91 protein-coding genes, 2 rRNA genes and 7 pseudogenes are annotated in these 94,792 nt (G+C 38.9%); 37 read left to right on the top strand and 63 right to left on the bottom strand.

What is annotated here, in order from left to right; all coding sequences use genetic code 11:
- Positions 1–213: 213 nt before the first annotated feature.
- A pseudogene (locus QL995_RS19490) lies at positions 214–690 on the top strand (IS3 family transposase); the annotation flags it as partial.
- Between the two features lie 16 nt (positions 691–706).
- Here QL995_RS19490 and QL995_RS19485 read toward each other — a convergent pair.
- The 8 genes and pseudogenes from QL995_RS19485 to QL995_RS19450 all read right to left on the bottom strand — a co-directional run.
- A pseudogene (locus QL995_RS19485) lies at positions 707–823 on the bottom strand (glutaredoxin family protein); the annotation flags it as partial.
- Between the two features lie 33 nt (positions 824–856).
- A pseudogene (locus QL995_RS19480) lies at positions 857–1,366 on the bottom strand (DUF305 domain-containing protein).
- A 142-nt stretch (positions 1,367–1,508) separates the two neighbouring features.
- On the bottom strand, positions 1,509–2,033 hold the full coding sequence (locus tag QL995_RS19475) for a DUF411 domain-containing protein (RefSeq protein ID WP_016900197.1): 525 nt from the start codon (positions 2,031–2,033) through the stop codon (positions 1,509–1,511).
- 9 nt (positions 2,034–2,042) lie between these two features.
- A complete protein-coding gene (locus QL995_RS19470; protein ID WP_002963268.1) occupies positions 2,043–2,531 on the bottom strand; it encodes a nuclear transport factor 2 family protein in 489 nt (162 codons plus the stop codon).
- 20 nt (positions 2,532–2,551) lie between these two features.
- On the bottom strand, positions 2,552–3,460 hold the full coding sequence (locus tag QL995_RS19465; protein WP_200219618.1) for a CopD family protein: 909 nt from the start codon (positions 3,458–3,460) through the stop codon (positions 2,552–2,554).
- An 11-nt stretch (positions 3,461–3,471) separates the two neighbouring features.
- On the bottom strand, positions 3,472–3,879 hold the full coding sequence (locus tag QL995_RS19460) for a copper resistance CopC family protein (protein WP_200219619.1): 408 nt from the start codon (positions 3,877–3,879) through the stop codon (positions 3,472–3,474).
- A gap of 22 nt (positions 3,880–3,901) precedes the next feature.
- Positions 3,902–4,765, bottom strand: coding sequence for a copper resistance protein B (locus QL995_RS19455; protein ID WP_010554095.1), 864 nt, complete (start codon positions 4,763–4,765; stop codon positions 3,902–3,904).
- The gene (locus QL995_RS19450; protein ID WP_002963238.1) at positions 4,762–6,585 is read right to left on the bottom strand and encodes a copper resistance system multicopper oxidase; all 1,824 of its coding nucleotides are present in this window, start codon (positions 6,583–6,585) and stop codon (positions 4,762–4,764) included. The genes QL995_RS19455 and QL995_RS19450 overlap by 4 nt, the downstream gene beginning before the upstream one ends.
- Positions 6,586–6,751: 166 nt before the next feature.
- On the opposite strand from QL995_RS19450, the gene QL995_RS19445 reads away from it, so the two are divergent.
- Both QL995_RS19445 and QL995_RS19440 read left to right on the top strand, forming a co-directional pair.
- Positions 6,752–7,438: a heavy metal response regulator transcription factor gene (locus QL995_RS19445; protein WP_002963239.1), complete on the top strand. Its 687-nt coding sequence runs from the start codon at positions 6,752–6,754 to the stop codon at positions 7,436–7,438.
- A complete protein-coding gene (locus QL995_RS19440; protein WP_222714723.1) occupies positions 7,428–8,825 on the top strand; it encodes a heavy metal sensor histidine kinase in 1,398 nt (465 codons plus the stop codon). The genes QL995_RS19445 and QL995_RS19440 overlap by 11 nt, the downstream gene beginning before the upstream one ends.
- Before the next feature lie 199 nt (positions 8,826–9,024).
- Here the strand turns inward: QL995_RS19440 and QL995_RS19435 are convergent.
- From QL995_RS19435 to QL995_RS19410, 6 genes and pseudogenes are all read right to left on the bottom strand, one after another.
- Positions 9,025–10,535 (bottom strand): annotated as a pseudogene (locus tag QL995_RS19435) (IS66 family transposase).
- Positions 10,532–10,966: an IS66 family insertion sequence element accessory protein TnpB gene (gene tnpB / locus QL995_RS19430; RefSeq protein ID WP_024596287.1), complete on the bottom strand. Its 435-nt coding sequence runs from the start codon at positions 10,964–10,966 to the stop codon at positions 10,532–10,534. Before tnpB ends, QL995_RS19435 begins: the two are co-directional and overlap by 4 nt.
- The gene (locus tag QL995_RS19425) at positions 10,963–11,262 is read right to left on the bottom strand and encodes a hypothetical protein (protein ID WP_002963294.1); all 300 of its coding nucleotides are present in this window, start codon (positions 11,260–11,262) and stop codon (positions 10,963–10,965) included. The genes tnpB and QL995_RS19425 overlap by 4 nt, the downstream gene beginning before the upstream one ends.
- A gap of 68 nt (positions 11,263–11,330) precedes the next feature.
- Entirely contained in the window at positions 11,331–11,732 is a 402-nt protein-coding gene (locus tag QL995_RS19420; RefSeq protein WP_200219621.1) for a HipA N-terminal domain-containing protein, read from the bottom strand.
- Positions 11,726–11,992 carry a helix-turn-helix transcriptional regulator gene (locus QL995_RS19415; RefSeq protein ID WP_024596285.1) on the bottom strand — a complete coding sequence of 89 codons (267 nt, stop codon included), beginning with the start codon at positions 11,990–11,992 and terminating at the stop codon, positions 11,726–11,728. Before QL995_RS19415 ends, QL995_RS19420 begins: the two co-directional genes overlap by 7 nt.
- A 720-nt stretch (positions 11,993–12,712) precedes the next feature.
- Positions 12,713–13,855 (bottom strand): annotated as a pseudogene (locus QL995_RS19410) (ISAs1 family transposase).
- 169 nt (positions 13,856–14,024) lie between these two features.
- Between QL995_RS19410 and QL995_RS19405 the strand changes: the two are divergent.
- From QL995_RS19405 to QL995_RS19370, 8 genes are all read left to right on the top strand, one after another.
- Positions 14,025–14,372 (top strand): hypothetical protein, encoded by a 348-nt coding sequence (locus tag QL995_RS19405; protein WP_010554760.1) that lies wholly within the window; start codon positions 14,025–14,027, stop codon positions 14,370–14,372.
- A 104-nt stretch (positions 14,373–14,476) separates the two neighbouring features.
- Positions 14,477–15,715, top strand: a complete 1,239-nt coding sequence (locus tag QL995_RS19400) for a TolC family protein (protein WP_154904222.1) — start codon at positions 14,477–14,479, stop codon at positions 15,713–15,715.
- 62 nt (positions 15,716–15,777) lie between these two features.
- A complete protein-coding gene (locus QL995_RS19395) occupies positions 15,778–17,124 on the top strand; it encodes an efflux RND transporter periplasmic adaptor subunit (protein WP_154904221.1) in 1,347 nt (448 codons plus the stop codon).
- Positions 17,125–17,136: 12 nt separating this feature from the next.
- Positions 17,137–20,337 (top strand): CusA/CzcA family heavy metal efflux RND transporter, encoded by a 3,201-nt coding sequence (locus QL995_RS19390; RefSeq protein WP_200219622.1) that lies wholly within the window; start codon positions 17,137–17,139, stop codon positions 20,335–20,337.
- Positions 20,338–20,536: 199 nt separating this feature from the next.
- Positions 20,537–22,150 (top strand): phosphoethanolamine--lipid A transferase, encoded by a 1,614-nt coding sequence (locus QL995_RS19385; protein WP_154904220.1) that lies wholly within the window; start codon positions 20,537–20,539, stop codon positions 22,148–22,150.
- On the top strand, positions 22,151–23,053 hold the full coding sequence (locus QL995_RS19380) for a cation diffusion facilitator family transporter (protein ID WP_154904219.1): 903 nt from the start codon (positions 22,151–22,153) through the stop codon (positions 23,051–23,053).
- Positions 23,040–23,771 carry a phosphatase PAP2 family protein gene (locus QL995_RS19375; RefSeq protein ID WP_200219623.1) on the top strand — a complete coding sequence of 244 codons (732 nt, stop codon included), beginning with the start codon at positions 23,040–23,042 and terminating at the stop codon, positions 23,769–23,771. The genes QL995_RS19380 and QL995_RS19375 overlap by 14 nt, the downstream gene beginning before the upstream one ends.
- Positions 23,761–24,138, top strand: a complete 378-nt coding sequence (locus tag QL995_RS19370; RefSeq protein WP_154904217.1) for a diacylglycerol kinase — start codon at positions 23,761–23,763, stop codon at positions 24,136–24,138. Before QL995_RS19375 ends, QL995_RS19370 begins: the two co-directional genes overlap by 11 nt.
- Positions 24,139–24,311: 173 nt before the next feature.
- On the opposite strand, the gene QL995_RS19365 is transcribed toward QL995_RS19370, so the two are convergent.
- The 6 genes from QL995_RS19365 to QL995_RS19340 all read right to left on the bottom strand — a co-directional run bounded on the left by QL995_RS19365 (position 24,312) and on the right by QL995_RS19340 (position 31,351).
- Positions 24,312–24,404, bottom strand: coding sequence for a hypothetical protein (locus QL995_RS19365; RefSeq protein WP_021032142.1), 93 nt, complete (start codon positions 24,402–24,404; stop codon positions 24,312–24,314).
- On the bottom strand, positions 24,404–25,333 hold the full coding sequence (locus QL995_RS19360) for an IS66 family transposase (protein WP_234047862.1): 930 nt from the start codon (positions 25,331–25,333) through the stop codon (positions 24,404–24,406). Before QL995_RS19360 ends, QL995_RS19365 begins: the two co-directional genes overlap by 1 nt.
- 410 nt (positions 25,334–25,743) lie before the next feature.
- Complete coding sequence (hsdR, locus tag QL995_RS19355) at positions 25,744–28,254, bottom strand: EcoAI/FtnUII family type I restriction enzme subunit R (protein WP_182755356.1); 2,511 nt, start codon at positions 28,252–28,254, stop codon at positions 25,744–25,746.
- A complete protein-coding gene (locus tag QL995_RS19350) occupies positions 28,254–29,498 on the bottom strand; it encodes a restriction endonuclease subunit S (RefSeq protein WP_259396386.1) in 1,245 nt (414 codons plus the stop codon). Before QL995_RS19350 ends, hsdR begins: the two co-directional genes overlap by 1 nt.
- Entirely contained in the window at positions 29,498–30,964 is a 1,467-nt protein-coding gene (locus QL995_RS19345) for an N-6 DNA methylase (RefSeq protein ID WP_182755360.1), read from the bottom strand. The genes QL995_RS19350 and QL995_RS19345 overlap by 1 nt, the downstream gene beginning before the upstream one ends.
- Before the next feature lie 150 nt (positions 30,965–31,114).
- Entirely contained in the window at positions 31,115–31,351 is a 237-nt protein-coding gene (locus QL995_RS19340) for a helix-turn-helix transcriptional regulator (protein WP_004588153.1), read from the bottom strand.
- 100 nt (positions 31,352–31,451) lie between these two features.
- On the opposite strand from QL995_RS19340, the gene QL995_RS19335 reads away from it, so the two are divergent.
- The 4 genes from QL995_RS19335 to QL995_RS19320 all read left to right on the top strand — a co-directional run bounded on the left by QL995_RS19335 (position 31,452) and on the right by QL995_RS19320 (position 35,590).
- Positions 31,452–31,976, top strand: coding sequence for a hypothetical protein (locus tag QL995_RS19335; RefSeq protein ID WP_039490532.1), 525 nt, complete (start codon positions 31,452–31,454; stop codon positions 31,974–31,976).
- Positions 31,973–33,406: a DEAD/DEAH box helicase family protein gene (locus tag QL995_RS19330; protein WP_182755362.1), complete on the top strand. Its 1,434-nt coding sequence runs from the start codon at positions 31,973–31,975 to the stop codon at positions 33,404–33,406. Before QL995_RS19335 ends, QL995_RS19330 begins: the two co-directional genes overlap by 4 nt.
- Positions 33,407–33,494: 88 nt before the next feature.
- The gene (locus QL995_RS19325) at positions 33,495–33,944 is read left to right on the top strand and encodes an antitoxin Xre/MbcA/ParS toxin-binding domain-containing protein (RefSeq protein ID WP_182196133.1); all 450 of its coding nucleotides are present in this window, start codon (positions 33,495–33,497) and stop codon (positions 33,942–33,944) included.
- 389 nt (positions 33,945–34,333) lie between these two features.
- A complete protein-coding gene (locus tag QL995_RS19320) occupies positions 34,334–35,590 on the top strand; it encodes an IS110 family transposase (protein ID WP_272451242.1) in 1,257 nt (418 codons plus the stop codon).
- A 56-nt stretch (positions 35,591–35,646) separates the two neighbouring features.
- Here the strand turns inward: QL995_RS19320 and QL995_RS19315 are convergent, their stop codons facing one another.
- From QL995_RS19315 to QL995_RS19295, 5 genes are all read right to left on the bottom strand, one after another.
- Positions 35,647–35,994 carry a hypothetical protein gene (locus QL995_RS19315; protein ID WP_206016195.1) on the bottom strand — a complete coding sequence of 116 codons (348 nt, stop codon included), beginning with the start codon at positions 35,992–35,994 and terminating at the stop codon, positions 35,647–35,649.
- A gap of 4 nt (positions 35,995–35,998) precedes the next feature.
- Positions 35,999–36,403 carry a hypothetical protein gene (locus QL995_RS19310; protein ID WP_154904071.1) on the bottom strand — a complete coding sequence of 135 codons (405 nt, stop codon included), beginning with the start codon at positions 36,401–36,403 and terminating at the stop codon, positions 35,999–36,001.
- 10 nt (positions 36,404–36,413) lie between these two features.
- The gene (locus QL995_RS19305; RefSeq protein WP_154904072.1) at positions 36,414–37,790 is read right to left on the bottom strand and encodes a hypothetical protein; all 1,377 of its coding nucleotides are present in this window, start codon (positions 37,788–37,790) and stop codon (positions 36,414–36,416) included.
- A gap of 268 nt (positions 37,791–38,058) precedes the next feature.
- Positions 38,059–38,700, bottom strand: coding sequence for a hypothetical protein (locus QL995_RS19300; protein WP_154904073.1), 642 nt, complete (start codon positions 38,698–38,700; stop codon positions 38,059–38,061).
- Positions 38,701–39,327: 627 nt separating this feature from the next.
- Positions 39,328–40,395 carry a nitronate monooxygenase gene (locus tag QL995_RS19295; protein ID WP_024604645.1) on the bottom strand — a complete coding sequence of 356 codons (1,068 nt, stop codon included), beginning with the start codon at positions 40,393–40,395 and terminating at the stop codon, positions 39,328–39,330.
- An 88-nt stretch (positions 40,396–40,483) separates the two neighbouring features.
- Here QL995_RS19295 and QL995_RS19290 point away from each other — a divergent pair, with 88 nt between their 5' ends.
- The 4 genes from QL995_RS19290 to QL995_RS19275 all read left to right on the top strand — a co-directional run bounded on the left by QL995_RS19290 (position 40,484) and on the right by QL995_RS19275 (position 43,279).
- Positions 40,484–41,353 (top strand): LysR family transcriptional regulator, encoded by an 870-nt coding sequence (locus QL995_RS19290; RefSeq protein ID WP_024604644.1) that lies wholly within the window; start codon positions 40,484–40,486, stop codon positions 41,351–41,353.
- A 1-nt stretch (position 41,354) separates the two neighbouring features.
- Positions 41,355–42,539 (top strand): YbfB/YjiJ family MFS transporter, encoded by a 1,185-nt coding sequence (locus QL995_RS19285; RefSeq protein WP_182755364.1) that lies wholly within the window; start codon positions 41,355–41,357, stop codon positions 42,537–42,539.
- Between the two features lie 8 nt (positions 42,540–42,547).
- Positions 42,548–42,937, top strand: coding sequence for a tautomerase family protein (locus QL995_RS19280; protein WP_182755366.1), 390 nt, complete (start codon positions 42,548–42,550; stop codon positions 42,935–42,937).
- 213 nt (positions 42,938–43,150) lie between these two features.
- The gene (locus QL995_RS19275; protein WP_259396385.1) at positions 43,151–43,279 is read left to right on the top strand and encodes a hypothetical protein; all 129 of its coding nucleotides are present in this window, start codon (positions 43,151–43,153) and stop codon (positions 43,277–43,279) included.
- A gap of 76 nt (positions 43,280–43,355) precedes the next feature.
- Here QL995_RS19275 and greB read toward each other — a convergent pair whose 3' ends face one another.
- From greB to gmtY, 4 genes are all read right to left on the bottom strand, one after another.
- Positions 43,356–43,826 carry a transcription elongation factor GreB gene (gene greB / locus QL995_RS19270; protein ID WP_039489102.1) on the bottom strand — a complete coding sequence of 157 codons (471 nt, stop codon included), beginning with the start codon at positions 43,824–43,826 and terminating at the stop codon, positions 43,356–43,358.
- A 435-nt stretch (positions 43,827–44,261) separates the two neighbouring features.
- Positions 44,262–44,873 (bottom strand): gamma-mobile-trio protein GmtX, encoded by a 612-nt coding sequence (gene gmtX / locus QL995_RS19265; RefSeq protein ID WP_290294884.1) that lies wholly within the window; start codon positions 44,871–44,873, stop codon positions 44,262–44,264.
- Positions 44,870–47,602: a VPA1269 family protein gene (locus QL995_RS19260; protein WP_039489104.1), complete on the bottom strand. Its 2,733-nt coding sequence runs from the start codon at positions 47,600–47,602 to the stop codon at positions 44,870–44,872. The genes gmtX and QL995_RS19260 overlap by 4 nt, the downstream gene beginning before the upstream one ends.
- A complete protein-coding gene (gene gmtY / locus QL995_RS19255) occupies positions 47,599–48,918 on the bottom strand; it encodes a gamma-mobile-trio recombinase GmtY (protein WP_039489106.1) in 1,320 nt (439 codons plus the stop codon). The genes QL995_RS19260 and gmtY overlap by 4 nt, the downstream gene beginning before the upstream one ends.
- A gap of 106 nt (positions 48,919–49,024) precedes the next feature.
- Between gmtY and QL995_RS19250 the strand changes: the two are divergent.
- From QL995_RS19250 to QL995_RS19235, 4 genes and pseudogenes are all read left to right on the top strand, one after another.
- Positions 49,025–49,363, top strand: a pseudogene (locus QL995_RS19250) (GreA/GreB family elongation factor); the annotation flags it as partial.
- Between the two features lie 116 nt (positions 49,364–49,479).
- Positions 49,480–49,791, top strand: a complete 312-nt coding sequence (locus QL995_RS19245) for a hypothetical protein (RefSeq protein WP_007584977.1) — start codon at positions 49,480–49,482, stop codon at positions 49,789–49,791.
- A 50-nt stretch (positions 49,792–49,841) separates the two neighbouring features.
- Positions 49,842–50,423: a CBS domain-containing protein gene (locus tag QL995_RS19240; protein ID WP_010554942.1), complete on the top strand. Its 582-nt coding sequence runs from the start codon at positions 49,842–49,844 to the stop codon at positions 50,421–50,423.
- Between the two features lie 168 nt (positions 50,424–50,591).
- Positions 50,592–52,919 carry a Tex family protein gene (locus QL995_RS19235; protein WP_169061323.1) on the top strand — a complete coding sequence of 776 codons (2,328 nt, stop codon included), beginning with the start codon at positions 50,592–50,594 and terminating at the stop codon, positions 52,917–52,919.
- 72 nt (positions 52,920–52,991) lie between these two features.
- On the opposite strand, the gene QL995_RS19230 is transcribed toward QL995_RS19235, so the two are convergent.
- From QL995_RS19230 to bioH, 3 genes are all read right to left on the bottom strand, one after another.
- Positions 52,992–53,846: a putative metalloprotease CJM1_0395 family protein gene (locus QL995_RS19230; RefSeq protein ID WP_007584974.1), complete on the bottom strand. Its 855-nt coding sequence runs from the start codon at positions 53,844–53,846 to the stop codon at positions 52,992–52,994.
- Positions 53,847–53,850: 4 nt separating this feature from the next.
- Complete coding sequence (locus tag QL995_RS19225) at positions 53,851–54,159, bottom strand: hypothetical protein (RefSeq protein WP_007584971.1); 309 nt, start codon at positions 54,157–54,159, stop codon at positions 53,851–53,853.
- A gap of 90 nt (positions 54,160–54,249) precedes the next feature.
- Positions 54,250–54,987, bottom strand: a complete 738-nt coding sequence (bioH, locus tag QL995_RS19220) for a pimeloyl-ACP methyl ester esterase BioH (protein ID WP_101163194.1) — start codon at positions 54,985–54,987, stop codon at positions 54,250–54,252.
- A gap of 74 nt (positions 54,988–55,061) precedes the next feature.
- Between bioH and QL995_RS19215 the strand changes: the two genes are divergently transcribed.
- The gene (locus QL995_RS19215; protein ID WP_024607440.1) at positions 55,062–55,739 is read left to right on the top strand and encodes a ComF family protein; all 678 of its coding nucleotides are present in this window, start codon (positions 55,062–55,064) and stop codon (positions 55,737–55,739) included.
- 222 nt (positions 55,740–55,961) lie between these two features.
- Here QL995_RS19215 and QL995_RS19210 read toward each other — a convergent pair whose 3' ends face one another.
- Positions 55,962–58,517, bottom strand: coding sequence for a M14 family zinc carboxypeptidase (locus QL995_RS19210; RefSeq protein WP_290294882.1), 2,556 nt, complete (start codon positions 58,515–58,517; stop codon positions 55,962–55,964).
- A 146-nt stretch (positions 58,518–58,663) separates the two neighbouring features.
- Here QL995_RS19210 and nfuA point away from each other — a divergent pair, with 146 nt between their 5' ends.
- A complete protein-coding gene (nfuA, locus tag QL995_RS19205) occupies positions 58,664–59,239 on the top strand; it encodes a Fe-S biogenesis protein NfuA (protein ID WP_002959571.1) in 576 nt (191 codons plus the stop codon).
- Positions 59,240–59,248: 9 nt separating this feature from the next.
- Positions 59,249–59,518: a hypothetical protein gene (locus QL995_RS19200; RefSeq protein ID WP_002959572.1), complete on the top strand. Its 270-nt coding sequence runs from the start codon at positions 59,249–59,251 to the stop codon at positions 59,516–59,518.
- A 14-nt stretch (positions 59,519–59,532) separates the two neighbouring features.
- On the opposite strand, the gene QL995_RS19195 is transcribed toward QL995_RS19200, so the two are convergent.
- Positions 59,533–60,804, bottom strand: a complete 1,272-nt coding sequence (locus QL995_RS19195) for an MATE family efflux transporter (RefSeq protein ID WP_024591683.1) — start codon at positions 60,802–60,804, stop codon at positions 59,533–59,535.
- Between the two features lie 42 nt (positions 60,805–60,846).
- On the opposite strand from QL995_RS19195, the gene QL995_RS19190 reads away from it, so the two are divergent.
- Positions 60,847–61,884 (top strand): polysaccharide deacetylase family protein, encoded by a 1,038-nt coding sequence (locus tag QL995_RS19190; protein WP_121955520.1) that lies wholly within the window; start codon positions 60,847–60,849, stop codon positions 61,882–61,884.
- Here the strand turns inward: QL995_RS19190 and QL995_RS19185 are convergent.
- The 13 genes from QL995_RS19185 to QL995_RS19125 all read right to left on the bottom strand — a co-directional run bounded on the left by QL995_RS19185 (position 61,874) and on the right by QL995_RS19125 (position 73,954).
- Positions 61,874–62,905 carry a chemotaxis response regulator protein-glutamate methylesterase gene (locus QL995_RS19185; RefSeq protein WP_007584963.1) on the bottom strand — a complete coding sequence of 344 codons (1,032 nt, stop codon included), beginning with the start codon at positions 62,903–62,905 and terminating at the stop codon, positions 61,874–61,876. The two genes, QL995_RS19190 and QL995_RS19185, sit on opposite strands and share 11 nt — an antisense overlap.
- 8 nt (positions 62,906–62,913) lie before the next feature.
- On the bottom strand, positions 62,914–63,531 hold the full coding sequence (cheD, locus tag QL995_RS19180; RefSeq protein ID WP_007584962.1) for a chemoreceptor glutamine deamidase CheD: 618 nt from the start codon (positions 63,529–63,531) through the stop codon (positions 62,914–62,916).
- A complete protein-coding gene (locus QL995_RS19175) occupies positions 63,515–64,345 on the bottom strand; it encodes a protein-glutamate O-methyltransferase CheR (protein ID WP_024591684.1) in 831 nt (276 codons plus the stop codon). The genes cheD and QL995_RS19175 overlap by 17 nt, the downstream gene beginning before the upstream one ends.
- Before the next feature lie 79 nt (positions 64,346–64,424).
- Positions 64,425–66,731 carry a methyl-accepting chemotaxis protein gene (locus QL995_RS19170; RefSeq protein ID WP_290294880.1) on the bottom strand — a complete coding sequence of 769 codons (2,307 nt, stop codon included), beginning with the start codon at positions 66,729–66,731 and terminating at the stop codon, positions 64,425–64,427.
- 45 nt (positions 66,732–66,776) lie between these two features.
- A complete protein-coding gene (locus QL995_RS19165; RefSeq protein WP_007584959.1) occupies positions 66,777–67,262 on the bottom strand; it encodes a chemotaxis protein CheW in 486 nt (161 codons plus the stop codon).
- Positions 67,259–69,349: a chemotaxis protein CheA gene (locus QL995_RS19160; protein WP_290294879.1), complete on the bottom strand. Its 2,091-nt coding sequence runs from the start codon at positions 69,347–69,349 to the stop codon at positions 67,259–67,261. The genes QL995_RS19165 and QL995_RS19160 overlap by 4 nt, the downstream gene beginning before the upstream one ends.
- A 10-nt stretch (positions 69,350–69,359) precedes the next feature.
- Positions 69,360–69,722, bottom strand: a complete 363-nt coding sequence (locus QL995_RS19155; RefSeq protein ID WP_007584956.1) for a response regulator — start codon at positions 69,720–69,722, stop codon at positions 69,360–69,362.
- An 8-nt stretch (positions 69,723–69,730) separates the two neighbouring features.
- The gene (locus QL995_RS19150; protein WP_002959595.1) at positions 69,731–70,003 is read right to left on the bottom strand and encodes an STAS domain-containing protein; all 273 of its coding nucleotides are present in this window, start codon (positions 70,001–70,003) and stop codon (positions 69,731–69,733) included.
- Positions 70,004–70,155: 152 nt separating this feature from the next.
- Positions 70,156–70,773 (bottom strand): SCO family protein, encoded by a 618-nt coding sequence (locus QL995_RS19145; RefSeq protein ID WP_290294878.1) that lies wholly within the window; start codon positions 70,771–70,773, stop codon positions 70,156–70,158.
- Entirely contained in the window at positions 70,770–71,699 is a 930-nt protein-coding gene (gene cyoE, locus QL995_RS19140; protein WP_002959598.1) for a heme o synthase, read from the bottom strand. The genes QL995_RS19145 and cyoE overlap by 4 nt, the downstream gene beginning before the upstream one ends.
- A 12-nt stretch (positions 71,700–71,711) precedes the next feature.
- On the bottom strand, positions 71,712–72,701 hold the full coding sequence (locus tag QL995_RS19135; protein ID WP_007584952.1) for a COX15/CtaA family protein: 990 nt from the start codon (positions 72,699–72,701) through the stop codon (positions 71,712–71,714).
- 28 nt (positions 72,702–72,729) lie between these two features.
- On the bottom strand, positions 72,730–73,224 hold the full coding sequence (locus QL995_RS19130; protein ID WP_007584950.1) for a hypothetical protein: 495 nt from the start codon (positions 73,222–73,224) through the stop codon (positions 72,730–72,732).
- The gene (locus QL995_RS19125; protein WP_197113245.1) at positions 73,214–73,954 is read right to left on the bottom strand and encodes an SURF1 family protein; all 741 of its coding nucleotides are present in this window, start codon (positions 73,952–73,954) and stop codon (positions 73,214–73,216) included. The genes QL995_RS19130 and QL995_RS19125 overlap by 11 nt, the downstream gene beginning before the upstream one ends.
- 14 nt (positions 73,955–73,968) lie before the next feature.
- On the opposite strand from QL995_RS19125, the gene QL995_RS21740 reads away from it, so the two are divergent.
- Positions 73,969–74,277 carry a DUF2909 family protein gene (locus QL995_RS21740; RefSeq protein ID WP_076916441.1) on the top strand — a complete coding sequence of 103 codons (309 nt, stop codon included), beginning with the start codon at positions 73,969–73,971 and terminating at the stop codon, positions 74,275–74,277.
- Here the strand turns inward: QL995_RS21740 and QL995_RS19115 are convergent.
- The 5 genes from QL995_RS19115 to lexA all read right to left on the bottom strand — a co-directional run bounded on the left by QL995_RS19115 (position 74,180) and on the right by lexA (position 79,456).
- Positions 74,180–75,055, bottom strand: coding sequence for a cytochrome c oxidase subunit 3 (locus QL995_RS19115; protein WP_002959610.1), 876 nt, complete (start codon positions 75,053–75,055; stop codon positions 74,180–74,182). The two genes, QL995_RS21740 and QL995_RS19115, sit on opposite strands and share 98 nt — an antisense overlap.
- Positions 75,056–75,090: 35 nt before the next feature.
- Positions 75,091–75,621, bottom strand: a complete 531-nt coding sequence (locus tag QL995_RS19110; protein ID WP_121955068.1) for a cytochrome c oxidase assembly protein — start codon at positions 75,619–75,621, stop codon at positions 75,091–75,093.
- A complete protein-coding gene (gene ctaD / locus QL995_RS19105) occupies positions 75,621–77,213 on the bottom strand; it encodes a cytochrome c oxidase subunit I (protein ID WP_007584944.1) in 1,593 nt (530 codons plus the stop codon). Before ctaD ends, QL995_RS19110 begins: the two co-directional genes overlap by 1 nt.
- Positions 77,213–78,355 (bottom strand): cytochrome c oxidase subunit II, encoded by a 1,143-nt coding sequence (gene coxB / locus QL995_RS19100; protein ID WP_024594300.1) that lies wholly within the window; start codon positions 78,353–78,355, stop codon positions 77,213–77,215. The genes ctaD and coxB overlap by 1 nt, the downstream gene beginning before the upstream one ends.
- 483 nt (positions 78,356–78,838) lie before the next feature.
- Entirely contained in the window at positions 78,839–79,456 is a 618-nt protein-coding gene (lexA, locus tag QL995_RS19095) for a transcriptional repressor LexA (protein WP_007584941.1), read from the bottom strand.
- A gap of 167 nt (positions 79,457–79,623) precedes the next feature.
- Between lexA and QL995_RS19090 the strand changes: the two genes are divergently transcribed.
- Positions 79,624–80,064: a PaaI family thioesterase gene (locus QL995_RS19090; RefSeq protein ID WP_007584940.1), complete on the top strand. Its 441-nt coding sequence runs from the start codon at positions 79,624–79,626 to the stop codon at positions 80,062–80,064.
- On the opposite strand, the gene QL995_RS19085 is transcribed toward QL995_RS19090, so the two are convergent.
- A complete protein-coding gene (locus tag QL995_RS19085; protein WP_008138697.1) occupies positions 80,065–80,445 on the bottom strand; it encodes a hypothetical protein in 381 nt (126 codons plus the stop codon).
- Positions 80,446–80,758: 313 nt separating this feature from the next.
- Here QL995_RS19085 and QL995_RS19080 point away from each other — a divergent pair, with 313 nt between their 5' ends.
- On the top strand, positions 80,759–81,484 hold the full coding sequence (locus QL995_RS19080) for a membrane protein (protein WP_024591693.1): 726 nt from the start codon (positions 80,759–80,761) through the stop codon (positions 81,482–81,484).
- Positions 81,485–81,559: 75 nt separating this feature from the next.
- On the opposite strand, the gene QL995_RS19075 is transcribed toward QL995_RS19080, so the two are convergent.
- Positions 81,560–81,880 carry a chaperone modulator CbpM gene (locus QL995_RS19075; RefSeq protein WP_007584937.1) on the bottom strand — a complete coding sequence of 107 codons (321 nt, stop codon included), beginning with the start codon at positions 81,878–81,880 and terminating at the stop codon, positions 81,560–81,562.
- Entirely contained in the window at positions 81,880–82,848 is a 969-nt protein-coding gene (locus tag QL995_RS19070) for a DnaJ C-terminal domain-containing protein (RefSeq protein ID WP_007584935.1), read from the bottom strand. The genes QL995_RS19075 and QL995_RS19070 overlap by 1 nt, the downstream gene beginning before the upstream one ends.
- 231 nt (positions 82,849–83,079) lie before the next feature.
- Between QL995_RS19070 and QL995_RS19065 the strand changes: the two genes are divergently transcribed.
- The 3 genes from QL995_RS19065 (at position 83,080) to QL995_RS19055 (ending at position 85,808) form a co-directional block, all read left to right on the top strand.
- On the top strand, positions 83,080–83,733 hold the full coding sequence (locus QL995_RS19065; RefSeq protein WP_029751433.1) for an endonuclease: 654 nt from the start codon (positions 83,080–83,082) through the stop codon (positions 83,731–83,733).
- Between the two features lie 99 nt (positions 83,734–83,832).
- On the top strand, positions 83,833–85,437 hold the full coding sequence (locus QL995_RS19060) for a S41 family peptidase (protein WP_290294877.1): 1,605 nt from the start codon (positions 83,833–83,835) through the stop codon (positions 85,435–85,437).
- A complete protein-coding gene (locus QL995_RS19055; RefSeq protein ID WP_002959634.1) occupies positions 85,437–85,808 on the top strand; it encodes a hypothetical protein in 372 nt (123 codons plus the stop codon). Before QL995_RS19060 ends, QL995_RS19055 begins: the two co-directional genes overlap by 1 nt.
- A gap of 80 nt (positions 85,809–85,888) precedes the next feature.
- Here the strand turns inward: QL995_RS19055 and hmpA are convergent, their stop codons facing one another.
- Genes hmpA through QL995_RS19040 form a run of 3 tightly spaced genes read right to left on the bottom strand, consistent with a single transcriptional unit; the run spans position 85,889 to position 88,592 of the window.
- Positions 85,889–87,070, bottom strand: coding sequence for an NO-inducible flavohemoprotein (gene hmpA / locus QL995_RS19050; protein ID WP_002959635.1), 1,182 nt, complete (start codon positions 87,068–87,070; stop codon positions 85,889–85,891).
- Between the two features lie 20 nt (positions 87,071–87,090).
- On the bottom strand, positions 87,091–88,323 hold the full coding sequence (locus QL995_RS19045; RefSeq protein ID WP_010555391.1) for an NnrS family protein: 1,233 nt from the start codon (positions 88,321–88,323) through the stop codon (positions 87,091–87,093).
- Positions 88,323–88,592, bottom strand: a complete 270-nt coding sequence (locus tag QL995_RS19040) for a hypothetical protein (RefSeq protein WP_007584928.1) — start codon at positions 88,590–88,592, stop codon at positions 88,323–88,325. The genes QL995_RS19045 and QL995_RS19040 overlap by 1 nt, the downstream gene beginning before the upstream one ends.
- A 160-nt stretch (positions 88,593–88,752) precedes the next feature.
- On the opposite strand from QL995_RS19040, the gene norR reads away from it, so the two are divergent.
- Positions 88,753–90,309 (top strand): nitric oxide reductase transcriptional regulator NorR, encoded by a 1,557-nt coding sequence (gene norR / locus QL995_RS19035; protein ID WP_010555390.1) that lies wholly within the window; start codon positions 88,753–88,755, stop codon positions 90,307–90,309.
- A gap of 32 nt (positions 90,310–90,341) precedes the next feature.
- Here the strand turns inward: norR and QL995_RS19030 are convergent, their stop codons facing one another.
- The gene (locus QL995_RS19030) at positions 90,342–91,241 is read right to left on the bottom strand and encodes a LysR family transcriptional regulator (protein WP_165741125.1); all 900 of its coding nucleotides are present in this window, start codon (positions 91,239–91,241) and stop codon (positions 90,342–90,344) included.
- Between the two features lie 119 nt (positions 91,242–91,360).
- On the opposite strand from QL995_RS19030, the gene QL995_RS19025 reads away from it, so the two are divergent.
- On the top strand, positions 91,361–91,927 hold the full coding sequence (locus tag QL995_RS19025) for an NAD(P)H-dependent oxidoreductase (protein WP_007584922.1): 567 nt from the start codon (positions 91,361–91,363) through the stop codon (positions 91,925–91,927).
- Positions 91,928–91,948: 21 nt separating this feature from the next.
- Here the strand turns inward: QL995_RS19025 and QL995_RS19020 are convergent, their stop codons facing one another.
- Positions 91,949–92,389 (bottom strand): TerB family tellurite resistance protein, encoded by a 441-nt coding sequence (locus tag QL995_RS19020; protein ID WP_169045274.1) that lies wholly within the window; start codon positions 92,387–92,389, stop codon positions 91,949–91,951.
- A 99-nt stretch (positions 92,390–92,488) separates the two neighbouring features.
- Between QL995_RS19020 and QL995_RS19015 the strand changes: the two genes are divergently transcribed.
- Positions 92,489–92,869, top strand: coding sequence for a hypothetical protein (locus QL995_RS19015; protein WP_024591701.1), 381 nt, complete (start codon positions 92,489–92,491; stop codon positions 92,867–92,869).
- Positions 92,870–92,871: 2 nt separating this feature from the next.
- Here the strand turns inward: QL995_RS19015 and QL995_RS19010 are convergent, their stop codons facing one another.
- Positions 92,872–93,465: a hypothetical protein gene (locus QL995_RS19010; protein ID WP_290294876.1), complete on the bottom strand. Its 594-nt coding sequence runs from the start codon at positions 93,463–93,465 to the stop codon at positions 92,872–92,874.
- A 145-nt stretch (positions 93,466–93,610) separates the two neighbouring features.
- On the opposite strand from QL995_RS19010, the pseudogene QL995_RS19005 reads away from it, so the two are divergent.
- A pseudogene (locus QL995_RS19005) lies at positions 93,611–93,947 on the top strand (sugar O-acetyltransferase); the annotation flags it as partial.
- 414 nt (positions 93,948–94,361) lie between these two features.
- Here the strand turns inward: QL995_RS19005 and rrf are convergent.
- Positions 94,362–94,476: ribosomal RNA gene (gene rrf / locus QL995_RS19000) — 5S ribosomal RNA — on the bottom strand.
- A gap of 211 nt (positions 94,477–94,687) precedes the next feature.
- A 23S ribosomal RNA gene (locus QL995_RS18995) occupies positions 94,688–94,792 on the bottom strand; the annotation flags it as partial.

Below are 94,792 nucleotides of genomic sequence, written 5' to 3'. Positions count from 1 at the left end.
ATAAATGGTCTAATCCCATTTAATTACATCTGTGCTTGCCTTGATGAACTGTGCCAGCCTGAGCCCGATATCGACAGCTTGTTACCCTGGAATTTTAAAACATAGGTGTAGTTCGCTAGACGCTCACAATTAAGCGGAGAGCTGTATGCGCTGAAAGGTGCACGTACGGTTCGGAGAGGAGAGGCAGAAAAATAGTTCGACTACGTTCTGCCTCTTACTCTACTAAGAACCTATGAAGGTTTTTTATATGTGGCAACAGTAATGGATTTATTCTCTCGGTGTATTGTGGGTTGGTCGATGGATAAAAATATGGATAAGCACCTTGTTATAAAGGCACTGTTGATGGCTGTATATCAACGTCAACCGAAGGCAGACGTAATGGTGCATAGTGATCAAGGTAGTCAATACGGTAGCGCTGATTATCTCGCATTTATGAAAGAACATAATCTTGTGCCTTCAATGAGCCGCGCTGGGAACTGTCATGATAATGCGGTTGCTGAAAGCTTTTTTGCGACGATTAAAAAGCGAATAGTTAAGCGTAAGATATATTCGACACGGGAAGATGCGAAAGCTGAGATATTCAATTTTATAGAAATGTTTTACAATCCAAGAAAGCGGCATTCACACACAGGCGGTGTTTCACCTGCTAAGTTTGAGGAAGCGTACTATTCTGAGTTAAAAACTGTCTAGTGAAAGCTGGGAAGTCCAATAAGTGATCATTAACATCATAACCCTCGCGTTCTAGAAGGTCTTTTGACTTTAAGCCAAATGGGCAAATATGCTCATCTGTTGCCATTCTATAAAGCTCTGCTGATTTACTCATGTTTAGCTCCCTTTTACGTATTCTTATAAAATTTTACTTAGTATTAAAATCCGGTACAGCTCTAGATTGTGCTTGTTCCTGAGTTTCTGCTAGGCCATTTTTTTCTATATCGTTCAGTAACCACTGCATCTCTTTAATCTCACGACGCTGTGCTTCAATAATATTTGTTGCAAGCTCTTGGACGCGCTTGTCTTTGATATTAGCTCTATCACTAGTCAGTATAGCGATTGAATGATGCGTTATCATGGCTGACATCTAAGACTGATCGTTGACCGTTATTTGCGAACGTACTAAAAATAATGCGCCTACAAAGCTAATAATGCTGATCCCTAAAACTACGCTGTTTTTCTTTTTATCCTTATACATATTTAGCATAAACAACAGCATAACTACCGCCATTGCAGCCCCCATATAAATAGCCATATAGGTACGCGTTTCACTAAAAAACACATGGCTTAGCTGATAACTATTCAAATACATTAGTACAAACATGACTAATGTTGATGTGGCTATCATTAAGAAAAATTTTAAATACTGTGACATTACAATGGCTCCTTTTCAGTTGTTCAACTTGTATTTTATTTATACTAAGGGGTATTACTTACAATTTATAAGGCGTAAGCCCACTATATATTTAATCATCGCATTAATACTTACGGCTAATTCAATAACTATGCCATAAGAGTTAAAACTGCACTGCGTATTTGCTGATATGCTTATAAGTATGTTGCTGTGAATCTTGAGTAAGTACTTCAATATTATATTTATGAAAACGATTGCCCATCTCCATACCTGGCGTGCCAACAGGCATTGCCGGAACTGTCAGCCCGATCGTTTTCTGAGGGTGTTGTTCAGCTAAAAACTGCTTTATATATTTAGCTGGCACGTGCCCTTCAAAAACATACCCATCGGCTGAAACAGCGCTATGGCATGAGCGCATATTTGGCTTTATTTGATATTGAGCTTTAATTAGCCCCATATCAGCAACATCTATTGCTTTTGTTTTAATGCCACTTTCATTAATATGCTCAATCCATTTTTTACAGCACCCACAGTTTTTACTTTTATAAACTGTCAACTCAATCTCTGTTTTATCTTTTTCTATGGCCTCTTGGACTGGCAATACACTGTGTGGGTTTTCCATACTTTTTACTGATATAGACACCGCCAACATCACTGAAAGTGCAGTTGTTATGTACGTTAATCGCATGTTACTTCCTTAATTTGACCAATGAATATGTGTGATTTTCCAGCCATTGCGGGTCTTTTTTAGAGTCATTGACTCCATACCCGTTGTGTTAATGGCTTTACCTTTGTAGCTGCCCATCGTTTCACTTCGCGAAATGGAGTAAGCGATATCACCACTTATATAAACCTGATGTTCTAATAGTTTGCTATTAACCGAACTGAGGTATTTCATATCCGCTAGCATGTGGTGATTTGCATATTCATCGGCAGAACGCTCAACGCCTCCGCCTTCAAAAATAATGACGTTATCAGCTAATAATGAGCGAGCTTTTTTTTGATCACTTTGATTTAATGCTTGGTGAAAGGCACTTACTGCTTGCGCAGCTGGGGTATCGGTACCAACAAATAACACACGCTCATTTGCATGTTCCTCATTCTTGTGTGCGCTTACAGCTAGTGAGTTCAATGCGCCAAAAAGTAATAGCGATGTTATGATTATTTTTGCAGAGTTATTAAACATGTTGCTCTCTTTTTATTAAATTAATTTGGGGGACCAACAAGTGTGGTGAACACGCTTGTTGTAATAAGTACAAAAGCAGCTATCAGCATTTCTACACTGATGGAACGTTTTAGTGTACCTACATGCTGTTTTTGGGTGATTCTCGGAACTAAAATTAGTTTGTGCCAAGCCCCCATCATAAGCATCGCGCTCACTAGTAGCAGTTTTAGCAAAATTAATTGCCCATAACTTGACGTGAACAGCGCTGATAACGAATGCAGGTAATTAAGCAAAAGCGCTAAACCTGAAATAAGCAGCACAAATACAACGATGATGGCTAAGTGCCCAAACAGGTGCATTACCTTCTTAACTTCATGAACAGATAATATGGTACAGCTTTTATATAGTGGCCACAGTGACCCCACCCAACTTGCTATTGCAATAAGGTGAAAGGTTAAAATACTTTTCACTAACCCATTTTCATTTGCACTGTGCCCAGTAAAAGTGAAGCTATAAGCGATAAACCCAAGCATGATTAGTATAACGGCACCGTTTTTATAACCTGCTACGTTATCATCTGATTTCACATTCCACATACATGCGCTAATTAGAGCAATAATAAGCGCTGGTATTCTAAACGTTGCTTGGTCACCTATGACTGATTGCCAAACAATTTCAAGCATAAAGGGGTCAAACATTCCCATAAAGCCTGATTCAGCCATTGCTCCAGCTTCTATTGGTACTTGTAAAAGTGCAGCAATACTACCTGTAACCACACACGTAATTTGCCAACGTTTTAAGAACTGATAAAAACTAATTAAGTGATGCCCTGCAACATTGCTGTTGCCACACATAAAGCGCATTAATAAAGTGCCCGCAAGCCCTGCAATTGCGATATAGCTTGCTAGTTTTAATAAGAGTAAGAGTACTGACCATTCACTTAATTGCATTATGTTGCTACTTAATGATTATGTTTGCTGTGGGTATTAGATTGCTCTTGCATCATCTTATGCGATTCACTTTTGTGTACCATAAATCTAAACGTGTCGGTCATTTTATGTCCATCACCACCCAGTGCTGTCCATTTAACCGTGTAAGTCCCTTGGGCTAAGCTCGGTAATGACCAACTAAAGTCTATGCTTGGGGTGGAGCTTGGTTTGAAATCAAAGTTTATTGAGTTATTTTTTTCATCTTTGATGATGACTTTTGCTAGCCTTACTTCACCACCAAAAGTTAACGAAAGTTGCTCTGGGCTTTTCATTAACATGGCTTCTTGCGCAGGTGTTGATTGCTTGAGTGATATATGCGCTGATGCGGAAAATGTAAGTACTAAACCTAAAATAGCTACTGCAGAATTAAAAAACTTCATAATTACCTCTTATTTAAAATGATTAAAACCAAAATTTAATACCCGCAACAAATGCGGTGTTGTTGCTACTTTGTCCACTTGATGTGGCATAGTCGGCGGTATTGCCAAATTTATTGCTCCATTCAACGCCAATATAGGGCGCAAACTGGCGTGTAAATTCATAACGAACCCTAAAGCCAATCGCGCTGCTTGATAGGCCACTTCCAAGTTCGTTTTGTTTATCGTTTTTGCCATAAAGTGTAATTTCGGCTCGCGGTTGTATAATTAGCTTTTGCGTGAGTAATAGTTCGTACTCTGCCTCTAACGTAAATGCGGTATTGCCTCGCTCACCTACGTATGCTGTCATATCAAGTTCAAACCAATAAGGGGCTAAACCTTGTAAGCCAAAAGCCAACCATTGCCGATTTTCACCTTCTTTATTGTAATCAAGACGAACACCTGCTTGAGTATCCCAATATGCTGATACGGCGTGACCCCATAAAATATCGGTTTGGTTTTCTTCAATACTTCCTTCGCTGAAATCACCCTCGGTTTTAATTACCAATCGATCAAAGGTAGTGCCGTACCATGCTTGTAAGTCAAATACACCTGCGTTTGCTTGCTCGTTATATTCAAGACGATCGCCTAGTAATGCGTAAAATGGATGCTCATCAGCGAGTGTTAATCGCTCATTGCCCTCAAGCGCATATGGGCCTTCTGTTAAAGTTGTTCCCGCAGAGTAAGCATGGGGGTCTCTTGCATCTTTAGGTGCACTTCCTCCTTGTGGTTGCATCTTAGCGCTATTCATTTGTGCCATTTCACTTTGCGCTAATAAAGGGAAACTAATTAATGAAGCCCCTGTTAACATTAATAAACCTAATGATTTAGATAGTTTTAATTGTTTCATGATACGACTACCTCTCTAAACATACCGGCATCCATATGGAATAATAAATGGCAATGCCAAGCCCAGCGACCTACATCGTGAGGGGTGGTTAAAAAGCTGATTCTTTGTGCGGGTTGAACAGGTATCGTATGACGTCGCACTTGCACATCACCTTGCTCGTTTTCTAAATCACTCCACATACCATGCAAATGCATAGGGTGCGTCATCATGGTATCGTTTTGTAAAATAACTCTTAAACGTTGGTTATGCTTCATATGCACTGGCGTGCTTTTACCAAATTCTAAGCCATCAAATGACCAGCTATAACGCTCCATGTTTCCGGTTAAATGCAGCTCAATTTCAGCTTCTGGCTCTTGCTGGTTAGTGATCCCTTCAAGTGAGTGTAAATCTGCAAGTGTTAAAACACGACGACCATTTTTACGTAAACCAATACCAGGATCATCAAGATTTGTTCTCGGCATATCAACGCGCATATCAACTGAAGCTCCATACTCCGTTTTTGCATGACGCACTTTAGAGCTGGCAACCGCTAATGGGTTTTCAGACATACCATGTTTGCTATGATCCATCGCCATTGCACCGTGCCCCATAGCGCTATGATCCATTTCTTTAGAGTTCATATCTGACATGCCTGCCATACCAGCCATTGCAGAATGCTCACCGCCGTGGGTCATATTGCCCATCATATCGGTCATCGTTAACCATTCAACAGGGTCAAGTGCAGGTACTGGCGCATCAATATTAGGCGAGCTTGATAAAGTTCCTTTTGCGTAACCAGAGCGATCCATACTTTGAGCAAAAATCGTATAGGCATCATTTTTAGGCTCAACAATTACGTCGTAGGTTTCACCAGGGCCGAATCTAAATTCATCAACTGTCACTGGTTCAACGTTTTGCCCATCTGCTTGTACAACCGTTAGTTTTAACTCGGGGATACGCACGTCAAAAAAGCTATTACTAGAGCCATTAATAAACCTTAACCTAAGCTTTTCACCGACTTTAAATAATCCACGCCAGTTTGCCATTGGAGTACTACCGTTCATTAAAAAAGTCATTGCTGATGCAGATAAATCAGCTAAATCTGTAGGATTCATTCGCATCTGATTCCACATTTTTCGGCGCTGTAGAGCATTTGAAATACTGCTGCTTGAAACGTCATCGAAAAACTCTGGGACAGTGGGTTGATTGAAGTTAAATACATCACTCTGTACTTTTAATTTACGGAACAGCGCCATTGGGTCATCATCAGTCCAATCAGATAATTGAATAACATGCTCGTTATTTGCACTAATAATATCGTTTTCTCGCGGTTCAATAATTAATGCACCGTACATGCCTGTCATTTCTTGAAAGCCGCTATGTGAGTGATACCAATATGTACCGCTTTGTTGCAGTTTAAATTTATAAACAAAGGTTTCGCCCGGCATAATGCCTTTAAAGCTGATACCTGGTACGCCATCCATTTGATACGGTAAAATAATGCCATGCCAATGAATTGAACTCGGTACTGATAACTTATTTGTTACTCTAATAGTAACGTCATCGCCTTCTTTGAGGCGCAAGGTAGGAGCGGGTATAGATCCATTGATAGTTGTCGCCATACGTACTACGCCAGTAAAGTTAACCGGCGATTCATCTATAACCAGATCAATTACTTCGCCGCTAAGTTCGGGTACAGTGCCTGTTATTGTTCCTGCTACTAAAGATGATGCAGCATGTAATACACTCGGAAAAGCAGCAAGTACACCTCCTGCAATTAAGCCTTGAACAAATCGTCTTCGTGGTGTGCTAACCTGTTGTGATGACTTTTTAAACCCCATTTCCTTACTCCTTCATAGCAGAATATGTATTGAGTATAGAAAATAGACCTGTCTTCAACATGACGCGAACATTACAAAGTTGTAATCTTGGTGTCATGTTGCTGTAGTGACAGATACTGCATAATATTTGCAGAGGTAGTTGTTAGGACTTTAATGAAGGAATTGTATGCGCTTATTAGTTGTTGAAGATGAAGCAAAAACGGGAGATTATTTAAAACAGGGACTAAGTGAAGCTGGTTTTCAGGTTTCTTTGGCGCGCAATGGTCTTGACGGTCATCACCTAGCAATGACCGAATTATTTGATGTAATAATACTTGATGTCATGTTACCTGACGTATCCGGTTGGAAAATTTTACAGTCGCTACGTGAAGCAGATAACAAAACCCCAGTACTATTTTTATCTGCTCGCGATAGCATAGACGATAGAGTAAAGGGGCTCGAACTTGGTGCTGATGACTATTTAATAAAGCCTTTTGCTTTTGCTGAAGTTTTAGCAAGAGTACGCACTCTTATTCGCCGTGGTGCAGTACAAACAGTTGACGATATACTGATAGTTGCTGATTTAGAAATGGATATTCCAAAGCGAAAAATACAACGTGCAGGCAAGCGTATTTTATTGAGTAATAAAGAGTTTAGCTTACTTGAACTATTGTTACGGCGCGAAGGTGAAGTACTGCCACGTTCGTTAATTGCTTCTCAAGTATGGGATATGAATTTTGATAGCGACACCAATGTGATTGATGTTGCCATTCGTAGGCTAAGAGCAAAAGTTGATGATGACTTTACTGTTAAATTAATTCATACAGTTCGTGGTATGGGCTATAAATTAGAGGTTGAAACTGATGGCTATTAAGTCACGGCCTTTATCACTTACGATGCGTGTTGTGTTGTTTGTGGCTGTAACCGTTATTGCGTGCTTAACTTTAGTTGCCACCTTAATAAATAGTTCGATAAAACATCATTTTTTCCAGCAAGATAGTAGTGAACTGCATGTTATTAATCAATCTATTGAATTAGTTTTAACACAACACTATAAATCAAACCTGAAACTTAAAAATGAATTATCTAACGCTGTAGCGGGTCATCACGGTGTTTACTATCAGGTAAATACCGCAAAAGGAGATCTCATTTTTCAAAGCTCTGAACGAGATTTTAGTGATTTTGTAATGAGTGCTAAGGCTTCAACTGGCTTTAACCGTAACAACATTACCTCATGGCAAAATGATACCCACACCTACCGAGCTCTGGTGAGTAATTTAAGTACTGGGCAACAGCAATACAAAATTACTACAGCGATAGACATGAGCTTTCATTTACACTTTCTCAATCAATTTCAGCAAAGCCTTTGGGTTATTATGTTTGGCTCAGCGGTACTCATTTTATTGGTGGCTTGGTTTGCTATACATCAAGGATTAAACCCTTTACGAGGTTTAAGTCAGAAAATACACGATATCCAAACTAATAAAATGGATGTAAGGCTCGATGAAAATAAAGTGCCTATTGAGCTTGTTAATATGGTGCAGTCGTTTAACTCAATGCTCGACAGGCTCCAGGGTGAATTTATTCGCTTATCAAATTTTTCTAGTGATATTGCTCATGAACTACGAACTCCACTCACAAATATAGTTACTCAAACACAGGTTGGATTATCTAAAAAAAGGCAGTTGGAAGAGTATCAAGAATTATTGTTTTCTAACTTAGAAGAACTTGAGCGATTAACTAAAATGGTTAGTGATATGCTTTGGCTCGCAAAAACTCAAAATGGGCTAATTAAACCCGTTCAGAACACTCTAAAAAGCCATGAAGAAATTGAAGCGCTGTTTGAATATTTTGATGCTTTAGCTGAAGAATCATCGCTGATACTTAATAAAGCAGGTGAAAACATCAGTTTTTATTGTGATAAACTACATTTTCGTCAATTGTTATCAAACCTGTTATCGAATGCTATAAGATATGCACCGAAGGGGTCATCAATTACGGTAAGTAGTGAAATAACATCTGTTGAAAAAGTATGTATCTGTGTGAGTAATACCGGCGAGAAAATACCTTCTGCACATTTACCTTATTTATTTGACCGCTTTTATCGACCAGATAAGTCTCGGCAACGCCATAGTGATGGAGCCGGTTTAGGGCTTGCAATAGTTAAAGCTCTAGCGCAAGCAAACAGTGGTGATGTAGAGGTCAGTTCAAATAATCAAACTACCAGCTTTAAAGTTTTTTTTAATTTAGCTAAAAGCTAATTATTAAAATTAATAACTCAATGTTTGCTCTCAGCATTTTGGCGAAGTTTAACTAAGTGTTGTGAGTTAAAGCACTCGATTCAGTACACTGATTAAATCGTTTCACAGGTGTTTCGTAGTCTAAGAAGAGCAATTTAGGTACTTCGCTATTTCTCTGAATGATTTACCTGCTGCTACGTAAGCGTATAGCTAACGACACCTAGCCTTGCTTAATATTCCAAGGTAGCAGTGGCTCAAGGTTACTTGGCTGCTCTGCAATATGTTGCAAGCACATTGAGATGTAGTCATGCACTACAAGATCATTTGCCTTTGCGGTTTCAACAAGACTATAGAGTATGGCGCTGGCATGCGCGCCATTACTGGTATTTGAGAACAGCCATAAAACCGCCCTATTACGAACGGTTTTATGGCTCGCTCTGCTCGGTTATTATCAATACTGAGCCTGCCATCATCGAGGTAACGCCTGAATTTCTCAAACTGGTTTATCGCATAGGTAATTGCTTTCCCTAGCGCCATTTGGGGAGGGATTTTATCTTTGTGTTTGAGTAACCATTGATACAATTCATCAACGATTGGTTTGGCTTTTTGCTGCCTAACGGTGAATTTTTCACTGACCGATTTACCTTTGATGGCTTGCTCAATACCATAGAGTTTGCGAATAAGGTTAAGTGCTACATCCGCTTTAACGGTTTTTTTATTATTGCCTTTGGCCTCGATGAACTTACGGCGTATATGAGCTAAGCACGCAACCAGTGTTGCCTTCGTTTGCTCGTATGCTTTGTAGCCGTCAACGTGCATGTAGCCTTGATAACCGTCAAGAAAACCAACTACACAGTGGGCCGCGCGACTATTATGATAATCAAACAGGACAATATTAGTGTCTTTACCCGGCTTATCATCGCCACAACAGTACAGCCACATATAGCTGGTCGCTTTCTCTGCGTTAATAACGTTTAACGAGGTTTCATCGCCATGAATAACTGCTTGAGATAACAAGATTTCTTTTAAACGCTGATAGAGCGGTGACAACAATTCAGCACAGCGTAACATCCAGCTCGACATGGTTTGCCTGCTCAACTCAATACCGATATCAGAAAATAACGTTTCTTGGCGATAAAGCGGCAAGCCAAACTGGTATTTACACATGATTATTTGGCTCAGTAAACTGGGCGTGGCGATACTTTTTGGAATAGGTGTTGCGGGCATTTTTGCCGTTTTCACTACACTTTCAATCCCTTCACGCTCACAGTGACGGCACGTATATTTAGGGCGAATAGTTTTGACAACCTTGATATGCGCTGGCACAAATTCGAGTGTTTCACTGCTGCTTTCACCCATTTTGTGAAGTGGGCTTTGACAGCAATCACACACTTTTTCATCCTCATCAAGGTCAACAACCACCTCGACTCGTGGTAACTGTGCTGGCAGTGGCCGGCGTTTCGGTTTGGCTTTTTCTTTCTTTACTAAGGGCGATGTGGCCAATAGCGCTTTATCATGTTCATCAAGAATGTTTTCTGCTTCATTGAAGCGCTCTCCAGCACCGGGCATCTTTTCAGATTTCTTCGCATACTCTTTGGCAAGCTTCGCGTTATAAGCTTGCAGTAATTCGTGAATTTGCGCATCTTTTTCAGCAACGACCTAGAACAACTCAAGCACCATGCGCTTGAGTTGTTCTAGGTCGTCAGGAAGTAAGTGTGCATCAATTTTCATGTTCGCAATTTAACAGAATTTGACGTTGTTTTCTTGTTTGACGCAAAGATAAAGCAGGCGGTGTGGCAACGATCATTTACTGTCAATATGATCGATTGATACTGCAATTCTTCATGACCAAGCACATCATATCCCGACAACAACCAATCCAATTGCCCAGGACTGAGTTCAAATTCTTGCAAACTGACTTTACTTGGCCATTTGAACTTTTGTTTTTCTAAACGCTTGTACCACAAAGCAAACCCCGTTTTATCCCAGTAAACCAGCTTGAGTTTATCTTTCGATTTATTGCAGAACAAAAATAATGCGCCAGTGTAAGCGTCACGTTCAAGCTCGCTTTCAACGAGTGCGACCAGACCATCAATGGACTTTCGAAAATCCACGGCGTCACGATGCAAGTAAATACGCGCGGGTTCAACAAACATTTTCATAAGGCAAGCTCACGCAACAATTGACTCAAATAAGCGACAGGCATTGTGGGTGGGAAGCTAATTTTCACGCTGCCGATAGTAAGCATGATCGGCAGTTGCTGTTCAGTGGGGGCGACGTGTTTAGTGACTTTTGCTTGAACAAAACGACTGGATTCAGTATTAAGCTTACTTCGTGCCGCATAAAAGCTTGTTTTAGATAAGGCATGTTGCTGGCAAAACTCAGTAATAGTTAAATCGCTGGCTTGTTGTTCTTCGATAATGTTACGCCACTGCTCAAGGCTACGTGTTTTTCTCATGGCTATCTCCTAATTGAAATTAAGAAATAGCTTAATCGGTTTGACGAATTACTGGCAGGTGCACTTTGCTAGACGCTTACACCTAAACCGAAAGAAATATCCGAACTGTCTTCACTAGAAAAATGAAGCGCACCAACAGTTGAATACTCCATCACCTTGAGTAAATCTGATATGGAAGGATAAGGAATGTTATGTATTCTAGATAATACCTTTTTACCCCATGAGTCCGGTAAAATATCATCAATGAATCCTAGGGCGGATTTATCACAATATAACTTAAAAACATTTGATGTCAGATGTAAGGTAGATGGATCTATAGGGTGTTTAACCTTTGAGAGATAATCCTTGTGGTACGCAAATTCAACACTATCTACTTGCTTTCTAGTGTTCTCTATTACCCCTGCAATACCACAACGGATAATGTCACCGGATGGTAGTTTGAATCGAACTTTGAATATGTTACTTACCACGTTGTAACCTTATCAATAATATTGAGTTCAAGTTCATTGTTGAGAAATAATTCTTCGAGGTATTTCTTACGGCCAAGAATAGTTAGTACCTTGCAGACTGTTCCCCACGCAACCCCTTCTTTTCCAGCTTCAAGGTTTTGAATCGTAGTGAGGCCAACACCTACTCTAGCGGCAAAGGTCTTTTGGGTATCATTGGGGAATTTTCTTTTTCGGAGGGTTTGTATTTCCTTCCCTTTTTTTAAAAACCAATCATTATCCATAAGCCTTACCAATTATAATACCTGTTATAGCAGGTATTATATATCATTAATTCAATTAACACCTGTTATTTCAGGTATTAATTTTTGATTGTAATTAATGTTTTTAATAATTAAAGCTACCAAACATCTTGAATTATAGTGCCTCTCAAAAATTCATGCGCATTAAAATTTATTCCAGTCTGTTAATGATCCTATAGGCAACGGGGGACTTATTACACTTTAAGCCCTATATTCCTGTTAAGGGGTTAATTCATTTTTATTATCATACATCAATAAATTGTATAAAAAACAGGCTTAATAGTAATTTCGAGGGGATGGGCACAAAACCCCATTCAGCTGGAATTAGAAATGCCTTTAGGCAAGGCATTGATTGAAGAGAATGGTTATTCCCTTCTCAAAATCAATAAAGCAACATAAAGCATTTCTAAACCAGCCCTTGTTAACACTGGTCTAATACCGCCACTATTTGCCGAATTTACCAATAAACAGATCTTTCCCTATCAGAAATTAATCCCCTCAAATGATCTTGCTTAGTAGAATTTTTTGGATAAAAGATGTTCGACAAACAGGCAAAATTGCATTTGAAAACCATTAAACAGATAAGTTGAATTTAGTAAATCACAATATATAAGCAAGACAGGAATTTATAAAAATATATTGTGTACGGTCACATTAAATAATCCGTATCATTATTTATAAATACGGCTCCTGGTCATTAGCTCACGGCTGGCGCATTTTAATCCCAGGTTCTAACAGGGTTGAACGATAATCATCGTCTAGCCCTGCCATTTTCTTTTTCCTCGCCATACTTACTGATTTAGTTGTATCTCGCTTAAATAACGCCATGGCTATTTTTCTCATGACGTTAAACACAAGCGGTCCTTGCTTCTTACGTATTCTCGATTCATCTTCCCTAAAATTCATATCCAACATCCAATGCATACTTTCAACCTGCCAGTGGCTACGTACCGCATTGAGCGATTGCTCTGCATCTAGTGCCAACGAACTAATATACCAACGGGTTTCTATAGTGTCTGTACCCGCCGATTTATCGTGAACTTGTGCGGTGACTTGAATAACACTCTTTAAACCATACCATTGGTAAGTTTTGCCTAACCAACTTTTATCAATAAGTAATTGCTGACAAGTTCTTGTTTCAATGCGCCCATGCCCTGAGCTGATTTCGGCATGTTTATCATAGTTACTCTTGGTTAATCCTTCGCGCTCATTCTTATGCCACCAAGCTTATAATTCAATCTGCATACCCGAGTGGTTGCCCTTTAGCGCCAGAATATAATCCGCTTTCTGCTTAATTATTTGTTTAGCAATTTCTTGTTGGCACCCCATTGCATCAAGCGTGATAATACTATTTTCAATATCCAACAGGGTAAGTAATTCAGGAATTGCGGTGATTTCATTTGTTTTGCTATCAACGGCTGTTTGCCCTAACACTAATTGGTGTTGGCAGCTCCATGCGCTGACGGTATGTAAGGCACTTTTTCTATCTTTGGTTGTAAATGAACGACGTGCTGTTTTTCCATCAATGGCAATGATATCAGCACCAGTGGTTTCAATAAGTGATGATATCCAAGATTGAAATGAATGCTCTATTTCATCTGATTTTAACCGACAAATGACACGGGCAATGGTGTCGTGTCTTGGGATACCCTCTTTGAAAGCGCCATATTTTTTTAACCAATCAAGTTTTAGATGCCCAAAATCTTCAATATCCTCCCATCCTTCTGCGCCGGAGAGTACAGCACTAATGGCTAAGAGGAGAATATCGATAAGTTCATGCTTTTTACAGCGTTCAATGCGAGGATCGGTAATTGAATCAAAGTGTTTCAGAAAAGTAGCGCTCATATTAAGTGACCAAGGTGATTATAATGCCTTGATCTGATCGCTACTTGTTCTAGAAGTTCAATTTATAATGATCTTGCCGTGGATTGTCCTGTATAAACTACTTAATTTGATTGACTTGAGTGGGTTTCTTGACTACCATGTTTTTTAAAATTTTGATGTTAGAGTAAAAATGAAAAATACTTGGATTAGTTTGTTAGTAGTACTATCGATTGCATTGCAGTCGTTTGCTTCTGTGGCTAATTCAAATGAAAGTCATCAGATTGACTCTCTACATATTCAAACAGAACATTCCCATGATAGTGATGATATTGAACTTTTCGATGAATCATCTGACACTGAACATAATATTAAAGATTGCCATCATTGTGGTCACTGTCAAGGCACTCACACACAGTGGGTTGCCAGTAATAAATCTACACTACAGACCCCTAAACTTATTATTACAAATCAATATTTTTATGCTGATCATGTAGATAAAATATTCACTGAAGAACCTATACGCCCTCCAATCGTTTAATTTAGTTTTAAAGCTATATTCGTAACAAATTTATTCTTAACTAGCGCTTAATGTAGCCTAGTTGGTTTAGTTGCGGCATTTTATTATTAAATTAAGAGATTATTATGAAATTTTTCTCAGCAAAATCTGCTGGAATCGCATTATTTATCGGCTTTTCAGCAAGTTTATCTGTTAGTAGCTTCGCTTTTGCTAAGCCAACGCTATCGAGTGACTGGCTCGATCGGCAAATCAATAAACACCCTGATATTGTCTCAGCACGTGAACTCATGAATGCTGAATTTTCCAAAGCACAGGGCAGTAAGTTACCACTTTACAACCCAGAACTATCGACAGGTTACGAGCGTGAAGGTGACGGAAATAATTACAATATTGGTATTAGCCAAACGATTGACTTGTGGGATAAGCAGGCTGTTAATGCTGCTATCGGCGATAAAATATTAACGGCGGCCAGTAAACAATTCACTTATGCGATAGAGCAGAAAAAAGCACAAGCCTTAAAAGCACTTATTAATTGGCAACTTGCCATGGATAAGTCGTCACTTGCTTTTGAACAAGAGCAACAGTTAGAAATCTTGCTTAAAATTGTAACTAAAAGGCAGAAAGCTGGCGATCTTGGTCAGGTTGATGCTGAGTTAACTTTCTTGAATTTGTCGCAAATGCTTAATAAAACGGCCCAAATACAAGCACAGTTAACACAAGCTCAAGCCAAAGTTAATGAGTTGTTGCCTGATTGGCGTCCTGATACACAAGCATATCCAGAGAAGGGCTTAGGCGTTACAAACTTTCAAGTAGCTGAGCAGTGGTTAACGCAGCACCCGCAAGTATTAGCCTCTCAAGCACTGTGGCAAATGCAAAAAAGTAAAGCTCAATATGCCATGCTTGAAACCAAAGCCGATCCTACCATTGGAATTAGTGCCGGAAAAAATGATGTCGATAATGTTGTCGGAGTTACTTTTTCTATGCCGTTAAATATTCGTAATGATTACCAAGCTAATGCCAAAGCACAAAACCAACAAGCTATCGCCGCAGAAGCAAATTTTCGTTCAGTAATGCGTAAGCAAAAGTATTTGATACAGGCAAGTACTGCCTCACTAATCTCTAATAAAAAATACCTTGGCCGTTGGCAACAGTTAATGCAAGGGCGCGGCGAACACAGCGCGCAGTTATTGCAAAAACAATGGCAAGTAGGTGATTTAAATACCTCGGATTATTTATTGGCATTACAACAAAGAGCGGAAGGTTTATACGCGGGCATTGAATTACAAGCCCAGTTCAAAATAAGCGAAGTGCAATGGCTACTCGATGTAGGCCAATTAAATGCGGCAACTAAGCTATTAAACTAAACCTATTATATCACTTTACGCGGCTTGATGAGCGTGAATTGTTACAGAATTTGGAATTAAAAATGAAAAATAAAATAACTGATAAAACATCTCATAAAATAGTGAAAAAAATAAAACTCATTACCCTAAGTAGTTTATTTACTGGCTTAGCTGTCGTGTCAACTACGGCATTATCATATAACGATGCCGCTCTAGAAAAAACGCCAGCAGTAGAGCAATCCATCGTATTAAAAACTGACCATGATCATGACTCTGAAAGTGAAGAAGTGCATGACGAAAGTGGTCATGAACATGGTAGTGATGAAAGCAAAGACGACCATGCTGCGGAGGAGAAATCTGATGACGGTCATGACCATGGTAGTGAAACAGCGAGTAAAGAAACAGCTGAAGAAGAACATGAAGAAGGCATAAGTTTTAGTCCAGAAAAAATGGCACTCGCCAATATCAAAGTGACTAACTTAAAGCCGGCAATTTTTGCTAAAAGTATCTATGCACCAGGAGAAATAAAAGCGAACGGTTATACCAGTTACATTGTCTCTTCACGTACTGAATCGGTAGTGATCAGTCGTCATGCTATTTTAGGTGAACATGTGACTAAGGGTCAGTCTTTAGTTACCTTATTTAGTGAATCAATGGCCGAAGCACAAGCACAATATCGTGTTGCTTACAGTGAGTGGCAACGAACTAAAAAATTGGGCCTTGGCACCGTCAGTGAAAGCCGCCTATTAGCCAGTGAAACAGATTACATTTCAGCTTATGGTCGATTAACTGCCTTTGGTTTAACCAAAGCAGCCATTAAAGATATTGTAAAAAACAACTCATCAAATCTTGGTGAATATACCTTAGTCGCTCAGCGCTCTGGTGTGGTTTTAAGTGATGATTTCTCTCAAGGACAACGTGTGCCTGCCGGTGAAAAAATCATGGTATTGGCTGATGAAAAAGACTTATGGGTTGAAGCGCGTGTTTCGCCAAATAAAAAATTAAGTCTTCCTATTGGCACCATTGCAAAAGTTGAGTTTGCCGGGCAAGTGCATGTTGCCAAGGTCATTCAAGAAGCACATACCATTGATCCAAGTACGCGTACCCGAATCGTTAGACTGTCGGTTGAAAATACTGATGACAGTTTGCATTCAGGCATGTTTGTTAATGTAAATTTTCAGTTTGATACGCAAAGCCCTGTAATAGCAGTACCAGAAACAGCATTAATGCGTGGTGCCGATGGTGATTGGACGGTATTTGTTGAAGACCATTCTGGTGAATTTAAAGCCGTTGAAGTTGAATTAGGTCAGCCATTAGGCAATTACCGTCAAATTATCGGTATTGAGCCTAATACCCGTGTGGTAACAAAAGGTGCCTTTTTTGTTGCGTCAGAAATAGCAAAAGGCGGATTTGATCCGCACGGCCACTAGGGGAATAAGATTATGTTTAATAAAATGATTGATTGGTCGATCAATAATCGACTCTTAGTAATTATCGCCCTAATTGCTACTATGGCAGGCTCTGTTATGGTGATCCCAAAACTAAATTTAGATGCTTTTCCTGATGTAACCAATGTTCAGGTAGCGGTTAATACTGAAGCACCGGGCTTAGCCGCTGAAGAAGTAGAGCAGTTAATAACCTATCCCATTGAAGCAGTAATGTATGCGTTGCCTGATGTAGAGCAAGTACGCTCTATTTCAAAAACGGGTTTATCGGGTGTTACTGTTGTCTTTAAAGGAGGCACAGACATCTACTTTGCTCGCCAGTTAGTATTTGAGCGTTTACAAGCGGCAAAAGAGTTAATTCCGCAAGGCGTGGGCACACCAGCAATGGGACCTAACACCTCAGGTTTGGGTCAAGTTTTTCAGTATTTGTTAATTGCAGATAAAGATTCTGGTTATGATTCTATGACCTTAAGGAGCTTGAACGATTGGATAGTAAAGTTATTGGTTATGCCGGTAGATGGTGTTACCGACGTCTTATCTTTTGGCGGCAACGTCAGACAGTATCAAGTCAACATTGAGCCAAGTAAATTATTATCATATGAGTTAACGCAAGACGATATTGTTACTGCACTCGATAACAACAATGCCAATGTTGGCGGTTGGTACATGAACCGTGGACAAGAGCAATTAGTTATTCGTGGCACAGGTTGGTTTAATAGTGGCGAAGCAGGTTTAACTGATATTAGACAAGTACCGGTTAAAACGGTTGATGGTACTGTGGTGACTATCGAAGATGTAGCCAAGGTTTCGCTGGGTAGTGAAATACGCCAAGGCGCAGTTACTATGACGCGCAGAGATGCACAGGGTAACATTGAAAACTTAGGTGAAGTGGTTTCAGGTATCGTATTGAAACGTATGGGCGCAAATACTAAAGCGACAATCGACGGTATAAGTGCACGTATTCCAATGATCAACCAAGCACTACCTGAAGGCGTACGTTTTGAACCTTTCTACGATCAGGCAGATTTAATTACTAAAGCAGTTGATACTGTAGTGCAAGCATTAGCGCTGGCATTTATATTTATCGCTATCGTACTTGCTCTGTTTTTAATGAACTTACGCGCAACCTTTTTAGTGTTAATTTCAATTCCTATTTCAATCGCTATCGCCTTAATGGTGATGTCTTGGATAGGTTTATCGGCAAACTTAATGTCGTTAGGTGGTATCGCTGTTGCTATTGGTATGTTGGTTGATGGCTCTGTTGTGATGGTTGAAAACATGTTCAAACACCTTAATAGACCTGATTCAACACATTACAAAAATGCGCAAGCGAGAACGTTAGGCACAGATGCTGATCCCCACGATGTAGAACATGATAAAGAAGGCATTCCTCTACGATTAAAAGAAGCAGGAAAAGAAGTTGCACGCCCGGTATTTTTTGCTGCCTCTATTATTTTAGTGGTATTTACACCGTTATTTAGCTTTGAAGGAGTGGAAGCTAAATTGTTCCAGCCGATGGCTATCAGTATTATTTTAGCGGTTATTTCGGCTATTTTAGTGGCACTGTTTGTGGTTCCAGCCTTAGCAACCTTTATGTTTAATAAAGGCGTTAAAGAAAGAGAAAGTTTTGTCTTAAAACCATTAGATAAGCTTTATCGAAAAGGCCTCAAAGCCGCGATGAAACACACGAAAGTAGTTATTATTGCTTCATTATTGTTACTTGTGGGTGCAGCATCTTTAATACCTCAAATAGGGACTGAATTTGTACCAGAATTAGAAGAGGGTACCATTAACCTAAGAGCAACATTAGCGCCATCAGCAAGTTTAGAAACAGCCTTGTCGGTTGCTCCAATTCTTGAAGAAAAGTTAATGGAGTTCCCCGAAGTTGAATATACCCTAAGTCGAATTGGACGTGCTGAAATCGGCGGTGATCCTGAACCAGTTAATAACATCGAAATTTACATTGGCTTAAAACCTGTTTCAGAATGGACAAGTGCCAAAAATCGCGTTGAATTACAAGGTTTAATGGAAGAGAAACTTGAGCAATTCCCAGGGTTATTACTTAACTTTTCACAGCCCATAGCGACTCGTGTAGATGAATTACTGTCAGGAGTTAAAGCGCAACTTGCCATTAAATTGTTTGGACCAGAATTAGATATGTTGGCGAGCAAAGGTCAAGAAATTGAAGCGGCAATCAAACAAATTGATGGCGCAAGAGATGTAGCCTTAGAGCAAATCGCTGGTGAAGCACAGTTAGTGATTAAACCGAAAAGACAGCAATTGTCACGTTTTGGTTTGTCAGTTGGCGATGTCATGGAAGTGGTTAAAAACGGTATCGGTGGCGTTAGCGCTGGCCAAATAATCAATGGTAATGAACGTTATGATATTTATGTTCGCATTGAAGAAAAATACCGTGATAACCAAGAAGCTATTGCAGATCTGAGAATACAATCACCTACGGGTGCTTGGGTACGTTTAGGCGATATTGCTACCGTCAGTTTTGAATCTGGCCCACCACAAGTGCGACGTGATGATGTACAGCGACGCGTGGTAATTCAAGCCAATGTTCAAGGTCGAGACATGGGAAGTGTTGTTAGCGACATTCGTGCAGTTATTGATAGCAAAGTAGATTTACCTGCAGGTTATTCTGTAGTGATTGGTGGTCAATTTGAAAACCAACAACGTGCGCAGCAGCGACTATCAGTGGTAGTGCCTCTATCATTGGCACTAATTGCCTTGCTACTTTATTTCGCCTTTGGCTCTGTTGGTCAAGCGATGCTTATTTTAGTGAATGTACCCTTGGCCGTTATAGGTGGTATTTTCTCACTGTATATTTCAGGTCAATACTTGTCAGTGCCAAGTTCAGTCGGCTTTATCACTTTGTTTGGTGTCGCCGTGCTTAATGGTGTAGTCATGGTAGAAAGCATTAACCAGCTGGTAAAAGATGGTATAGACACCTCAAAAGCTGTTTTTGATGGGGCAGTATCTCGTTTACGTCCAGTATTAATGACCGCCATTACTTCTGCGTTAGGTTTAATTCCAATGCTGATGTCCAATGGAGTTGGCGCTGAAATTCAACGACCACTGGCGAGTGTTATTGTTGGCGGTTTGGTTACTGCAACGTTACTCACCTTGTTTGTGTTACCGGTTTTATATGCTTGGTTCTCAAAAGCCAAAATCAAAGATCTTAGAGACTAACGCGCTAGATAACTTAGTGACTTACTCATTAACTTACAAATTAATAAAGTAAGTAACTAATTTGATAGCACTATAAATCGCTACTAGCTAAGCTCTTGTCAAAAGCAGGGCTTAGCCAGTCATTTTCACTCGATGCAGAGATTCAATAGTAGGCTTTTATTAGCTTCGAATTTTTGCATCCTAAATTTAGGGAATAATGATGAAAAAGCTGTCGTTTTTCAATTGTTCGCCAAACCTCCTTATTATCGCCACCGTGCTATTTATTATAGTGACGGGCAATTCTACATTTTTTGAACAAGTTAATTCGGTATACCCGTGGCAAGATAATCAAGGTTTTATTATCGCTCTGACTCTTGTGGTAATGAGTGTATTAACCATTATTGTGTCATTTTTCAGTATTATCATTCCCGTTCGAATAGTACTGAGCAGTCTTTTACTCTTATCTGCCATGGCTGGTTATTATACCGATAGCTTTGGCACCATCATTGATAATGTAATGATTCAAAACATTGCTGAAACGAATATCGATGAAGCAACTGACTTACTGTCATTTGAGTATTTTTTAACTGTTTTGTTGTTAGCCATAGTACCTATAGCTTGCCTTTTTATGGTCAAAATAGATAAATCGTCATGGACAAAAAACTGTTGGCTACAAATAAGTAATACCATCATGGCACTTGGTGTAATTACTGTTTCACTTTATATTTTTAGTGCTCAATTCACTAATTTCTTTAGAGAACACAAGCCATTAAGATTTTACTTAAATCCTATCTATCCCATTTACTCTACGGGATTTTTCCTCAAGGACGTGCTTGAACAGCAAGAAAATAACGAATTTTTAATGGTAGTAAACTCTGCCAATGATATTGATAAAGAGTCGCATAAAAAACTCTACATTGTCATTGTCGGTGAAACTGTCCATGCGGGTAATCTTTCTATAAATGGCTATAAACGAGAAACTACACCATTATTAGCTCAAAGAGATGATTTAATTAGTTTTGATGAATTCTATGCTTGTGGCACATCAACCGCGATTTCGGTCCCTTGTATGTTTTCATTCGATAACCGAGAGTCATTTGATAATAAAAAAGCACGGCGAACACAAAACGTATTAGATGTTATTTCCAAAGCCGGGGTAAGTGTCCTTTGGCGAGACAATAACTCTAGTTCAAAAGGCGTCGCAGATCGTGTCGAATACCAAAATTTCAAATCACCTGAGCTAAATTCAGTGTGCGATATAGAGTGTCGTGACATTGGTATGTTAGACGGTTTACAGGGGTATATTGATGATCAAGAAGGTAGTGTACTCATAGTGCTTCATCAAATGGGCAACCACGGCCCGGCATATTACAAACGATACCCCAAAGACTTTGAGAAGTTCACTCCTGCCTGTCAAACAAGCGAACTCTCCGCCTGTGAAACTAGCGAAATTGTTAATGCGTATGATAATGCCATTCTCTATACCGATTACTTTATCAATGAAACCATTAATTTATTAGAAGAGAACAATACCAACTTTGAAACTGCCATGTTTTATATTGGCGATCATGGTGAATCGTTAGGTAAGAACGGACTCTACTTACATGGTATGCCTTACATGCTGGCGCCTGAAGAACAGACTCATGTACCTTTAATTGCTTGGTTCGGCTCTTCATCACACGTTGATATGGAAAGTACGGTCAAACAAAGTAAAAAAGAAAGTTCTCACGATGTTTTTTCTTTTTCTTTACTACATGCGTTAAATATCAGCACAGATATGTCATTGCCTGAAAAAGCGCCATCACCACTATTTGTTATGCAAGAGGAAGAGTAAATGTCAAATAATAACCATACGCACAGCCATGCACATAACCATGACGGAAAATTAAGCATGGCAGTATTTATCAATATTTTACTTACTGTGGCCCAAATTATCGGCGGGGTTTTATCAGGTAGTTTATCCTTGATTGCTGATGCGCTTCATAACCTCAGTGATGCAGGCGCTATCGTTATTGCGATTGTTGCGAGAAAAATTGCAAGAAAACCCGCTAATAGCCAAATGACTTTTGGTTTTAAACGGGCTGAAATTATCGGGGCATTAATCAACAGTACTACCCTTATTATTCTTGGTATATATCTCATTTATGCCGCAGTTGAGAAGTACTTTAACCCTCAACCTATTGATGGTTGGATTGTTGTTTGGATTGCGACAATAGCCTTAGTGATTGATTCCATAACCGCGTGGTTGACTTATCAAGCAGGCGCGAAGAATAACTTGAATCTCAGAGCGGCATTTATTCATAATTTATCTGATGCCTTTGCTTCTGTCGTTGTCATTGTTGCGGGTAGTTTGATCATTTTATATCAATGGTATGTTGTCGATTTATTGGCAACCATACTTATCTCGGTTTATGTGGTGTACCACGGTATTATTTTAGCTAAGCAAAGTATTCGTATTTTAATGCAAGCGGTCCCCGTTGATATCGATATCGATAAGATTTGTAAGGATATCGAATCAATGGAGAATGTTGAAAAAGTAAGACACATTCATGTGTGGCAATTAGATGATAGCGAAGTGTATTTAGAAACCAGTGTTAACTTAAAAACGATGGAACAATTCCAAGATCTTAAGCCAATTAAAGATTTGCTCGCAGCTCAATACGGTATTCACCACTCGACCATAGAAGTGGTAGTAGGGAACACCTTGCAAATGGAGAATTGTTTTGAACTTGAGTAAACACCTGCTTTATTCAATGTATGCATTAACGCTTATTGCTTTTTTATTTGAAACAACAAATAGCGATATTTGGCTTCAAAATTTGTTATTCAATGCATCCAACCAAACGTGGTTAATTGATAAATATGAAGAGCCTTATCGTTTTATTTTTTACTTGTTGCCTAAATACAGCATTATTTTGTTGGCACTGTCGCTCATTGCTTTTTACGTTATCGCTTGTAGACGCAAGTACTCTAAGCACTTTCAAAAGCGATTATTAGTGGTTATTTTCTCTTTGATGTTAGTGCCGTCAGTCATCGGCGGTTTAAAAGCAACAACCAATGGTGCTTGTCCTGCGCAGCTTGAACTATATGGCGGCGATGTCCCTTATGTTAAGGCGTTTGAATTAATGCCTGAATCGTTTGAGTCAACTAAAAAGTACAAGTGCTTTCCTGCGGGTCATGCCAGCGGTGGTTTTGCCTTAATGTCATTATTCTTTTTGTTTTATCGTCCGAAATACCAATGTATTGCGATAGCGTTTGCTGTTTCTACTGGCTGGATTATGGGGAGTTATAAGATGGCGATAGGTGACCATTTTTTAAGTCACACACTAACAACGATGACGTTGTCATGGTTAATCATTTGTTTGATAGCCGCGGTAGTGTTTCGTACCTTACACTTTCTTAATTCCAAACCTAATGCTAAGAATAGCCAACAGGAGCCAATCAATGGGTGCTAAGCAAAAGCCGACGGGAATAAAACGAATATACCTAGCAGCGGGGCATTCACTCAGAGCGTTTAAATGGCTGATAGCAAATGAAGCAGCGTTTAAACAAGAATTCTGGCTGTCAGTTCTTCTCGTTGTGGGCTGTTTATTCTTTCCATTTTCACTTTTTGAGTACGTGTTTCTTTGGTGCGCTTTATTATTCGTATTGTTGGCAGAAATCTTCAATACCGCTATTGAGGCAGTAGTCGATAGAATTGGCGCGGAAATTCATCCACTGTCAGGTTTAGCGAAAGACTTAGGCTCTTTGGCTGTGATGGTGAGCGTTATCATCGCAACTTTAATATGGGCTGGTGTATTTATTCAGCACTTGAGCTTATGAAGTGTAAATGTTATTAGAATGTATAATAATTCAAAAATATATTTAATCTAATACTCTATGTTAGACAATTAAGAATATTTTCAGCCATGTCCGCTATAGATCAAAAAATACAAACATTTTTAGCCAAAACACTCAAATAGTAACTTCTGCTGTAAGCGTATAGCTAACGACACCTAGCCTTGCTTAATATTCCAAGGTAGCAGTGGCTCAAGGTTACTTGGCTGCTCTGCAATATGTTGCAAGCACATTGAGATGTAGTCATGCACTACAAGATCATTTGCCTTTGCGGTTTCAACAAGACTATAGAGTATGGCGCTGGCATGCGCGCCATTACTGGTATTTGAGAACAGCCATAAAACCGCCCTATTACGAACGGTTTTATGGCTCGCTCTGCTCGGTTATTATCAATACTGAGCCTGCCATCATCGAGGTAACGCCTGAATTTCTCAAACTGGTTTATCGCATAGGTAATTGCTTTCCCTAGCGCCATTTGGGGAGGGATTTTATCTTTGTGTTTGAGTAACCATTGATACAATTCATCAACGATTGGTTTGGCTTTTTGCTGCCTAACGGTGAATTTTTCACTAACCGATTTACCTTTGATGGCTTGCTCAATACCATAGAGTTTGCGAATAAGGTTAAGTGCTACATCCGCTTTAACGGTTTTTTTATTATTGCCTTTGGCCTCGATGAACTTACGGCGTATATGAGCTAAGCACGCAACCAGTGTTGCCTTCGTTTGCTCGTATGCTTTGTAGCCGTCAACGTGCATGTAGCCTTGATAACCGTCAAGAAAACCAACTACACAGTGGGCCGCGCGACTATTATGATAATCAAACAGGACAATATTAGTGTCTTTACCCGGCTTATCATCGCCACAACAGTACAGCCACATATAGCTGGTCGCTTTCTCTGCGTTAATAACGTTTAACGAGGTTTCATCGCCATGAATAACTGCTTGAGATAACAAGATTTCTTTTAAACGCTGATAGAGCGGTGACAACAATTCAGCACAGCGTAACATCCAGCTCGACATGGTTTGCCTGCTCAACTCAATACCGATATCAGAAAATAACGTTTCTTGGCGATAAAGCGGCAAGCCAAACTGGTATTTACACATGATTATTTGGCTCAGTAAACTGGGCGTGGCGATACTTTTTGGAATAGGTGTTGCGGGCATTTTTGCCGTTTTCACTACACTTTCAATCCCTTCACGCTCACCTAAGACTGAACTATTACATCTATAACTTGCTTTTATGCTATGGCTGGGTGCAACAGTATTCCCTATTACAGCAAATTAAGTAGAGAATGATATGGGTATCATGATGTGTCTGGATTTAAACGAAAATGTTTAATTAGTCATTAGAAATTCGATAAACAAAATAACGTAAGTGCATAGCTAAATGAATTTAAAAAATTCCTGAGGAAAATTTGAAACTTATGCTCAAACGCGTTGGCTACAGTATAATATTCTGAGTATCAATGTATGAGTAAACGCTATTAAAGCAGTATTTATTTGAACCTGTTATATGTAGTAGCTCAGAGACATCAACTTGAGAAAGTTAATTCGTTGTTCCTCCGCTTACAGATAGTTATATAATTTAACTACCTTGCATACAAATACTTCTGAAAACCAATAAACGTATCGCGTATCGCTGTCGGTGATCCAAACTCAATGGCGGCGTCGTTAATGGTGTTGTATTTAAGCTCTACTAAACTGCGCATTTTTTTAGGTGCGAGTTCTTGCACGCCATCTTCAATGTATTTACTTAATATAAAGTTTATAAACTCTTGTTGTTTATAATCGCTAAAAGCAGAGTTTATTTTAGGTTTTGCTTGTTGAGCTCGTTCAGTGCGTGTTTGTGCCTCTGAGGCATACGCTACGTAGGATAAAACATCGTATACATCGCTGTCTTGTGCATCAATTACGGCTTTCATACTATCGAGTTTTTCGCTATCGTAGCCCGCTTCGGTTAAATCTTCTAATAGCTTTTCGCGAGTGGTTGGATCACTCCAGATTTCGCGTAGTTGGTCTTCATTTTCAAAAAAGCGTGGTAAGTCGTCAAACATACGTTCAACAAACTCTTTAGCTGTAATGGGCCTCCCTTCAGCGCTCCAGTACATTGCTGAGGAAATATGCTTAATTTGCCGTGTACGGCCGTCTGAGAGCTTTATTTCGAGCTTTTCGCATACACATGGTCTTTCACCGCATTTTTCACAGCCTTCAGGCTCTGGCTTTTCACAAACACATGGCTTTTGTTCACACACTTTACACGGTTTCTTCTCACCGGCTCCATCGCCGCCAGTGTCTTCACATTGGCACGGCGTTGTGCCGCACTCAGGGCATACTTCGCTGGGTATTGGCTCACCATCCCAAGCAGGATCAGCAAAGTTATGGTGCGCTTTTACAAAGTCGTAAATGGTAAAATAGTCTTTGCCATCGTATGTGCGGGTTCCTCGGCCTATAATCTGTTTAAACTCAATCATATTGTTACAAAGGCGCATGAGCACAATGTTACGTACGTTACGCGCATCAACGCCGGTAGAGAGTTTGCGTGATGTGGTTAAAATTGTCGGAATGGTTTTTTCGTTATCACAAAAGGTTTTTAAGTCGTTTTCACCCGCTACGCCATCGTTAGCGGTAACACGAACACAATAGTTAGTGTTGGTAGTCCAGCCCTTTTTAACTGCATACTGATTAATAAAATCGCGCACCATACCGGCATGAACTTGTGTTGCACAAAACACGATGGTTTTTTCTTTAGGATTAAAGCGATCCATCCAATAGTGTACACGGCGCTCTTCGCGCTGAGGTATGGTAATAATGCGGTTAAAGTCACCTTCTTTATACAGTTTACCGGGCTCAGGATCGCCTTTTACAACAACACCATCCCCCTCTATATACTTGTACTCATCCATAGTGCCAACGATTGGTAACACTTTAAATGGCGTTAAAAAGCCATCGTTAATGCCTTCTTTTAGAGTATAGCTGTAAACAGGCTCGCCAAAGTAACCATAGGTGTCGGCATTATCGGTGCGTTTGGGTGTTGCGGTTAAACCCAGTTGCACAGCAGGGGCAAAGTAATTAAGAATATCACGCCAAGCACTTTCATCATTTGCGCCACCACGGTGACATTCATCAATAATAATTAAATCAAAAAAGTCAGCTGGGTATTGCTCGTAATACGGATTTTCTGCCTTTTTTATTGGCGTATTATCATCTTCTTCTGTTGTAGTTTCTTTTAATTCGGTTTTAGGCCCACACATAAGAGTATGAAAAATTGTAAAAAACACACTAGCGTTTTTAGGAACGCCGCCTCTTTTACGAATATCGTCAGGGGTAATGCGCACAATGGCGTCTTCACCAAATGAGCCAAAATCATTAAACGCTTGATTGGCTAAAATATTACGGTCGGCCAAAAATAAAATACGGGGGCGTTTTTTAGCAAGGCTAATATCTTTTTGCGCGGTTAAACTCCAGCGGGTTTGAAATAACTTCCAAGCTGTTTGAAAACCAATACACGTTTTACCTGTACCGGTAGCCAATGTAAGCAGTATGCGATTTTTACCTTGGGCAATGGCTTCAAGAGCATTATGAATGGCATTCTCTTGATAATAACGGGGTGCCCAATCGCCTTTGGCCTCAAAGGGAATAGTAGAGAACGCATCACGCCAAGCTGTCGTATAATCCGCTTCTGGCGTATCGCCTTTTTGCTCAAAGGTTAAATCCCATAGCGCTTGCGGAGACAGGTATTCATCTACCAGCGTCTCAATGCCTGTAAGCATATCAATCTGGTAAATATCATGGCCGTTAGTGGCATAAGCAATACGGCATTGCAGGCGTTGTGCATAGTCTTTCGCTTGGCGCACACCTTCGCTATAAGTAAGGCTTTCTTTTTTTGCTTCTACTGCGGCAAGCTTACGGCCTCTATATACCAACACATAATCGCACGGCACTTTGTTAGCGCGTTTGCCACCCGCCATAATTTGGCCTGGGCAAATAAGCTCGCGGCGAATAAAGCTGTTATCAACCTCACCCCAACCCGCAGCAACTAACTTAGGATCAATTAAATCCGCTCTAGTGTCGGCTTCGTTACGCGTCCTTGCTTGTGACATTAGGCCATTGCTCCTTTGTTTGTATCAACCTCAAGCGTTTTCGTTAACTCACCTGAAAAGGCTTTTTGTAGGATAGATTTTTTGAGTTCGTCTAAATCCAATAGTTTTTTTCTGTATATTCTCTGAATATCATTTGTTTTCTCTTCAAGAGAATAAAGGCTACTCAGCAGATTTTGCTGATCTTCAAGGTTTTCAGGATAACTTACCTCAAATTCTTCTATCTGGGTTTTAGTTATAGCTTGACGAGTTGAGCCTGCTTCACCAATACCTAGAAGTTGGTCTTTATAATATTTTGAAGTTAACACAAAATTTAAAAAAGCCGGGCTAATAACCGTTCTATCGGCACGTATAATAGATACATGCTGATTAACACGCGCAGGCAAATATTCTTCTGGAGCTAAACAACACCTTGCGACGGAAGCTCCAGTAATGTTTAGCAAAACATCATTATTTTCTACAACAACATTACTAAGCTTGTCTGCTTGTTGGTCATCAATAAACGCAAGGTCTTTATTTTTAAAGCGTCGGTCATGGACATTCATACTACGAATCAAAGAAATACCTTCGCTTTTATAAGAAGCCCTCCCTCCGCGTGGTGTAGATCCACTACCTATTTTTGACGTTATCTCTTTTAATTTTGATGCTCTCCACCCTTCACCACGCTCGCTAAATACTTGCTGCAAGTAGCTTTCAAACAGCTCACGGGCATTTTTGAGGTTTTGCTCGGTCTTGGCGCGGGCTTGTTCTATATCGGCAAAGGCTTGCTCGAGAATAGCCACGATGTGTTTTTGTTCGGTAATCTCAGGGTGCGGTATTTCTACTCTCTCTAAAGCAGTTTTAGATAGCTCTTTAAAAGTAGTTCCACTTCCTAAATCATTTAATAATGAGACACTCTTCAATAAAAAATAATACAAAAACTTAGTGTCTAAAGTATTTTTAGGTACCAAACCCCGACAACCTTGGTTCGTTGCCATAGGAACTGTATTAATAGCTAGGTAGCCAATAGGTGCTCGGGTTGAGAGAATTACCGAGTTTTCAGGAATTAGCTTAGCTGAAGATTTATCTAGCCCTAGTTGAGTGATGTTTCTACCTGTTTCAGAGACATAAATACCAGTGATTTTCCCCATATCTTTCGGCGTAATCCACTTAACATCACCAAACCAATAGTCGGAAATACCGCTTTTAGGTGTGCCACCACTTATAATATTAGTGACTTCACTCATTTTAGATATGGACCACCCCATCACAACAACTCCTGAATCTTACCCAGAATCGCTTCACTCTCTTTATCCAGCGCGATGATTTCTTCAATAATGGCTTGCGGCTCACGCAGTGGCACTTCTTCCGCTTGATTCGGGTTTTTAGCCGATAAATCCCATGTTGCATCATCAAGTTCAGTTGTAGCCAATGACCAAGATTTAGCACTGTCTTCAAAGCCTTTTTGTAACTCGATAAACTCTTTTAAGTCGGTGTCGTTTAGCGGATTGGTTTTACCCAAGCTGCGGCCAGGGTCTAGCTGGTAGAACCATGTTTTTTGTGTTGGTTCGCCTTTAGTGAAAAACAACACCACGGTTTTAACCCCAGCGCCTAAGAAGGTTTTTGCTGGGCAATCGAGTACGGTGTGTAAGTTGCAGTTTTCTAATAGCTCTTTACGCAAGGCAATGGCGGCGTTATCGGTATTCGATAAAAAGGTGTTTTTAATCACAATGGCAGCGCGGCCACCAGGCTTGAGCATTTTGATAAAGTGCTGCAAAAACAAGAAGGCGGTTTCACCGGTTTTGATTGGGAAGTTTTGCTGAACTTCTTTGCGCTCTTTACCACCAAACGGCGGGTTAGCTAATACAATATCGTGCTGGTTGCTTGGGGTAATGTCTTGTAGATTTTCGCCTAGGGTATTGGTATGAATAACGTTAGGTGCTTCGATGCCATGTAGAATCATGTTCATAATGGCGATAACGTAAGCCAAAGACTTTTTCTCTTTGGCGTAAAAGGTGCTTTGTTGCAGGGTTTTTAAATCGCTGGTTGAAAGCTGCTTTTTGCTGACACCACCTTGGCGAAGGTAATCGTAGGCTTCACATAAGAAGCCTGCCGAACCTGCTGCACCGTCGTATATGGTTTCGCCAATTTGTGGCTGTAATATATCGATCATCGCACGAATTAATGGGCGTGGTGTGTAGTATTCTCCCCCGTTGCGGCCAGCGTTGCCCATGTTTTTAATTTTTACTTCGTACAGGTGTGAAAGCTCATGCTTTTCTTCTTGTGAGCGAAAGCGTAATTCGTCTACTTTTTCGAGCGCATCACGCAGTGAGTAGCCACTTTGAATTTTATTTTTGATCTCGCTAAAGATTTCACCAATTTTATATTCAATGGTGTCAGGGCCTTTGGCACGTAGTTTAAAGCCTTTAAGATAGGGGAAAAGCTCGCCATCAACAAAATCCATTAAGTCGCTGCCGGTTAAGGCGTTATCGTGATCAAACTCATCATTAGCGGTTTTAGGCGCAGCCCACGAACTCCAGCGGTACTTCTCTTCAATAATGTATTGGTATTCTTCTGCCATCAATTCGGCTTCTTGAGACTTTGTAAACTCTAAGTCATCAAGGTATTTTAAAAATAGCATCCACGACGATTGCTCGGTGTAGTCTAGCTCACTAGAGCAGCCTGCGTCTTTATGGAAAATGTCGTCGATATTTTTAAATGTTTGTTCAAACATGTAAATTAAGTCCTTGTTAGCCAGTGAGTTTGAGATGATTTTTTTGCTTAAAGCAACTCACTCGCTTATTTATATTCCTGAGGTAATAGTGATTAATATACCCTAATTAATTAAAAAATTAATAATATATTAGTACCAAGTAGTTTTTGGTTAATCTAGGTCAATTTTATACTTTTGCCTTGCCGGTAGTATCTCTTCGAACTCGCAATTTAATGCGTTTACTAATTTATATAAGGTTTCGAGTTTAATATTAACATTACCTCTTTCCATTTTTCCGTAATTACCGCGCTCTATACCGACATAGGCGGCAAAACCTTCTTGCGAGTAGCCTGCTTCTTTGCGTTTTTCTCGTAGCTTTTCACCAAAATGTTTAACTAAATCACTCACCTGGTTTTCCTCAAGGCAAAATGATTAGATTTTCATGTTGAGGGCTTAACTACCACGCCCTATAATACCCATTATTATAAGAAGTTTATTAGGATTTACTTTGAAATTTGACCCTCTCGTAGCTCAAATTATTGTTGCACCAAATTTTGATAACTTTACAACAAGCGATGTACGCTCGGCGTACTTAGCATTAAAAAGTGATTCTTCTTTGGTACCTACAGCAGTTAGGCGAAGTATATATGCCGAATTGATCAAGCTTGTTAAAAAAGGCTGGCTGAAAAAAATGGTATCAAATAAAAAAGGATTTACGCGATTCAATAAAACAGAAAGCTTTAACGTTGAGGTAATTACTCAGCTAGCTAGTGCAATACCTATTGGAACTACAGAAAAGGCAGATGATAAGCACGCGCTATTACTTAGTAAGTTAAATCATTATAAAGCCGAGCTATTATTGAATATGGGGGAATCTGAGGCATACAAAGAGCTTTATTTGGAGTCACCCGAATTAGTAGATGAACTTCAGCCACAATACAACAAAGCGAGAGACAACAATACAAGAATACTTGGCAAGATTAGAGCGATTGAAGGCTTAATGAAGCAAAACGAAGCATTAGAGAAAATATGAAACTAAGACTATGGCAAGCCGAGTGTATTAATTTAGCGCTTACACAATACCAGAGCGGCAATAGCCACTTTTTAGCCTTGGCAACTCCTGGGGCGGGTAAAACCTTAATGGCTTCGGAATTAGCTAACCAGTTATTAAAAAATAATATGGTCGATGTGATTATTTGTTTTTCACCGTCGTCTATTGTTTCTCAAGACTTTAAGGAAAGCTTACAGCTAAAAACGAATGAACGATTTGATGGGCTTATTGGCGCTAAAGGTAGAGCTTTAACCTATCAAAGCTTACAGTATTTAGATGTGCACTTTTGGCAGTTATTTGAACGATATCGTGTTTTTGTAATATTTGATGAAATTCATCATTGTGCTGGCTCTAATATTGCCAATGCAAATGCATGGGGTGAGCAGATAATACTTAACATTCAAAATAAAGCACAGTATACATTAGCCTTAACAGGCACCCCTTGGCGTTCTGACGCTGCTCCTATTGTTCTTTCATCGTATCAGCAACCTAACAATAAAATAGCGTGTGACTACGTTTACGGGCTTTCTGAGGCTATTGGAGATAATGTTTGTCGGGTTCCACAAATAGTAGCTGTTGATAATAGCCATATTACAGTTGTAGATGACGTTGAAACCAAAACATTTAACTGCTTTAAAGCGTTATTAAACTACTCTGGCGTTTCTTATCAAGAAATTATTGAAAATGAAGCGGTAATAAAATACATAATTTCTTCCGCTCAAAAAAAGCTTATCTCATTTAGATTGAAAAACCCCGATGCAGCGGGGTTGATTGTTGCATCGTCTGTTGAGCATGCCCATCAAATCTCTATGTTAATGCGAACTCACTTTGACGAGGATAGCACTGTTGTAACCTACCGAGAAAATGAACCTACAAGTATTATTCAGCAGTTTAGGTATGCACAAACTAAGTGGATTATTTCTGTTGGTATGATTAGCGAAGGTACAAATATCCCTCGTTTGCAGGTTTGCTGCCACCTTACAAACATAAAAACAGAAATGCATTATCGCCAAATATTGGGCCGTATACTGAGGGTAACAAACTCTAAAAACCAAGAAGCTATTATGTACATGCCTGCCGAACCTAAGCTTTTAGAGTACGCGTATAGAGTTAATCAAGATGTTCCATTTGAAGCTGATGTAGTTAAGTTTGAAAAGATGAAAGCTACTGCTGAAGAACCTACTGAAGATGAAGGTTTAAGTGAAATGACCTTTAATAAGAAAAATAAAAAAACCTCCAAAGCTCAGTTTGATTTTGATAACTTTGCTGACTTTTTTGATCAGCCAGTTATGAGCAATAGACCTGAAGCGACAGAGGAACATTTTTTAACCGGTGCCTATGAGCGAATTATTAATATATCAGGCCGTTTTCAACAAGAAGCGATCGCTTTAGGGTTAAGTGAATTGCGGTAAATACGCTAGAATTTACCTCAAGTAGACCTCTACAGGTAACATCAATTTCAGTTACACGAGGAAATATAACTTAATTTAAGGTGTTGCTATGTATAGCTTCTCTGAAATTCATAAAAAAATAGACTTTATAGAGATTTTAACCAATAGAAAGATCAGTGAAAGTTCAAGTCACCTAGAGCAAATTAACTTTATACATCAAGGTGTATATATCAAAAATGCTGAGCGTCTAAGGATAGAGTTAGGCTGGGATATACGAGCATTTTCTTCAGCTATTAGAACTAGCAAGAGCTCATATGTACGCTATAAAAAAGAATTAAAGCCCTTAAATACCACTTTAAGTGAAAATGCATTTGAAATTGCAAAAGTCTGCTCTTTTTGTCTTGATTACTTTGAAAATATAGAACGTTTTAATATTTGGTTAAATACCTCGTCACTCCAATTCGACTCTAAAAAACCTTTAACATTTATAGATACAATAGCTGGCCGTGAATTAATTAAAAATACCGTAAACAGGCTCAAATATGGCTATAACGCCTAAGAGTAAAGTGTCTTAGGACGTAAAGCGCACGATCAACAGACTGCCAACATGAAACCAAGTTCTATCCTTTTCTTAACTTAACAAGAAGCTATCACTTTAGAGATTAAAACGTTGATTTGAGCTTATTAATGACTCAATTTTCTCTGATAGTCGCATTTGTGCCAAATATAGTCTTTGAACCTTAATAATCTATACTTTGAATTGTTGAGGTTATGTGCTCTTTACTTACGAATATTGTGCCAGCATCATTTAATGATCACCGCTTTTCTTTCGAAGTATTGAGTTACTTTACTCAAAACGAATACTCAGGGCTTGCCTTAAAAACGCTGTCTATATTTCTTTCGAAGAGTAAAGAATACATAACAAATTTCAATAATCGGAGATTTGGCATGAATACTAAAAATGATAACTTTTCTGCATATGTTGGCCTTGATTGGGCTGATAAAAAACATGATATTTGTGTGCAGGTTAAAGACGAAGAGTCTCGGGCGTTCAGCGTAATTTCTCACTCACCTGAATCAATTAATGATTGGGTTGAGGCATTACATAAAAAAGTAAAAGGCAATATTGCTGTTGCAGTTGAGTTAAATAAAGGACCTATAGTATACGCCTTGCAAAAATATAGCTTTGTTACAGTTTATCCTATTCATGGATTAACCCTCGCTCGATACAGACAAGCTATGTTTCCTAGCGGTTCAAAAGATGATCCTTCAGACGCTGAATTAGCATTAGATATGATGCTCAATTATCCAAAGAAGATTACCCCCCTAAAACCAAGCAGTGAGAAAACGAGAACATTAGCCCTTCTTGTCGAACAACGTCGATTACTTGTAGACGACAAACGTAGGCATGCGAACCGAATCATTAATGCTCTAAAGCAATATTACACACAGCCCTTAGAGTGGTTTTCACATAGAGATACAGAGCTATTTTGTAATTTTCTAATTAAATTCCCAAACTTAAATGAATTGAAACGCGTTAGAACAAATACAGTTGCCAAACTATTAAACTCCAGAGGAGGGCCCACTGTTAAGAAGACCCCAGAACGCATTGCATCTATAAAAGAGGCAATTCCTCTAACTAACGACGAATCTTTAATTATACCTTATCAAACGTTTGTCATCGCATTGGCTAAACAGATGTTGGTATTAATTAACAATATTCGAGAGTATGACTCACAAATAAACTCAATTTTTATCAGTATGGATGACGCCTCAATATTTACTTCACTTCCCGGCACAGGCCCTTGCCTTGCTCCTAGGCTTTTAGCTGCTTTAGGGGAAGATAAATCTCGTTTTAGTAGCGCACAAGAAATACAAAACTATGCAGGCTTATCGCCAGTTACAGAGCGTAGTGGTCAAAAGAGCTGGGTACATTGGCGCTGGCAATGTTCTAAATTTGTCCGTCAGAGCTTTATAGAGTGGGCTTCCAAAAGCGTAGGGCAATCTTATTGGGCGGGCATTTATTACGCACAGCAAAAAGCGAAAGGTAATTCACACCAATCGGCAGTAAGAGCGTTGGCCTATAAATGGGTAAGGATCTTATTTAGGTGCTGGAAAACAGGAAAAGCTTATGATGAATCAAAATATTTAAAAGCACTAAAAGAGAAAGGTTCTCCTCTTTTAGTGCTAGAAAAAGCTTGTTGAATGCCTCAGGGCGTGAAGCGGGCATTCAGCACATAGTCATTTGTTAAGCGATTTTACTACTTTACGTACCAAGTCTGTTTCGAACCATCCCAACCATAATGCTTATTGTGGAAAGCATTCATTGAAGCGACATATTGAGATAGTATCAACGTAACATCACTTACCTGAGGGATGTCGTCTTCCTCAAGAAGGTCTAAAAAGTCGATAGAGTCTTCATCTTTGAGAACTGTTCTAACTTTATCTAATAAACGATTGGCTATTTTAATCTTGCTCTTACTAACCGCAGAGTCAGGTTTTTTCTTAGATAATTCTTTAAACTCTAAATACATAGCATTTAGCAGAGGCATCATATTATCATGGGTTTTTGCCTTGTCATTAGACGTATATAATTTATCTATACTCACTTTTTCAGTCCTTTAATTTCTTAGGTTTAATGGTACGAATTAACACCATACCCTCTTCATCTAGTTTATCTTCATCATTTCCTTGAACGCGCCAGTACCAAGCGCCACGGTTGATTACAACATTGTCTGCTCTTTGCTTTTCAAAACACTGTAAATACTGCGAAAGTATAAATACAACATCACTATTTTGTGGGATATCATCCTCATCGAAGTTGTCGAAGTCATCGAATGGCTTGTATTTTTCCGCCAAATAGTCATTACTTTGTGATATCAGCTTATTAACAAACTTGAGTTTGAACTTGTTAACCGCGTCATTTGGATTTTTCTTAGACAGCAAGGAAATTTCTTCATAGGTACTCGATAATTGCCCTGATAGCTTTTCAAATGTATCCACGTTATTTCTGTTCATTACAGTTCCTTTAAGAGGGACAAGAGCGTCTAAATTCAATGTACTTTTTCTTTAAAACTTCAATTGGCGCACGCTGTTTACTTTCGTAAACATCGACCATTAACTTCAAATCATCATCAGTAATTGCAATTATGCACTTTCTTTGTGAGGCCCATAAATCAATAGTGTTGCTAAACATTGCTTTGGGTAATGGATTTCTTGTAAGAAATATCCCAAACCTACCAATATTTGGTTGAAGATAGCGGTTAAGCTGATTTACGTGGTCCCTTTCAATTTTCTTTACATTTTTCATCTCTATTACAAGTTGACGATTCTCATATTCAGTAAATATTTCATCGAGAAAATCAATATCTCGATTATTGTAAAATATCAAATCACGAATATGACGGCCTGATTCTGTTCGGCTCTGTGTTTGTGCGAAGTCCAAATGCGGATAGAATAGAGTCGCTAATAAGTCCGCTGATAATTCCTCATATTTTATATCTGCACCGTTTTCTTTTCCTGAGTTAAGCTTTAAAAGGTCGCTTAATTTTCTTTTCGCAGATAAGACAGGAATCTGACTAAACAATGGGTCGTTTTGGCAATCTTGAGAAGTTCTTTCCTTGTATCTTATATATTCTTCGATGACACCATAATTATCTCTATTGAAGTTTAATATTTTAACTCGCTCTTCTGGCTCATTAGGGTTAAAAATTTCATCTCTAGGACAATGAGATTTAAAATAGTCCTCGAAATTAATACAGGGATTAAATCTAAGCCAACGCTTTGGTGTAAAAATCAAAGGCTCTTTAGTATTAGGGTTAACTGGAAGATATGCCTTTTGATTTAACTCAAAAGAATTTTTTTGGTAATTATATACAGAATCAAGAATGACACCCTCTGTTGGGATTCCATTAATAGCACATTGTTCAATCGTATAATCAATGAGGAAAGATTTTATATAATTACAAGCAATATCACTAATTCTGTCTTTTGATATACCACCAACATATAGTTGGATTAGCTCAAAATGGGTGAAGCCAAATTGACTATATTCAGGTATATCTTTAAATAAATTAAGAACCTCAATAGCTTGCTTTTTACCTATCCTTTGCCCCCTGCGTTTCTTTGCTACACCCAACCCAACTTCTGGACATTCAGACAAGTTAATAAGAGTTTCTATGGCCTCAGTTTCCCTGCCTTTTTTTATTAGAAAATTTAGGTGGTTAAAAGAGTTTGTTATAGCTGTATGCAAAGACTGATCTTGCATAGATGGAGACTTCCATAAGAGAAATGGGTCCACATATAGGGGAATGTCTTCATCAAATAATTGAATAGCAAAGTCTAAATCATGTTGTGATTTATGTATTCCATGATGATCAGTTATTCTTGGCCTGAATATATCCATATGCACCTTATTTCTTGAATCGTTTAACAGCTTTATCAGAGTACACTCTCCCTATTTTCACGCGAAAACGTCCTTATTTTATGAACTTATACTGATAGCAAATAGTGTAAGTTATTGCCAGCTAAAAATATTATACTTGCCGTAGCTTTTTTAACATATGGAAAAGGTAAATATTTCCTCTTATTATTACTAGGCTAACGGCGACCCTGAATAGTTGAAGTTCGACTAAGTGCCAACGGTGGCGAAGCCGCCCTGCTGCTTTTGCTTGTTATATGCATATACGCACCATTGGTATACTCACACCATGTTCAAGAGCATCTTTTGCAAAATTGTTGTTCTCAATACTAAAACCGTGTGATTTAAAATATTTAATTTGGTGATCTGAGGCGGCCGAAAGCGTAACGTTCGAAATACGATTTTTCTTACCGTAAGCAATAATATTTACTAGTAATTTGGCAAACAGACCAAGGCTACGATATTCATGAAAATGATGCTTTTTCTCATTCTCTGGTACTGGTTCATATGGGTTGCTAAATTCAACATCCGATATATGTAAGTTATTTGGATAAACTCTAGCAAGAAGCAATTGACCACAAATGTTATTTTCTAGTTCAGGATCTTGTACCTTGGCATGCACTAGCATTATGTCTTGAAGAACTTTTCTTTTCATAACCTTCTCAACTTCTTTGAAAAGAAATGGATTCCCGCTATCAAAGTGTTTGCTTAACTTGCGTGGGTTAACTTTAGCCCCTGACTCAATATAATGCATCCAAGAGTTACCACCGATTTCACATAAGCAATTCGGTTCAAGTTTGGCAATAGTGTCTACGTCTTCCATGAAGTAGTATTCGAGGGTGACTTCGGCTTCAAACTTGTCTTGTAACTCTTCGGCTGGATATATCTCTTCCATGCGCACTAAACCTCCTAGCATTTAATAATCTAACTATGCGCGAGCGCGCATATTTCTACCTGTCTCACGCTCACTTATCTACTTTGTACAGTTTTAGCAAATTACCTAAGACATTACTATCACTAAGTTTTCTATCTCCTACAAGAAAAGCTGGGGCGAACAATATGAACACATTGATCATTTAAATGAATATATAAGAAAATAGTTGCTTAAGCGTCTAATTTAGTCATCATATTTTAATCTAAAACAATGACAACAAATCGCTCTTTGACGAAGTTCGGCTCTGTGCCAGCGGACCTTCAATCGTAGCTCGTTTCTGCCCCAAACGAGTTGGAAAAATTACTCTAAAAGCCTACTTTAAGAATGGCGACCGTTCAAACTTTTGATTTTAAAATAATCCTCTATCATTTGTTGGGGTTATAAAGTATTCGCATTAACGGATAATGTGCACGAAACTGTATCTTACTTAAACTCTGAATTACCAAAGTAATTGGACCCAGCCAACTAGCTTAATAGATCTATAAATCCTCGTTTATCGTGGCTTTATAGATTTAGTACGGTTATCAAAAAATTTAGATTATTAAAAATTAAACATTACCAAACGATCTTGCCATAATGAACAGCAATTCACGTTTGCTTAGCCTCATTTATTTCTCTTTCTAGAGTTTTAATTAAGTTTTCCACAGTCATCTCTCTTGCTTTTGTAACTCCGGTGCCAGCCCATAATGCGCTATAATCATTTGAACTAGACTTAACAGCAGCATTGTTGAGTTGTTTTGCTAAGTCATAAGCATATGGATAATCAGGAATAGATGATAGTGGGAATTCATTTCCTGTTTTAATGATCTGGTTAATAATACCACGAGCGGGACGGCCTGAAATACAACTTGTTATCGTCGTCATACCTTTCTCGCACTGTTTGATCTTTGAGTGGTAATATTTTCCTACATTTGCTTCAGGGCATAGTAAAAAAGCAGTGCCCATTTGCACAGCCATCGCACCATTATTTAAAGCATTAAAAATATCATTTCCGTTCATGATGCCGCCAGCAGCAACTACTGGAAGTGAAGTCTGTAAAATAATTTTCTTCAATAAATGTATAGTACTAAGTTTTTCATCTGTCCTCGTGAGCTCAAATACACCTCTATGACCGCCGGCTTCAATTCCTTGCGCTACAACTATATCAATACCTGCTTGTTCAATTAAATGTGCTTCTTCTAGACTAGTTGCAGTCGCTAAGGTTGTAATCCCTAAATTTTTGAGAACTTCTAAGTATTCAGGGCAAGGCAGCCCAAAATGAAAGCTTACAATTTTAGGTTTAAGTTTTATTAATATGTCTATTTGCTTTGAGTCATTAAAAGATTGATAAATCTCCTTTAACTCTTTCGGAGGTAGAGTTTTAAATGAGTTGAAAGTTGGCAAAAATTGATTTATCCACTTTCTTTCTAATTCAATATTTTTTCTGGGGGTTTGATGACAAAACACATTAACATTAAAAGGCTTGTCTGTTAGTTTCATTGTATCAGAAATTGCTTTTTCAGCATCTTCATTAGACATTGCACCAATCCCAATAGAGCCAACTCCTCCAGCGTTAGTGACTTTAGCAGCCAATGATGGTGTTGATACACCAGCCATTGGAGCTTGAATTATAGGTAATTTAACACCTAACAAGGAAAGTAAAGATTTACATGGCATGTTAGAACCTCTATTTACAAAGTGAAGAATATATTATATTCTCATTTCGAGAATGTAATCAACTAAATACTATCAAAATGAGAATTAAATGAATAGTGGATCTCTTCGCATTTTTTGTACCGTAGCCGATTATGAAAGTGTAACCCAAGCTGCAATCCAGTTAAGGAGGGCACCTTCCAATGTAACAACAAAAATAAAGCAGCTTGAATCAGATTTAGGTGTCGAGCTTTTTATAAGGACTGGAAAAAAAATGAAACTTGCGTCATCAGGACGTAAATTTTACGAATATGCCCAGCAACTATTAGCTTTGGAAAATGAGGCAAGGCAAGCCATTATGGGTGAAAGTATAGGAGGGCAATTAATTATAGGGAGCATGGAAAGTACAGCAGCGAGCAGGCTGCCAAGCGTACTCTCTGAATATAATATCGCCTATCCCACCACAAATATTTCTCTAACTACAGGAACATCTATGCAGTTACTTGAGAAAGTCTCGAATGGTGAATTGGATTGTGCATTTTTAGCTTTACCTGATGTATTTGATAATGATAAAGCTTTAGTTGAGCTTGGTATAAATACACAAGAAGTTTGGTCAGAAGAACTATTGCTGTTAGTACCAATTTCCGAGAAGAAAACGAGTAACTTTAAAGATATTAAAGTTAGGAACCTTGTTTCATTCCATAAAGGTTGTACTTATCGTGAAATAGCTGAAAACATTTTAAATGTTAACTCCTCAATTGATTGGAAGATTCACGAAATGTCTTCATATCATGCGATGGCTGCTTACGTTGCTTCCGGAATGTCTGTCACTGTATTACCTAAAAGTGTGCTTGATTTAATGGATTTACCAGCATCAATATCATACTTAAGAATTAAAGAATCTAAAACCTTGATAATTTGGCGGAAAGAATTTGATGTGCCAGCTTTCAAGAACTTTCTTAAATTACTAACCAAACGATAATATGCCATATTTTATCTTTAAAAATAACTCTAGTTATGAAGAGCTATTTTCCGCCATTATCGCTGGAAGTGTGCTTTTTATAGGAATGGGAATCGGAAGATTTGCCTATACAGCAATATACCCCTATATGCTTATTGATGGAATATTAACCGTCAAACAGGGCAGCATAGCAGCTTCAATAAATTACACTGGTTATTTACTCGGAGCTTTGTTGTGTGGTGTTCTAAGCAAAAAAAAATCACAACAAATATGTGTTATTTCCATACTTGGAACGACTGCTTGTTTGTTTTTATTGTCAGCCGTAGAAAATGTTTATCTGATATATAACATTAGGTTTTTTGCTGGGGTATTCAGCGCTCTTTCGATGGTGTACTCTGCATTGTGGTTATTTAGTGTGTTATCTCACTCTAGAAAGGTACCTGTTTTATACTCCGGCGTTGGTATTGGAATTTTTTTCTCATCTGAGATATTAGCTCTAATTATTAACTATGACTTCGATAGCCAAAGCATGTGGTTTTCACTTGGATGTGTCACTTTTCTCATTGGCGCTTTCTGTGTCCTTGGTTTGAAAAGGACTTCAATAAAGTCAAGCTTACCTACAAATATTGATCATACACAGAGCCATAATAATGTTGATGTATTTAAAGTTAACTCATTAATTTTAATTTATGGACTTTCAGGGTTCGGGTACATCATCACAGCAACCTATTTACCAGCTATTTTAAAATTCAACTTTCCTAATTTTAACACTGTTCAGTTATGGGCTGTTTTTGGTTTGGGGGCTGTACCCTCTTGTTATTTTTGGCACCTAATACAAGACCGATTTGGGCATAATTTATCGCTAACATTAAACTTGTTTGTTCAAGCAATAGGCGTACTTCTACCTGTATTCTCTCAAAATATACCTATTTATATTCTTAGTGCTTTTATAGTAGGTGGAAGCTTCATGGGTACTGTAACAATTGCTATGTCAGCAGCTTACCATACAGGGAATCGTATAAAGAAAAATCTGGTTGTACATATGACATTTGCTCATGGTGTTGGCCAAATCATAGGGCCTATTATTGCGAATTACCTCTACAATGTGAATCATAGTTTATCAATATCTCTCTATGTTGCTACATTTTCTCTTTTGTTTGCTGCAATGTTGTGCAAACAAAGTAAAAAACCAACCTCTTATAATTAAGGAAAAAAATGCCATTATTGAAATTTGATTTGATTAAAGGAAGAACAAAAGATGAAGTTAAAACTTTACTTGACTCTGCGCATAGAGCTATGGCTGAAGCTTTTAATGTCCCAACCACTGACAGATATCAAAGCGTTACACAACACTCTGAAGAAGAGCTAATACTTGAAGATACTGGGTTAAATTACAATAGAACTAAAGATGTTGTTTTACTCACTGTGGTATCACGTCAAAGAACACAAATACAGAAAGTGAAATTTTACGAATTATTAGCTAAAAACTTAAAAAATGACTGTAACTTAAACTCGGAAGATCTGATTGTATCAATTATTGAAAATGGAGATAGTGACTGGTCATTTGGTAAAGGCCAAGCTCAGTTCATTACAAAAGAACTTTGAGTTATAAATAAATTCAATCCAACCAGCTATAATAGTCACCCTCATGGGCTAATATCATTTGGCTACTAAGGGGTGACTAAATAAATTCATAATAAAGGGACTTGAAGACACCGAAATCACTTATTTAAAAAGTACCTTAGCTTTATATCAAGTAAATAAATTAGTAAGTGGGTACCAAGTCGCTGTTTGAGGCGTTGATGGTGTATAATTTTTATGCGAAATTCACCTGGTATAGGCGACGACTTAAAAACATTTTTGTCCAAAAATGAGTTTGTTCAACCGTCTGCTTCTCGCTCTAAGCAGACTAACCGTCTTTATACCAAAAGAGATTTTGATGACTAAAGCTCAGAAGGCTGAAATATAAATACTCTCTTTCGGAGTTTTTCAAGTTAGTTGTTGCATAAGCTGTACTAGCTCTTTACTTATACTCAATTTTGTTAATAAACCACTCTTTTATCCCTACTGGCGTTTTAACTTGAAAATCATCATCAACTTCCTTTTTTAGCATCGCTCTGGCCATAGGAGAGTCAATAGAAATGTAATCGTTACGACCATAGATCTCATCAGGGCCAACTATGCGAAAAGCTTTTGTTTCACCATTATCATTTTCAACCTCTACCCATGCCCCAAAGAAAACCTTGCCGACTTGTTGAGGAGAGTAGTCAATAACTTTGACTGCTTCGATGCGCTTTCTAAGGAACCTAATTCGAGAATCTATCTGTCTAAGTAATCTTTTATTTTCTTTATAATCGGCATTATCTGAACGATCGCCAAGGCTAGCAGCCCAAGCTACTTTTTTTGTTATTTCAGGTCTGTAGTCGCGCCAAAGGTAATTAAGCTCTTTATTTAGCTTGTCTAATCCTTCACGCGTTATTAGATTGGTATACAATTAGTTTGCCCCATCCCAATATTACAAATACTGCAATGCTTTTTTAACAGCATCTAAAGTTGCAACCGGGAGAAAGTTATCTTTATCATTACTTGATAATATACTACCGTTTGGCCCCACTTCCAAACCTGCTCGGCGCATAAACTCTTTAGATATGAGGTATTCAAGATCTTCTACTTCTAAGTCAGTCTATTTTGAGTTTGGTGACGAAGACTACCCACCTTCATAAAATTCTATGACTGGACCAATCGGTACTATATCTCCTTTGCTAGTTTTTCAGCTGCTAATGCTTGAGAGTAGAAAATGTTATCTTGAAGCCTAACTATAGGGTCTTTTAATTTTTCTATCCAAATGAAGCTTTCCTTTATTGAAACTACAAAGATTATAATAACCAGACAGCAAATTAAATTTTAGCGTGTGTTATAGATATTACGGCTATAAAAAATCTAAAGCTTTTTTTATAGCGTCAAGGGTAGCCGCTTTAAAAACAGCATGCTTATTTTCATCAATAAGCTCCCCATAATCCGTTGGCGTTAATTTCCATTTGCTTTGAAAGCTATTTGATAATAAATATTCTAATGCTCTGCGCTCTTGATTCGATAGTTTATGCTCAGAACCAAGCCCAGTAGACTTGTAGTCATAAATATCAATTTGAAGGTTTGGTGGAATAATTTCTTGTAGCTTTTTTCGAGTCGCAATTAGCTCGGAAGCTTGAATTTTTGCTAGTAATCGATGCTTTGGATTGTTTATTTCATCTATCCAGTCTAACCCTTGATGCTTTTGCTTACCAAGATCTTTTACTGGGCTGTTCTCTGCAAATGATGCAATAAGTGCTCTATACTTTTCACCCGATTTATTACGAATACTTTGTGCTTTTGGAACCCCTCGTTGAGTGCCTAACTTTGATATTGTAGAAATAGAATAGTCATCAACACCTCTTTTTCTTTGCTCCATACAAACCCTATAGATTGCTTCGAGGGTTTCACTAATCTTAGTAGAGCAACCTTTTTGTAATTCAGTTAGTAGATCTTCAGGTGACATACTCATAACTCACTATTAATTAACGTATTATTTTTATTAATAAATTCGATTTCAGACTTTGAAATCTGTTCATCACCAAGAAGGTCGGAGAGCTTAATATCACAATTAATTACACGACTAACTTTTGACCATGTTTTTAAACGAGACTTTAAAAGGCGCGCTAATTGATTTCCAGCGTGCAATTGTTGCTCTTCTGTGAGTAAGAATAAGCCGGGAGATATTTCATTGAATACAGCCATTTTATCCAACTGTTGAGATCTTGGAATTATGGCATGCGATGCATTGGCCGACTCATAAATCGTTGCATTCTCACAAACCTCTTGAAGTTGCTCAAATGAAGATGTCTCTTCTAAAGATATTTCTATTTCTGAATCACTCATTTTAACGAGGGACAAGCTGTCTTTTTGATTAGCTATTGATTGTGTCATTTTAATTAGCTTGTAGGACGACTGTAAGTCACATAAGAGCATATCCATTTTTTTTGCTGCACTTTCATATTCTGACTCAGTTTTTCTTATTTTTAACTCAAGAATTTTACGCTCTGATAAGTCAATTTTTTCATTTTTTAAATTAGCTACGTATTCTCGGCGATCTAATTCGTCTAAACTTTTCTCAAGCATAGTAATTTTACTTTGTAACTTTGTGCATTGAGATGACTGGGTGTTAGAGTGAAATAATATTTCGTTAGTGATGGATAGCAACCCACCAATAAATGCGGGGCCTGTAATAAAATGACGACAGCGAAGACAATTTTGCGTCCCTAGATAACCAGATGGAGCCGGTACACGTAATGATGTACCACTACCATTAAGTTCTCCGCCATCTTCACAGCGAGTTGCGGCATATGGGCAGATACCATAATCCCTGAAAATGAAGTTCCCTGCTGGAATAGAGTTTGTTAATGAATTTAGTAACTCTTCATTATTTGATACCAATTCATTTTTTACTTTCTCTATTTTATTTTGTTCAATTAAACTCTGAGTAGCGTCAACCCTCGTTTTTAATGCTTCTTTCTCGCCCTGCTCTAATCGCTTTCTAATATCGCCTTGCGTAATTTTGCAGTAATAAATAGACATTACAATTGATGAGTGCCCCACAACTTTCATAACTATTTCAATAGGCATCCCCATTTCCATTATATAAGCCGTTATAAGGCTCACACGCATTGAGTGAGGGGTATACTTAGACTTATACTGATTTAACGTTGCTTCCTTCCCTGATAGCGTTGCAAGCTCTAAATTTGATGGTTGAACATTATAAAGTGCGGCAGCTAACCTTGGTGTTAGGGAATTACCAACACTTTGTGGCTCAATATCCTGATACGCCCTAAATAAAAAACAATTTATTCCTTTAGCCTTAAGTTGCAACTCATTTAAATTTGTTCTTTTACAACTAGACCAGTTCGTAGGGTTATCTATAGGATTATATTTTTGCTGCCACTTACGAAGTTTTACTAACCAATAAATAAGGTCTTCAGGTATCCAAGGTATTGAATAACCTTGACCATTATTACTTGTTTTGTTTGTAGTGATAAACATCCCTGCGTTTTCGTCAGGCATTCTTTTAATAAACGCTTGGTTTTTTGTTAACCCCGAAAAAATAGATTTATTTTTTTCCCAAATTATTTTTCCATTTTGATCAACATTAGCTATTACATCATCTGCTTCACCTGAATCATTATATGCAATCTGACGACCCCGTAATGGAACTTTTGTTAAAGTGAACGTATGCAACCAATTTATTGGAGACCACATATAAAGCTGATCTCCAATCTTTTTTATCACGCAATCAGGGTCACTTCGATCTACTTCCTTCGATGATACTTTCAGCCAATCAGCATCAAATTTTTGCAAATGCTTTAGGTCTTTAAAAGTTTTTGCATTAGCTGGAATTATCCACTCTTGGGCCTTTTTAACAAAGTAATACTGCAAGCAAGGTTTAGTTGACTCAGCGCGTTGCGGAGACATCACACTTGCTGAATTTGATAGCAGCGATAAAGGATTTCTAGCATCCATTACACGAATGATCTCTCCAGTCTCCTCATCTTCACTAGTTAGATCGTTGGTAATTACAAAGTCTAAAAATTCATTCACTGCAATTATCAAGTTACGCCGCATATTATCGGTATTCAACTTTTCTAATTCTTGCTTTAAGGGTCTAATATTAACCTTTTGCTTTGTAAGAAATGCTTCTGGAGTTAAGCTTTTATCGTGTTTTTCTATATAAATTCGAACGAATCGACAAAGCAAAGAGTTTTTAGAACCTCCGCCTAATGCTTGGGTCATAAATTCTTCTATTTTTACAGCCCAAGCTATATATGGTTTTGCAATAAATTTTAAATTGTAAGGCTCTTTTTTACCTAAAAATTTAAACCAATTTTCCCATTCACTTTCCCATACCCCCTGTGGGTCATTTGGTATTTGAGGGTCATCTTGCTTTTTAACAAATGCCCTGTATTCCTTTTGTGATTTGAGAGCTAATGGCTTAATAATACTCTTTAACTTTTTATAGGAATAAAAATCAGGGACATCAAATGTATCTTTATAGCTCACCCACTCATCCTTAAAAACCCTCTCTGGATGTGCAATTAGGCCTGGTATGCTTTTGTAATTTTCTAAATGTAATCTTGAGTTAGTAATACCGTTTTTTTTGCATATTGCTTTGTATTCACCCAATGTTTTTATTGATACAGGTATATTTAATGGAAGGCTCGAGTCACCTTTAAGTTTGCTCATTTAATCTCTCTCATCTTACTACGAATATCTTCTGAGGTTGGTTGTATATATACCAAGCAGGATAGAGAGCTCTTATGATGCATTGCTTTTTGAATTTCAACTTGGCTTAAACCAAGTTGTCGTGCGCGATAACCATATGCATGCCTGTGTCCATGCTCTGTAGTTCCAAGCTCTTTTTGAACTTCCAACCCAATTTTTTTTACTGCTCTTTTATGAATTCGCTGAAAGTTTTTTATCGTTTCAGGCGCTCCTGTGGAGTTGGTAAATGCAAATGGGTGAGTGTCTGTTTTTGCCGGCTCTACCCGTTGATATTTAAGATAGTTAACCCAAGATATTAAAAATTCTTTTGCTTTTTCAGGCGGGTTAAATATCACTTCAAAATAGCCGTCTTTATTTGTGAGTAAAGGTGACTTCCAACCCGCATATAGTCTTTCTGATAATCGGTATGTATTTCTTGGTTTATAGAAAGTGCTTTCGAGTAAGTATTCTCGCCTATTTGCAAAACTACTGTCAGGTGAGCGGCCTATTTCTGGATGATAGACCCTAACTAATGCTTCATCTCGATATATTGGGTGTAAAGTTATATCTGAAACATAAAGGTGAAATAGCTCACTTTTACGTAATCCACCATAATTTAATAACATGGTCATAGCTTGAGATTTATAGTCTGGTGTTGAGCCTTTTACCATTCCAATATAAAGAAGCTTTTCAAAGTGCTCATCGGGGAATTTCATCGCTTTTTCATTATTTATTTTAGGCTCTAATAACCGATCAATGAATCTTACTCTCTTCGCATTAAAGGCAGCGTCATTTTGATTAGATAAATGATTTAGGAACACATTTGCGTGCTTATGATAATATGCACACCAATTTAATCTCTCTTCATAACTGGTTGCTTTTCTGAAGGGGTTTATCCTTGATGAGTCAAACCCTTCCTGTAAAGCTAAAAAATCAGAGTAATGCGTTATATGAAATAATATATTATTTGCATCTCTAGGCTTTCTTGCCTTCCAATACAATCCAAGTTCGTCATCCATTTTATCGTAATCGATTGTTCCTACTAATAGTGCTTTAGTAAAACCTTTTAATAATAAAGTTGAGTTTTCAAAGTTTGGTACGACATCAATATATGTGAGTAGGAGCTTTAAAGAAAATATAGAGCGCTCTTTCCATGACTCACTTTTAGAGCTGTACCAAGCAAGATATCTTATATGTGATATCACGACACCTTTCTCTGTATAAAGAGCTGGTAACTCACAAATACTACCAGCCTCTTTATCATGATACTTTACGTTTATTTTTTGGATGTATGCCATACTTTTTATTATATAGTATATTTACTTTTCCTTAATACTAACTCTTTTCTATCATCTAACAAGTATTAAAGTAGTGATTTTAGTATATATTTGGGTGGGGTTATAATATCAGTACAACAAGCGTTTGCTACGCCAAATTGACCGTCGTGTACGCTATTTACGCAAACGCATACCTGATTTAAAAATCATCGACTACTCTCCCGTTCAAGATGGAAAAGTGTTTTTTGGTGCATGGGTCGAAATTGAAAACGAAGAAGGTGAAACTAAAAAATTCAGAATTGTCGGACCTGATGAAATTTACGACCGAAAAGATTACATATCGATAGACTCACCTATGGCGCGGGCGCTGATTAAAAAACAAGTAGATGACGATTTTGAGGTACCTACTCCTCAGGGTAAAAAACAGTGGTATGTAAACAGTATCGATTACCAAAAAAAGAAATAAAAAGTTTTGATTCAGATCATGTTAACTTTTGATTGTGTAAATTAAACCAATAAGCTATAACTGAATTATTCAAGTTGATTTGTTTAATTTGAAAGCAGTTAATTAAGGTCGTGGTTATGTCAAACATAGTACAGCGCATATTAAATAATGCCGTATTGTTTGCACTTTTAATGAGTGTAAGTTTGACGCTGCATGCCAGTAACACTGAAGTAAACCTTGATAACGCTAAACTATCTAATCACTTTATTGCTTGTGACATTCCTGACCAAGCAAACCTCGATTTTGACGTAGACTCTCACGTTAATACTATTACCTTTAGGTCGCCTCAACCACTTCCTAATGTCGTAGATTCTTTTTATAAGAGCACCAACCTAAACAGACCTTTTAGCACTGCGTACCAACGCGGACCACCTAGCTATTTAATTTAATTCATTATTTTACAACTTAATTAAATTTTATAACTACTAAGGTGACTACTATGTCTAACTTTAAAGAATTACGTACTCAAAATGTTTCTCACGGCGTTATTGCAAGCACATTTGCAGATGACCAACCATTGATTGATTTATCATCTCCAGCGCTAAAAATGGTAAATAACTTTACTCAAAAAACGCCTATTCGTGCAGAGCATACAACAACGATTACAGATGCACTTAAACAAGTTAGCTCGCAACAATCTGATTTTGTTTTAGTAACCGACGAGAACCAAAAATTGATTGGTCTTGTTTCTAGCGCCGATTTACAAAGCTCTAAAATTACTATTATTGCAGAGCGTTTAAATACCCCACGAAGTGAAGTAAGCTTGCGCGATATTATGACGCCAATTAGCCGACTTACAGGTGTAAGCATGCAAAGTTTAAGCTATGCATGTATTGGTGATGCGCTGCAAACAATGGAGCATCAAGGTGTAATGTTTTTATTAGTAACAACAGCAAGTAGCGAAATTTGTGGTTTAATTTCAGCTCGCCAAATAGCTAAAACATTACATATTCCACTGCATATTAGCCCTATTGCTCACTCTTTCAGTGAAGTATTAGAAAACATTGAGCACCCTCACTAGGGCGCTCTTTTAGTTGAATTGATTTACTCCCCTCCCAACCATCTTAAAGCAAGTGAAATAGCTTGCTTTAAGAGCTTTTTATTACTACCTCCTGTGATATTATTCAAGCAATTAACGGCGCCAGTAACACGCTTCTGGTCTTATTTTATTGTATAAAAAGGTTTTTGCATGAGCGATATCTCTGCACGTTTAGCCGATGAGTTAAACGCACAGCAGCAACAGGTTGTTGCAGCTACAAAATTACTTGATGAAGGCGCAACTGTTCCTTTTATTGCCCGCTACAGAAAAGAAGTTACCGGCGGCCTAGACGACACCCAATTACGCCTTTTAGAGCAGCGTTTATCGTATTTACGTGAACTAGAAGAGCGCCGTAGTTTTATTTTATCGACCATCGAATCGCAAAATAAATTAACGCCAGAGCTAAGTGCCGATATAACTAATGCACAAAGTAAAACTGAACTTGAAGATTTATACCTACCTTATAAAGCTAAGCGCCGTACTAAAGGCCAAATAGCAATTGAAGCTGGTTTAGAGCCTCTTGCAGATGCACTATTTAAAGATGCTAACCTTGACCCAGAGCAACAAGCAGATCAATTTGTAAGTGCTGAAAAAGGCTTTGCAGATACAAAAGCTGTACTCGAAGGCGCTAAATTTATCTTGATGGAGCGCTTTGCTGAAGACGCAAAATTACTTGCTAAATTTAGAAGTCACATAAGCCAAAACGGCGCAATTGAAAGCACTGTAATTAAAGGCCAAGAGCAAGCTGGTGCAAAATACCGTGACTACTTCGAGCATCAAGAACTTCTCAAAAAAGTACCTTCTCACCGTGCGCTTGCTATGCTTAGAGCCCGAAATGAAGGTGTACTTCAGTTAAATGTTAATCCAGAGCCTAGCGCTGAAAATTCAGCGCAACTATGTGCCAACATGATTGCTGACCATTACCGTTTAGATATTAAATATAAAGCGGCAAGTCCTTGGTTATTAAACGTTGTGCAATGGGCGTGGAAAATTAAGTTAGGATTACACCTAGAGAATGAATTTTTTGCAGCAATGCGCGAAAAAGCAGAAGCTGGTGCAATCGACGTATTTGCTAAAAACTTAAAAGATTTATTAATGGCAGCACCTGCAGGCCCCCGTACTACTTTAGGTCTTGATCCAGGCCTTCGTACTGGCTGTAAGATTGCCGTTGTTGATAGCACAGGTAAATTACTAGCTACACAAACTATTTTCCCTCATGCACCACAAAATCATTGGGATAAATCAGTGCGTACGTTAGAGCAACTTTGTCGTCAGCATAAAGTTGAGCTAATTGCGATTGGTAACGGTACTGCATCACGCGAATCAGATAAGTTGGTTGCTGAGCTTATGAAAGCAAACAGCGAACTTAAGCTTAGTAAAATTATGGTTAGCGAAGCGGGTGCATCGGTTTACTCAGCTTCTGAATTTGCAGCTAATGAATTCCCAGATTTAGATGTTTCTATACGAGGGGCTGTCTCTATTGCGCGCCGCCTTCAAGATCCTCTTGCTGAACTTGTTAAAATTGAGCCAAAATCAATTGGTGTTGGCCAATACCAACACGATGTATCGCAAAGCCAATTAGGCCAAAGCCTTATTTCAGTAGTTGAAGACTGTGTAAACTCAGTAGGCGTAGATTTAAACATGGCATCGGTACCGCTACTTACACGCGTATCTGGTTTGAACAAAACATTAGCGCAAAATATCGTTAATTATCGCGATGCTAACGGCACATTTACTAAACGTAGTGAGCTTAAAAAGGTTGAGCGTTTAGGGCCAAAAGCATTTGAACAAGCGGCTGGTTTTTTACGTATTAACAATGGTAGCGATCCTCTAGATAACTCATCAGTTCACCCTGAAGCTTATCCTGTTGTTAAACGTATTTGTGAACGCAATAGCGTCGATGTCAGTAACCTAATTGGTAACAGCGACTTTTTAACTAAACTTGCTGCTAACGATTACACTGACGAAAAATTTGGCTTACCGACCGTTACCGACATTATTACTGAGCTTGATAAACCAGGTCGAGATCCTCGCCCTGAATTTAAAACAGCTGAGTTTAAAGCCGGTGTTGAAAAAATTAGTGACCTAAAACCAGGTATGATTTTAGAAGGCGTGGTTTCAAACGTTGCTAATTTTGGTGCGTTTGTTGATGTAGGTGTTCACCAAGATGGTTTAGTGCATATTTCAGCAATCACGAATAAATTTATATCAGATCCGCGTGAAGTTGTTAAAGCTGGTGATATTGTAAAGGTTAAAGTTGTTGAAGTAGACGCTGCACGTAAACGTATAAGCTTTACTATGCGCTTAGATGACGACATTGACACAAGTAATAAGTCAGCAGCGCCAGCTACGCAAAAGCCACAAGCACGTGCTAATAATTCGCAACCTCGCGCTGCAAAGCCTAAACGTGACAACGGTAATGCGTTAATGGGTAATGCATTTGCCGATGCGTTCGCTAATGCTAAAGTGAAAAAATAATAGTTGTACAGCTAAGCTAAAACGAAAAAAACCGCGTAAGCGGTTTTTTTGTGGTTACGTTTTACTAAATTATTAACTTAACGCTGAAAAACTACTTTGGCTCGCTGGCGATGTAGCCATTTGATAAAAGTTAGCAATACGCCCCGCCCGTGCCTCAACATCGGCATCACGTGTTTGCTCATCACTTTTAGCTGTTTTTGTATCGTTGCTTTCATCGCTAGAGAATGACGCTTCAAGTTTACTTTTTGCGTCTTCGTCGTCTTCTTTTTCAGGTTGTGCAAGCTCAGCTTGAGCCGCTGCTAGCTTTTGCGTAGCATCTGCGGCAATAGAGCGATCAGCTCCCGAAGGCTCTGCAGGCGCTAATGCGGCAGCTCGTACCGTTTGCATTTTGTCTATAGTCGCTTGCGGGTCACCCGGAATTTCTGACACATCTATTTGTACTTCTCCGCCAACTGCGTAGTTAGTACCATCTGGGCCACGTTGATACTCATAGCTTGGCGAGCCAGCATGTTGCCCACCTACAGAAGCGTGCGCTTGCTCGTGTATTCGTACTTCAGTATCTCGTGCTTTTAGCTCTGTAATTTGTTGTTGTTCTTGTTCTAATTGCAGCTCTTCTTGCTCAGATTCTTTTTTCTCAATTGCTTCACTTTCTTCCTCAGAGCCCTCAGGGTTTTCTGAGTTTCCATCGCGCTGCTGAACTGACTTTTCGTCTGCTATTTTTCCCGTTGCGTTATACGTCGCACCATCGCTACTGCCTGGTAATTTTGCTTTTTCAGAATCACTTTGCGCTTTGGTTTCTGTATTGCTTGCGCTACTAGATGCGGGAGCAGGAATAACTTCGCGTAGTTGGTTGTCACGCCGTGCAGTTTCCGTATAAACATTTGCAGTGTTTATATTGATAGACGGAAATGGCGTGACAATATTCATAATACTAAACTTTAATATCGATTAACGTGCCAAGTACATCATCGGCCGTTTGAATTGATTGCGTATTTGCCTTGGCATTAAACTCTTCAACTTTTAAGTTAACAAGCGCTTCATCAACACGAGCTGGCTGTGCTACAGGTGCAGTAATAGCTTCTTCAGGGCGTGCTGCTGTAAGCTGACGTTGCTGCGCTAATTGTGCGTCATCTTGCTGTTCTATACTGGCACGGTTAATCTCAGCACTGGCTTTTTCAATACCTTGGCTAGCTCGATTAAACCCTTCTACACCACTATTAAATACAGATCCGATTGGCATATTAAAACCTCCACCAAATAAACATTGTTTAATTATCGCTCAGGTTCTGCTCAAAATAAAGCTTTAAACAGCGCTATTCTTAGCTCTATTTTAAAGCATTGATTTAACGACAGATAAAAACTCACTTTTATGAGAAATAAATGGCGCGTGCGACGCTTTATCTAGCACCTCGTATTCAAACTCAGTATTTAGTACTGACATTTCACTAATTGCTTTATAAGGCACTAAGGCATCAAGTCGGCCAAATACTCCTTTGATAGGTACTGGGCAATGAGCAAATAAATCACGTAAATCGTCGTTTTGTAAAATATCTAAACCAGCACTCAGGGCGTCGCTTTGTGGTGCGCTGTACTGGTTTAGTAATTGTTTAAGCAGCTTTATATCATCACGCGCCGACTCGCTACCCATCGCTTGAATAGCTAAGAAGCGCTCTATTGTTTTTTCTCGATGATTAACTAACTGCTCTTTAAACTGCGCCAATACATTCGCTTTTATTCCGGGCCAATTATCTGCCTCCGCAAAAAAAGGAGTCGATGCAATTAAAATAACTTTTGATACTTTTTCAGGCCAATGCTTAGCAATATAAAGTGCAAATAATCCACCTAACGACCACCCCATTAAAATGGTCTTCGGCTTTAACTGCTTACTTAAAGTTTCTGCTGCATCATGCAAAGTATAAGGGCTTGGGCAAACATGGTTATTACCAAACCCAGGTAGGTCAAGGCTACGTACACTTCCTGAATATAAAAACTCAAGTTCTGGCTGTACTAACTGCCATACGCCCTGATTCATTCCCCAACCATGTAATAACACTAACTCATTTTGCATATTTGCCTAACCTTTACCAAACTTAGGCTCATCATAACGTTTAAAAAGGCGATTGCAATGCAAGGAGCGAGTCAGTGAAACAAGCCGTTTTAAATTGGTTATTTCCCTCTTATTGCATGCAATGTCAAAATACGATTACGACCTCTTTAGGGCTTTGTGATTATTGCCTTGAAGATTTACCATTGTTTGATTTTAGTAAGCATAAGAATTTACTGCATCGACCCGATATTGTTGAGATGTTTCCTAATTGCGAGTTTGATAAATTATTTGCCTGTGCTTTTTATCAACCTCCCTTTGAACATTGGCTTAAAAGGCTAAAATTTAATAATCAAATTCATTATAAAAAGGCACTGCAGCAAGTTATACAAAAACAATTAACGCAGTTTTTTGAGCAAAGCCCTACTTTGCCAGATACCTTTATTATTTTACCTCTTCATAAAAGCCGATTCATTACTCGCGGGTTTAATCAGGTAAGCCAAGTTTGGCAACCATGTTTAGCTAATTACGCATCAGTGAGTAACGTACTTATTCGCAATAAAAAAACACGAGCCCAGTCGGAACTATCTAAAGCAAAGCGTATTAAAAACTTAAAAAATGCCTTTATTTGTACAGAGGATATGGGCGGTAAAACAGTCGCTATTGTTGATGATGTGATGACGACAGGGGCAACATTAAACGCAGCTACTAGTGCACTAAAACAAGCAGGCGCTAAACAAGTGTGGGCTTTTACAACTTGCTTAACGCCTATTTAATTATTAAAAAGTATATACCAATCCGCAATAATACTTAATCATTTTGCGGGGCTAAACGTGTCGCTACCTGTGTTAAAAAATTCTCATTTACGACTGCATGGATGCAGAAGGTAGAGCAATGCAGGAGCAATTGCCGAGAACAACTAAATAGCGAATTTTTTGCCTAGCTATCAACACGTTTTTCCATCCTCAAAATAGATCACTTAATTAAGCGAATTGGTATTATTCGCCATTTGCACGAAACGTATGACCAAAAAATAAAGCGTTGCTTAGTAGTCGACTAGTCCCATACCAGTAACCTCTAAATACAGGGTCGTCGGTCATGCCTATTACTGTACCTCGTCCGTATGAGTGAGCAATTAAGCCTGCGCCGCCAGCAACTTGCTCAACATTAACGGCATCGGTAAAGCCTGCCAATAATGGATTTTTAGTGTAGGTAAGTATATTTACGAACGGAGCATCGGAAGCTTCTAGCAACCAAGTACTGTTTTTGAATACGGGCAATGTATTACGCTTAAGTGAAAATGTAAGCGGATGAGTTAAATCTACATTAGTATTAAAAATAGCACCTGCAATGCGTTGACGTCCTGCTAAATGATCTTTATCGCCATAACTTAAATCTGTCGTTTTAAATGCACTTGCTACATCTTGTCGTGATAGATAGCTTGCTTTGAGTAATTGCTGATCAGCTAAAAATTTAGCGCCGCCTTTGTGACCCCAAATAACGCCGCCTTTTCTTACCCAGCTTTTAATAGCAACTTTGTCGGCATCAGATAGGCTATTGTAATTGCCATGAGCAAGCACAATATGACTGTAGTCACTTAACTCGAGTGAACTAAAGCGGTTCATTTCAACAATTGTTGGTGCAACACCTACAAAGCGATCTAGGTAATACCACACTTCGCCGACTTCGTACTGGCTTGCGCCTTGCCCGCCAATAAGCAGTACTTTTGGAGCACTAACAACCGCCATTGATCGCGACCCTAAATCGGCTCCTTTACTTGTTAAACCTGATGTAATCGGTTTGATTGCAATACCAAACTCATTTTGTGCTTTATTTAGCAAGGTAATCCAATCTGTATTTGTTTGTAGTCCAGCCGGTATAATAATACTTCCAGGTTTAAAATTAATTTCTCCTGATGTTGATTTAGCCGTTAATGCTTTTAGCGCTACACGTGCTTTTATACCTTGCTGTAATAAGCTATTTAACATTTTAGGTGCTAAATAATCATCCCACGAAAAACCAAATGCGTAACCTTCGGTGAGTGAAGAAAATGATGGGGTTGCTACTTTTTCCCATGCTTTATCAGCAACCTTTAATCCCCAACTACTTTTAACTTTAGAAAATGGCAAATTAAACGCATGCGCTAATGTCCAGCCAGATACATCGTAAAAAGTATTATCAGCAAAGTTTTTTTGCTCACTAAAAATCGCTTTTACCAAACGATATTGTGGTTGTGCTAATGGTACAAAATAGCTATGTGTACTGAAATTCTTACCATCTGCTTTTAATGATTTAGTAAGTGGGTAAGCGTTAATTTGATGCTGCTTTAACAATTCTAAAAAGTGCTTAATACGGGTGTTGTCGCTTGCACCTTCAACAACATAACCTTCAAAGCTTTCATCGCTGGCTAAATCAGTAGCCTGATTATAAAATTTAGCTTGGTAATCCAATAACGCTTGGCGGTTATCAACTGCTGCCTTAAAGGTAGATAAACTCGTTAACAGTTGATTTTTAATAGTGAAAGGAAAGCTCAAGGGTCCATTTATGGTGTCTTGAATATGTCCACGAGAACTTGCCTGCTCAAATAAAATGCCTATGCCACCATTTACATCGGGATAGGTTGAACCTTTACCGTAATAGAAGTCATCAAAGCTTTCTTCAGTAAAATAAAGTGCATTGTTTTCATCTAACGTTTTTGCGTGATAGTTAGCAATCGCTTTAGTTAACGTTACATTTTCATCAGGTGTTATTGGGTGTTTACGGCTTGGAATACCTGGTTGAAAAAAGTAACTGCTATTAGGCCCCATTTCATGAAAATCGGTTAAGACATTTGGTTTCCACTGATGAAATTTAGCAATACGCGCGCGCGATTCAGGATGCTGTAGTAATAACCAGTCACGATTTAAATCAAACCAGTAATGATTGGTACGACTACTTGGCCAGTTTTCAACATGTTCACGGGTTTTAGGGTCGCTTGATAAGTTCATACCTCGGTTACTGTTGGCCCAATTAGCAAAACGAGCAAGTCCGTCAGGATTAAGCGAAGGGTCGAGTAAAATAACCGTGTTATTTAATAACTCATCTATTTCAGCACCTTGTGCAGCAGCTAAGTAATACGCCACCAGCAAAGATGAGTTACTACCTGATGACTCATTACCATGCACACTATATCCCATCCATACAACGGCAGGCTGCTTTGTAGAATTAGCATCTGATACATCGTTACTTAAGCGTGCTAAGTGAGCTTGGCGTGTCTGCTCTATGCTTGATAACTTGTCAGCTGCTGTAATTGTTAGCATTACTAACGGGCGTTGTTCATGTGTGCGGCCAATCACTTCAAAATTTATACGGTCGCTTTTATCAGCAAGTATTTCCATATAACGTACGAGCTGATCGTGTCTTACGTGCCACTCTCCTACTTCGTAACCGAGTACTTGCTCAGGAGTAGGAATTGAAGGGTCAAATTTTACATCTTGTTCAAAATAATACGAAAGTGGCTTAGCTACACTTGAAAAGCTAAGCAACACCACCATTAATGTTAATACCAAACGCATATAAATCACTCAAAAAATGTTCGTTGTTTGCACGCTACCATTGCTTAAAATAGATGCCAACTTTTTACGCTCAACACTAGCCGCAACACGATGAGCGGAGTATGATACGCAGTATCCGAGTAATTTAGTCAAGTATAGATGGTTTTATGATTTCTATTTCCGAAACAGCGCAAGCGCATTTTGCTAAACTATTAGCAGATCAATCACAACAAACCAATATTCGTGTGTTTGTTGTAAACCCTGGTTCATCACAAGCGGAATGTGGTGTGTCTTATTGTCCAGAAGACGCTGTAGAAGCGAGCGATATTCGCCTAAACTTTAACGGTTTTGATGCCGTTGTAGATGCAGAAAGTGCTCCATTTTTAGAAGAAGCTGAAATCGATTTTGTTACCGACAAAATGGGTACTCAGTTAACGCTAAAAGCACCAAATGCAAAGGCGCGTAAAATAGGTGACGATGCATCGTTAAACGAACGTGTACAGCACATGCTAGAAACCGAAGTAAATCCACAACTTGCTAACCACGGTGGTCAAGTAAGCCTTGTTGAGATTACAGCTGCAGGTATAGCTATACTTCAGTTTGGTGGTGGTTGTAACGGTTGTTCTATGATCGATGTAACACTAAAAGAAGGCATTGAAAAAGAAATGATAGCTAAGTTTGAAGAAATCACCGGTGTTGCTGATATAACAGAACACGAAGCGGGCGATCACTCTTACTATTAGGCCTTGTAAATGCTAAAGCAGCTTATCTATCGCTTAGGGAGCAATCCTAAGCTGAGCTTAAAGCGCTTTTTTCGCGGCTTAGCACTGTTTGTGCTAGCCGTGATATTCATATCTATTGGGTATTACACCCACTACAGCTTACAAATAATTGGCGTTATAATTTTACTCCCCGCATTATTTTTTGCCGGTTGGGGCTACTGCGGTATTTTTGCCAATCGTTTTTCACAAGTTTTAAAAGATATGGGCCCTAAACACCACGACCCCGATCTCTGGAAATAAACCATTTATTTAGTTTAATCTAATAGCTGATTATTTATTTTTAAGTGGTGATATTTAATTATTAATGTAACCCCGCGCATTAACATAAAACAGCTCATAGCCAGCCATAACCCGTTATTTTGCAAGTCTATAAACACCCAAAACACACCAAAAAAGCCAACTCCAGCTGAAAGTATCATACTGTTACGCATGTTCTTTGCTCGCGTAAGCCCTACAAAAACACCATCAAACAAAAAGCAACTCATGGCCAAAATAGGCAACACTATTAGCCATGGTAAATAGTGTGTTGCCTCTTGAATAACCTCTGGCACATTGGTTAAAAGCTTGATTATACCGCTGCCGAATAATGCAAAAAAAGCGCTATATAAGACGCCAAAAAGCATGCCCCAAAATACACTTATTTTAACCCAAAGCTCTATATTTTTAACGCTTCCTTGGCCCTTAGCTTGCCCTACTTTTGCCTCAGACGCGTAAGCAACGCCATCAAGAGCAAAACTCACCAACATTAGAAAGTTAAGTAAAACAGCATTAGCAGCTAATGTGGTTTCGCCTATACGCGCTGCGTAAAACGTCATAAAACTAAAGCATAATTGCAGTATTAAAGAGCGAATAAATATATCTCTATTCAAACTCAATAATTCAGCCATTTTGCTAATACTCAACCAATTCGGTACATTTAGATCAATGTCTTGTTTTTTAGCTAGTTTAACCACTAAAAACAGTGCAAATACTAAAGCCGTATAATCAGCAATAAGTGAAGCCCACGCAGCGCCTGCAACTGCCCAATCTAAATAAACAACAAAATAAATATCGAGTACTATATTAACGATATTAGTGACGAGTAATAAATAAAATGGGCCTCGACCATAATGTACACCAAGCATCCAACCCAGTAACACTAAATTACACAATGCTGCTGGAGCACTAAAAATACGAATGCTAAAATACTGATACGCTTGGATAAGTACATCGCTATTGGCGGCGGAGAGGTAAGCAATAGCGTGCTTTATTAATGGGGATAACACAATTAATAGCACGGCCACTGCGCTTGCAAGCAATAGGCTTCGTTTAAGTAAAGCGGCAAGTTGGGTTAAATCGTTTTTTCCGTATGCTTGTGCCACGAGTCCCGTGGTGCTCATTCTTAAAAAACCAGCAAGCCAAAATAAAATAGATATAACTGCAGAGCCAAGGGCAATACCCGCTAAGTAATGAGCGCTTCCTAAGTGCCCAATTACAGCGGTATCAACAATTCCTAACAACGGCACTGTGATATTTGATAGTATCATCGGACCCGCTAACAACAGCAAGCTTTTATGGTGTGCCTTATTATGTATAAGAAATTGTTTCATTTAGTATTATTTATCCTCATTAGTATATCTGTGCGGGCTCAAGCAGCCGTTATTTTACAGTATCATCATGTTAGTGAAACCCTACCCGCTGTAACGAGCGTTAGCGCCAATACATTCACTAAACATTTGAGCTATTTAAAAGAGCACAACTTTAACGTTATTCCTCTTAATGACTTAATAAGCGCACTTCAGCAAGGTGAAACCTTACCTGATAAAACTGTCGCCATCACCTTTGATGATGGTTATAACAATAACTATGAACAAGCCGCGCCTATTTTAGAAAAGTTTGGCTACCCGTACACTATCTTTGTAAATCCTAAATTAATAGACGAGGGCATGAGCTACGTAATGGGGTGGGATAAGCTCAAAGAATTATCTAAAAAAGGGGCATTAATAGCCAATCATAGCGGACAACATGATTACTTACACCTTAAGCTTGAAAACGAAACCGATGCACAATGGCAATCACGTATTAAGCAAGATATTCTTAGCTCTCAAAAGCGTATAAAAGAAGAAATAGGCCACGACTATAAATACTTAGCATACCCGTATGGTGAGTTTAATAACGAGCTGCAAGCACTTGTGACAGAGCTTGGTTTTGTGGGTATTGGTCAGCACTCCGGCGCTGTAAATAAAGACTCTAATTTTAGCCGCTTACCGCGTTTTCCTGCATCAGGCTTTTACAGCAAACTAGAAACTCTTATTACTAAGCTTAACTCACGCGCGTTTAATATCACCAATTTAACTTATCAAGATAGCGTTACACAACAAAATCCACCCACGCTCACAATTGAATTTAAAATGGGTGACTTTCATAAAAGCCAATTTGCCTGTTACGTATCAAGCGTAGGCCAAGCAGATTTAAAATGGGTAAATAAAAATACAGTCGAAATAACCTCACCAAAGGTGCTTAATAAAGGACGCTCTCGTTTTAATTGTACGGCCCCTTCTATTTCTAGCCCTGGTGATTATTTTTGGTTTTCGCAGCCTTGGGTAATTGAAGCGCCTAAACCTTAACTGCCTGATGTAATAGTCGCTGGGTTATTTTATCCAGCGCAACTATCTCGTCTGCTGCATTTAACTCAGCGGCAGCCTTAGGCATACCCCATACCACCGATGAGTACTCATCTTGAGCCAAGGTATACGCACCGTTTTGTTTTAGTGCAAGTAACCCTTTTGCGCCATCACTCCCCATCCCTGTTAGTATGGCTGCAACTACGTTTTTAGCTCCTGTCTCAACTAATGAGTTAAACAGCACATCTACCGCAGGTTTATGTCTGTTGACCGGCTCGCCATCATCAAGCTGGCAATACAAGCTAACACCTCGCTTTTTAATACTTAAATGAAAACCACCTGGTGCTATATAAGCCCAGCCAGTGCTAAGCTTATCGCCATGTTCAGCCTCTTTCACATTTATCGTGCATGTACGATTCATTCGCTCAGCAAATGAGGCGCTAAACACAGGAGGAATATGCTGAGTAATTACAATGGGCGGGCAATTTTGTGGCATTTTAATAAGTACTTCTTTGATAGCCTCAGTACCCCCCGTGGAAGCACCTATCGCAATTACTTTATTAAGTAAAAATTGAGAATGGGTATTAATAGGCTCATTTGTGACGACCGTTTTTTTATAGCTTCTTACTCTTGCTCCAGCAGCTATTCGCACCTTTTGTTGAACAAGTGATGCATATTGGCTCAATTGCTCTCTTACGTTATTAGTAGGCTTAGCTATAAAATCAACAGCCCCTAATTCGAGTGCCTCGAGTGTAATAGGAGAGCCTTTTTGGGTCAGTGTTGAAATCATCACTACTGGCATTGGTCTTAATCGCATTAAGTTTTTTAAAAAACTAATGCCATCCATTTTTGGCATTTCTACGTCGAGCGTTAATACATCAGGATTTAACTTTTTTATCATTTCACGAGCTTCGTAGGGATCCTCAGCGCTCCCCACTACCGTAATATCTTTAGCTTGCTGTAATATTTCAGTGAGTAAACGCCTAATTAAGGGGGAGTCGTCAATTATTAATACTTTAATCATGCATACTCCTAAAACAGCTCTATATCAGTTACTACTTCTTGCTTTTTAAGGTTTTGTAAGTAACGGACTTCGCGTTTTTCAATCGTATTATTATGTAGGTTTTTAAGTTTTTTCATATGAACTTTACCGGTGTTCGGATGAAAAAATATTTTTCGTGGCCATGGTCCCCCCATATCGTGGGCAACTAGATTTAATGCCTCTTCTTTAATATACGCCGCTGCAAAACTAATATTACCCAGCCCTATATCAGTCATCGCACTAATAATTTTACCCCCACCAAAAAGTTTTACTTTTAGGTTACGGCGAGACGCACCATTTTTTAAAACTTCGTTTATAAGATACTCCATAGCCCAATTGCCATACCGACAACTTAAACTATGCGCATTCTTAAGTTCTACTCCCTTTTGAATTGGTAACATAAAGTGATTCATGCCCCCAATCCCTAGTACTTCATCGTAAACACAAGCCGCAATACACGAACCCAGAACTGTAGAGATCAGCTCATTATTTTTAGAAACATAAAACTCACCCGGAAGCACTTTAGCAACAACGCTACCTCGGCCCGAGTCCCAATATCGTTTAATATGTTCAAAGTTAGGTAATACCGGCCTAAACTCTGCGTGCATTTTGTCCCTTTTGGTACATAGTTTTCCCTAAATTTTTAAATTGCGTATGCTCTTTTCCCATACTTTCTGAGTGACCTAAAAACAAATAACCTTGTTCATTTAATATATTGGCGTAACGCTTAAAAAGCTGATCTTTTGTTTCTTTATCAAAGTAAATAACAACATTACGACATAAAATAAGATCAAATGATCCTTTCATTGGCCAATCTTGCAATAAGTTTAAACGCTTGAATGAAATAGACTCTTTTAGCCTATCTTTAACTTTATAGTTTTCACCGTCTTTACTTTTCAAAAACCAACGCTTAAGTTGCACGTCATCTAAGCCGTTAACATTCGCTGCGGTGTAAATACCCTTTTGTGCTTTTGCCAATACATTAGAATCTAAATCGGTTGCTAGTATTTTTACATCCCAATTGCTCGGAAATGCATTATTTAAAGTCATCGCCAAACTGTAGGGTTCTTCTCCTGTTGAGCAACCTGCAGACCAGATTCTTACTCGCTTACTATTTTTATTTGCCTTTAAGAGAGCAGGTACAAGCTCAGATTTTATAAATTCAAAGTGGTGTATTTCACGAAAAAAAGACGTTAAGTTAGTTGTTATTGCATTAATAAAGGCATCAAACTCCTGATCTTTATGGCTATTTAAATACTCTAAATAGGCTTTAAAGTCAGTTAGTTTTCGCTCTCTAATACGTCTTGCTAAGCGTGAATAAACCATCTCTCGCTTATGCTCACCTAATACAATTCCACATGCGCTATAAACTAAACTGGCAATTTCTTTAAAGTCGCGGTCGGTACACAAAAACTCTTTCATTGTTCGCTCTCAATTTAGCCTGCCAAATAATACCTCGCTGTGATTATGTATTCAGCGAGGTATATAAGAAGATTGGTTGTTAAAATTCTTCCCATTCATCAGCAGAGTCTACAAAGTTATCGCCTCTGGGTTTATTACTTACAAAACTGCTTTGCGACTTATGAGATAATTTAGGTGTGCGCATAATCGGCGAAATCATCGCCATCTCTTGCTGACCTATTGAGAAAAAGTTGAGTAGTTGGCGCATCTCATTAGCTTGCTCAGCCATAGACTCGCCAGCGGCAGAGGCTTGCTCTACTAAGGCGGCATTTTGTTGCGTCATTTCGTCCATTTGTGAGATGGCGGTATTAACTTGTTCAATACCCGCACTTTGTTCTTCAGATGCCTCTGTAATATCAGAAATCATTTGCGTCACTCTTTGTACCGATACAACAATCTCTTTAAGTGTAGCGCCCGACTCATTAACTAATTGAGAGCCATCAGCTACTTTGCCTACACTATCTCTTATTAACTCTTTAATTTCTTTCGCTGCGCCTGCAGAGCGCTGTGCTAAATTACGCACTTCACCTGCAACAACCGCAAAGCCTCGACCTTGTTCACCAGCCCTTGCAGCCTCTACTGCAGCATTAAGCGCTAATAAGTTAGTTTGAAATGCTATTTCGTCAATGACACCAATAATATCTGCAATTTTCTTGCTCGACTCATTAATTGCCGACATGCTCGTAACTGCTCTATTTACAACCTCACCACCTTGAATCGCCTTTTCGCATGTTTCTTCTGCTAAATCGTTTGCCACTTTTGCGTTATCAGCATTTTGGCGAACGGTGCTAGTCATCTCTTCCATGCTCGACGCTGTTTCTTCAAGTGACGAGGCTTGCTCTTCTGTACGTTGGCTTAAATCAGCATTACCTTGAGAGATTTCCTCTGCACCACTGGCTACAAGCGTTGCCGATGAATTAATGCGATTAATCACTTCCGTTAACTTATCTGCCGTAGCATTAGCATCGCGTTTGAGTTTATCAAATGAGCCTTTATATTCTTTTTCAACTCGTTTTGATAAATCACCATTTGCCATCGCATCGAGCATACTGCCCGTGTCAGCAACTGCATCATCAACGATTTTAACTAAGCTATTTAGCCCTTGAGCCAAACGTAAAAAGAATCCTTCCTTGCCTTCTTCCGCGACTCTTGTATCTAATTCGCCATTACCTGCAGCGCTAATAAGTTCGGCTATTTCTTTTTCAAGCGCAACCTCATTGGTCCTATCTTCCCACTCAACAATGGTGCCTAAATGCTTTCCATCTTGGCTAATCCAAGGTGAAGCAATCAAGGTGAAAGTGACACCTGCTAAAAGTAATTCGGCTTTATGAGGCTTATCGAGGTTTTTTAATAAATCGCGCTGATGGTTAGGGTGCTTATGAAAATCATCAACACATGTGCCAATTAAATTATCAACAGAAAAGCTTGGTAATACAGTTTGTAATTCTTTTTCGCGGACTTTTAGCATTTGCTGAACACGATCGTTCACAAATACTATATTAAGGTCTTCATCAGCAATCATTACGTTCGCTTGGCAAACTTTAAGCGCATTTGCTAAATCGGCTGCTTTGCGAGATGCTTTTTCAAGCTCTTTTTGTTCAGTAATATCAGATGCGTATTTAATCACTTTAAACGGCTTGCCGTTCATATCATAAATTGGGTTATAAGATGCTTGAATCCAAACCTCCTGACCCTGCTTCCCTATTCTTAAATATTCCCCTGAATCAAATTCACCGCGACCTAGTTTGGCCCAAAACTCTTTATATTCGATACTATTTGCATGTTCGGGTTCAATAAAAAGCCTATGGTGCTGACCTTTAATCTCGCTAAGTTGATAACCAAGTGCATTTAAAAAGTTATCATTGGCATCAATAATAGTGCCATCTAAATTAAACTCGATAACCGCTTGAGATTTACTTATAGCACTAATTTGCCCTGAGGCTTCTGCTGCTATTAACTTTTGCTCGGTCACGTCGGTGGCAAATTTAACTACTTTTAATACTTGCCCTTGCTCATCAACAATTGGGTTATAAGTTGCTTGGATCCATACCTCAGCTCCACCTTTTGCATTACGCTTAAACTCATCTGAGATAAACTCGCCATTACGCAGGCGTTGCCAAAAGTTCTTATAATCGTTGCCCTGAGCTTCATCTGGGTCAACAAACATAGAGTGATGCTGGCCTTGAACCTCTTCAAGACGATAGCCCATCGCGTTTAGAAAATTCATATTTGCAGTAATTATTTTTCCGTTAGATTCAAACTCAATCACCGCTAATGATTTATTCAATGCGTCTACAATTAAATCATTACTTGATTTTGACTGCTTTGGATTACTAAACCATCCCATGCTCATCACCACCTTTAAGTTTATTATTCATTTAGTTTCTATTTGCTAAATATTCATTGTTTTTTGCAGGTCAATTAGCGCTACCATTTTTTCACCAACATTCACCAACCCAGCTACATATTCACAATTATTCGACTCAGATAAACTAGGAACCGCTTTCGCATCTTGCTCCGCAATACTGTAAACATCAGAAACGGCATCAACAGCAACACCTATAATTTTACTACCTAGTTCAAATTCTATTTTGACAACGATAACCACCGTTAATGGCCCATAGTCGACACTTGGTAATCCAAAGCGCAACCGTAAATCAATAATTGGCACTATTGTTCCACGTAAATTAATAACGCCTTTTACAAATTCAGGCGCATTGGGCAGTACTGTAATTTCTTCCCAACTGCGAATTTCTTGTACTGTTAAAATATCAACGCCGTATTCTTCATCAGCCATAATAAAAGTTAAAAACTGTTTTACACCTTGCTGTTGCTGAAGATTTAATTGATTACTTAACTGGCTTTGCTCTGAGCTCATAACGCCTCCAAAGTGGCTTGCTTTTCAATCGTTAATTCTTGGCTACCTGGTTTTTTTAAACCTGAGAGCTTTATTAAGCCGCTAATGTCCACAATCAGCGATACACGCCCATCGCCTAAAATAGTGGCTCCCGATACGCCATCAACTTTATGATAGTTAGCCTCTAAACTTTTAATAACAACCTGTTGTTGAGACAGTAAATCATCAACTAATAAACCCACCTTTTGGTTATCTGTTTCTACAACAACAAGCAGCGTTTTATCGAGTGATTCAATGGCATTTTTATGATTAAAAATATCGTAGAGCCTTAAAATAGGAATGTATTCGTCCCGAAGCCTCAATACATCAAGGTTTTTACCCACTCGACTCACTTTAGCAATATCAATTTGCAGAGATTCCACAATAGAAATGAGCGGGATAATATAAGTATGCTGAGCCACCTTAACTAATTGCCCATCTAAAATAGCGAGAGTAAGTGGTAATCTAATAGTAAACGTAGAACCAACACCGGGCGCTGAGGTTACTTCCACTGAGCCATTTAATGATTGAATATTTCGCTTAACTACATCCATCCCAACTCCACGACCAGATAAGTCACTTACCTCATCCACTGTCGAAAAGCCGGGCATAAAAATAAGCTCATTTATTTCATCGTCACTGAGATGATTATCAGCTGAGATTAATTCGTTAGTGATGGCTTTTTCTTTTATTTTTTTTGTATTTAACCCCTGCCCATCATCCATTATTTCAATAACAATGTTTCCACCCTGATGAAATGCATTTAAGGTTACTGTGCCAACGGGATCTTTACCTGCCGCCAGTCTTTGCTCAACAGTCTCTAATCCATGATCAAGTGAGTTCCTCACTAAATGCACCATAGGATCGGATATTTTTTCCATTACTGTTTTATCAAGCTCGGTTTGCTCTCCAATCAACTTTAGCTCAACTTGCTTATTTAGTTTTTGCGCTATATCTCGCACTAATCGAGGAAAACGACTAAATACAAAGTTTATTGGCAGCATACGAATGCGCATCACATTTTCTTGTAAATCACGCGTATTATGGGCAAGTTGCGCTAGACCTTCTTGTAGTAAAGTGATTGTGGCTGGTGTGATTTCTTGTTCGCTGAGTTGATTTAGCATAGCTTGTGTAATAACAAGTTCGCCAACCATGTTTATTAACGAATCAACTTTATCAATACCAACTCGAATGGAGGTAGACTCTGGTGTACTTGCAGGTTTTTTATCTTTATTAGCAGCGGGTTGCTTTGGCTTACTAGGTAGCTCAGCTACTTTTATTAAATCGGATGTTTCAAGCTCAACAGCTTTAGATATCTCACCTTGATTAGGTTGTATTGGCTCATCATTGCCAAATAAGCCTCCGCATAATTCAATTTTTATGTCGGCATCGTCTTCTACCCATTCAAATACTTCTTTTATGGCTTTTTCATCATGGCTAGTATCTAAAAAAAAGCGCCAATGTAAAAAGCATTCATCACTGCTCAAATCTGTAATTTCTGGAACTTCATCGTAAAATACTGTGGTTTCTAACTCACCTAGCTCTTCGAGCTCACTGATCATATACAGTGGCTCGTTTCCTGTTTTAAATAAATGATGATGGGGTTTAAAGTCTATTTGATAGGTGTTACTACTTGTTTGCTCTTCACTGCTTTGAGGTTTATTCTCTTGTGTTTCGTTTTTCATTCCAAGTACATGTTCAAATTGTACTTTTAACAAATCTGCCTCAGTTAAATCTGGCTCTTGCTCACCTTGAAGTGCAGCAAGTAAAGCGCGCAAGCAATCCACAGCTTTGAGTAATAAATTGACATGCTCGGTGCTAAGCTCTCGTTCACCTTGGCGAATTTGATCCAGTAGTGTTTCAAGTACATGAGTAAAGTCAGCAACGGAGCTAAAGCCAAAAGTGCCACTGCCTCCTTTTATTGAGTGAGCAGCTCTAAAAATAGTGTTGATAGTTTCTAAATCTTCCTCACCTGGCACTAAGTTTAATAGCTCAGCCTCCATGGTATCTAGGCCTTCAAAACTCTCTTCAAAGAAAACTTCAAAAAATTGACTTAAATCTATACTCACACTGCGCTCCTTAGCGAATAACTTTTTTAATTACCGCTAGTAGCTGATCGGGATTAAATGGTTTTACAATCCAGCCTGTTGCACCAGCAGCTTTACCCTCTATCTTTTTTTCTAAGCCCGACTCTGTAGTAAGCATTAGTAATGGTGTAAATTTATAACTCGGTAAAGTACGCAGCTCTCGTATTAATGTAATTCCATCCATTATTGGCATGTTTACATCTGAGATCACGGCATCAAAATCTTGTTGCTTGGCAATAGCGAGAGCTTCACTGCCATCCTTAGCTTCGGTTACATCAAACCCGGCCGTTTTTAATGTAAAGCTCACCATTTGACGCATCGATGCTGAATCATCAACCGCTAAAATTCTTTTCATATATACCCCTAACTTTTACTTTCGGTTGTTAAGTATTGGCTTAAGCCAAGTTTATTAATTGTATGCGTTAAGGCCTCGCTACTGCCTACCCATATTATTTTGTGCTGTATAGTAAGTAGGTGTTTTTGTAAGGCGCATAAAAGTTGAATTGAGGCAGTATCAGCAGAAATCACATCGTTAATATCAAGACAGATATCATCGTTGCTATTGAGTTCGTGTAGTAAGTCTTGATGTAGTGTTTCAACTTGCGTAATAGCAAGTTCGCTCGGAAGTTTTAGCATTTAGTAAGTGCATTCCCTGTCAATTCAATTCATAACAAAAGCTTAGCCCTAGTTATTAAAATTGCCATAAAATGCTTAATTAAATTTAACCTGTCGTTAAAATACAAAAAAAGGAGCCTAAAGCTCCTTTAAAATTGGTAAAAAGTAAAAAACTAGTTTTTATAGTAATCAGCTATTTTTTTAAACTCTTCAGTTAAAGTCGTCGCATTAATTAATGGCACACTACCTTGTTTAAATTCTGGTTTAAAAATAGCTCTAACGGCTCCATTTTGATCAACCATAGCGACCGAGGCACTATGATCAACAGCATATTCTGATTCACTACTATCGCTAATGGCGTAAATTAAACCAAGCTCTCGAACAACAGGAAAAAGGTGTTTATGCTCTCCCGACACAGCTAAAAAGTCTGGGTTAAAGTAATCTATATATTGCTTTCGTTTAGCTGGTGTATCGCGTTTTGGATCAACCGATAAAAACCAAACTTGTAGCGGATAATCTGCTTGTAAATTTTTATAAACAGCATTTAACTTAGCAAGTGTTAATGGACAAATATCTGGGCAGCTTGTGTAGCCTAAAAATACTAAATTCCACTGTCCTAAAAATTGTTGCTTAGTCACTAATTCGCCGCGCTGATCGTTTAGCGTAAAATCAGACAGTGGCTTTGCATTTTCGTAAACTAATGCATCTATATCTGGTGGACTATTTTCATTTGAACATGCTGATAAAAACGAAACTAAAATAACAATTAATCCAAGCCATAACTGCTTCATAAAGGGAGCCATTTATCTATAAATAAGATTACAAAGAGTACCATTAAATGAATAATCGAAAAACGAAATAAGTCCATTGCAGTCTCATCATTTCCAGCAATTTTTAAATTGACCGCCTTATATATAAACACGGCATTTAATACACATGCACCTATCAAATAGATTAATCCAGACATACCGATTAAATAAGGTAATACGCAAACAACAGCGAGTAAAACAGAGTAAGCAACGACGCACGTTTTACAAAAATCGATACCATGGGTTACTGGTAACATAGGGATTTTAGCGCGTTCATAATCACTTTTTCGTGCTATAGCCAGCGCCCAAAAGTGTGGTGGGGTCCAGGTAAATATTATCATTACGAGTAACCAAGGGGCTGCTGCCATTTGGTTTGTTTCTGACACCCAACCTAATAATGGAGGCATTGCGCCAGCCAACCCACCTATAACAATATTTTGCGGCGTTGCACGCTTTAAAAATGATGTATAAACAAATGCATAACCTACCAATGCAAATAACGTTAATATAGCGGTTAAGGTATTAGCCCACACCATCAGCATAATAAAACCAGCAACCCCAATAACAGCTGCAAAACTAAGCGCATGTGTTTTACTTAAACGCCCTTTAGCCACAGGGCGATGACGAGTCCGCGCCATTTTTGAGTCTATCTCGCTATCAACCACATGATTAATAACCGCTGCAGCAGCAGAAAGTAGCCCTATACCTAACAAGCTAATAAACTGTACGACCATACCGCGCCCTACATCGGGAGCCAGCGCTAAACCAACCCAAGCTGTTAGCACCAGCATAGCTACCACTTTAAATTTACTAATTGCTAAGTAGTCTTGCAGCAAACTATGTGTACGCGAAATTAGCGATTGAGTATTAACGGGTAGCAGTATTTTTTTATCAATTATAAGTGCCATCATATTTCCCCTTTATGTGCGTGATTTTAGGTAATAACACAACCTAACCATGCTTAATAACAGTATGGCTGCCATCAAGTTATGCGCCAGTGCAACTCCCAACGGAATATGCCAATGTACTAAAATAAGCCCTAAGCTAATTTGGCAAAGCAGAACAAGTAATACACTCACAACGCAATTTTTAATTTTTTTAGAGTACGCTTGGCTGTATATTTTCCACATAATTAACGCCAGAACAATGCAAGTAACGAGTGCCCAAATGCGATGTAATAAATGAATAGACATACGCGCTTGCTGCGATAACACACCAAACTCATAATTACTGTGCTCAAGTGGTAATTGAAATACGCTACTCAATGAAAACGGTTGTGCGTAATTACACAATGGCAAACCACTACAATGTGGAGCGGCGTAATTTGCAGCCAGCCAACCACCAAGTGCAATTTGGATAATTAATACACTGAGCGCTACTAAACTTAAACCGAAATAGCGTTTTGCGCCGCTATCGCCACCCATAATAGGTTTTGCGGTTAGCCGTAAATATAAAAGCGTTATAAGTGACAAAATACTAAAGCCACCTAATAAGTGGCCCATTACAATAAGCGGCTGAAGGTTCATGGTTACTGTCCACATACCAAGAGCAGCCTGAAACACCACTAGTAGAAGTAAAGCCAAAGGCAATTTAACTGGCGTAGTTGGATATTGGCGTTTTAAAAAAGCCAACACAAATAAACCTAAAATAAGTAAGCCTAAAGCACCTGCAAAGTAGCGATGAATCATTTCTTTCCACGCTTTTGCGGTTTCGAACATCATATCGGGGTAGCTTTGAGTTGCTAAGGCTATGTCAGCCTCATGCTTAGGTACCGTTAAAAAGCCATAACAACCAGGCCAATCGGGGCACCCTAAACCTGCATCACTTAAGCGGGTGTACGCACCTAAAGCAACTACAATTAAAGCGAGTAATCCTGTTATTAATACTAAGTTTTTATAATTTTTATACATCAGATACTCCAACTTAAGCTCAACTTAGTTAGCTAGAACGAGAATAGTTAAGTAATTTTTTTAGATCTTTTAATAACCCTTTTTGTACTAAACGGTTTTCTTGTGGCTCGACCTTAAAGGGATATTCAAGTACCACTAACCCCATATGATCAATTAAATACAAACTTGCAGGATTTAAACTCTGTTGCTCGGTAATAATTTTCCATGGTAGGTTTTTATTGTCGGGACTTCCCATTACAGCCATATCAACCTTGCCTTGGTTTTTACCAAGTGCCACATATAAATTATTAAGTGCATTGAGTTGTTCGCTGCATGGGGTGTTACATTCGTTTGAATAATTAAGTGCGATAGTCCATTGCTTGGGATTATTTTGCGGCCAATTTTTAAGTTTTATTTCTTGGCTTAAAAACTCGCCATTATTAGTAATTGCAGTAGGCAACCAATCAAACTTTAATGCGCCATATGCCAAAATTAATGGGATAGCGCAGCAGCCCACAAACAACACAAGGGGATTATTTTTCATTAAGTGTCCTTTTTTTGCTCGCAAAAATAGCCACAACAGCACATGCAACAGCAATTAAAAACCATTGCACAGCGTAGGCATTATGCTTTTGAGGGCTCATAACAACTGCCTCATAATGAGGTGTTGCAATCTCATCACCAGTACCTTGTCTGTAAGCCATAAAATTAATTAATGATTGCTGGCTTTGAGTGCTCAGCATATTCAAGTCGATAGATTGGATTCTTGTAGGTAAGTCGTTATTTGTAGTTTTATCTTCAAGCGTAAAGCTACTTAGGTTATTTTCTTTTATTTGCGCTTTAAGAATAAAAACACCTGTAGGCAGAGTAACCTTTGGCAGTGTATCTCTAGATATAGGCGCTTTTACCCATCCTAAATTAACTAAAATCACTTTTTCTTCGCTGGCTGGCTTTAGTAAAGCAAGTAGGTCGTACCCTACTTGTCCGTTATAAACTTGATTATCTAAAAGCCAATATTGGTTTTGTACAAACCGCCCTTTTAACTCAACCAATACACCTGTTTTGTTCCAGCTATCAGGCAGGTTAAGTAATTGAGACCAGCTCACCACACCCCGATTCTGTTGCTTAGCAATAGCGGTTAGTTGCTGCTGTTTTTGCTCACCCCGCTCCAACTGCCAAAATCCTAGTCGCACACACACAAGTACAACAACCACAACCATACAAAGTGTGATTAGTGAACTAAGCTTTTGTTTGTGCCATAAAACTAACTGCATAAAGGGTCAACTCAGTGATTATTAAAATTATTATCGTACTGTTGTTAATATTTATACTTTTTAACTTATTTAGAGCATTGTTTATTATGGTGTCAGGGAAAACTGGGGGACGACCTATGTCTCACTTTTTAGGTCGTCGCGTATTGTTTTCGGTCGTTGTTTTAGTTGTTGTTATTGCAGCGCTTAAACTTGGTTTTATTAAAGCAAATAATTCGCCAATAAACGCTACAGCACATATACAAATACAAACAAACACAGCCACACCACATCAACAAAGTGCCAATACCAAGCAGCTGCTTGAAAAGCAAAATGCTTATCTTTAGTAAAGTGCCCTTTTAATATCCGTAAAAATATTACAAATAAAAGTACCGTTCCTAGCGTTACATGCATGCCATGAAAACCAGTCAATAAAAAGAACGTATTACCGTAAATACCCGCATCTAGCGTTAGATTAAGGTCATTATATGCATGCATGTACTCCTCAACTTGCAGCCCTAGAAAGCAAACACCCAACAAAATAGTAGCGCCTAAAAAAACTTTAAGTGGAGTGCGTTTATTGTTTTCCATCGCTACATGGGCAAAATGTAAAGTAACTGAGGAAGTAAGCAGTATTAAGGTATTTATAAGCGGTAAGCCTTGCCAGCCCATAGCTTGAGTAGTTTCACCAGCAGGTGTTGAAACTAGCGGCCAAACGGCTTCAAAAGTAGGCCATAAAACCTCGTTAGTCATTGCATTATTGCCTGCGCCTCCAAGCCAAGGTACCGACAATACCCGTGCATAAAAAAGCGCACCAAAAAAGGCCATAAAAAACATAACTTCAGAAAAAATAAACCAGCTCATACCTTGTCTAAAAGAGCGATCCATTTGTGCTGAGTACAAACCTTGGTCCGATTCACTAATTACATTTTTAAACCAGCTAAACAACATATACACAAGTACAGCAATACCGGCATAAAGCAGATAAACCCCGCTACCACCTTCTTTACCTACACTCATAACTGTTAAGCCTGCCCCTACTGCAATAAAAAACAATGCAACAGCACCTACAATAGGCCATGGGCTTTGCTCAGGTACGTAATAATGCTCATATTCTTGATTCATTTTATTTACTCCTAGTTTCACACTAGTTTAAAAAGCTAGTTATTATTTGCCACCAGCTGTTCACTAATATCAAATACGGTATAAGATAAAGTTAATTCTTCAATATCGCTTGGCAATGCGGTATCAACATAAAAAAGTAATTTAAATTCAAGTTCTTCCCCTGCTTTTAGAGGTTGCTGATCAAAGCAAAAACAGGCTATTTTGTGTAAATACTTTGCCGCTTTACCTGGCGAGACTGATGGTACAGCCTGCATTACTTTATCTAGGTTGCTGTTATTTTTAGCACTAAACATTACTTCACGCATTGCACCGGGTTTTACCACTACACTGTATTCTTTTGATTTAACTTCAAACGGTGCACCACTTTGTGCGTGAGTAGTAAAGCTAACGCCGACTTCTCGGTTTTGTACTATTTGTGTACTTTGCTCTGCCTGCTCAAGCGAAGGTTTTCCATTAAGCCCTGTTACATCACAAAACACGTCATACAAAGGTACTAAAGCAAAGGCAAAGGCAAACATGCCTATGCAAATAAGTACCAAACGTTTGAGTAGCGGTGCGTGTGTCATTACTTAATTACCGGCGGCGTAGAAAAAGTATGATATGGCGCTGGAGAGTCAACTTCCCACTCAAGCCCTTCTGCCCCTTCCCATACTTTTGCAGGCACTTTATCACCGCCACGCGCGCATTTAATTACCACAGCTACAAACAACAATTGCGATAAACCAAAGGCAAATCCACCAATACTTATGATTGCGTTAAAGTCGGCAAATTGAAGTGCATAATCGGGAATTCGACGCGGCATACCGGCAAGCCCTACAAAATGCATAGGAAAAAACAATACGTTCACACTCACCAGCGATAGCCAAAAATGCCATTTAGCTAGCGTGATATTAAACATATTGCCCGTCCACTTGGGCAGCCAGTAATAGGCCCCCGCCATTATCGAAAATACAGCCCCTGTTACTAATACATAATGAAAATGCGCCACTACAAAATAAGTATCGTGGTACTGAAAGTCAGCAGGTGTAATTGCCAGCATCAACCCCGAAAAGCCACCTAAGGTAAACAGCACAATAAACGCAATACTAAAAAGCATTGGCACTTCAAAAGTTATTGAGCCTTTCCACATTGTGGCAACCCAATTAAATACTTTTACTCCTGTAGGTACCGATATAAGCATGGTCGCGTACATAAAAAACAACTCGCCAGCGACCGGCATCCCAGTGGTAAACATATGATGAGCCCATACAATAAAGCTCAATAGTGCTATGGAGGATGTGGCGTATACCATTGAGGCATAGCCAAAAAGTTTTTTACGAGAAAAGGTAGGTACTATTGTAGATATAATGCCAAAGGCAGGAAGAATCATTATGTATACTTCGGGATGACCAAAAAACCAAAAAATGTGTTGGAACATCACCGGGTCGCCACCGCCTGCGGCATCAAAAAAGCTGGTCGCAAAATACTTATCGGTAAGTACCATAGTGACAGCCCCTGCAAGCACTGGCATTACCGCTATTAATAAAAAGGCAGTAATTAACCACGTCCATACAAATAAGGGCAACTTCATCCATGTCATGCCGGGAGCACGTAAGTTCACTATAGTTACAATCACATTGATTGCGCCCATTATTGAGCTAATCCCCATAATATGTACGGCAAATACAAACAATGCAGTATTATCATTACTGTATGTTGTAGACAGTGGTGCATAAAAAGTCCAACCAAATGCAGGACCCCCACCAGGCATAAATAACGATGCCAATAGGATTAAAAACGCAAACGGTAAAATCCAAAAGCTCCAGTTATTCATTCTTGGCAATGCCATATCTGGCGCGCCAATCATGAGTGGTATCATCCAGTTAGCAAGGCCTGTAAAGGCCGGCATAACCGCACCAAACACCATAATTAAACCATGCACTGTGGTCATTTGATTAAAAAAGTGAGGATCGACCAACTGTAAACCTGGTTGAAATAATTCAGCTCTGATCACCATGGCCATTCCACCACCAATTAAGAACATGGTCAGCGAAAAAATTAAATATAAACTACCTATATCTTTATGATTAGTTGTGTAAAGCCAGCGTTTAAAACCTTTAGCTGGGTGATGAGCATGATGAGCTTCATTGGCGTTAGGTTGTTCTACTATGCTACTCATTAGTTCGCCTCCACTTTGGCATCAAGTGCTGCCTGTATTTGACTCGGTTGAATAACATCACCCGTATCATTACCCCACGCATTACGTTTATAAGTAATAACCGCTGCTAATTGCTTTATAGATAACTGTTTGGCAAATGCTTGCATTGCCGTACCTGGTCGCCCATGGATAACTACATCAATGTGATCTTTTATATCGCCAAGTACTATAGGGCTGCCTTTAAGTGCAGGAAATACACCCGGTAACCCCATGCCAGTAGGCTGATGACATGCAGCACAATTGGCCATATATACTTGTTCGCCTAAAGTCATTAATTCTTCTTTCGGGAGGGTTTTATCAAGTAATGCGGCATCTGCTAATGCTGCTTTTTGTTTAGCTTGCTTTGCATCTGCAAGCCACGTTTTAAAATCAGCCTCAGATTTAGCGACCACCACAACGGGCATAAAGCCATGATCTTTACCACACAACTCAGCACATTGGCCTCGGTAAGTACCTTCTTCGTTTATGTTCGTCCATGTTTCGTTTATAAAGCCGGGATTCGCATCTTTTTTAACTGCAAAATCAGGTACCCACCAAGAGTGAATAACATCGTCAGAAGTCATTAAAAATCGTACTTTTTGATTTATTGGCAGTACGAGAGGTTTATCAACCTCAAGTAAGTAGTTAGGATTTTTATCTGCAAGATTCGCTATTTCATCTTGCGGGGTAGATAAAATAGAGTAGAACTCTACATCTTCACCCATATATTCATAATGCCATTTCCATTGCGAGCCTGTAATTTTAATAGTGAGATCAGCTTTGCTGGCATCTTCCATTGCAATTAGAGTTTTAGTGGCTGGTACTGCCATAGCAATTAAAATAACAAACGGGATTGCAGTCCAAAGTATTTCTACTTTAGTGCTTTCGTGAAATTGGGCAGGTACAGCCCCTTTAGATTTACGGTGATGAATAAGTGCCCAAAACATAATTGCGAACACTATCACCCCAATCACACAACATATTATAAATATGGTCATGTGCAGCTGATATACATTATTGCTTATATCGGTTACGCCTTTGCGCATATTGTATTGGCTGTTAGCCAAAACTGGGTGCGAAAAAACACATAATATAAGCCACAAGGTAGAGGTCAGTTTACCCATGTGACGGCTCCTTTGATGCTATTGCGAATGCAAAGCGAAGAGGCATACGGCTTAAACGCCAATTCGTTATTTTTATTTTTTTAGTCAATCTCATTTAATATTGATTGGTTTTGCTGCGCCAACAACGTGTTTGTGTATATTGTGTGTTCTCAAAACTAAAAAGCTGTGAGTTATTATTAGCTCAGCACATTAATAATTAGCTAAAAAATGAACAACAAGCAAGTTTTAGTATAAAAAACAATCAGGTGATATTGAGTAATTAATAAAAAATCAGTAACCAACTAGGTAACAGGAAGTTCAAAAGATGAGCAAAACAAAGGGGTTTAACGCATTCGAAGGGGGAAAATATAAGTGCAAAAAAGTTTACAGCTTAAATTGTCAGTGAGCTATTTATGCCCTATTTTTAGTGCGAATTTAAAACAGAAAATGCGTACTAATTAGTACGCATTTATAAAACTGCTTGTTTAAAAGCTATTTTTAAAGTCACATCCAATCAGCGTTTCTTATAACACCAACGGCTAAGCCTTCAATATTAAAAGACTCATTCTCAAGATCTACTTCAATAGATTCAAAATCGTCGTTTTCAGCATGAAGTAATACTTTACGACCCGCTTTCTCAAGACGTTTTACAGTTACGTCTTCGTCTAGGCGGGCAACAACAACTTGCCCGTTTTCAGCGGTTTGAGTACGATGTACAGCAAGTAAATCACCATCCATAATACCAATATCTTTCATGCTCATACCGTTAACGCGTAGTAAAAAATCTGCAGCCGGTTTAAACATTAATGGATCTATTTTGCAGTGACTTTCAACGTGCTCTTGCGCCAAAATAGGTGAACCAGCAGCAACACGCCCTATAAGCGGTAAACCTAATTGTTCTGGCTCTTCTTCTTCAATTAACTGAATACCACGGCTTGCACCTGGTTTCATTTTAATTGCGCCTTTTTTAGCAAGTGCTTTTAAATGTTCTTCAGCAGCATTGGCACTTTTAAAACCTAATGTTTGCGCTATTTCAGCACGTGTAGGAGGCATACCAGTGTCTTTAATAAAAACTTTAATTAGTTCGAGTATTTGAGCTTGGCGGTTCGTTAATGGTCGCATACAACTGGTTTTCCATACAGTACATTTAACTGTGAGTATATACAGTTAAATAAAAATCGCAAATTTAAATTAAGCCTTAAAATAGCCAAAGTAATTTCACTTGTGTACATTTTAGGGATATAACTAAAGCTAGGTTTATAAATGATTAAAAAAGCAAAGGAGTCATTATGAGTATTTGGTACCAGCCCATCACTTTAGAGCTGTGCAAGCAGTTAGAACAAGGCATTGATGGCCAAGGAACATTAATGAAAACCATGGGAATAGAAGTCACTGAAATTGGTGATGATTACTTAGTAGCCACTATGCCGGCAATTCCTGAGCATCATAACCCAATGGGAATGGTTCACGGCGGTGCTAACGTTGTACTTGCCGAAACAGTTGCCAGCTATGCAGCTAACTTTGTTGTCGATTTTACAAAATTTTACTGCGTGGGGCAGGAAATTAGCGCAAGTCATTTAAAAGCATCTCGCAACGGCACTTTAACAGCAACGGCAAGAGCGTTTCATATTGGCAAACGTAGTTCAGTGTGGGAAATAAAAATTACAAATAGCCGCAATGAGCTGTGCTGCGTATCAAAAATGACCGCAGCAGTCGTAGAGCGAAGGTAGTTACTTTTCGATTGGGTAAATTGTAATTTCCATACCCGCACCAATCGCAGATATACGTAGTAATGTATCTGCATCTAAGGCTTGATTAAAGCACTTAGGGGAAGTGCCTGATTCAAAACCAATATCAAACGTTCTACGTGAACAGCTTAACCATTGCTTTAGCGCGTTACGCGAACACGATTCAATAAGCTCACATATATGGTTTATTGCTTTGTCAGGCGTGTTTACTACACCTGTTGCTTCAATACGCGCTAATTGACGGTATTCGTCTTTGTCATAATGTAAAATCGTCGCGACTTTTTTCAAGTCTGCCACTAGCAAACTAATATCTTGCTTTGATTCAAGCTCAAGATCTACATTTAAAAATTGAATTTCCGACATCGTTTCGTATTTATCCTCTAATAATTTCATTGCAAACTTTAACGCAGTTTTACCGTTATACCAAATCAACTATGCTCTATTAACCACTTTATATGGATATTTCGCAGCTTTTAAGTATTTTTTAGCGTTTAAAGCTAGCTGGATATCAAACACTCAGCTCAATTAAACAAATAAGTCATGTTAGCAATTTAAGTGTAATCTTTTTTATTTTTAAATGATTACAGTAAGCTATAGTTTAAACTGCGACAAAATGTCGCAGTAACTAATCCCATTAATGTAATAAACTAGCCTCTAAAAATAATAAGACTAAAACATGAATAAAAAAATATTTAAGTATGCTCGCAAGTTACATAAATGGCTCGGTTATTTGCTCACATTACAAATTTTAGCTTGGCTATTAGGCGGTTTAGTCATGAGCGCTATTCCTCTTGATAAAGTTCATGGGGAGCATCTTGCAACACGTACTCTTAATAACCCATTTACGCAGGCTGATTATGTTGCCTCCCTTAACGATATTGCATCTCAGGTGGTTAATCCAACACAAATAATTTTTGAGAACTTTTTAACCACACCTATAATTACAGTAATAAATAAAGATGAACAGCAAAGCTTTAACGGTATAACAGGCCGGCCTTTTGAGCCGCCAACTAAAATACAAATTACCGCAAATGCTAAAGCACACTTACTTATTGATGCTCAAGTGACAAGCGCTGTACTGCTAAAGCAAGGTATGCGAGAAGTTGGATATAAAACCAATGTTTGGCAGGTACAATTTGACGACACATTTAACACAACACTGTACTTGTCAGAAAATAACGGCAGAGTTGTCACCGTTCGCAGCACACTATGGCGAATTTTCGACTTTTTTTGGATGTTACATATTATGGATTACGATGAGCGAGAGGATTTTAATAATCCGCTGCTTATTAGTTTTGCAGCAACCAGCGTACTTTTTTGCCTAAGTGGAATATTACTACTTATGCAAAACATACGACTAAAACGATTTATCCGAATTAAAAGTAAGAATAAATCAAAGTAGTCATATTGGTTTTTAAGAACTAGCGCACTCTCACCAAAGAGTAAATAAGCCCTAGGAAGTACCCAAGGGCAGATTTTATTCCAAGTGTTTAAATCGACTCAAATGTCGCTTTAACATTTCGTTTTCGAAAATCAACTCATCACGCTCATCCAGCAATTGTAAAACTAAAGCTATTGCCGACCAATCTAACGAAAAGTCATGTTGAATACGGGCCGCTTTTTTAACTAAGGTCACTGCAGATACCGTAAATTGCCACTGCGTAACATGCTTCCCCTCAATTGGAACCGCAATATTGTGCTCAACTAGCTCATATAAAATTGCTTCGCTAATATCACTACTCAAACATAGCTCTTTGCTAGTAAGTAAATCATCTTTTTGTGTCACGATAATTTGCATTATGGCTTGCTCCAGTTATTACGGGGATCAAAGTGAGCTTTTTCGGCTAATTCTTCCCACAGTTTTTTACTGGTATCATCAACAGATGTTGGATTAACAATTTTAAGCACAGCAAATAAATCACCTTTGGCTTTTTTACTCATTAATCCCTTGCCTTTAATACGCAAGCGTTGGCCAGACTGACTATTAGATGGAATAGTTAATTGGATTTTGCCTGCCAACGTAGGTAAATTTATTTTTGTACCAAGAGCCGCTTCCCATGGTGCAAGAGGGACGACTATATTTAGGTTATGACCTTCAACATCAAATAATGGGTGGGGCACTAAACTAATTTGTAAGTACAAGTCGCCATTTTGCCCGTTCGCTGACCCTAATCCGCCTTGCCCTTTTAGTCGAATTCGTTCGCCATTTACTGAGCCTGCGGGAATTTTCACTTTAAGTGATTTTTTAATTTCAGAGACACGACCACTACTATCTCGCTGCGGTAACATAAACTCAACAGGCTTAACGGTATCAACTAAAGTCTCTTCAAGAAAAATCGGGAACTCTATTTCCACATCTTGTCCTTTTTGCGCGCGAGCGGCGTTACTTCTGCTCTGCCCGGAACGATTGAATCCACCGGCGCCGCCAAACATTGAATTAACAAAATCAGAAAACTCTTGATCGGTTTGAGGATCGCTTTGCTGATAATTACTTTGCGATGAAGCATTGTTACCACCATAATTACCTTGCTGTTGACGAGCACGATTTTGTTGATGACGACGTAACTCGTCGTATTTAGTGCGTTCTTCTTTGTTATGAATGACTTCGTAAGCTTCTGCTATTTCTTTAAACTTATCTTCTGCTTGAGGCTCTTTGCTTACATCTGGGTGATATTTTCTGGCTAACTTTTTATAAGCTACTTTAACCGCTTTATCGTCTGCATCAGGCGATATTCCAAGCACTGCATAATAATCAACAAATTTCATTTGCAATCCAAATCCCCATATTGAGTAAGCTTTAAGCATACTCCTTAACGTATAATCTTGTGTGGTTAAAATACGATAAATAGTAAGAAATAAATGAATAGTGAAAATAACTTTGAATAAAAAATTAATCGGACACTTTTTAGTAATATAAGTGCAGGCCTTAAGTTAACTTTATCTTTTATCTTCAAGGCTTTAAACTGCCTGTTCCTGTAGTTCACATTTGTGATGGATATGACTCGATTTATTCTGGCCTTACTGGCTTGTTGTGTGTGTTTTTCGGTATCTGCCGAACAATTTACCCGTTTTTCAACGGCTAAAAGACATTTAATTAAAACCCTCCCTGACAACGCCAAAAGTATTTACTGCGGTTGTGATATTAAAAAAGAAGGCAAAAAACTCATTCCTGATCCTTCTAACTGTGGTTACATTCCTCGAAATACACTTACCCGCTCAGGCAAAGTAAATGTACGAGCACTACGTATTGAATGGGAACATATTGTTCCGGCGTGGGAATTTGGTCATCAGCTACAATGTTGGCAAGATGGCGGACGTAAAAACTGCCGTAAAGTAAGTGCTAAATTTAGAAAAATGGAAGCTGATATAAATAACTTAGCGCCAGCTATTGGCGAAATTAATGCCGATCGCTCTAATTATCGTTTTGGCATGCTTAGCGAAAACGCCACACAGTATGGTCGCTGCGAAGTAAAAGTAAACTTTAAGCAACGTGTAGTTGAACCGCCTGTCTATGCACGTAAACGTATAGCCGACACTTACGCTTACATGCAGAAAACATACGGTTTAAAAATCTCTGATAAACAGCAAAAGTTATTTAATGCATGGAAAAAGCAAGCATTTGCAGATACAAGTAGTGCGAGCAAGCTCTAAGCTTTAACACTCATTTACATAAATCAAAGTTATAAATGTTGAATAAACGAGCGAGTGTTGTAATATTTTAAACAACTTATTTACAGAAAGTCCTTAACTATGTTTAAAAATAATAAAACCTCGCTTGCCATTTTTGCAGCACTTTCGGGCTTTGCTTTAACGGGTTGTGGCGGCGGAGGCGGTATCGACTCTGCTCCTGTAGTTACAACACCTGTTAGTAGCAGCCCAACATGGACAGCGGCGGTATTTGAGCCCTCTAACGATTTAAAAAACTTTTGCGAAACCCCTCGTACGGGTAACGATCCCTTTAATAACAACAACCCCTACCCAGATCAAGCGGGTTCTGCCCTTTATGAAAAGCTTTGGCTTCGCTCTTGGAGCGACGAAACATACCTTTGGTATGATGAGATTGCCGATAACGACCCTGAAAGCTTCGCCACAGTAACCGATTATTTTGCCCAATTAAAAACAGAGCAGCTTACCGACTCAGGTGCAAAAAAAGATAACTTTCATTTTTCAGAACCTACTGAAGATTACTTTCAAGAAGCGCAATCGGGCGTTACTTCTGGTTACGGTATAAATTGGGCGTTTATTGGCGATACAGCCGATCGTATTTTACGCGTTGCTTATCTTGAAGATGATTCGCCTGCAAGCCAAATAGGCTTTCAACGTGGTGATACCGTACTTTCAGTTGACGGTGTTAGCATTAATACCAATACAGAGTCGGGTGTAGATACGCTTAACGAAGGTTTATTTAGTCCTACTAACGGCGACTCACATACTATTGTTGTACGCAGTAACGATGGCGCCGAAAAAACATTTAATGTAACCGCTGGTAATATTGAACAAACACCTGTTCAAAATGTTAAAACGATTACAACCGCAAATGGTTCAAGCGTGGGTTACATGCAATTTAATAGCCATATAAGCATTGCCCAAGAAGGGCTTATTGATGCGGTAAATAAGTTTAAAACCGATGGTATTGATGAGCTTGTAATCGACTTTAGATATAACGGTGGTGGTTTATTAGCACTGTCGGCACAATTAGCTTATATGGTTGCCGGTAATGCCAACGTTAACAACCGCTTTTATTATCAAACTCAACAAAACGATAAACAACCCGTTGATTCGCCCTTCCCATTTATTGATGAAGAAATAGATTACTCTACTTTTTTTAGCACAGGTGAAAACCTACCTGATTTAAACCTATCAAAGGTTTATGTATTAAGCACATCAGGCACCTGTTCGGCATCAGAAGCTTTTATTAATGGTTTAAAAGGTATAGACGCAGAAGTTATTTTAATTGGCGACACAACCTGCGGTAAGCCCTATGGCTTTACCCCAACTCATAACTGCGCAACAACCTATTATACTATTCAGTTTAGTGGCGTAAATAGCAAAGGATTTGGCGAATACGCTGCGGGTTTTACACCAACCCCTACTCCACAATTTGATGCTGATGTTCAAGGTTGTGAAATTGAGGACGACTTTGATCATCAGTTAGGCGACAGTGACGAGGCCGTTTTAGCCACCGCATTATTTCATGTTGAGAATGGCAGTTGTCCAGTTAGAACGGCTGCTGCAAAAGCAGAACCAGCTAATTTTTCAAGCTCTCGTGAATCTCTCATTCCTTTAAATATGCCGGTACAATTTACCCAGCGTAATATGGACTTAACTTGGCCAACGCTGGGTGAGGAAAGGTAATGGCTAAATTATTACTCCCATTAGCCACCTTGCTCGCTTTAGGCGGATGCCAAAGTGTAGATAGTGAGCCTGCTAAACCCGCTATATTAACGAGCGTTAATCCCAGCGTTATTACAACACTACAACAGGCAATTCAACAAGCTAAGGGAGGCACATTAGTAACACTTGCCGATTCGGTATTTACTAAACGTAGCGAACTGCTAATTGATCATGCAATGAGTAAAGGGTCTGATGGCAGAGTAATTATGGGCGCGCATAATATAAAATCTGAGAAGTTTATTTTGCAACTACGTAATAACCAATGCGAGCTTTACTATCCTAAAAAAGAGCTTACTACAGTACTTGAAGGTGTTACCTGTAAAGAGTTATAAGGCACTTTATTAATGTTTATAAATTAATAAAAAAGGCGCGCAGCATATCGCTGCGCGCCTTTTTCTATTTTAAAGCGTTATTACAAGTCTTGATGCGGACCAAACACTTCATAATGAATCTGCTCGTTTTTAACACCTAACTCAAGTAACTGGTTTTTTATAAATGCCATAAAACCGGCAGGACCACATAAGTAAAAGTCACCATTACTCAATGGTAGCTGTGCTTGTACTGCGTTTAGGTTCATTAACCCAGTAAAGTCAGCGCCCTCTGTCGCTTGGTTAAACCACGTCATTGTTTGTAAGCGGTTATAAACTGCATTTAACTCATTTAAATATTTTGAAAACGAATGCTGCTGAGTATTTTCGCAGGCATGTAAATACATAATCTCTTGATTAGAGTTGTCACTTAATAACGTTTCAAGCATAGCCAGCATTGGCGTTTGCCCAACACCTGCTGAAATGAGTACCGCTGGACTTGTATTATTACGTAAAAAGAAGTCTCCTGCCGGCGGGTATAGCTCAACAATAGTGCCTTGCTCTAATGAGTGTAAATGATTAGACACCATGCCAGGCTTTGGCTGTAGCTCTTTTTTAACACTAATACGGTAGTTTTTAGCGTTACTTTTTTGTGAAATAGAATACTGGCGAATTTCTTCATATTCAGCGCCCTCTGGCTTAACTTTAATACCTAAATACTGCCCTGGTTTATGTGTAATAACAGCTTCGCCATCAACTGGCGTAAGTGTAAAACTCGTTACTAGTTCTGATTCAGCCTGTTTGTTGGTTATTTCAAATTGGCGAGTTCCCGCCCAACCACCGTGTTTATTTTTACTGTGCTCATACAAAGCAGCTTCTTCGGTTATACAAATATCAGCAAGTACGCCGTAAGCTTCGCGCCAAGCGTATTCAACATCGGGAGTAAATTGCTCAGGAAGAAGCTCTTTAAGCGTACCAATTAAGTGTGCACCTACAATAGGGTAATGCTCAGGTAAAATATTCAAGCTTGTATGCTTATGATTAATACGTGTTAGCGCTTCTTTTAATACGGCTAAATTATCAATATTTTGTGCATACGCAGCCAATGCATTAAAAAGTGCAAATTGCTGACGACCTGTATCTTGATTCGCCATATTAAAAATATTTTTAAGCTCAGGATTATGGCTAAATAAACGCTTATAAAAATGATCGGTAACAACCGTACCCGCCTGCGCTAATAACGGAACTGTGCTTTTTACAATCTCAATGGTTTTATCAGATAACATATGTGTTTCCTATGGATGAACTAACCACGACGCCCATCAACACGACGCCGCGTTAATATAGGTGTGCAGTGAATTAAAAATAATGAAAAAGCCACTAACCACAGCAAAGCACTTATTTGCCAAGCAAGGTGAGGCCCAATAATAAAAGGGAGTAATGAACGAGTAATAGCGGCCACAAGCAAAAACGCAAAAGCAACAGCCATGTAATGAGGAATAGCGAGTGTACGCCCTGTATGACCATGTGATACACGCGTCATCATTGCTAAAATCATCATACCTATTGTGCCAATAGTGATTAAGTGCAGCGCATCTTTAAATTGTATTGCACTGCTATAAAAGCTAAATGCAACCATCATTAACCCTACGCCTAACGCTAAGTAGGAAAAATGTAAAGACCATAACAACGGCACTCTCAATACCTTGCTATCCCACCAAAAACCAGCCCTGACCAGGTGAAGCGCAGCAACAGTTGCAACAACTAACGCAGGATTAATCGTGTTCAAAAACAACTTGTTGATGAAAAATAAAGTGATAGCCAAAATAGATAAATACATCACCGCTTTATCTATTTTAGGAGTGCGAACTTGTGCGGTTAAACCTAGACCTTTAGCGGTAAAAAATGGTAGAACGCGACCCGCAACAATGCCAACTAGTAAAGTAATTACCAGTACTGCGGTATCAACCACACCAAGTGCAAGCTGCATGTTTTGTTTTAAAACAAGTATTAAATACAATACATTGAGCCCACAAAGCACAGCTAAAATAGCTAAAAACGGATAGTTACTTTTGCTATTGGCTTTTAATAACATATTAGCCAGTACTGCTATGGCGCCTAGCCACCAAATAACTTGTAATGTAAGTGCAGCATATAAATTAAAATGAGCAATATCAGGCAATATCACAAAAAAGGCTAAGCGCGCTGCAAGCCATATAAACGTAAGCCACATAAGGGCTTTCCCACTTATGCTCGGTACGCCTGTCCATGTTTGTGCAGCGGTAAGTAAAAAGCCAACAGCTACAACTCCTGCAAAGCCAAACAGCATTTCGTGCGCGTGCCATAATGTCGCAGGTATCGATGAGTGCCAACTTGCATGGCCTGTTAAAATAAGTAGCCAATACCCCACCGACAAAAATGCCAATAAGCCACCGCCTAAAAAGAAAGGTCTAAAAGCGAGCATCCATAATGGCCATTGAGATACTTGATGAATAGCAACGCGTGCTGGCATTGGCTCAGTTAAGTTTATAGGGCGCATTATCGTACCTCCTGCCCTAAACCATGTTGTGCAACACAGCGCAGTACGTAACTTACTTTTAAAATAGCAGCAATAACAATAGTCCCAATATGAGCTGATACTTGCACCGCCATGGAAAAGTACTCAGCAAACGGGTAGCTAATTAAAATACTTGCCGTAATACACACTAAACTCACAGCTAATGCAGTATTGGCAGCAAATAATACTGTTTCGTATAGTGAACTAAACTGTGTTTGATTATTTAAATTATTCAGCATTAGTGTGTTCATGGCGATCTCTGTAACTAACTACGTTACTTAGCTATTACACATACTGTGCCAACAAATTTAATTAATTAAATTCAATAAGTTAAATTAAACCACTTTACAGTATGAGTCTTTATGACCTACTATAAATTAACTCATAAAAACTCGAATAGGTCATTTTGACATGAATCAGCAATTCAACCTTACACAAGTTGCTCTAGAGCTTGCTCAAAGTACACTACACGAGCATAGCTTTGATCAATTACTAGCAACGGTTGAGCGGGTGATTCCTAGTGATGCAAGTGCGTTATTAGTGCTTCAGGGCGAGCAATTAAAACCACTGGCAATTAAAGGGTTAATGTCCGACAGCCTTGGCAGACGATTTAAAATAGTAGAGCACCCTCGCCTAGAAGCTATTTGCAAAAGCACACTCGCGCTACAATTTGCGCACGACTGCCCACTACCCGATCCATACGACGGATTGCTATTAGCTAAAACCGGCGACATACCGGTACATGCATGTTTAGGTTTACCCCTTTATGATAAAAACGCACTACTTGGCGTACTTACGTTTGATAGCCTTAACGCCAATGCATTTAACAGCATAAGCGCTGATACACTCAATACCTTACAAACGCTGTGTAGTGCGCACTTTAAAACAGCTTTAGAGCTTGCCCATTACAAACAGCATGCACAGCACTCAAGTGCATTAGTACAAGAACTAAATCGTGAAGCGTTAACACGGGACGGCGGTGAAATTATTGGTCAAAGTCCGCTAATGCAAACACTTAAAAACGAAATTAAACTCGTTGCAGCATCTAACTTTAGCGTGCTTATATTAGGTGAAACAGGGGTAGGAAAAGAACTTGTTGCGCGTAATATTCACTTAAATTCAGCTCGAAAAGATCAACCGCTTATTCACTTAAATTGTGCATCACTTCCTGAGAACCTTGCTGAAAGTGAATTTTTTGGTCATGCGAAAGGGGCTTTTACAGGCGCACAAAATTCGCGCCAGGGTAAATTTCAATTAGCTGATGGCGGCACGTTATTTTTAGATGAAATAGGCGAACTGCCCCTGGCCATGCAAAGTAAACTATTACGAGTGCTACAAAGTGGCGAAATACAAACGGTAGGAGAAGACACGCCAAAGTACGTAGATGTACGCGTCGTTGCTGCAACCAACAGAAACTTAAAAGAAGAAGTAGCTCAAGGTCGCTTTAGAGCCGATTTATACCATCGCCTCAGTGTCTACCCTATTACTGTGCCACCACTTAGTAAACGCGAGCACGACATAACACTCTTAGCTGGTTATTTTATTGAGCAAACAGCCCGTAAATTAGGGATAAAACAATTAAAACTAAGCCCTGAAGCGCAAGTACTGCTTAATCAGTACAACTGGCCAGGTAACGTTCGCGAGCTTGAACATGTCATTAGCCGCAGCGCCCTAAAAGCAAAACAAAGCCAATGGCAAAATCCAATAATAACCATTACAAGCGAGCACTGTGATTTAACACCAAGCGCGCCGCAAAACTCTCTAGTAGCAAGCCAAAGTACAACCAACACCTTAATCAACCAACCTTTAAAGCAAGCTGTAGAATCGTTGCAATACAACGTAATTACTGAGCAATTAAAGAAGCATAACTACAACTGGTCAGCAGCAGCAAGAGTACTTGAATTAGATAGAGCTAACTTAGTACGCTTGGCTAAACGCCTAGGGATAGAAATAAAAAAAACACTATAATCATTTAAAACACAGCTAAAATGCTGCTAAAACTATTGATTAGCAGCTAACTTACTAAAATGTGTTTTTAACAACCCTGCAAAAGCTTGTACTTTAGCAGTGCGATGTACTAGGTGATGCGTGACTAACCATACATCGGTAGGCCAGCTTAACTCACTGTGTAATATAGGTACTAAATCAGAATATTGCGCCGCTACGTCATGCTGTAATCCGCCAATGCCTAGCCCTTTAATTATTGCACGAGTCGCTTCTGCGGTTTCAGATACTCGCAGCTTAATTTGCGATGCAGGAATATGTTCATCAGCCCATGCAAAATAAGGCACGCGGGCATTAAAACCCGCCACACCCGATACAAAATTATGTTGTTGTAAATCACTTAATAATTTAGGCATCCCGTACTTATTAATGTAACGTTTATTAGCGTATAAACCCGATGATAACTGCGCTAAATGCTGAGCAATATAATCGCCTTCATCAGGCCTTGGGCCTGCACGAACTGCAATATGTGCTTGTCCGTGATCGAGCCTTAACCTTTTTTGTTCTAAAATAACTTCTAACTGCACTTGCGGATGTAATGCCTGAAATTGCTCACATACATCACCAAGTACATCCATAAAGCCACTTACCGTCGTTAGCAATAAACTCCCTCTAAGGGTGCTATCGGCTGCTGCTATATCGTTATGTAACTGCTCTAAGGAGCTATGGATAGTTTGTGCTGTTGCAAATAACTTGGTGCCAATTTCAGTAACCTTGTAACCACGAGCATGGCGATGAAAAAGGCGTGCATTTAAGTTTTTTTCAAGATTATTAATTCGCCTAAGTACTGTGCTGTGGTGCACATTAAGCTCTTCTGCTGCCGCCGTTAACGTGCCTAATCGTGCTACTTCAAACGCTACTTTAACGTCTTGCCAATCTTCAAATTTTATCGCCATTCTGATTACCTTATACTTATGTGCATTTACGCACACAAGTGTTGCGTTTATTGGGGTTTTCTACAAGCAAAATTTTGCTACATTAGCGTTGTAAGTTTAAACACTAAAAGGTCACTAGCATGTCAGCACCAAAAATTATCGCCCTAGCAGGAAGTCTTCGACAAGAAAGCTTTAATCAAAAAATTATTAATGAGGCAGCACGTTTTGCTCTACAAACAGGTGCTGAAGTAGAAGTAATAAAACTAAACGAATTAAACATCCCACTATTTAACGAAGATATTGAAGCGCAAGGTACACCAAGCGATGTACAGCTTTTAAAAGACAAACTACGTGCAGCTGACGGTATTTTACTAGCAAGCCCAGAGTACAATGGCTCTATAACTGCAGCACTTAAAAATGCGATTGATTGGGCATCGCGCACAGAGCAAGGTGCTGTTCCTGCTTTTCGCAATAAAGTAGTGGCGCTGTTTTCAGCATCACCAGGTGGACTTGGTGGGTTACGCGGTTTAAATCATGTACGTGATATACTAAGTGGTATTGGATCGTTAGTGCTTGCCGATCAACTTGCAGTACCCGCTGTACACACATTGTTTGATGAAAATGGGCAAATTAATGAACCTGTTACTGCAGAGCGAGTATCGGCGCTTGCTCATCAGTTAGTAAGCGTTGCAAGTAAGTTAAGGTAACTTGCACGCCTAAATAACTAATTACTTTGTCGCCGCGAGTTTTGCGGCGATAAAATCGGTATGCGTTACATATAAAAGCCCTGCTACTTTACGTATTACGTAGTCTTCTTGGGGATCTATTTCTCCATCGGCATACGCTAAGCGCCATAATAACTCTATTATTTCAATTCGCTGCGCCGCGCTGCAATGCTCATTAATCTGTTTTGAAAACTGAAAGTAATCTATTGAATCATCTAAGCTGCTTGCCGCGTTATTAGTAAGCTCATTAACCTCAATATCTGTTAAATTAAAATACTTTTTTAAGGTTACAGTCAGGGTTCGTTGTTCATCATGTTCAAGCTTGGTATCTGCACGCATAACTTCAATTAATAATGCAGCAACAGCTGTTTTTAAATCGTGCTCTTGCATACTTGGCTGCGGTTCATCGAATACAGCAAAAAGTTGTTTTATTTGTTTGAACATCACACTTTCCCTTTTTGGGTGTTAGACTAATACGTAAAGAAATCGACCTTATTACTCTTATTAATGGGTATAAAGTTCGCAAATTAAAGGATACATTTTATGAAAGGAATAAACGCACCACGCTTATTTATAGGCGCTACACTGGTGGCCCTTTCGAGTGCAAATACTGCACTTGCTGAAAAAGCCGAAACAGAGAAGCTCTACGACTTTGACAACAAAGTGCATTACTACCAAACAAAAATTGGCGAAGACAACTATAAAATAGAAATCCAGTCAGACGATTACAAACACTTTACCAATCAAAGTGTATTTTTATTACGCCATGCGGACCGTCTATGCCGCGGCAATACCTTTATGTTGAAAATACTTGAAGGCGTGCAAGAGTACGAGCGCTTTCCAACAAAACCACGTGCTTACCAACCAGATTTAAGTGTTTTACTACAATGCGAAACTAAAGAAGATACAAACAAGGGTAAGTAGCCTTAGTCTTTATAACCCCAAGGTGCTGATGGTGGAGTAATCGGTTTAGTTAAATCAAAATCCACCTTAAACTCACGTCCTTGGCGAATTAATCGATAAGTAAATACTTCTGGGTAAATATACATTTGCCATGTATTACCTACAGACTCTGCAATGCCTTCTTTCACGAATAACTCTTTAGAGTATTGGTCTGCTGGAAACGACTGCATTTGCGCGAACCCTGCATCAAGCGTGTGGCCACCATACATAGTTGATGCGTCGTCTGTTCCATCTTTATGACGATGATCGTGCTTTAAACTCAAGCCACTACCCGTTTTAGTTATGATCCACGTACGTGATGCATCGTCTCCTACATGAAACGGCACTTGTAACTCAGTCTCGCTACATTTACGTACATGCATAACCAGCTTTTTATCTGTAAATGAGCTTGGCCCTTTCGCGTTATCTACCGCTACTTCACCTTCAAAAGCTTTACCGCAATGCGCTGCAATACTATTAAAAAATGTATCGTGAGTAGGAATAGACACTAACGGTGCAGGGCGTGCAAAAGCTGTCGATGAAGCAACTATTAAAGTTGCTGCAGTTAATAATTTCATATGTTTCTCGTTATAGTTATTTTAAAACACCTGTAATAGTACAGTTTTCTTAAGTACTTTATTAGAAGTATCTATATAAAATTTAGAACAAGACAACTAGGTAAAACTACTAAATAGCGATTAACGACTAAATATCTCAGCCTTCATTAACAATCCGACTTTTATAAATATTAATTACACACCTCAACTAGCCACTGGCCAATTACTTAATCACCATGGGTGATGACGGCTTAATTGGCCCGAACGTTCAGCTTTTAGCTGTGTTAGATGCTACTAATCCAGCAAAAAGGCTTAATAAGGAAAACTTTGCAGCATCTATCGCGTTAAGCAATAACGTATGGGTTGACGCAGGTGTAATTATTTTAGCGGGTGTGAGTATTGATGAAAATAGTGTTGTGAGTACGGGTGCTGTGGTTACTAAAAATGTAATGCCTAATACTGTAGTAGCGGGTAACCCAGCTCGTGAAATAAGAAAACTGTAGCTATTCTCGATGTGATTTTAACGTTGGGAGTCGCTACGCTCGCATCAGCGAGCACTTTAACTCGTTAAATTAAGTGAATTATTCACTAAGAGACGCTCCGCTATAGAGGAATACCTGAATCACTTTTTCTACAAGCATAAAAAAGCCCGAATCGTTAGATGTGGGCTCTCTACAATGTGGAGCTTGTGTAATGTCATAGTGCCCACAGCGGTGGAGAGTCACGTAGCAAATGCTACTTTATTGGCCGACTGGGGTATTGAGGGTTTTTGGTGTGATTCTAGCGTCGGGAGTCGCTGCGCTCGCCCGACCTACGTGATGCGTGTTGATGTGAGTGTGTGTTAATTGCGCGCATTTCACTTTTCTGCAGACGTAAAAAAGCCCGAATCGTTAGATTCGGGCTTTCTACAATTTGAAGCCTGGTAATGTCCTACTTTCACATAGCAAATGCTACACTATCATCGGCGCTGTTTCGTTTCACTACTGAGTTCGGCATGGAATCAGGTGGGTCCAAAACGCTATTGTCACCAAGCAAATTAGGTGCAAAGAATCAATGACAAGCACGTAGTGCTACCATTTTCTTTGCGCAAGGTGCCTCAACTTTAACGCTACGCGCTAAGAGTCACCTCTTGAATTTGGAAAATATCTGATAATATTTTTTAAGTCTTTCTAAGTAATATCTACTTTAGTTATATTAACTTCTTCGCTTGTTTCACTATCACATAAAACGCGTTTGGCGTTGTATGGTTAAGCCTCACGGGTAATTAGTACAAGTTAGCTTAATGGCTCACACCACTTCCACATCTTGCCTATCAACGTTGTAGTCTTCAACGGCCCTTCAGAGACTT

The sequence above is a fragment of the Pseudoalteromonas sp. APC 3358 genome (assembly GCF_030408075.1).
Classification (GTDB): Bacteria; Pseudomonadota; Gammaproteobacteria; order Enterobacterales; family Alteromonadaceae; genus Pseudoalteromonas; species Pseudoalteromonas arctica.
The sequence above is the reverse complement of the archived record's forward strand: the minus strand, read 5'-3'. Positions and strand labels throughout refer to the sequence as shown.

Excerpts from the sequence above, each read along its gene's own strand:
- tnpB (WP_024596287.1), bottom strand. The coding sequence starts at position 10,966 with ATGAAAATGTTTGTTGAACCCGCGCGTATTTACTTGCATCGTGACGCC.
- QL995_RS19300 (WP_154904073.1), bottom strand. The coding sequence starts at position 38,700 with ATGGAAGAGATATATCCAGCCGAAGAGTTACAAGACAAGTTTGAAGCC.
- norR (WP_010555390.1), top strand. The coding sequence starts at position 88,753 with ATGAATCAGCAATTCAACCTTACACAAGTTGCTCTAGAGCTTGCTCAA.
- bioH (WP_101163194.1), bottom strand. The coding sequence starts at position 54,987 with ATGCAAAATGAGTTAGTGTTATTACATGGTTGGGGAATGAATCAGGGC.
- QL995_RS19065 (WP_029751433.1), top strand. The coding sequence starts at position 83,080 with ATGACTCGATTTATTCTGGCCTTACTGGCTTGTTGTGTGTGTTTTTCG.
- QL995_RS19305 (WP_154904072.1), bottom strand. The coding sequence starts at position 37,790 with ATGGATATATTCAGGCCAAGAATAACTGATCATCATGGAATACATAAA.
- QL995_RS19090 (WP_007584940.1), top strand. The coding sequence starts at position 79,624 with ATGAGTATTTGGTACCAGCCCATCACTTTAGAGCTGTGCAAGCAGTTA.
- cyoE (WP_002959598.1), bottom strand. The coding sequence starts at position 71,699 with ATGGCACTTATAATTGATAAAAAAATACTGCTACCCGTTAATACTCAA.
- QL995_RS19440 (WP_222714723.1), top strand. The coding sequence starts at position 7,428 with ATGGCTATTAAGTCACGGCCTTTATCACTTACGATGCGTGTTGTGTTG.
- QL995_RS19075 (WP_007584937.1), bottom strand. The coding sequence starts at position 81,880 with ATGCAAATTATCGTGACACAAAAAGATGATTTACTTACTAGCAAAGAG.
- QL995_RS19470 (WP_002963268.1), bottom strand. The coding sequence starts at position 2,531 with ATGTTTAATAACTCTGCAAAAATAATCATAACATCGCTATTACTTTTT.
- QL995_RS19210 (WP_290294882.1), bottom strand. The coding sequence starts at position 58,517 with ATGCGTTTGGTATTAACATTAATGGTGGTGTTGCTTAGCTTTTCAAGT.
- gmtX (WP_290294884.1), bottom strand. The coding sequence starts at position 44,873 with ATGAGTATGTCACCTGAAGATCTACTAACTGAATTACAAAAAGGTTGC.
- QL995_RS19285 (WP_182755364.1), top strand. The coding sequence starts at position 41,355 with ATGCCATATTTTATCTTTAAAAATAACTCTAGTTATGAAGAGCTATTT.
- QL995_RS19190 (WP_121955520.1), top strand. The coding sequence starts at position 60,847 with ATGTATAAGAAATTGTTTCATTTAGTATTATTTATCCTCATTAGTATA.
- QL995_RS19150 (WP_002959595.1), bottom strand. The coding sequence starts at position 70,003 with ATGCTAAAACTTCCGAGCGAACTTGCTATTACGCAAGTTGAAACACTA.
- QL995_RS19060 (WP_290294877.1), top strand. The coding sequence starts at position 83,833 with ATGTTTAAAAATAATAAAACCTCGCTTGCCATTTTTGCAGCACTTTCG.
- QL995_RS19390 (WP_200219622.1), top strand. The coding sequence starts at position 17,137 with ATGTTTAATAAAATGATTGATTGGTCGATCAATAATCGACTCTTAGTA.
- QL995_RS19195 (WP_024591683.1), bottom strand. The coding sequence starts at position 60,804 with ATGATACTATCAAATATCACAGTGCCGTTGTTAGGAATTGTTGATACC.
- QL995_RS19235 (WP_169061323.1), top strand. The coding sequence starts at position 50,592 with ATGAGCGATATCTCTGCACGTTTAGCCGATGAGTTAAACGCACAGCAG.
- QL995_RS19275 (WP_259396385.1), top strand. The coding sequence starts at position 43,151 with ATGCGAAATTCACCTGGTATAGGCGACGACTTAAAAACATTTTTGTCC.
- QL995_RS19010 (WP_290294876.1), bottom strand. The coding sequence starts at position 93,465 with ATGAAATTATTAACTGCAGCAACTTTAATAGTTGCTTCATCGACAGCT.
- QL995_RS19085 (WP_008138697.1), bottom strand. The coding sequence starts at position 80,445 with ATGTCGGAAATTCAATTTTTAAATGTAGATCTTGAGCTTGAATCAAAG.
- QL995_RS19330 (WP_182755362.1), top strand. The coding sequence starts at position 31,973 with ATGAAACTAAGACTATGGCAAGCCGAGTGTATTAATTTAGCGCTTACA.
- QL995_RS19225 (WP_007584971.1), bottom strand. The coding sequence starts at position 54,159 with ATGCCAATCGGATCTGTATTTAATAGTGGTGTAGAAGGGTTTAATCGA.
- QL995_RS19455 (WP_010554095.1), bottom strand. The coding sequence starts at position 4,765 with ATGAAACAATTAAAACTATCTAAATCATTAGGTTTATTAATGTTAACA.
- QL995_RS19320 (WP_272451242.1), top strand. The coding sequence starts at position 34,334 with ATGAATACTAAAAATGATAACTTTTCTGCATATGTTGGCCTTGATTGG.
- QL995_RS19295 (WP_024604645.1), bottom strand. The coding sequence starts at position 40,395 with ATGCCATGTAAATCTTTACTTTCCTTGTTAGGTGTTAAATTACCTATA.
- QL995_RS19130 (WP_007584950.1), bottom strand. The coding sequence starts at position 73,224 with ATGAAAAATAATCCCCTTGTGTTGTTTGTGGGCTGCTGCGCTATCCCA.
- QL995_RS19460 (WP_200219619.1), bottom strand. The coding sequence starts at position 3,879 with ATGAAGTTTTTTAATTCTGCAGTAGCTATTTTAGGTTTAGTACTTACA.
- QL995_RS19385 (WP_154904220.1), top strand. The coding sequence starts at position 20,537 with ATGAAAAAGCTGTCGTTTTTCAATTGTTCGCCAAACCTCCTTATTATC.
- QL995_RS19115 (WP_002959610.1), bottom strand. The coding sequence starts at position 75,055 with ATGAATCAAGAATATGAGCATTATTACGTACCTGAGCAAAGCCCATGG.
- QL995_RS19445 (WP_002963239.1), top strand. The coding sequence starts at position 6,752 with ATGCGCTTATTAGTTGTTGAAGATGAAGCAAAAACGGGAGATTATTTA.
- gmtY (WP_039489106.1), bottom strand. The coding sequence starts at position 48,918 with ATGGCATACATCCAAAAAATAAACGTAAAGTATCATGATAAAGAGGCT.
- QL995_RS19175 (WP_024591684.1), bottom strand. The coding sequence starts at position 64,345 with ATGAAAGAGTTTTTGTGTACCGACCGCGACTTTAAAGAAATTGCCAGT.
- QL995_RS19200 (WP_002959572.1), top strand. The coding sequence starts at position 59,249 with ATGCTAAAGCAGCTTATCTATCGCTTAGGGAGCAATCCTAAGCTGAGC.
- QL995_RS19405 (WP_010554760.1), top strand. The coding sequence starts at position 14,025 with ATGAAAAATACTTGGATTAGTTTGTTAGTAGTACTATCGATTGCATTG.
- QL995_RS19110 (WP_121955068.1), bottom strand. The coding sequence starts at position 75,621 with ATGACACACGCACCGCTACTCAAACGTTTGGTACTTATTTGCATAGGC.
- QL995_RS19145 (WP_290294878.1), bottom strand. The coding sequence starts at position 70,773 with ATGAAGCAGTTATGGCTTGGATTAATTGTTATTTTAGTTTCGTTTTTA.
- QL995_RS19465 (WP_200219618.1), bottom strand. The coding sequence starts at position 3,460 with ATGCAATTAAGTGAATGGTCAGTACTCTTACTCTTATTAAAACTAGCA.
- QL995_RS19040 (WP_007584928.1), bottom strand. The coding sequence starts at position 88,592 with ATGAACACACTAATGCTGAATAATTTAAATAATCAAACACAGTTTAGT.
- cheD (WP_007584962.1), bottom strand. The coding sequence starts at position 63,531 with ATGCACGCAGAGTTTAGGCCGGTATTACCTAACTTTGAACATATTAAA.
- QL995_RS19015 (WP_024591701.1), top strand. The coding sequence starts at position 92,489 with ATGAAAGGAATAAACGCACCACGCTTATTTATAGGCGCTACACTGGTG.
- QL995_RS19245 (WP_007584977.1), top strand. The coding sequence starts at position 49,480 with ATGTCAAACATAGTACAGCGCATATTAAATAATGCCGTATTGTTTGCA.
- QL995_RS19240 (WP_010554942.1), top strand. The coding sequence starts at position 49,842 with ATGTCTAACTTTAAAGAATTACGTACTCAAAATGTTTCTCACGGCGTT.
- hsdR (WP_182755356.1), bottom strand. The coding sequence starts at position 28,254 with ATGTCACAAGCAAGGACGCGTAACGAAGCCGACACTAGAGCGGATTTA.
- QL995_RS19020 (WP_169045274.1), bottom strand. The coding sequence starts at position 92,389 with ATGTTCAAACAAATAAAACAACTTTTTGCTGTATTCGATGAACCGCAG.
- coxB (WP_024594300.1), bottom strand. The coding sequence starts at position 78,355 with ATGGGTAAACTGACCTCTACCTTGTGGCTTATATTATGTGTTTTTTCG.
- QL995_RS19380 (WP_154904219.1), top strand. The coding sequence starts at position 22,151 with ATGTCAAATAATAACCATACGCACAGCCATGCACATAACCATGACGGA.
- QL995_RS19025 (WP_007584922.1), top strand. The coding sequence starts at position 91,361 with ATGTCAGCACCAAAAATTATCGCCCTAGCAGGAAGTCTTCGACAAGAA.
- QL995_RS19260 (WP_039489104.1), bottom strand. The coding sequence starts at position 47,602 with ATGAGCAAACTTAAAGGTGACTCGAGCCTTCCATTAAATATACCTGTA.
- QL995_RS19370 (WP_154904217.1), top strand. The coding sequence starts at position 23,761 with ATGGGTGCTAAGCAAAAGCCGACGGGAATAAAACGAATATACCTAGCA.
- QL995_RS19310 (WP_154904071.1), bottom strand. The coding sequence starts at position 36,403 with ATGAACAGAAATAACGTGGATACATTTGAAAAGCTATCAGGGCAATTA.
- QL995_RS19350 (WP_259396386.1), bottom strand. The coding sequence starts at position 29,498 with ATGGGGTGGTCCATATCTAAAATGAGTGAAGTCACTAATATTATAAGT.
- QL995_RS19170 (WP_290294880.1), bottom strand. The coding sequence starts at position 66,731 with ATGGGATGGTTTAGTAATCCAAAGCAGTCAAAATCAAGTAATGATTTA.
- nfuA (WP_002959571.1), top strand. The coding sequence starts at position 58,664 with ATGATTTCTATTTCCGAAACAGCGCAAGCGCATTTTGCTAAACTATTA.
- QL995_RS19395 (WP_154904221.1), top strand. The coding sequence starts at position 15,778 with ATGAAAAATAAAATAACTGATAAAACATCTCATAAAATAGTGAAAAAA.
- QL995_RS19045 (WP_010555391.1), bottom strand. The coding sequence starts at position 88,323 with ATGCGCCCTATAAACTTAACTGAGCCAATGCCAGCACGCGTTGCTATT.
- QL995_RS19475 (WP_016900197.1), bottom strand. The coding sequence starts at position 2,033 with ATGCGATTAACGTACATAACAACTGCACTTTCAGTGATGTTGGCGGTG.
- QL995_RS19080 (WP_024591693.1), top strand. The coding sequence starts at position 80,759 with ATGAATAAAAAAATATTTAAGTATGCTCGCAAGTTACATAAATGGCTC.
- QL995_RS19425 (WP_002963294.1), bottom strand. The coding sequence starts at position 11,262 with ATGAGAAAAACACGTAGCCTTGAGCAGTGGCGTAACATTATCGAAGAA.
- QL995_RS19185 (WP_007584963.1), bottom strand. The coding sequence starts at position 62,905 with ATGATTAAAGTATTAATAATTGACGACTCCCCCTTAATTAGGCGTTTA.
- ctaD (WP_007584944.1), bottom strand. The coding sequence starts at position 77,213 with ATGAGTAGCATAGTAGAACAACCTAACGCCAATGAAGCTCATCATGCT.
- QL995_RS19290 (WP_024604644.1), top strand. The coding sequence starts at position 40,484 with ATGAATAGTGGATCTCTTCGCATTTTTTGTACCGTAGCCGATTATGAA.
- QL995_RS19345 (WP_182755360.1), bottom strand. The coding sequence starts at position 30,964 with ATGTTTGAACAAACATTTAAAAATATCGACGACATTTTCCATAAAGAC.
- QL995_RS19280 (WP_182755366.1), top strand. The coding sequence starts at position 42,548 with ATGCCATTATTGAAATTTGATTTGATTAAAGGAAGAACAAAAGATGAA.
- QL995_RS19165 (WP_007584959.1), bottom strand. The coding sequence starts at position 67,262 with ATGAGCTCAGAGCAAAGCCAGTTAAGTAATCAATTAAATCTTCAGCAA.
- QL995_RS19230 (WP_007584974.1), bottom strand. The coding sequence starts at position 53,846 with ATGAATATTGTCACGCCATTTCCGTCTATCAATATAAACACTGCAAAT.
- QL995_RS19325 (WP_182196133.1), top strand. The coding sequence starts at position 33,495 with ATGTATAGCTTCTCTGAAATTCATAAAAAAATAGACTTTATAGAGATT.
- QL995_RS19155 (WP_007584956.1), bottom strand. The coding sequence starts at position 69,722 with ATGAAAAGAATTTTAGCGGTTGATGATTCAGCATCGATGCGTCAAATG.
- QL995_RS19055 (WP_002959634.1), top strand. The coding sequence starts at position 85,437 with ATGGCTAAATTATTACTCCCATTAGCCACCTTGCTCGCTTTAGGCGGA.
- lexA (WP_007584941.1), bottom strand. The coding sequence starts at position 79,456 with ATGCGACCATTAACGAACCGCCAAGCTCAAATACTCGAACTAATTAAA.
- QL995_RS19400 (WP_154904222.1), top strand. The coding sequence starts at position 14,477 with ATGAAATTTTTCTCAGCAAAATCTGCTGGAATCGCATTATTTATCGGC.
- QL995_RS19125 (WP_197113245.1), bottom strand. The coding sequence starts at position 73,954 with ATGCAGTTAGTTTTATGGCACAAACAAAAGCTTAGTTCACTAATCACA.
- QL995_RS19415 (WP_024596285.1), bottom strand. The coding sequence starts at position 11,992 with ATGGATAATGATTGGTTTTTAAAAAAAGGGAAGGAAATACAAACCCTC.
- QL995_RS19030 (WP_165741125.1), bottom strand. The coding sequence starts at position 91,241 with ATGGCGATAAAATTTGAAGATTGGCAAGACGTTAAAGTAGCGTTTGAA.
- hmpA (WP_002959635.1), bottom strand. The coding sequence starts at position 87,070 with ATGTTATCTGATAAAACCATTGAGATTGTAAAAAGCACAGTTCCGTTA.
- QL995_RS19135 (WP_007584952.1), bottom strand. The coding sequence starts at position 72,701 with ATGTATAAAAATTATAAAAACTTAGTATTAATAACAGGATTACTCGCT.
- QL995_RS19070 (WP_007584935.1), bottom strand. The coding sequence starts at position 82,848 with ATGAAATTTGTTGATTATTATGCAGTGCTTGGAATATCGCCTGATGCA.
- QL995_RS19450 (WP_002963238.1), bottom strand. The coding sequence starts at position 6,585 with ATGGGGTTTAAAAAGTCATCACAACAGGTTAGCACACCACGAAGACGA.